Here is a 115,343-nt window from a genome sequence, read left to right on the forward strand (position 1 = left end):
CGCATTTTACGTCGTAGCGAGATTTCCAATTGACGATGCCGACAAATTCTGCCAGTGGATGCTCGAGAAGTTTTCGTACAATAACCAAACTGTTATGATGGCGCCAGCAACAGGATTTTACAGCACGCCTGGCGCAGGAAAGGACGAGGTACGTTTGGCATACGTTTTGAACAAACAGGATTTGAAAGAGGCGATGGTTTGCCTTGAAAAAGCATTGTTGGAATATCCTGGAAGAACAGAAAGCAAAAAGCTGAAAGCCGAAAGCCTTTAACTGAACTAAAAATTGTACTTTTGAAAGCTTTAAGCTTGGTCTTTTAGCTTTTACCTTTATATAAGGGCCCGACCGGAATTGACAGGATGGCGGCAACTATGTAAGCATGCAGCGCGTTGTGAGACTAGCGCTTTAATCTGAACTCTCAACTTTCAAATGGCGAAAATAACTACGCCTTAGCTGCCTAATTTAGAATTAGCATAGCTTTTGTCCCGCTAAGTTCCGTTCTGTAGCTTAGCATCAGGGGCATCGAACAACAGAACTGGCCAGGGTTTAATGATGTAATAACCCGGCAAGACAAAACATCTAAGGAAACAGGTACAGGTAATCGGCTGACCTTCCTCTTCCCGACAATTAAACAGCAGATAAGCATGTAGAAAGCATAATTTGTTCCATGTTTGGACGAGAGTTCGAATCTCTCCGGGTCCACTTCGAAAACTAAACCCTTATAAATGAATCATTTATAAGGGTTTTTTAGCCTTAGCAATTTCTATGAAGATATTGACGCCAGTAATGAAATACAGATAACACTATAGATTTACCTGATTAATTGCTTTCGAACTTTGCAGCTATATCATCAATTAACAATACCCAGTCGTTTCCTACTCCCTGTGTCGGTGAAGTGAATTGCATCTGATTCCAACGTTTAATTTTTCCAGACTTAGATATTTTTCCGTTTCGCGGATTAAACCATGACACAGAAATCTGCTTGCTATTTATACAATTTGTAATGACAGTGATTGTTTTCCCCACCGGCAGGTAAACCATCAGGTATCGCCCGCTGTTGTCACGGAAAGCAGAGCTATGTTCACCTTTTTCGCCTTGTCCGTTAATTATCAATCGATCATCCGGAATACGGCCCAATAACGGCCTCGAACTCATTAATTTTCGGAAATACCCTGCCTGGTAAGCACCTGGACGGTCGAGCGCTTCGGTCCAGTAACGGTCCGGATAATTTATTTTCTCTTCCTGAGGGTTATAAAACTGCCACACGGCGTGGTGCCCATAAGTCACTCCGCAGGCACCCGCGAAAACCGAACGGTACATTTGCTTTCGTACATCATACGACCGGTAATAACCAGTTGCCGGATCCCATTTCGGCCAGGGATTTACCGGGTGGTCTTCATAATTGATTTCAGCATCTAAAACTGGCTTGACTGGCTGCAGTTTGAAATCGCGGGAGATCAAATCCCAGGTTGCTGCGTCATGTCCGCCGCCGTGCCCGGATTGAATCATGTTCATCGTTAACCAGGACTCGTTATGAATGTATTGGGATGTTGAAAATGATCCACCCGAGGGATGATAGGTAATAAAAGCGCAGTTGCCAGTAGCATCAAGAATGCCTTTTGCCATCGCCCGCCATACCGGCCGCCAGTCGCTGGAATCGTTTACCGCAGGCCGATCTCCGCCTAATATCCATAAAATGTTGTTCGCGTTTTTATAGCGGCCGGCGATCCAAAGGCCATATTTATAAGCATTGTCCTCATTAAAAACTACCGGGCCAGCACCCCAGGCTTTTGTCACCTTGTCGCCCCAGGTCGGCAGCAAACCGATGTAGAGTCCACGCGTTTGCGCCATTCTGACAACTGTGTCAACTAGCCTGAAATATTTCTCATTCGGCGTTGCGGGGTTCTGGTTGAGTAAAGGCAGGTCGCCGTATTGATTCGGTCTGGTCAAGCCATCCATTTCTGCAAGGGCAACCGCCTGTATAACATTGAAACCTTTCGCTTCCCTGTTGTCCAGGTACCTACTGATATCCTCCAGCTTAAGCCGATGAAATAATTCCCAGGCGGTATCGCCCAGCCAGAAGAATGGTGTGCCATCTTCGTATTGCAGGTAATGTCCATTGGGTGAAACGATGATGCGGCCCAACTTGTTGTTTATCGGCTGAGCGTCTACTATAAAAGAAAAATAAAGCAGGAAAGACAAAAACAACAGGCAGCGCCACAGACTAAAAAATTTACAAAGCGATATCATAAGAACTGGCTCACGGAGGTTTAACTTCAGCATCATCCGCCACTTGAAGTTAAACAAATCGAATGATTTGGACTTGTTTTCTATTAATCAGAGATACGGCCAATACATATCAGCGGTTAATTGATAGCCGGCATATTTTACTTCCCCCCTTGCAAGCCTTCCAGACAAGCCGCAACTGCCTGCAATAATTCAACACTTACCCTATCACGGTTAGTATGCAGATCTTCCGGGCTAACCAGTGCGCGGTAAGTGCGTTCTTCATCCGGTTCAAAAAATACCTTCAAACCTTCTACAAACACCTCAAACCTGTAAACATATCCATAAGAAAGAAGACGCGCCTTAAATTCATATTCCCTGCCGCCAAAAGAAACCGGCAGCAAAAACTCCTCATTCATCCAGCAATATTACAGTTTTAAGCGGACTCCGTCGGCTTCATAAATCATTTTCTAAAAACAAAAAAGCCTGTAATCATATGATTTACAGGCTTCTGCTAGTTTTTGATATTGATATCAGCGGTGAGGGAGGGATTCGAACCCTCGGTACAGTTTCCCGTACGTCAGTTTAGCAAACTGATCCTTTCGGCCTCTCAGGCACCTCACCAGGGGTTTATATTCCCGGGCTGCAAATATAGTAAAACACTAATCTTTGCAAAAAAAATTCAGCGAAAAAGCTCGATTTAACCGAAGAAACAAAGTAAGTCGCTTAGTAAAAGAAAGTTAGATTATACATTCTCGAGTTTATAATCTATTCTCACGTGATAAATTCCGATTAGCATTGTTTTAAATATCAATTTAATGGTTTCGATATCTTTCAAAGTGATACTACTATCGCTTAACTGATCTTGTTCAAGTTTGTAATCGATTATACGGTCAACAAGGTCACTGATGCTTTTTGCATCCGGCTCCTTTAAACTTCTGGATGCAGCTTCAACCGAATCGGCTAACATTAAAACTGCGGTTTCTTTGGAGAAAGGGATGGGACCGGGATAGCGGAAAATTTTTTCATCGACAAGTTTTTCAGGGAAGTTTTTAAGGTACGACTGGTAGAAATAGTCAACGCGTGTATTCCCGTGATGGGTCCGGATAAAATCAACGACCATTTCGGGCAAATTATTCCGTCTGGCCATTTCTATTCCTTTATGAACGTGGTGAATAATAATCTGAGCACTCTGTTCATAAGGCAGCTTATCGTGCGGGTTGAGACCGGTATTTTGATTTTCTATAAAATATTGCGGATTTTCTAATTTCCCGATGTCATGGTAAAGCGCTCCCGCGCGAACCAGCAAGGCATTCCCTCCTATTTTAAATATCGCAGCCTCCGCCAGATTTGCTACTTGCAATGAATGCTGGAATGTTCCAGGCGCCTTGTAAGAAAGTTCCCTGAGAAGCTTGGAATTCGTGTTGGTAATTTCCATCAGGGTAACGTCGGAGACAATCCCGAACACACGTTCGAAACCATATATAAGCGGATAGGCCAACAAAGACAATAGTACGCTAAATGTAAACGGAATAAAATTATACCAGTCGATATCACTTAACGAGCCATTTCGGATAAAAGAGATCCCGACATAGGCAACAAAATAGTTCAGTAAAATAAGTAAGGCGGAAATCAGGAACTGTTCTCGCTTTACCAGGTTTTTAATACTGAAAATAGCTACCATTCCGGAAGTGATCTGCAGCACACCGAATTCGAAACTATTGGGAACAAAAAATCCGGCAACCAGGACGACCAAAATGTGGATGTACATGGCGAGCCTTGTGTCAAATAAAATCCGGATGATAATCGGAACAATACAATACGGAATGTAATAAAGACTTGGAATCTTAAGTTTTATAGCCCAGGATAATGACACAAGCATCCCGGTGATAACCAGCAATATCAATGAAATGAGCCGGTTATCCGCAAAAATATCTTTCCTGAATAAGTAAAGAAACACCATTAACAGTGTAATAATTAATCCCACCAAAAGAAACTGCCCCAGAAAAACTATTCTCCTGTCGCCGGTAATATTTGAGTCCTTTTCGTATGTGTCTCTCAGCGAACTTAGTTTTTGAAAAATTTCAGGAGTAATAATAGCTCCATTCGCTACAATCAGTTCTCCTTTCTGCACCATTCCGCGCGTGGTACTGATATTATTTAAGGCTTCGGTTTCCAGTTTATCGGTAAGCCGCTCGTCGTAAATATAATTTGACTGCAAATGATCGTCTGCCACATCAATGAGCCAAGCTTTATTTTTTATATCGGCCATCGAATTTATACTGTTATCAAGATAATTTGATGCCTGGTCGATAGTGAAAACCTGGGCTGTATTTAATTGGTGGCCTACATTGTTCGTTAATAAGGTAAAATTGTAGTTAGGATTATTTTGCTGATATTTTTTGCTTAGCGTCGAAATTCCGCGGTTGTAGATCTCTGAAAGCACTTTCTGTGCCGCGTCAAGGTATCTCGCTTTCGCATTGTCGTTTTCTCCGCTTGTTTTCCACTTAACCTCAAAATCCGATTGAAATCCCGACAGCTGGCTTTGCGCAATCTGTACGTTGTTTTGATAAACAGGAAGTACAGACTTTAAAATCTCTGCCTGATCTTTCTCAATCTGAGCATTAGTTTTATTGATTGGGAAGCTATAGGGCGATATCAAGTCCTTCTGAAGCCAGATTTTCCCCTTGTCAAACTCGTATTTAAATCTCGCCTGTTTCGGAAGAAAAAGAGTAATAACAACCACACAAGCAGTCATCATTACATATTTAATATTGGCTGAATATTTATGATATAATACCAGGTGTGATTTCGGGTTATTTTTTGCCACTTAACGGGAAATAAGATAAATCAAAATTAGAAACTTTTTACCAAACGCCTCGCTACAAACAACACTTGTTTCAGGATTGTAAAAAAATCAATCTCTTTTGTATGGATTATTCTTATTGGTAGGTTTGTTCTGCATCAATCGCGTGGATATGAGTAAGCTTTTTGAAACAATTAAATTTAAAGATTTAATCTTAAAAAACAGGATCGGCATATCTCCCATGTGCATGTATTCGTCGAAAGACGGGTTTGCAAATAATTTCCATGTGGTACACCTGGGAAGCAGAGCTATTGGCGGCGCCGGGTTAATCATCCAGGAAGCTACCGCGGTTTCCCCGGAAGGCAGAATTACAGCTTCTGACATGGGACTCTGGAAAGATGAGCATATTGAGAAATTGAGTGAAATAACTTCATTCGTAAAAAGCCATTATTCCGTTATCGGTATACAACTGGCTCACGCTGGGAGAAAGGCAAGTCATCAAACTCCCTGGAACGGTGGAAAGCAAATAAGTACATCAAACGGCGGTTGGAAGACTGTTTCCTCTACTGAAACGCCATTTCACGAAGGTACGGAACCGTCTGAAGAACTCGATTTGCAGGGAATAAGAAAAATATTGGATGATTTTAAGGCAGCGGCTGGGCGTGCATTAACAGCTGGATATCAACTTATTGAAATACACGCCGCACACGGATATCTCGTTCATCAATTTTTGTCGCCATTGGTAAATCAACGAAAAGATCAGTATGGAGAAAGTTTCGAAAACCGCATACGGCTTATACTCGAAATTGTCGATTCTGTTAAAGAAGCCTGGCCGGACAATTATCCTTTATTCGTTCGGATATCGGCCACCGACTGGGCAGAAGGCGGATGGGACTTAGAACAATCCATAAAACTGGCGTCGATACTAAAAGAAAAGGGCGTTGATCTTATCGACTGTTCATCGGGCGGAGCCGTACATTGGCAAAAGATCGATTTGAAACCAGGTTACCAGGTGCCATTCGCCGAGAAAATAAAAAAGGAATCCGGCATCAGGACGGCGGCCGTTGGATTAATTACCAACGCGGAACAGGCCGAGAAAATTATCTCTTCGGAACAAGCCGACATTGTTCTTTTCGCCAGGGAGTCACTTCGGGACGCTTATTTTCCAATACATGCAGCGAAGAAATTAAACAACGATATTATTTGGCCTGTACAATATGAGCGGGCAAAATTAAAATAGTCATTAGCTTTGACCAACTAATTTTATCTTAAATCATGAAAGAAGTTTATATAGTATCGGCCGTACGTACACCAATCGGAAGCTTCGGCGGAAAGCTGGCCGGATTCAGCGCTACAGAACTTGGCGGCTTCGCTATCAAAGCTGCAATTGAAAAAGTGGCGGTTGATCCGTCGCTGGTGCAAGAAGTGCTGATGGGCAACGTATTATCCGCAGGACTAGGCCAGGCTCCGACTACCCAGGCCGCAAAATTTGCCGGATTACCTGATTTGCCTGCGACTACTATCAATAAAGTTTGCGCCAGCGGAATGAAGGCTGTAATGCTGGCCGCACAAAATATAGCATTAGGCCACAATGACGTAATAATTGCCGGCGGAATGGAAAGTATGAGCAATGTGCCGTATTATCTCGATAAAGCCAGAACTGGTTATCGCCTGGGAAACGGACAACTGACAGACGGATTGGTCAAGGATGGACTTTGGGATGTGTATAATGACTACCACATGGGATCAGCGGCGGAGCTTTGTGCAGCGGTGTGCAATATCAGCCGCGAAGACCAGGACGCCTTTGCAATTGAATCATACAAACGCAGCCAAAAAGCACAGTCGGAAGGATTATTTGACGATGAAATAATTTCGGTGGAGCTTAAGGATCGAAAAGGCCAGGTTACTTTATTCTCTGAAGATGAAGAACCGTCGCAGGTAAATTTTGATAAAATCCAGTCGTTAAAACCTGTCTTCAAAAATCCGGGAACCGTAACCGCCGCCAATGCTTCTACGTTAAATGATGGTGCAGCTGCATTATTGCTGATGAGTAAAGAAAAAGCAGAACAATTGGGATTAAAGTCAATGGCAAAAATCTTAGGCTTCGCTGATGCCCAGCAAGCGCCGGAATGGTTTACCACATCTCCCGCAAAAGCGATACCTCTCGCTCTCAGCAATGCTGGAATTGCTGCCGAGAATGTGGAATATTATGAAATTAACGAGGCATTTTCCGTTGTTTCAATAGCTAATAATCAAAAACTTAATATAGATCCGGAAACAGTTAATATTTTTGGCGGCGCGGTTTCAATGGGACATCCGCTTGGAGCTTCCGGGGCAAGGATTTTGGTAACGCTCTTAAATGTTCTTGATAAAAAGGGTGGCAAAATTGGCGTTGCCGGGATTTGCAACGGCGGCGGTGGTGCCAGTGCAATTGTTATAGAAAATTTACGTTTGTAATTCATGAATAGTAAAACGACGCTTCTCTTACTAGTTCTATCATTCTGCTCGGTCTGCTCTGTTGCTCAACATGCCGGCGCTTACGGCGCGAATAAATTCAAAGTATATGAAGATAGTCTTTCGGAAATTGGCAGTCATTTAATCAATGACCAATCAGTGCCCGAAAGAATAAATGCAAGTTATACATTCGCAAAAACGCTTGTCAGAGCATTAAAAATACCCAGATCGTTTAATTACCGGTTCGATTCGCTTAAAACCATCGCGGTAAGGTATTCGCCCGACCAGCGCTTTAGAATTTTTAGCTGGCATGTTATGTATGACGATGGAAGTTACCGCTATTACGGCGCCATACAAATGAACAACCCGGACGGAAAATTACATCTGTTCGGACTGGTGGATTACAGTCAGGCGATTAAAAATCCGGCGGATACTGTTACTTCAAATGATCGATGGTACGGTGCCCAGTATTACAGCATCATTCCCGTTACCTACAATGTTAGGACGCCCTATTACATACTACTCGGATGGAAAGGAAATAACGTTAAATCAACGAAAAAGGTAATTGAAACGCTTTACTTCAAAGATGATAAGCCGGTTTTCGGGATGTCCGTCTTTGACGGAAATAAAGGCGTCTCGTCGAATAAGCGAATTATATTTGAATACAGCCGGCAGGCATCGATGCTGTTAAATTACGATACCAAAACGGGTATGATAGTTTTCGACCACCTTGCTGCGCCGGACGCCAAAATGGTAGGCAACCCCGAACTTTACGGTCCAGATATGTCGTATGACGGGTATAAGCTTGTTGGGGGGCGTTGGAAACTCGTTCAGGACATTCCGCTAAAAAATCCTCCGTCTGGCGAAGACGTGCTTTTTAACGACCCCAAAAAACCTAAATATTTCACTCCGCGTAAATTTTAATGCCAGTCTATTATAGCTGGGAAATAATAAACTGCCATTCAGGATTGTAATAAAATTATATAAGGTTTTATATTTCGCTTACAATCATTTAATTTGCGAAATTTAAGAAACTTTTTTTCATCGTAATGGATACAATTCAAATAGCAGAAGGTCCTGTTCAAACATCAAAAGGACATCCTAAAGGACTTTATGTTCTGTTTACGACGGAAATGTGGGAGCGCTTCAATTTTTACGGAATGCGCGCGCTTCTTACATTATTCCTGGTTAACGCGCTCGCTTTCTCTGACAAAGACGCTTCGATCATCTATGGCGGCTTTCTCGGGCTTAGTTATTTAACGCCAATGCTCGGCGGCTTTATTGCCGACAGGTATCTGGGTAACCGAAATTGTATACTGCTCGGCGGAACCGTGATGGGTATCGGGCAGCTATGCATGTTTACCAGCGGCTATCTGTATGCCGGCAACCTCGACCTGGCAAAAATGATCATGTGGACCGCACTTTTTATTATCATCATTGGAAACGGCTTTTTTAAGCCAAACATTTCCTCGATGGTCGGTCAGCTTTACAAGAAAGGCGATAGTCGCCTCGACTCCGCTTTCACCATTTTCTATATGGGTATTAATGTAGGAGCGCTGCTTGGGATGGCAATCTGTCCTTTCCTTGGAGATGTAAAAGTTGGTGATGTACGTGTTGTAGAGGCATTTAAGTGGGGATTTCTGGCTGCCGGCCTGGCGATGTTCACCGGAACTATTATGTTCCTGTTTTTGAAAAACAAATATGTTGTCGATCCTGACGGAAAAGCTGTAGGTGCCAAACCAGACTATACTCACTCAACATTAAGTCCTACCGGCGAAGCAGAAAAAGCACATTTCACCAAAGGAGCAATTATCGGAGTTATCGGATTGATGATTGTTGCATTCATCGGAATACATTTCCTTTCCCTGGATCCAAACCCTATAAAAAGCTGGGTTTATCCATTTATTTATGCATCAGGTATCAGTTTAGCTGTACTAATTTTGACGGATAAATCAATAACAAAAATTGAACGCGACAGAATTATCGTTCTTTATGCGGTAGCTTTTTTCGTTATCTTTTTCTGGTCGGCATTTGAGCAGGCCGGTTCGTCGTTGACGTTTGTAGCCGACAAACAAACGGATCTGCATTTCTTAGGAATGGTTTTACCACCAAGTTCAGTTCAGAATGCGAACTCATTCTTCGTAATAGTTTTAGCGCTTCCTTTTAGCTGGCTATGGTTAAAATTGCAAAAACGTAACCTGGAGCCTATTTCACTGGTAAAGCAAGCGATCGGTTTATGTTTACTGGCTATCGGTTATTACATCATCGCGGTCCAGATAAAAGGAATCGGAACAACTGGAAAACTTGCCGTTCACTGGTTGTTTATTATGTATCTTTTCCATACAATGGGCGAATTATGCCTGTCTCCAATAGGTTTGTCGCTCGTTGCAAAACTTGCGCCTAAACGCTTTTCCTCGTTATTAATGGGAGTTTGGTTTTTGGGAAATGCCGCGGGTTATGCACTTGCCGGCACCTTGGGCGCGCTTATCCCGCCTACCGGTGATAAATTTATACTCGCTTCGTCAAAGGGAATTGACCTACAGGGAATTCTCGATGGAAAAGTCAAAGCAACGGTTGAACAAATTGCTATCCTCGCCAAGGATAAAATTGATACCACATATCCCACTTTCGTTGGATTTACTATCCATAATTTATATGAATTTTTCATGGTCTTCGTGATCCTGTCGGGCGCGGCAGCCATACTGCTCTTCCTTCTTTCAGGAGTTCTCAAGAAGATGATGCATGGCGTAAGATAAAATTGAACCCGGAAAATAGATTTCCGGGTTTTTTATTTTAAACCTATTTTCGCATTTTAAAACATAACGCGTGCTTTCCGACAGCCTGGTCATTATTCCAACTTACAACGAAAAAGAAAATATTGAGAAGATCATTAAAAAGGTTTTCTCTCTTCCTCATAACTTCCACGTCCTAATTATTGACGATGGCTCTCCTGATGGCACACCAGACATTGTAAAAAATCTACAACAAGAATACGAAAGCCGCCTGCACCTCGAAGAAAGAAGCGGTAAACTTGGCTTGGGCACTGCCTATATTCATGGTTTTAAGTGGGCGCTTACTCATAAATACCAGTTTATTTTTGAAATGGATGCGGATTTTTCGCATAACCCGGAAGATCTTTTAAAACTTTACCAGGCTTGCGTGGATGGTGCCGACGTTGCAATCGGATCAAGATATGTACGCGGCGTAAACGTTGTTAACTGGCCCATGGGGCGGGTACTGATGTCGTATTTCGCATCTATGTACGTTCGTTTTATTACCGGAATTAATATCCAGGACGCAACTGCCGGCTTTAAATGTTACAGGCGTATCGTCCTGGAAACTATCGACCTGCAAAAAATAAAGTTTGTGGGTTATGCATTTCAGATAGAAATGAAATTTACAGCCATTATGCATGGTTTTAAGGTAGTTGAAGTACCGATAATATTTACAGACCGTACCGAAGGAACCTCTAAAATGAGCACCCGTATTTTCAGGGAAGCATTTCTTGGAGTAATTCAAATGAAGGTCGGGAGCTGGTTTAGAAACTACAAAAAGGTATATTCCGCCTCGTAAATTAAATTCCTTTCCAATTTTCCTATTCTTAGTGATAATCTTAAATTAGCGTCCATGTATAATGAGAACCTGGATCCAAGTGCAGAACGTTTAACACCCACCGAACGTGATATCGAAAAGGTATTACGTCCCCAGGCATTCGAGGATTTTACAGGTCAGCACAAAATTTTAGAAAACCTCAGGATCTTTGTACAGGCTGCAAAGCTTCGTGGTGAAGCGTTAGACCATGTCCTGCTTCACGGGCCGCCGGGACTTGGAAAGACCACCTTATCTTATATCATCGCCAATGAGATGGGCGTAAATATTAAGATTACGTCAGGGCCGGTTTTAGACAAACCAGGAGATCTCGCCGGGCTTTTAACAAACCTCGAAACAGGAGACATACTTTTTATCGACGAAATCCACCGGCTTAGCCCGCTTGTTGAAGAGTACCTCTACTCGGCAATGGAGGATTTTAAAATCGATATTATGCTGGAGACGGGGCCCAATGCGCGTTCCGTTCAAATATCATTAAATCCATTCACACTGGTTGGAGCTACAACCCGTTCAGGCTTGCTTACGGCACCTTTGAGGGCACGGTTCGGAATAAATTCCCGCCTTGAATATTACGACACCAAACTATTAACAACTATTGTCCTCCGCTCCTCTTCTATTTTAAAAACCCCGATAACCGATGAAGGCGCTTATGAAATTGCCCGTCGCAGCCGTGGCACTCCACGTATTGCCAATGCTCTGCTAAGGCGAACACGTGATTTTGCCCAGATTAAAGGAAACGGCAGCATCGACACCGAGATAGCGCGTTATGCATTAAATGCGCTTAACGTTGATGAGCATGGGCTTGATGAGATGGACAATAAAATACTTCTTACCATTATCGATAAATTTAAAGGCGGGCCGGTCGGCGTTAAAACAATCGCTACCGCTGTCGGCGAAGATGAAGGTACCATTGAGGAAGTTTATGAACCTTTCCTGATCCAGGAAGGCTTTATGATGAGAACTTCAAGAGGAAGAGAAGCGACAGAAGCCGCATATAAACATTTGGGAAGATTAAAACACGGATCTTCGGGAACTTTATTTTGATACTTATCGTATAGCAATACATGGAAACACTTCAACACAATTTCGACGTAAACATTCACATTAAATCCTCTAATCAGAAAATAAAAATAAACCAGGACTTTATCGAGGTAAACAATACAAAAATAGCTTGTAAAGATGTCAGCGCATTAAAATATGGCGTTTCACTGGTCGGCCCGAAAAAAAAACCATCGTCAAAAAGATATGCGATTGATTTGATGAGCAAAGATGGCAAAACCCTCAATATTTCATTCAACAGCTCAAAAGTTGGCGATCTTCTTGAGGAAGACCATACTTACTACTACATCATGTCGGGTGTATGGCAATACATCAAAAAGCCGCTTATCAATCAACTGATTGATGCATTAAATGAGCAAAAATCCTTTTCAGTTGCTGATATAGAGGTAAGTTATGAAGGAATAAAAGTCCCTTATAAAGCATGGTTCTGGGGTAAAACAAAAAAAGAGATCCTGCCATGGAACCAGCTTAAGCACAACCTTGATAAAGGAATTGTATACGTTGGCTCAACAAGCGAAGAAAACAAAAAATCTGCTTTAAAACTACACGACGACTGGAATGCAGTTTGCCTTAATACATTGCTGCATTATTTGTGGCAGGATAACCGAAGAAATAAACTCGCAAAGGGCGAAAAAATTTAACACAACATACGAAAGGCCGGCAATTACGCCGGCCTTCCTATTTTAGTTATGTTATGTTATTATTAATATAACGTAAACTCAACCCTGCGATTCTGCTGTCTTCCGGCAGCAGTTTTGTTCGTAGCAATTGGCTGACTTTCACCGTATCCTGTTGCTTCAATTCGTGAAGCGTTTGCTCCTTTACTTACAAGATAAGATCTGATTGATTCTGCACGTTCTTTAGACAATTTCAAGTTAGCTGCATCGCTGCCAACATTATCTGTATGACCTGCAAGTTTCAAGCTGAAATTTTTGTTAATCAAAATCTCTGCTACACGGTCAAGGCTTGGGTAAGATTTCGCGCGGATAGTAGCTTTACCAAAATCAAATTCCAGGTTAGCAATTGCATCACGGACAATACGACGGTCTTCTTCAGTAATGATAACTTTAGCAGGCGCAAGAGGGCAGCCTGAACCGTCAACTTTAGTATTTGCAGGCGTATTTGGACATTTATCCAATCTGTCGATAACCCCGTCTCCATCGCTGTCAGCTAATGCCGAATCTAAACGCGACTGCATTGCTGCAATTTGCTGTGCATTTTTTGAACGTTCGTCAGCAAGTTGATTTTTCAAATCCTGGTTTTGTGAAGTATAATCATCATACATCATTTTGACCTGGTTTTTAGCTGCCAGCTGCGGTTTGTTTTTATCACCCAAAGCAAACTCTAAACCAGCGTGACCGTATCCGAAGCGATCATTTTGTGAACCATAATTGTAACCGTCCAGATTATCGTTATTGTTGAAATTAACCTGGTAGCCCAAATCTAAATTGATTCCTTTTGCTAACTGGAATTTAATACCAGCGCCTACCGGGAAAAACACCTCGTTAACAGTACCATTATTATCCTGCTTAAAATTTGTTTGAGCACCGCTTGCATCTTCCAATACTGGTTTATAGCCCATAAAACCAAAACCAGCTGTAACATACGGGCGCATAACGCTCGAGCCGTTTAACCAGTTAATGTTGGCAAGCGTCAACTCGCCGCTTAATGCAGCAGACCAGTGAATCTCTGTTGAAAAAGAAGGTGCGAAACTGCCACGCGGCGATGATCCTTCCAGTTTACCGCGAAGGAAATCAGCACGCAAACCAAAGCCAGGTAAGATTTGGTTTTTGATATAAGCGCCATAGCCGATATCCGCTTTGTTACCGGTATAGTCGTTATTCCCAAAAAATGCCTTTGGAGTTAACACACCACCATGTACACCAATTGACCATGTTCTGTATGAAGCAACCGGTGAAAAAGGTTTTAGATTAGATGATGCTCCGGATGTAGATAGAGAATCCTGAGCATATAAGCCCGAAGACAGCATGACAGCTGATAGAAGGGCTGAAGATTTAAGAAAAGTCATTTTCATAGTAAAAAAATTAAATTAGTTATATGGTAAGTCGCAATACTTACGTTGCCCCATATAAGAGAAAATCCTGCCAAAGGTTTTACGAATTTGTTAACAAGCGCCTGCTTATTCAGCTAAGTAATTGAATATCTGAACAAAAAGCGGATGAGCAGATCAATGCAGACAGTTTTTAGTTTTGGTCTGAAATGTCTATTTATTGGGATAATTGAACACATAAACGTACAGCGATTAATTGTAATTTTGCACATGCTCCTAAATAAATCAGCCTACAGCAAGTTGATCAAAGATGAAGCCCAGCGGTTGGGATTTTTCTTTTGCGGCATTGCGAAAGCTGATTTTCTGGAAGAAGAAGCGCCAAAACTGGAAAGCTGGCTGAATAAAAATTACCAGGGCAAAATGGATTATATGGAAAACCATTTTGATAAACGGCTTGACCCCAGGAAACTGGTTGAAGGCGCTAAAACGGTGATATCGCTGGCTCTTAATTACTATACAACCGAAAATCAGTCGGATGATATCTCGCCAAAAATTTCAAAGTATGCTTACGGCCAGGATTATCACACGGTCATAAAAAACAAACTCTTCTCTCTGTTATCCTTTATCAAAGACCAGATTGGTGAAGTGAACGGTCGTGCATTTGTCGATTCAGCTCCCGTTCTTGATAAAGCGTGGGCAAAAAAAGCAGGTTTAGGCTGGATTGGAAAGAATTCCAATTTACTGAACCGGCAAACCGGCTCATTCTTTTTCCTGGCGGAATTAATTATCGATTTGGAACTCGATTATGATAACCCGGATACGACCGATTATTGCGGAACCTGTACGCGTTGTATCGACGCCTGCCCTACTGAAGCGATTGTCGCTCCTTATGTAGTCGACGGCAGCAGATGCATTTCGTATCTCACAATCGAATTGAAAGATCAGATCCCGGATGAGTTCACCGGAAAAATGGACAACTGGATGTTTGGCTGCGACATTTGCCAGGACGTTTGCCCCTGGAACCGCTTTTCCATCCCTCACACAGAGCCGGAGTTTGAGCCAAAAAACGAACTTCTTCAGCTTAGTAAGTCCGAATGGGAGGAATTGACCGAAGAAACGTTCCAGGTTATCTTTAAAAACTCAGCGGTCAAGCGTACCAAGTATGCGGGACTTAAGCGAAATATATTGTTTCTGAGCAAACCTTGACAGTCACCTCATCGGAAAAACGTTATTTCGCTTATCAGAGTCTGGTGTATACGTACTTTCCAGGGTAACTTTTTTCAATGCTTTGCTAGCAGGAAATTCAACAGTTATTGTCTTATTTCCGTCTTTCCAAACAGCGATACTACGATGCACCCGCTCTTCGGTTCCGTCTTCATAAAATAAGTTCAGATTTACAGGAACAGGCTTCGAACCTTTCGATTCAACCAATACCCGATAATTTGCGCCGGCTTTTTTCACTTCATTTATTGACAGATCAGGTATTCCGCCATCATAGAACCATTTTTTCCAAAACCAGTTCAGATTCTCGCCGGCACCTTCATTCATCGAATTGAAAAAATCCTGTGGGATCGGATGCTTTCCATTCCAGTTACGGATGTAAGTATGTAATGCCTTATTAAATCGTTCTTCCCCAAGCATATCTTTTACGTACAGGTAACCGAATGCCGGCTTAGGATAGGAATTGAGATAAAACGCCATCCCGTTCTGCTGAGTCGTTAAGGTAGTTATCGGCACATCAAAATCATGCCCCGCTCCTCTTTCATACGGTACAACGCCGTAGTCATCGATCATACCCGGATTAATTTCCGCAGAAAGCAGCCACTCACCAATCGTCGCCCATCCTTCATCCATCCATCCATATTTGGTTTCGTTTACTCCCATGTAAAAAGGAAACATGGTATGAAATATCTCGTGATCCGTAAGTGTAATTGTCGATTCCTTATCTTCAAGGGGATTGTCATTGACCATCATAGGATACTCCATCTGATCCAGGCCATCAAAAACTGTTTCGTGCGCGTAAGGAAACGGCCATTTCGGAAACTTGAAGCTCATCAGCTCGACAGTTTTTCGGCCGTAAGCGGCAACATCATAAAAGTCCTTGTGTTCCGGATTAAAAACCGCGTCCACACGTGTTCTGCGTTTTGTTATCGAATCAACTACCAGGCTGCTTGACTTCCACATATAATGATTGCTCGTTGCAAAAACGAAATCTGTAACGTTTTCGGCATTGAATTTCCAGGTGTTATTATCGGTTGTCACCGCATTTTGCGAAGCATCTTGTTCTGATATTACGTCAATTATTGCATCGCTTTTTTCAGCTTGAATTAAGCGGTTATAAACAGCTGGTTGTAAAACATCTTTGGCGTTAACCAGGTCGCCTGTGGCCCAAACCGCATAATTTTTGGGAACTGTAATCTCTGCTTTAAATGAACAGAAATCATTGTACATCTCCGCTGCACCGAGATAAGGGTATTTATTCCAACCGTCTATATCGTCGTAAACGGCAACCCGGGGGAAAAAATAAGCGATAAAAAAAGAGCCGTCATCAACCTGGCCGGTACGTTGATGAGATCCCTTGTTTACTTCGTAAGAATAATCTATGTTTATTTTAACCGATTGTTTTGGCAGGATCTGGTTTACCTGCGTATACATATTGGTGCCGTCGATTACGAGCCGTTTAACATCTTTATCCTCGCCGGCGATTTGCATCTTGGTAATTTTCACACCGTCTGTCAAATCGCTTGCGGCAACTTTTGAATCACGCGCCGATCCTTTTTTATAATAGTTAGGGTAAAGCTTAAACCATAGTTGTTTTAAGGTATCGGGGCTACTGTTTAAGTAATTAATTGAAACAGTTCCTTTCAGCAAACGGCTTGTGGGATCGAAATCCACTTTTATATTATAGTCGGCTGTATTTTGCCAGTAAGCCGACCCCGGAATTCCTGATTCTGTTCGTGTTTGTTTTTTTACCGCGTTTTGTACGTTTACCGGAACGGGCAGCTTTACCTGCGAGAACGATGACGCAATTGTAAAGCTGCAAACGACAGCCGCGAGCAGATTTTTTAATCTCATAAATTCAATGTGGCTATTTACCGAATTTTAGTTTCAACTGTTCAAGCATATCGTTTGTAACGGGCTCGGTGTTTTGCTTTTTAAACTCCGGCCTTGGTGACGGTGCAGTCTCCACCTTTTCTACGGTGACGGTAGTTTCAGTTTTTTTCTTCAATTGTACGCGTTTGCCGTTCCATCTTACCCAGATACGCTCAAGACAACGTTTGGTATACAATGGAAAATCTCCGTTCTGCATCCACGAATAATAGCTAGGCTCCATATCAAATACTTCCTCCACGCATTTTCCTTTATGCTTTCCGAAATTGAATACCTCAATACCGTCTTCATTGAATACCATACGACCGGCATAATCCACCGGTTTGTTCAGGTTTGTGAAAACATGTAAAGCGTCGATATCATTCTGGACGGGAGTTGATATGTTTCCCTTTTTATCCTCAAAAGGTGTTTCTTTATAACGTTCTATCTGCGCGAGCAGCACTTCGTAAGTTGCTTTAATGTCAGCTTCCGCCGAGTGAGCGTTTTCGATAGTTTTTCCGCAATAAAACTGGTATGCGGCCTTTAATGTGCGCTGTTCCATTTGATGGAAAATATTTTGAACATCAACGAATCTTCTGTTTTCAATATCGAAGTTAATCCCTGCACGTAAAAATTCCTCCATTAAAACAGGAATATCAAACCGGTTGGAATTATATCCGGCTAAATCGCTATTCTCAAGAAAAAGCTCTAATTCGGCGGCAACTTGTTTAAATGACGGAGCGTCCTTGATATCTTCATCATAGATACCATGGATTAAAGATGACTCCAGCGGAACTGGTATTTGTGGATTTATACGCAGTGTTTTAATTTCTTCGGTGCCATCGGGCATTGCTTTAAGGATGGATATTTCGACAATGCGATCGGCGCTTATATTGGTGCCCGTGGTTTCCAGATCAAAGAAAGCCAACGGTCTTTTTAAATTCAATTTCATATGGATGGCAAATGTCGGCAAAAGACATTAAAAATTACGTAACAATACTTACATTAAACAAAAGTTTCGTAACGAAAAACGATTCATCTGATTAATTAAAAAAATTAAATTAGCGCTCTTAACCTAACTTATCCAATGAAAAAAATTTCGTTATTCATAGCATTGCTATGTCTTTTTAAAGCCGCTGATGGTCAGGATTTTGCTTATGGAAGCACCACACTTCAGGAGCTTGATATGAAGTCGTACTCCAGGGACACTTCTGCCAACGCGGTAGTGCTGAAAGAATTTGGAACGGCCCGTATCAGCAGTGATGATAAATGCCCGCTTATTTTTGACTACCACGTAAAAATCAAAATTTTTAACAGCAAGGCATTTGAGTATGGCGACGTGGTAATTCCGGTTTACAAATCAAATAACGACCGATATGAGCTGGTAAGGGAGATTAAAGGAGTTACCACTTATCTCGGAAAAGACGGGGCAATGCATACCAGCGAACTGGACCCTAAAAAAGTCTTCCGTGAAAACAAGAATATTCATTGGGACCTGTTAAAATTTGCGATGCCAAATCTGACCGATGGCTGCATTGTCGAATATAGTTATGAGATTGAATCGCCTTATGTTTTCAATTTCAGGAAGTGGGATTTCCAATGGAACATTCCCAAAATGTCCAGCGAATACGTTGCCCATATCCCTGCCGTGTATAATTACAACGCATCTTTAAAGGGCTATTTAAAGTTAACTAAAAATGACGCAGAGCTGGAAAAAGAGTGTTTTGCTCCCGGCGGTGGAGTGAAAGCTGATTGCTCAAAAATCTCCTATTTAATTACAGATGTTCCGGCATTTGTTGAAGAGGATTACATGACGTCATCAGTAAATTTCAAATCTTCTATAAACTACGAATTGTCCGACTATGTCGATTATATGGGCGCTAAGCACAAAGTGACAAAAGATTGGAAAGACGTTGACTACGAGCTTAAACAAGACGAAAACTTCGGCAGCCAGCTAAAAAAGAAAGATTTCTTCAAGCCGTTGTTAACCGCAAGCATTCAAAATCAACCCGACGAGCTTTCAAAAGCGAAGGCTGTTTATTCATTCATCAAAAGAAGCTTTAAATGGAATAACCGCTTCGGATGTTACAGCGAGAACGGGATAAAAAAGGCCTTTGAAAGTCATACCGGCAATATCGGAGATATCAATTTATCACTTATCGCTGCATTATCATCGGCAGGTATTAATACCGAGGCAGTACTTTTATCAACCCGGGACAATGGTCTGATAAACCGGCTATTTCCTGTGATAAGTGATTTTAATTATGTGGTCGCAAAAGCAACTATCGGTGGCAAAAGCTATATGCTTGACGCTTCAGACCCTTTACTTTCTTTCGGGCTTTTACCTGTACGGTGTATCAATGATCAGGGCCGTGTTCTTAGTTTGGATAAAGCATCATATTGGGTTGACCTGACGGCCTCACAAAAGGAAAATAAAATCTACAATTTAAACCTTGAGCTAAAAAACAACGGTAAAATTGAGGGCGACATGACTATTATGTCTTTCGGTTATGAGGCTTATAACAAACGAAAAGCCATAAAAAAGTTTAATTCGGAAGAAGAATACCTGGAAGATCTCGACGAAAAAATGCCTAAGATCAAGCTGCTGAAGTCAGAAATTAAAAACGTTGATTCGCTTGACATCGGCGTGGTTGAAAATTATCACATTGAGATCGATGCCTACAGTTCGCTCAATCAGCAGTTTTCTTTCAATCCCTTCTTTATGGATCCCGTTAAAGAGAATCCCTTTAAACTTAAGGAACGTAACTACCCTGTCGATTGGGGTGTACCTTCCGAATCAAAAATCAGCATAAATCTAACCTTTCCGAAAGAGTATGAAATAGTTAGCAAGCCGGCAGACGTCGGTCTCGCTTTACCTGAAGGCGGTGGTCGTTTTATCACTTCAATAACAACCGACCAAAACAGCCTTAATTATTCAGAATTGTTCGCCCTAAATAAGTCAGTATATATGTCTGACGAGTATCCCTTTTTAAAAGAGTTATTTAACCGGATCATACAAACGCAGAAGTCCGACATCATATTTAAAAAGAAATGATCCGCAAATTTTTATTGTTGTTAAGCATGATCGTTAGCGGAGAAATAGCTAATGCTCAAACAAATTACGCGGCTTCAGACATACCTAAAAACCTGATGATCAGAAGCAATGCAGTGATCAGGACTCATAACGAGACGGTAGAAGTTAAATCATATACCCAGGTAATTTATCACGTTAAAAAAGCTATAACGGTTTTCAATAATAACGGCGATGTACATGCGGCTATTGATATTTATTACACGCGTAATCGTGAAGCACGAATAAACTTAAAAGGCGTGATTTACAATGAATTTGGCATGCCTGTTTCAAAGTTTTCGGATAAAAATCTTACTGATGAAAGCGCGATTTCTGACGGCTCGCTCTACGAAGATTCACGAGTGAAGCGTTTTAAACCTGCCATCGCTTCATATCCTTACACAATTGAATATGAATATGAGCAAACCTTCAATCAAAGCTTGCTTTTGCCATATTGGAAGCCGATCGAAACAACCGGCGTTTCAGTGCAAAGCGCTCGATTTGAGCTAAAAACTTTTCCTGGCTTCAGCTATCGCTTAAAAGAATTGAATTATGCAGGAAAGGCAATCAGTGATTCTACGAAAGATTTCAAGTCAACCGTTTGGACTATGCACGATGCACCATCTTATCGCAGCGAATTATATAGCCCGCACCCCGAAACGTTTTTAACATCTGTTAGAATCACTCCCGATAAATTTAGCTATCAGGGCGTTGACGGATCATTCGCCAATTGGAAAGAATTTGGCACATGGGTGAATGAAAAGCTATTGAAAGGACGCACAGAGCTTCCACCTGAAACAATCGCCAGCATCAAAGAATTGGTAAGTCAGCTTCCTGACGAAAAAAGTAAAGCGAAAAAGATTTACGAGTACATGCAGCAAAAATCGCGATACATAAGCGTTCAGATAGGAATCGGCGGTTTCCAGCCTGCCAAAGCTTTTGAAGTAGATAAATTAAGTTACGGCGATTGTAAGGCATTGGTGAATTATACACAGGCCTTACTGAACGTCGCCGGAATCAAATCATATTACTGTATCGTTCAGGCCGGCAGTTTTAAACGGAATGCGCCCGCCGATTTTGCAACGATGCAGTTCGGTAATCATATAATTCTTTGTTTACCGTTTGAACGTGACACAACGTGGCTTGAGTGCACCAGCAAGGATATTCCCTTCGGTTTTTTAAGTGATTTCACCGATGACAGAACTGTTATAGCGTGTACAGAGAGCGGTGGTAAAATCATGCATACTCCATACTACTCACCGCTAAAAAATAAACAAATACGTAAAGCAAATTTTCGTATCGATTCGCTTGGAAACGCAGATGTAACAATGGAAACCTCTTTCAGCGGTACACAATACGAAAATCACGACGCGTTGCTGAGGCTTACGCAGACTGAGATGATCAAAAAGTTTCGGGAGTTTTATGAAATCAATAACATCGAATCAGCCAAAATCAGTTTTACGCAGAATAAAAGCGCTAATCCGACAGCTGTTGAAACCGCGGAATTTACGGCATATAATTATGGTGTCATAAATGGCGGCAGGTTATACATTCCGTTAAATGAAGTTAATTCTTCCAGAACTATTAACGAATTGCGAAACAGAACCTTTCCGGTATATATCAATCGCGGTTATACCGACGTTGATGAACTGACTTTTAAACTTCCCGGAGATTATAAGATCGAATCGTTGCCAGAAAATAAGGTTATTAAACAACCGTTCGGTGAATTTTCAGTCACGATAAAAAAAGACGAAAAGTCTGTTACCTACACCAGGAGTTTGATATTGAAGGAAGGGAATTACCCTGCAGAGGCTTATCAGCAGCTTGTTGACTTTTACCAGGAAATTAAGGAGGCGGATAACAGTAAACTGGTTTTGATAAAACGTTAAGCGAAAATCAGCAAACCGATTACGATAATCGCAACCATCACTACATAAAGTAATATTTCGGTTTTAGCAAAACGCTGATATTTTTCCAAAAGGTGTAGGTTTCCTTTTCTTTCATAAAAGTGCAGTCTTCAATTATCATGGAGACTGCACAAAGGTATATTTTAAACTTTCTCTTTTTTCCATTTTATACCGCAGCCAACGGCTCTAGTACTGCTTATTTCAACTGGTTTTCCAGCTAACAGTGCGTTGACGGCATTGGCTACGTACGTTGTCTTGGAGGGATTTGTATCTTCGGTATCGTTGTCAATTGCACCGATATATTTGACGATGTTTCCGGAAATGGTTTTCTCAAGGACATACACATGCGGAGTAGCTCTTGCTCCATACGCCCGGCTTGTTTCCTGGGTTTCATCAATCAGGTATGGAAAGGCATATTTTCGTTCAGCAGCACGCTTTTGCATGTTTTCAAATGAATCATCGGGTTCGGCTATAGGATCATTTGTACTGATTGCAATTACCGGGTAACCCTTCGACGCGAACTGTGTGTTTAAATCCATGATTCGCTTTTCGTAAGCTTGTGCGTACGGGCAATGGTTACAGGTAAAAACAACGATATATCCCTTTGCCGATTTATAATCCGCCAGTGATATTAATTTTCCATCTACATTTTTAAGCTTAAAATCGGTTGCCTTATCACCAACCTTATAGCCTGTGCCTGCAGCTTTTGCCATCAATGCGACGGCGACAAAGCATAAGAATATCATCTTTTTCATAATCCATTATTAAAAGTTTTATAGATATTTTGTAGCTCAGAGAAACTTAATTCGCCTTCATGAAATTTGCGTTTGCCGCCATTATCACGTACAAATAATGTTGCAGGCAAGGCACCAGACCAGTCTTTACTGATTCGTTCCATATATTGTTGTTGATTGTCGTCGCTTAATATAAAAGCCGAAGCCCATGGCAATTGCTTTTCAGCAAAGGGTTCGACATGCGTCTTAAGCTTGGATTTGAAATCAAGGCTTATCATTAAAACCTTTACAGGATAATCTTTATAGCTCGACTGTAACTGGCCGAAATTTGGTAGTTCTGCTACACAGGGCTTACACCATGTTGCCCAAAAGTTTACCACGTAAGTAGTATCGCCGCCATTTTTGAATCGATTTTCCAATTGATCCATACTGATAGGATTCACTTTCTGTGCTTTAAGCTGGCTGCTTATCAGCAAAAAAAAACCACAAACAACTAATTTCCAATACATTAATCAACAGCGTTACTACAACAAAGTTAACGTATAAAACACTTGTTAATTTTGAAAAGATGTTAAAATCAGTCATTAACAACTCGTTTTAAAGAAAATTAATAATTTGCGATTTCTTATTTGGTAATAAATCCTTTCAATGAAAAGACTCATAACAGCATGTATGCTATTAATTGCGTTTGCGGCGCACTCACAAACTTCCAGGCAAACAGGAATTGCGATCATTCCCGAACCGGTTAGTTTAACTCGTACCGAGGGCTTTTTTGTCCTTCCAAAAGAAGAATTGACCTTAAGAATCAGTAACGGCGCTGAGGTAGCAAATGTAGCTTCTTACCTTAAAAAGAAGCTTGCTGTTACTCAAACACAGGTTAACGTCAGCACATCTTCTACTGGAGGATCGATTCAATTACTGTTGGTCTCCGATGAGAATGCGGAACTTGACAGCGAAGGATATAAATTAAGCATCACTCCTAAAACCGTCGTTATAAAGGCGCGACAACCAGCCGGCCTTTTTTACGGCGTTCAAACGTTGCTCCAGCTATTTCCGAAAGAAATTGAAAGCAATAAGGCTGAAGATGTCAAATGGGCTGTTCCTTGTGTAGAAATTACCGATTATCCGCGATTTGGATGGAGAGGCCTAATGTTCGACGTGTCAAGACATTTCTTTACAAAAGATGATGTAAAGAAATATATTGATGAAATGGTAAAGTACAAGTTTAATCTTCTTCATCTGCATCTCGCCGATGATGAAGGCTGGCGCGTTGAAATAAAAAGTCTTCCCAAGCTTACCGAAGTTGGGGCGTGGCGCGTAAACAAAACAGGTTACTTCGGAAACTTTACTCCTCCTACACCAAACGAGCCAAAAAATTACGGTGGTTTTTATACCCAGGACGATATTCGTGAACTGGTAAAATATGCCAAAGACCGTTTCGTCAACATCCTGCCTGAAATTGATGTGCCAGGACATAGCCTGGCTGCAATAGCTTCCTACCCGGAACTGTCTTGTACTCCGGGAGCTGATAAATATGTAGTTCGTTCGGGTGAGCAAATTATGGACTGGTCGCATGGCGCGCCGCCGATTGCGCTGGTCGACAACACGTTGTGCCCGGCAAACGAGAAGGTGTACGATTTCATGGATAAAGTGATCACCGAGCTTGCACAATTGTTTCCGTTCGAGTATATCCATCTTGGCGGCGACGAATGCCCGAAAAACTTTTGGGCAAAAAATGATTCGATAAAAGCTCTTATGCAGCGCGAAGGTCTGAAAACGATGGAAGAAGTACAAAGTTATTTCGAAAAACGTGTTGAAAAAATTGTCGAATCGAAAGGCAAAAAATTTATGGGATGGGATGAAATTCTTGAAGGAGGCCTGTCTCCTACTGCTGCTGTGATGAGCTGGAGAGGCATCAAGGGAGGAATTGAAGCCGCCAAAACCCAGCATGAAGTCGTAATGAGTCCTACCACGTTTGCCTACCTTGACTATATGCAGGGCGATCCGGCAATTGAACCAAGAGTTTATGCTACGCTTCGTTTAAACAAATCCTATGAGTTCGACCCGCTTCCGGAGGGTGTCGATAAAAAGTATATCAAAGGAGGTCAAGCGAACTTATGGACTGAACAAGTTTACAATATGCGCCACCTGGAATACATGATGTGGCCACGCGGATTAGCTATCGCAGAATCGGTCTGGTCGCCAAAAGAGAAGAAAAACTGGGACTACTTCTTCGGAAAAGTGGAAAAGCACTTTAAGCGTTTTGACGAAGCCCAGGTAAAATATTCACCAAGCGCTTACGATCCGATAATAAGCACAGGCGTAACGGCCGACAGGCAGCTGCAAATCAACCTGAGTACTGAAGTAAGCGGATTAGATATTTATTACACTTTCGACAACTCTTTCCCCGACAACTTCTATCCTAAATATACTGCGCCTTTAGTAGCTCCGAAAGACGCTGTTATGCTAAAAATGATTACCTATCGGGATGGAAAACCTATCGGCCGACTGATCAATTATCCTATTAAGGATCTGCAGGACAAAATTCAAAAATCACCGGGCAGAGCGCAGCAAGGAAAATAACAGCAAGTCAAAATATTGAAAAAGGACCTCTCAGGACAATCTTGAGAGGTCCTTTTTTATGTTAGTAGTCTGATTTTAAAGTATGCAATAAAAGCTTCGTATCGTGGTTAAAATAAGTCATGACTTTTTCCTCAAGAAGTCATGACTTATTATTGAAAAGTACAGCATCGTTCCAAAATGTAACCAAACTTCCGATACCAGTTCAAAGGTTCGACACCACCAATAATAAAGAAGCTCCTTGTCACAAACAGACAAGGAGCTTCTTTATATTATCTACAAAAAGCCGCTTAATGACTCACCGGATTATCAGGTTTTTTCACCGTGCCGTTTATAAATAATACCGGATTTACCTTTTTCGTGTCACCCTGGTATACCCAAACAGTGTTGCCGATGTAATTTCTGAAAGCTGTGTTCACATCATCGAGCGTGAGCTTCTTGACGTCATTAACCATTGTCATTGATCGCTTCCAATTGTTAAACAGCACTTCGTTTGAGGCGATCGATGAAGCCTGGGCGCTGTTCGTTTCGTTTTTGTAGTAAAATCCTGTAAGGTATTCAACTTTCATATTAGCTACTTCGTCGGCTTTAAAGCCTTGTGTTTTAAGTTGATCTACCAGTTTGTCGAAAACAGCGATATACTTGTCTGGCTGAGTAGTCGAGACCGAAAAGCGCGCAGTAGAAGTGGTGCCGCTGCTAAACCAGGCCTGCGGAGCGTAAGAAAGTCCATTGTTGGTACGAACATCTAAAAAATGCCGGTCGGCAAATATGCGCATCGCTACGCTGAACGCGTCAAAATCGGGAGTTCCCGGCTGCGGACCGCCGGTTATTCCCTGTACATAGTTCGTTGCAAACTCGCGTGGTTCTGCATTAAATGTATTCTTATAAACCCTGAATGATGATTTCTTCAACTGAAATGGACTACCTTGCGGTACAGCTGCCAGCATCGCGTTCACTCTTTCTTCGATCAGTTTTTTATCGAGATTTCCAACAACCACAACAAGCAGATGCGCCTTATTAAACACAGACTTATAATAGGCTTTTGTTTCCTGAGGGGTCAGTTTGGTAAGGGACGGCACGGTTCCGGAAGGTTCCTTGGCGTAATCACGACCCGCAAATGCGATGCTGTCGGCAAATTTGTTGATAGCGGCGTCAGGTTGCGATTCCTGTGCTTTCAGGTTGGAAATAGCTACCTTTTTTATACGTGCGAACTCTGTTGCATCAAATTTCGGAATAGTTAAAGCTTCAAGATATAAAGGCCAAACGGCGTCGAAATCTCCCTTTATACAATTCATCCGGATTACCGAGTAATTTTTATTAGAGTAGCCGTAAACATAGGCGCTTACTTTATCGAGCGCATCTTTAAAACTATTTTTGTCATGTTTTTCAGTGCCGCATTCAGTCAAAGCGTTCATGGCGAGCGATTCTATACCAACCTTTGAAGCCGGGTAATTTTGCACACCGCCTTTTATGATCGTTTGTATTTCCAAAATATCATTTTTCGTTGGTTGAACGATGACTTTCACCCCGCTCACCATCATTTCGTAGGCTTCTTCCTGCGCATTAGCGGTCTGACTACCTATCGCCAAACAAGTGATCAATATCGTATATAAAAATTTCTTCATTGCTTTTGGATTAAGATTATTTAGCTACAAAAAATGATGGTACATTGTATTGCTTGCTTACATCAGCCTGGAGAATTACACCGGCAACTTTCGGCTTGCCAACAATGTACTTATCAACGTATTTTTTAATATCCTCACGCGTTACTTTCTGGTAGTTCTCGTCCAAATCAGTTGCATAATTTAACGAAGTGCTGCACCACTGGTAACTTAACTGGCTGGCTAACGAAGACGGCTTTTCCTTACTGCGCAGACTATTTCTAAGCAAAATGGCCTTTGCATCTTTCAGCTGCTCATCTGTATAATAATCATCCTTATCCCACATAGCTATATGCTGCATCAATATATCATTGCATTCCTTGATTTTATCTGCGCCTGTAGGAACAATAAAGACTTCGATGGGGCCAGTATACCGGCACGTTGAGTAGCTGAAATCGACAGAAGAAGCCAGGCCTTTATCAACAAGGGCCTGATGCAGCTTAGACGAATTCAGTCCGATTATAGTTGAAAACACATCAGCGGCAATTGTAGCAGCAGAATCAGTAAGATATGCCGGTCCCTGCCAGTCGTAAGACATGTACGGCGTTTTGGCGATAGACGATTCTTTTACGAAAAACTCGTCCTTTGCTAAAGGTTTGAATTCCGGAATGGGATATTTAACATGCGGATCAAAGCCGCTGGATGCCCAGTCGCCGTATATGCTGCTTGCCAAAGCGAACGCTTCTTCGTGTTTAACATCGCCGCAGATTGTCAGGAGGCTATTATTTGGGAAATAATATTTATCCTTGATCACCATCATTTTTTGAGGTGTCGCCGTATTAATCACTTCATGGTCGCCAATCGGATTTTTTCTGGTAAAGTTATCTCCCCAAAGACGTTTTCCTGTTTCATAATAAAGCTGAAAACCAGGATCACTCTCAGCGCGCTGGAACTCGCCGTCGACTACCGGGCGTTCCTTTTTCATGTCTTCTTCACGGTAGATAGGGAACCGGATGGCCGAATTCATGAACTTAAGACCAGCTTTCAAGCTGTCCTTATCAAAAGTGAAAAAGTAGTTAACTCTTTCGACATTGGTCGTTCCATTCCAGATTGCGCCAAGCTCCTGCGTACGTTTCAGAAACTTCTCCTGATCCGGATAATCCTTATTCGCTTTAAAGAACATATGCTCAAATAAGTGAGAAAGGCCGCTGTACTCGGGTCCTTCCGTGTAGGCACCGTTCTTAACTGCAATCTCAATAGTCGCCAACGGAACTTTACTATTCTCAATGACGACGACTTCCAACCCGTTTGGAAGCTTTTTCCAAAAATAACCCTCAGGAAGCCGGGGTTGAGCCATTAAACAGGTTACGGATAACATTCCTGCACCTGCAAGTAAACATTTGATAAATTTTGAAGCCATACGTGAAAAATCTTTACTAAATATCAAGTAAAAACTTCAAAATCTATCACATACAAGACTAATTTTTAAAAATAATTTTACTTAAAATAAAAACAGAATCAGCTTAACTGCTTATTTTTTACCGCCAACGTTTACAATCAATCCAATGGTAAAAATAGAGTTGCCGGCCGTAAGATATTTCCTGTTCTTTAAGCCGAAATTACTGCTGGTGGTGTATTGTAACTGCACATTTTTACTAAGTGCCGTTCGGGTGAAGAAAACAGGCTCAATGAAGATATTATCCTCGGTTGGCTGATAGACATCATTCAGCTTGAAGTCTTTCATATTGATATAACTGAGCCGGAAAACCGTACCGTAATTCAGCTCAATATTTTTATTAAACAACTTTATTCCGTCCTTTTTCTTCGCCGAATAATTAACCTGGGCAAAGTATTTATTCAGCGTAAACTCTTGCCGTTCAGTTGTGGTATAAATATGATCACCGGTTTCTTCCCGGTAATTACGTTCGCTATTTCCTTTGCCTAAACCCGCGTAGATTTCAAAAATGCGTTCTTTATCGTCTCCAAAGTTATTGAAATAACCAGCGCCGGCCTCTATCAGATTGTGCCTGAAATCCTCGTCACTGTGTTTATTATTCATTATCGATCCGTTAAGCAAAACAGCAAAATGATCTGACGCGGCATAAGCGGAATTTAAACTTACATTTCCTTTTAGCGAAATATGTGCAGCTGCGCTCAGCTCGCCTTTCGAATCGAGCATTGGCGTGTTTGGAACGTTCGGCATGTAAATAGATGAGCAACTGCAAAAAAATACGGATAAACTAAGAGCGATCAGCCCGGCGGCTTTGGTCATAAAAATTACAAAGAGTTAAAATATTCAACGGTGTAACAGGCTAAACGACGCTTTGCTTAGATTATTTTTAAACAAATTAACAATCTGTTACTCGGGAAGCTTTACTTTGAAAAGCCGGAATGGGTACTCTACCCTATCCTCACCGTTATTGTAAGCCGGCGTCCGGTTAATTTGTGAGCAGGTTACATAGAGGTAATTATCCGGGCCGATGGCAAATGAGTCGGGCCAGGTAAGGCGTTTATCTTCTATCAGAACTTTTAGCGTTCCATTCCTTGTAACATAGCGTATCGCATTGTCGGGAGAATCGCTTAAGTAAATGTTTCCTTTTTCGTCTGCAATCATTCCGTGCGAAACACCAACATCATCAATATGTTCAACACGTTGTGTAAGCTGTGAACCACTCAGCGTTGAGTCTGCCAGGTAAGAAGCTGAAATCCTGTAAAGCTTTGTCTGGTTTATCGGCCGAAAAAAAAGATAATCATTGTAAAAAGCGAGACCGTTCACATTCGAGCTGAATGCCTTTCCTTCCTGGTTGATCACATCTTTTCCATCGATGTTCAGCACAAAAGTTGTATCCGCCTTCGTTGACGGTTCATTTTTTAATACCAACCGGCTTTTACCCGTTTTCAAATTTAATACAACAATGCAAGCTTGTTTAGGATCAGAAAGATAAGCCAGCTGCCGTTCATTATCTATTCGTACATCATTCAGAGCCGTTTGTTCCCGGCGGAGATCCTCAAACCGGTAAATACGTTCAACCCTGTTACTATCAATATCTATTTTAAGCAGCTTGACACCCTCGGGTATCGTTGGTCCACCGCTGGGATTAGCCGGATCAAGCACCCATAATTTATTTTCCTTATCGGTCCATAAAGCCTGAACATTGGTAAAATGTTCTGCTGTATTTAATGTATCGTATTTATTCCACACCGTATCCGGATAGGGAACACGCTTTCCATCCTTAATTTCTGCAAGTCCAAATTCGTATTGCTCACGTTTTGGAAATGTAACGAATATCCGGCCGGCCTTACTAACAGCAAGTCCGATGGGCTGGAACTTTCCGAATTGTGCTACTTCAACAAGGGCTGGCATTTGAGCTTTTAACTGTATGGCGGATAATAAGGTTATGCATACAAAAAGAGGATTTTTTTTCATGCGCATGCTGGTTTGAACATGGAACACAGAAAAAGCTGCTTGGTTTAGTATTTATCACATTTTCAAGCGGCTCGCTCACCGAAACAGCGGTTGATAAAAAATTATTTTTTTTCTTGCATAACTAGATTTGTTATGTACATTTGGCGCAAGCAATACAAATAATGATTACAACTAACGCATATTTTTACGGTTACTTTTACTTCTGGAGTAAGAGCCGGGACTGAATGCGTTTAACTTAACGATATAAAAACGAAAAGTCCCGGTCAAAAGCCGGGACTTTTTTTTGTGCTTTATTATGAGTAGAAAAATAGCAATACAAGGCATCAAGGCATCATTCCACGAAGAAGCTGCTTTCAAGTTTTTTGGTGAGGATATCGATACCATCGAATGCAACTCCTTTCGTGCCACTTGCGAAGCTTTAAAAAACAAAGAAGCGGACTATGTGGTGATGGCTATCGAGAACTCTATTGCCGGCAGCATCCTACCAAACTATACGCTATTACAAGATTACCATTTTAGCATTATCGGCGAAGTTTACCTCCCTATACAATTACATTTAATGGCCTTGCCGGGAGTGAAATTTGAAGATATTAAGTTCGTTGAATCACATCCTATTGCTATCCGTCAGTGTATCGACTTCTTTTATGAATATCCGCACATAAAAGTTGTTGAAAGTACAGATACCGCAGCATGTGCAAAGAAAATCCGTGACAACCAACTAACTGACACGGTTGCCATCGCCAATCAACTTGCGGCAAAACTATATGGCCTGGAAATCATTGAACGCCGGATAGAATCCAACAAGAAAAACTATACACGTTTCCTGATCCTTACCTATCCCGGAAAATCAATCGACGGCCTGGCGAATAAAGCATCCTTAAGTTTCCAGGTTGGTAATGAAGTTGGCTCACTGGCAAAAATCCTGAATATATTCGCCGATAAAAATATCAACCTCAGCAAGATTCAATCCATGCCTGTTTTAGGCAAAAGAAATGAGTACAACTTTTATGTCGATATCGAATGGAATAACTCGCCCGATTACGATTCAGCGATCAGGCAGGTTTTAAAATATGCCGTAAACTTCACCATCATGGGTGAATATCAAAAGAACGAAGAAGTTTAAAAGTAAAAAAATACACTAGTCACCGAATATTATTTTATAAAATACTTAATCTATAGAATTATTAAAAGCTTTAAATCAACAAACATGAAATTAAATCTTAACATCGAGCCATTATCAAACTGGCTGCAGCCAACAAATGAAAAAAAGCCGCTGGTAATTGCCGGGCCTTGCAGCGCCGAAACTGAAGAACAATTACTTGCTACAGCACATTTGCTTGCGAAAACCGGTAAAGTATCCGCTTTACGTGCCGGCATCTGGAAACCACGCACCCGTCCGGGAGAATTCGAAGGAATCGGAAGCATTGGTTTACAGTGGTTAAAACGCGCCAAAGAAGAAACAGGGTTAAAAACCGCTACCGAAGTTGCGACTGCCAAACACGTAGAAGAAGCTTTAGCCGCCGGAGTTGATGTACTTTGGGTTGGTGCCCGATCAACGGCCAATCCATTTACCGTTCAGGAAATTGCTGATGCTCTAAAAGGCGCTGACGTTCCGGTAATCGTTAAAAACCCGGTTAACCCGGACGTTTCATTATGGGTTGGAGCGCTTGAACGTATCAACAACGCGGGAATTACCAAGCTTGCTGCTATTCACCGCGGATTCAGTTCATTCGAGAAAACAGCTTTCCGGAACGAGCCTATGTGGGAACTTGCCATCCAACTGAAAACACTTTGCCCTGAATTGCCGATGATCAATGATCCGAGCCATATCTGCGGAAATCGCGAACTTATCTCGTACGTTTCGCAAAAAGCGCTTGATCTGGATATGCAAGGATTAATTATCGAATCACATATAGATCCTTCTGTTGCATGGACTGATGCAAAACAGCAAGTTACTCCGGCGGCGTTATCTGACCTGATTGACAACCTTACCCTGCGCCACCATGATCTGCAAACCCCTGAACTGGTTGACAAATTGACTGAGCTTCGCAAGCAAATCGACAAACTTGATGATCTGATCTTTCAAAAAATCTCTGATCGTATGAAAGTTGCCGAAAAAATTGGCGAGCACAAACGTGATAATGACGTAACGATCCTGCAGGTTAACCGTTGGGAAGAGATTCTTAAAAACCGCACAGCTTACGCCCGCGCTTTGAAACTTGACGACACATTCACAGAAAAACTTCTGGAGTTACTGCACAACGAATCTATCCGTCGTCAAACCGAAGTTATGAACACAAAAACAGCGACAGAAGCCTAATGAATTCTCAAGCAATCGCTTTAAGTAACCTGAATAACAGCTTTCACGGAACGATTCAATTAACCGGATCAAAAAGTGAAAGCAACAGGGCTTTGATTTTGCAGGCATTGAGTGACGGATTGATTGAAGTAAAAAATCTTTCATCCGCAGCCGACACAGTGACTCTAAACAATCTTTTAAAAGAATTGTCCGGGGTTAACAGTGCCGGCGAGAGTACCGAAATCAGCGTCGGCCCTGCTGGCACTGCAATGCGGTTTCTCACTGCATATGCCGCAGTTAAAGGAACGAAGGTTACCATCACGGGAAGTGAGCGGATGAAACAGCGCCCAATTGGAATTTTGGTTAATTCGTTGCTTGACCTGGGCGCCAAGATCTCATACAGTGAAACCGCCGGTTTTCCTCCCGTCAAGATTACGGGGAATTTCAATCAGAAAACGGCTAAGGTAAAAGTTAAAGGCTCCATCAGCTCACAATACATTACAGCTTTGCTTCTTGTGGCGCCAACGCTGTCGAAGGGCATTACGATCGAAATCGAAGGAGACCTGACATCAAAACCTTATGTAGAAATGACACTGGCGATGATGGGCCAATGCGGAATCAATCATACGTGGCACGACAACCAGGTAAAAATTGGTGCGCAAACTTTTAAGCCCTCAACTATTACGGTTGAACCTGACTGGAGCGCCGCATCATACTGGTACTCAGTTGCCGCGCTTTGTAACGACGCGACTATCAAACTGCCTTTTCTGAAAAAAGATAGCTTGCAGGGAGATAACCGTATTGCAGAAATCATGTCGCATCTTGGCGTGGAAACGACTTATGAGGAAGATGGCATTACGATCGTCAATACAGGAAAAAAACTTGATCAAACAGATTTTGATTTCAAGGAATGCCCGGATCTGGCGCAAACGGTTATTGCATGCTGCGCAGCTTTAGGGTATAATGCGACATTTACCGGCCTGGAGACGCTTAAGATCAAAGAGACCGATCGTGTAGCAGCCTTACAAAATGAGCTAGCAAAATTGAATGTAACGCTTACCGAAAATAACGGTTCATATTTTTTGGACAGCGAAGGCAAGCAAATTCCCGACGAAGTTAGCTTCAGCACTTATGAAGATCACCGGATGGCTATGGCGTTTGCTCCGCTGGCATTAGTAATTAATAAAGTTATTATTGAGGATCCAGAGGTGGTTGAAAAATCATATCCTCATTTTTGGGAAGACATGAAAAAAGCCGGGTTTGAAATAAAAACTTCAGAATTAGCCAAAAGCTAGCCACAAAATATGGCACTTAAAAAATCTTATTACTGATATCTCATTACTCAATACTACAATGGCAGGTAATTCATTCGGACAGCTTTTTCGCATCACTACATTTGGCGAATCGCACGGCGCAGCAATCGGTGTAGTAATAGACGGCTGTCCGCCAAATATTGAAATTGACCAGGATTTTATTCAGGGAGAACTGGACAAACGAAAACCGGGACAGTCGCGGATTACTACCCAAAGAAAAGAAAGCGATGAATTCCAGATCCTGTCGGGGATTTTCGAAAATAAAACGACAGGTACTCCTCTCGCAATCATTATTCCCAATTCAGACCAGCGTTCAAAAGATTACGATCATAACAAGGATATTTTCAGGCCGTCGCATGCCGATTTTACTTACGAGGCAAAGTACGGGATAAGAGATCACCGGGGAGGCGGCAGGTCGTCCGCCCGCGAAACTGCAGCACGCGTAGCAGCAGGTGCGATAGCAAAGTTATTTCTTCAAAAATCAGGGGTTGAGATATTTGCGCACGTTTCCGGCGTAGGAATAATTGAAGCGCCTGAACCATCCAGTGCCGATTTAAAGCAACTTGAAACAATTCGCGAATCAAACCTTGTTCGCTGCGCCGATGAAAATAAGGCTGCAGAAATGGTTGAATATATCGACGGTATACGCAAAGCCGGAGATACTGTTGGCGGACGGATTTCATGTGTCATTAAAAATTGTCCGGCAGGTTTAGGCGAACCGGTTTTTGATAAGCTTCACGCAGAATTGGGCAAAGCTATGCTAAGTATCAACGCCGTGCACGGATTTGAGTATGGCTCCGGCTTTAAAGGCTCGGAGATGCGGGGCTCACAACATAATGACATTCCTGTCGCCACAAATGATCCAACCAAAATGGAAACTGTAACTAATTTTTCAGGGGGCGTACAGGGAGGTATTTCAAACGGAATGGATATTACATTTAAAGTTGCATTTAAACCCGTTGCGACCATTATGCATAACCAGCCAACAATAGACAAAGAAGGCAATTCCGCTGAAATCAAGGGAAAAGGCAGACATGACCCTTGTGTAGTTCCAAGAGCAGTTGCCATAATTGAAGCAATGGCAGCCCTGGTAATTGCCGATCATCTATTAAGAAATCAATCTGTAAAACAAAATTTCTCCGTATAAACAGCTATGCAAGTTAGCTTGAAAACGCTCGAATGGGCGTTTTTTTTATTTCCCTTTTTGTTTGTTCAGACCGTTTTTTTTCATTGGTTTTCATTGCGATTTTTTATTTCCCTATAACCACCTCCAATGATTTAAGCAACCAATACGCCTCGATCTGTCACTTTATTTACCGCCGGTAATATCAAAATACTTATTAGTTTTAAGGGCCAAAAAATTTCGCGGGCGTCAATCATAAATGAAGGTTTTTAATTTTTTTGTTCTGCTACTTTTAAGCATCAATTCATTTGCTAATACCGATAGCCTGCTTAATGAACTAAATACCGCCTTAGCAAATAAAAAAACATACGAGGGCAAGAAAATCAATCGTATTGAAAGCCTTAAAACTTCATTAAACGGCGCTCCTTCAGCTAAAAGCAGGTATGATATCTGCCTTTCCATTTACAATGAATATAAAACGTTCCAGTTTGATTCGGCATTTGTTTATAGCAAACAACTTGAACTGGTCGCTTCTAAACTCGATGATCCTTCAAGGCTTGAATATGTAAAACTCAAACAGGGTTTTATACTGCTGTCTTCAGGTATGTTTAAGGAAGCATTTGATATCCTCTACAAAATCGATAAGGCAAAATTAAGCCGGAATGAACAAATAGAATATTACAGTACGCTGGCCAGGAGCTATTACGATCTCGCGGATTTTGACAAGAACATCTATTACAACTCGGAATATAATAAAAAAGGACTCGCTTATTCTGATTCGGCCATTCATTTGAGCAAAACAGGGTCTTATGATTTTTATTCGCAAAGCGGGTTGAAAAATCTTCGCACCGGCAATCTCCAGAACGCGCTGGTGGACTACAAGAATTTAATGGCCTATAAAAACCAGGACCCTCACCAGTTTGCGATTAATACAAGCTGTCTGAGTTTCATTTATTCGCATGCCGGCGAATCTGAAAAATCGCTTGATTATCTTATCATGGCCGCTATTTCAGACATCAAGTCGGCAACGAAGGAAACAGTTGCCATTTCGAACCTGGCTGATATTCTCTTTAAGAATGGCGATACAAAAAATTCGTACGTATATATCAAGCAAGCACTGGAAGATGCTGTCTTTTACGGCGCTCGTCACCGTGAAATTCAAATCAGCGCTATTCTGCCAATCATTGAGGGTGATAAACTAAATACCGTTGAGCGGCAAAAAACGCTGCTTCTCACCTATTCGGTTTTATTGACGATACTCGCAGTCATCATCGTGATATTCGTGATTATAACATTACGTCAGCTTAAAAAGATCAAGCTTGCAGATCAGATTATTTCGCTGGCGAATGAAAACTTGCAGGAAAGCAATAAGCTGCTCACGGATGCGAATAAAATCAAAAACGAGTATGTTATATACTATTTCAAAATCAGCTCGGAATACATTGATAAGATCGAGCGTTTTAAAACTTCGGTCGAACATAAACTTGCCCTGCGAAACGTCGATGAAATAAAAAGCAGTGTTGGTAAGATCAACATCCAAAAAGAACGCGAAGATCTCTTCCTGGGCTTCGATAAAGTTTTCCTAAAACTCTTTCCGAATTTCGTTAGCGATTTTAACGATCTGCTGAAAGCTGAAGAAAAATTTGTTCTGCCGGATGAGCACATGAATACTGAACTTCGGATTTACGCGCTCATACGGATCGGTATCACAGATAATGATCGTATTGCCAAGATCCTGAATTATTCCGTGAACACTATTTATGCTTATAAAACCCGGATTAAGAAAAAATCGAACTTTCCGGGTGATGAATTTGAGGATAAAATCATGCAGATTAACCCGGTTTAAGCAAATACCTTTTTAGTATAATCAATATTCGACCTTTACAACCATTTTTCAAAACATTAATAATCAGTGTTTTAACTATTTACAATCTGTAAATAATCGATATCGGGCATCTGCCCCGTTTTAAATCCCTTTCCCTCTTCTTTCCTTTGACGGGTAAAATCTGCAGAAGATTTATACACCCAATTAACCAATTTATTAAACTTAAATGAAGAAGATCTACGCTTTAAAGTACGGGATTTTATTGCTGTTTATTTGTTTCGCAGGGTTTGCCCAGGCACAAAACACAACGCTGACAGGAAAGATCCTTGACGAGAAACAGCAGCCGCTTCCCGGCGCTTCAGTATTAATTAAAAACACAACCCGAAGCACCTCCACCGATGTTGACGGTAACTTCCGGATAAACGGCTTCCCCACCGGCAAACAAACGGTAGTTATCACGTTTATCGGTTACCAAACTATCGAAAGAGAAATCGATGCATCACAAACCAGTTCCCTGAATGTTGAGATGAAGCCCTCTGCTCAAATTCTGGATGAAATTGCCGTTATCGGTTACGGTATCGTAAAAAAATCAGATGCCACCGGTGCTGTTGATGTGGTAAGTTCGAAAAACTTTAATAAGGGTGTGACTAATTCACCCCAGGAACTAATTGCAGGAAAAATTGCTGGTGTTTCCGTAACATCAATCAGTGGTGCACCGGGCAACACGTCGACTATTCGTATTCGCGGCGGCGCGTCGCTAAGCGCAAGTAATGATCCTTTAATTGTTATTGATGGTGTTCCGATCGAGAACGTACCGATCGGTGGATCGCCAAATATCTTATCAACGCTGAATCCTAACGATATTGAAAGCTTTACCGTGTTAAAAGACGCCTCGGCAACCGCCATATATGGATCACGGGCTTCAAACGGCGTTATCCAGATTACAACCAAGCGTGGCGGCAAAGATTTGAAGATCGGTTATAACCTGACCACTTCCCTGTCGACTACGCCAAACAAAATTGACGTTTACACCGGCGATGAGTTCAGAGAACTTGTGAATCGCGTTTATGCGGGCAATAATGCCGTTACTTCACTGTTGGGGACAGACAACACCGACTGGCAAAGTCAGATTTACAAGAACGCTTTTACCCAGGATCACAATCTTTCTTTCTCGGGTACAGCCTGGAAAAAACTTCCATACCGGATTTCAGGAGGTTACAACAACGCTGACGGTGTTTTGAAAACTTACAACTACGAGCGCACAACGCTGAATGTCGGCTTAAATCCCAGCTTTTTGAAAGATCACCTGAAGTTTAACGTTAATTTTAAGGGCTTAATCAATAACAACAACTTCGCTGATCAGGGCGCCGTTGCAAGTGCTGTATTTTATGATCCGACGAAACCGGTTTACAACGGCAACACCCGCTGGAGAGGTTATACAACCTGGACTGAAAATGGCGATATCAACGGCAATCCGATCACGCTGGCAACTCCTAATCCTGTAGCACAACTTGATCTGACCGATAATACATCGAGAGTTAAAAGAAGCATCGGAAATATTCAAACCGACTATAAATTCCATTTCCTTCCGGAACTACGGGCCAACCTGAATCTCGGTTACGACTATGCAAAATCTGAAGGACATAATAATGTTCAGGATAGCACGCAATGGGTTTATGTTCCTGTCGTCGCCGGCGGCCGGTTAAATAATTACAGTACGACAACCCGTAACCAGCTGGCCGACTTTTACCTGAATTACGCGAAGGACCTGAAAAGCATTAAAAGCCGCATAGACGTTACAGCAGGCTATTCGTGGTCGCATTTCTATCGTGAAGGTGTAAATAACACATCAGCGTTAGACGGATCTCAACCACAACCGACCGATGCCTACAAAACAGAATATTACCTGGCGGCATTTTTCGGCAGACTCAACTATTCCTACAACGACAAATATCTTTTAACCTTCACCTTGCGTGATGATGCGACCTCTCGTTTTTCACCCGATACACGCTGGGGCTTGTTCCCTGCCGGTGCTTTTGCATGGAGAATCAAGAACGAGGACTTCCTGAAAAACAGCAATACGATTTCAGATCTGAAATTAAGATTAGGCTACGGAGTAACGGGACAACAGGATCTGACATCATTAAACAATTATCCGTATCTCGCTAAGTACACCATCAGCGATGCAACATCGCGGTACAAATTTGGCGATACATATTATTACACGCTAAGGCCGGATGGATATGATGCCAATATTAAATGGGAATCGACAAACACCCTCAATGCTGGCATCGACTTTGGATTTGCAAATAACCGTATTACCGGTGCAATCGACTATTACTCGAAAAAAACAAGCGATTTGCTGAGCATCGTCGACTTACCGGCGGGAACGAATTTTTCCCCTACCGTACTTACAAACATTGGCAGTCTTGACAACCATGGTATTGAATTCAGCTTAAACTCAAACATCATCGCGACTGGCAATTTCAACTGGTCGGTTAACTACAACATCAGCTATAATAAAACCAAGATCACCAAGCTGAACCTGAACGATGATCCAAATTACGTGATTCCGTTGGGCGGAATTGCCGGAACGACGTCAGGAACAATCCAGGCACAGAAAGTGGGCTATCCGGCCAATTCGTTCTACGTTTACAAGCAGGTTTATGACCCTTCAGGAAATCCGATCGAAGATAAATATGTCGATCTGAACAATGACGGCGTGATCAATACCAGCGACTTGTACATCTACAAAAAACCGACTGCAGATGTGCTGATGGGCATTTCGACCAATCTAACCTACAAACATTGGGATTTCTCGGCTACAGGACGGGCAAGCCTCGGCAACTACGTGTACAACAACGTAGCAGCCAACAGTACCTATCGCGGTTTGTATTCGTCGCTGCGTTACCTAAGCAATCAAACAACGGCTGCTGACGAAACTCAGTTTACAACCGCTCTTACAACTAACCTGTCCGACTATTATATTCAGAATGCATCGTTCTTCAGGCTGGATAATATGGTACTCGGTTACCGTTTCGCGCCGATGTTCAGCAACAAGTTTAAGTTGCGTTTAAGCGCATCCGTTCAGAACGTGTTTGTTATCACCGATTACAAAGGACTTGATCCAGAGATCAGCGGCGGACTGGATAACAATTTCTATCCAAGATCCAGAACTTTTCAATTAGGTCTGAACGCTGAATTCTAATCCTTAAGAAAACGAAAAATGAAATCACACAAATTAATCATATCTGCACTGCTGGCTTCAGGAACGTTATTTTCGTCATGCCTGAAAGATCTGGACACAAAACCGATCGACCCGCGAATAATAACTTCTGCCGATGTATTCAATGATCCGGCTTCATACAAACAATCGCTCGCTAAATTATATGGCTCGCTAACCTTAACAGGACAAAAGGGACAATTTGGCCTTGCCGATATATCTGCTCCTGATGAAGGTACTACTTCTTTTTTGAGAACGTACTGGAGCGCACAGGAAATCACAACCGATGAATGCCTCAACGCCTGGGGCGATCCGGGGCTGGTAGAATATCACGGACATATCTGGTCCGACCAGAACTCGTACAACAAATTGTTGTATCAGCGTATCTACATCAACATTGCTTATTGCAATGAATTCATCCGCTCAGCCCAGGAAAATGTTGATAAAGTTGAAGCAGGCAGCCGGCCGGATATTGTAAAATACATTGCCGAAGCCCGTTTCCTGCGTGCACTGAATTACAGTTTTGCAATGGATCTTTGGGGTAATGTTCCCTTCGTAACGGAGGCCGACAAACCTGGTGCGTTTCTTCCCAAACAAATTACAAGGGCCGATCTGTTCGCATACATCGAATCGGAGTTAAAAGCAATCGATAATGACCTGGCTAAACCCGGCGCAAATGAATATGCCCGTGCTGATCAGGCGGCAGCGTGGACTTTACTTTCCCGTATCTATCTGAATGCGGAAGTTTACCTGGGTAAAGGCGCGAATAAATATTCCGACTGCGTAACTTATTGTAACAAGATCATCGGTTCCGGAGCTTATTCGCTTACGCCGGATTATAAAAATCTTTTCCTGGCGGATAACGACAAACTTCGCAACGAAGTAATATTCACAGTCGCTGAAGACGGAACTAATACGCAGAATTATGGCGGCGTGACTTACATCATCCACGCCGGTGTGGGAGGATCACAAAATGCCGGTCCGGACTACGGAATCGCGTCGGGCGGATGGAGCGGCAACCGGCTTACTTCAACGTTTGTAAAGAAATTCGCCGACCCATCGGGAGCTACCGATAAACGCGCCATCTTTTATACAAACGGACAATCCCTGGAGATAACTCATCCAACAGTTTTCACGGAAGGTTATCTGAGCGCGAAATACAAAAACATGACCTCGGCAGGCGCAGTTGGCTCGAACAGCACGTTCGTCGATACCGATTTCCCGATGTTTCGCCTGGCTGATGTATACCTGATGTATGCTGAAGCCGTATTGCGCGGCGGTACCGGAGGTGACCAGAACACGGCGCTAGGATACATCAACCAATTGCGCACACGCGCTTACGGCAATAGCAACGGCAACATTGCAAGTTCAGCGTTGACGTTAAACTTTATCCTGGATGAACGTGCACGCGAATTGTACTGGGAAGGCCTTCGGCGTACAGATTTGATCCGTTACGGTTTGTTTACCGGAGGAAGCTATTTGTGGGACTGGAAAGGAAACGTACAACAAGGAACTGCGACGGATGCAAAATACAACCTGTTCCCTATTCCGGCTTCAGACCTGTCATTAAACACAAATCTGACTCAAAATCCTGGCTATTAAACAAAGAACCTGCTCTGCTGTATCCCGGCAGAGCAGGTTTTTAATCATAGAAAAATGAAAAAGATCTTACTTTACACAACAGCAATATTCTTCCTGATTTTACATGCCTGTAAAAAAGATGAACAACGCGCTGTGATATCTGCCGATGTCATCGCACCGGTAATAACAAGTCCCGCTGACGGCTCTTCTATCGTCATTACGGCGCCCGACACTTCGAAAGCAGTCTCGGTAAAATGGAGTTCGGCTGATTACAATGTCAACACGATCATCGATTACGTGGTTCAAATTGATTCGGCAGGAAAGAATTTCTCAAAACCTGCAACCTTGGGCGGAAACAGCAGTGATTCCCTTTCTACAACGCTGGGCGCACTGAACAACACCTTATTGAACTCACTAAAATTCACGCCGAACAAGGCCGGTACTGTTGAACTCCGGGTTGGCGCAACCTTAAATAAAAAGGATTATGTGTATTCAAACGTGGTTAAAATCAGCGTAACGCCGTTCAAGTCAACAATCACTGCGCTTTGGGTTCCCGGACAATATCAGAACTGGTCTCCCGGAAATGCTCCAAAAATTTATTCAGTCGGCGACCAGCTTTACGAGGGCTATGTTTACATGAACGTCGGCGATTACTTCAAATTTACAAGCTCGGGAGATTGGGATCATACAAACTTTGGTGACGGCGGTGCCGGAAAATTGACTACAGACGGACTTGCAGGTGGCTTAAAAGTAAACGTACCCGGTTATTATAAATTTAATGTCGATACAAAAAATCTCACCTGGTCTTACGCACTCATCAACTCTTTTGGATTGATCGGCTCAGCAACGTCCGGCGGATGGGATAATTCTACGCCAATGACTTACGATCCTGTGAAAAACACCTGGACGACAACAGCAAATTTAGTTTCGGGTGCGTTAAAATTCCGTGCAAATAACGGCTGGGATATTAACTATGGTCCGGCGGATAGCAACGCGATGAATGGTTTCCTGATTCAAACAGATGGAGCAATCACAATCCCTTCAGACGGAAATTACACTGTTACGATCGACATGAGCCGTTCATCTGATCCATACAAATACAGTTACACTGTAAAAAAGAACTAAACATTTGTCAAACTGGGCGTGATCTGATTATTCATCGGAGTAATTGGTCACGCTCTGCCTGACATCACCCTTTAATTTCAACAGCTAGTTTACCAGCATGACAATCCCGTTGATTAAAAAGTCAATATCATCATCTGTTCTTCTGTTCGTATCGCTTTCCGTATTCTGCCAAAACACACCGGTAAAAAATCCCGGGAATGTTACGGCAGTACATATCGAACAACAAAAGGTCAGCATTACAACGCAAAACGCCCAGGCAGAAATCATTGTATACAGCCCGTCAATAGTCCGCGTGAGGGTCGATAAAAAGGCCCTTTTACCGGATTTTTCCTATGCAGTAATTAACAAGCCTGTAGTGGCTAAAACATCGATTACACAGGATGCTCAATCAATCACGATAACAACGGATTCTGTGAAGACTGTTGTTGGCAAGAATCCATTCGGCGTTTCGTTTTATACCAAAGACGGTGAGGCGATCAACGAAGAAGAAAAAGGGCTGCAGGTTTCCTGGGTAAATGAAGAAGTTACCACATACCGTAAAATGCAAAATTTCGAGCATTTTGTCGGACTCGGCGAAAAAACCGGGAACCTGGATCGTAACGGAAGCGGTTATACAAACTGGAACTCCGACGTTTTCGGCTACCGGACAGATCAGGATCCTTTGTACTCTACAATCCCGTTCTACATCGGCTTACACGACGGCCTGAACTATGGGATCTTCATGGACAACACCTGGCAGAGTGATTTCAACTTTGGCGCGAGTAATAACCGGTTTTCTTCATTTGGCGCGCGTGGCGGAGAGCTGAACTACTATTTTATTTACGGCAAGCGGGTAAAAAACATTATTGAATCGTACACCTGGCTAACGGGCCGGATGCAAATGCCGCCGTTGTGGAGTTTGGGATACCAGCAAAATAGGTATAGTTATTATCCCGAAACTGAAGTTTATCGAATCGCCCAAACACTGAGGGAAAAGAAAATTCCCGCCGATGGGATCACGCTCGACATCCATTACATGGACCGTTACCTGCTTTTCACATGGGATAAAGCCCGTTTCCCGGATCCAAAACGGATGACGTCTAAACTAAAAGACATGGGTTTTCGAACGACTGTCATCGTCGATCCGGGGATAAAAGTCGAACCGGGAGCTGCTGCCTGGGAACGGGGATTAAAGGACAGCATTTTTATCAAGTATCCGGATGGAACGAATTACACAGGCCAGGTTTGGCCGGGCTGGTGCAATTTCCCGGATTTCACGAGCGCCAAAGGCAGGAACTGGTGGAAAAACGAGGTTAAATTTTTTGCAGACAATGGCGTAAGCGGTATTTGGAATGATATGAATGAGATCGCAACCTGGGGCCAGAAAATGCCGTCGAACGTGATTTTTGATTATGACGGCAAAAAAGCTGCTCACCCGGAAGCCCATAACGTTTACGGGCTTGAGATGATACGTTCAAGCTATGAAGGGGCACTGCAGCAATATAAAGAACGCCCTTTTATTTTAACCCGGTCCGGTTATGCAGGTTTACAGCGATACTCCGCAATCTGGACTGGCGACAACCGTTCGGAAGAAGATCACATGCTGCTTGGAGTTCGTTTAATTAACAGCCTTGGCTTAAGCGGCGTGCCGTTCACAGGAATGGATATCGGCGGCTTCTCAGGCAATCCATCTGTGGCGCTTTACACTCGCTGGATTCAGCTTGGAGCATTTATTCCGTATTTCAGAAACCATACACAGGTAAATACCAAATCTTCTGAACCCTGGTCATTTGGCGAAGAAGTTCTTGAAATTTCAAGGAATTATATCAATTTAAGATACAAGCTGTTACCATACCTGTATTCAACATTTAACGAAGCATCGGAAAATGGTATGCCGGTAAACCGTTCGCTTGTGTTCGACTTTTCCGATGATCCAAAAATCTTCGACTGGCAGTTCCAGAATCAGTTCTTATTTGGCCAGGCTTTTTTAATTGCGCCATTTGAAAGCTCCAAAGATTTCGGCAAAATCTATTTCCCTGCAGGTAACTGGTACAATCTTTACACCGGTAATCTTGAAAAAGGGAAACAGGAAAAAATCATTGAATTAAGTAACCAGACGCTTCCCGTTTATGTTCGCGAGAGCAGCATTATACCGATGCAGTCACTTATTCAAACCACGGACGAAAAGCCTTCTGACACGCTGACCATTCATATTTACAATGGCGAACGCAACAACTCATTCAAGTATTATGAAGATGACGGCAAAAGCTTTCAGTACCGAAACGGCGACTTTTACAGCCGTTTGATCAGCTATTCCCCTTCGCAAAAAATGATAACATTTGATAAAGTGCAGGGAAGCTATAAATCTAATTTTACAAAAATACATATCATCTTACACGGATTTTCCGGGGCAAATCTTAAGGTGAACGGTAAAGCTGCCAGCCTGAAAGAAGAAAGCTATTCCATGCTGAAAGCGATATCAAGTTTCGATCCGCAAGGTGCACAATACACAGGGCCGGTCGAAGGGGTAATAGCGTTTTACACAGAAAATTTACCGGATAAATTTTCAATCAACTACTAATATGAAATTACATCGATTACTGAAACTGTCTGTTCTAAACATCATCATTATTTTGATTGGTTCGGCTTTATTAAGTTGCAAAAAGTCGGACGGCACGAAGCCTACGCCTCCAGCGCCACCCGTCACACCAAGCGACCCACCAGCTTATGCAAAGCCATTTTCGGCTGTGCCCGACACGAAAGATATCGTCATGTACGAGGTAAATCTGCGTGCGTTCAGTAAAGACGGAAACTTCCAGGGTGTACGCGCACGCCTCGACTCAATAAAAAGTCTTGGGATCAATGTAATCTGGCTCATGCCGACCTACCCGGTTGGACAGGTAAAATCAGCCGGCGGCCTGGGCTCGCCGTATTCTATAAAAGATTACAAAGATGTAAATACTGAATTTGGAACATTGGACGATTTACGAACACTGATCAAAGAAGCGCACGATCGGAACATGGCCGTGATTTTCGATTGGGTTGCGGATCATACATCGTGGGATAATTCGTGGATCAGCAATAAATCATGGTATAAACAAGATGCGGCGGGCAATATTATCAGCCCGCCGGGAACTAACTGGGCCGATGTTGCCGCGTTGAATTACAATAACCAGGAAATGCGCAAAGCAATGATTAGTGCTATGAAATACTGGATATTACAGGCGAACATTGATGGATATCGCTGCGATGCAGCAGATTTTCTGCCTTTTGATTTTTGGGAGCAGGCGACTGACACCCTTAAAAAGTTCACTGACCGGAAATTGATCTTATTAGCTGAAGGAACGCGAACCAACCATTTTGACGCTGGTTTCCAGATGACCTATGCCATGGAATTTTACACCAGGCTGAAAAGCGTTTTCGGCAATCCTGCGACGGCATCTGATTTATTTACGACAAATTCAACCGAGCAAACCAATCTGAACAACTCAAGGATGAAACTTCGTTATACTACGAATCACGACGTTACATCTTCAGAAGGGACGCCTGTTGATCTGTTTGGTGGTAAAGACGGTTCGCTGGCTGCATTGGCCCTTTCAATATATACGGGGGGCGTTCCGCTGATCTACAATGGACAAGAAGTTGGATGCCCCAAAAAGCTATCTTTCTTTGATAAGGATCCGATAGACTGGACGATCAACCCGGATATGACGGCGGCATATAAAAAACTGATCGCGTTCCGAAAATCCAGCGAAGCTGTAAAAACCGGCATGCTTACCTCCTATCCATCGGCCAATGTAGTTGCGTTTACAAAGACCAGCGGATCTGAAACTGTTATGGTGATTGTCAATGTTTCGGGGTCTCAATTAATTTATCCTACGCCGCAGCAACTTCAAAATACAAGCTGGAAGGACGCTTTTAGCAATACAGATTTTAATGCAGGAACCGGAATTTCTCTGAAACCATACCAATATCTGGTATTAAAAAAATAAATTTTAATTGGTTGTACTTGTGTGCGATGTTCAGGAATGGGCATCGCTTTTTTTATTTTTCGATTATTGGTGTCCCACCTCAGATGTGCGGAAGATTATTCCATGACTCACTATCTACTCCGCTGATCAGGGTTTGCAATCCTGATCCTGATGACTAAAGATTTTCAATCGTTAAAACGGCTCGCAATGGAAATTAAACCAATCTGTAAAATTTAACCTTGTCGTTTATTCGTTGTTGGTGAGACACCGGCAATGGGTGAAGAAGCCTTATTTTTGGAAACTTAAGTTAAAACCTCAATAATTTCAGTTTTCTAATCTGCCAAGAATTTTCCTTCCCCTGCTTTGCATCGCAGCACTACCGTCACGAAGCAGAAATTCCGTTTGCGCTTTCAATTCGTCTTTGATCCAATCAAATTTATCACTTAGATCAAACAGAATATCCAGGCAATTTACTTTGACAGCCACCGGCGTTTTACTGTCAATCAGCCATGAAAATGTCGTTTCCACAATAGATTCAAGATCAATATCGCGTAAAGCATTCTGATAAATTTCCGGAGCTTTTTTGGACGTGAAGTGCATCATGATCTTTGTGAAATGGCGCTGGCAGCTGTGATTTTTCTGATTAGAATAAATTTTGTTAAAAGATTCAAAATGAGGCAGAAAACGTGCCGGAAAATACACTTCAATATATTCAAGTATCCAGGCCGCACGAAACGCAATCGCGTCATCTTTATGAAACGTTAAGTCGATCAATTCGCTGATTGAATAATTCTCCTTTACAGCGATAGCGGAGATTTTCCCTGCTTTTGTTTTGGTTAGCGTGAATGAAATTTCTTTCAGAAGATCCATTAATCAGGAATGTTTGTCTAACGATATTGTAAAAATAATCACAGCGAAGTAATTAAGCTTACAAAGAGATAAACAAATCCGTTAGGAACTTTTATAAAACCCTGATATTTCGTACTTTTGCACCTCAATTTTTAATCCGCATGATCAACGTATCCAATCTATCTTTACGCTACGGAAAACGCACTCTCTTTGAAGATGTTAATCTAAAATTTACCCAGGGAAACTGCTATGGGGTTATCGGTGCTAACGGTGCCGGGAAATCTACCTTCATGAAAATACTGAGTGGTGAGATTGATCCTTCGACGGGCTCGGTGAGTTTCACTCCCGGCGAGCGTATGTCGGTATTAAAACAAAATCACTATGAGTTCGATGAGTTCCCGGTAATTGAAGCGGTTTTGATCGGTAATAAAGAGCTCTACAGCGTCATGAAAGAAAAAGACGCTTTATATGCGAAAGAAGACTTCACTGAAAAGGACGGCGAACGCGCCGGCGAACTGGAAAATGTCTTCGCTGAAATGGACGGATGGAATGCGGAAAGCGATGCCGCGACCATGCTAAGCAACCTTGGAATAAAAGAGGAACTTCACTATAAACAATTAAAAGAACTCGACGGAAATCAAAAAGTACGTGTATTACTTGCGCAGGCTCTTTTTGGTAAGCCGGATATTTTATTACTGGATGAGCCTACCAACGATCTGGACATTCAAACGATTGCCTGGTTAGAGGACTTCCTCGCCGGCTACGAAGGCGTTATCCTTGTAGTATCCCACGACAGGCACTTTTTAGATACGGTATGTACACACGTGGTGGATATTGATTTTGGCAAGATGACAATCTACACCGGAAACTATACTTTTTGGTACGAATCGAGTCAGCTGGCGGCGCGTCAGCGTTCAGATCAGAATAAAAAGCTTGAAGATAAGGTTAAAGAGTTGCAGGAGTTTATCCGTCGCTTTAGCGCAAATGCGTCTAAGTCGAAACAAGCAACCAGCCGTAAAAAAGCGCTGGATAAGATCAACCTTGAAGAGATCAAACCGTCAAACCGTAAATATCCTGCGATTATGTTTAATCACCAGGGCCGTGAAGCCGGAGATCAGATTCTGCAGGTAGAGAATCTTCGCAAAGAATTGAATGGTGAGCTGCTATTCTCGGGCATTAATTTCATGGTCAATAAAGGCGATAAGATTGCGGTTTTATCTGAAAACAGTCTTGCCACTTCCGCATTTTACGATGTTTTAACAGGTCGCGATAAAGATTTCAGCGGAGAATTTAAATGGGGCGTGACCATCAATATAGCTGATATTCCAACCGATACGACATCTTATTTTGAAGGAAAAGACGAAAACCTGATCGATTGGTTGAGAGAATATTCAGCGGGTGAAAAAGACGAACAGTTTATCAGAAGTTTTTTAGGCCGTATGCTATTCTCAGGCGAAGAAGTAATGAAAAAATCCTCAGTATTATCAGGAGGCGAAAAAATGCGCTGCATGTTTTCCCGGATGATGCTGCAACAGGCCAATCTTTTGTTATTTGATGAGCCGACCAATCACCTGGACCTGGAATCAATCACAGCACTTAACAACGGTATGAAAGATTTCAAGGGGACGATTTTGTTTACCTCACGTGACCACGAGCTTACAGAAACAGTAGCCAACCGGATTATTGAAATTACTCCAGGCGGAATCATCGATAAATTGATGACTTACGACGAATACATTAACAGCGAAGCGATAAAAAAGCAGCGTGAAGAATTGTATGCTTTAGCATAGTTCTGCAAAACGATCAAAGTCTCATTTCTAATTTTTATTTTCACTGTTCAGATTTTTGAATGGTGACGAAGCCATCATGATGGTTTCAAATAAATAAAATTAGGAATGAGATTTTTTTATTTACTCCTCTTTATGGCAATAAGCCATGCAGCAATCTCGCAGGTCGCATTTGAGGGCTTGGTAAAAGACGGTGACACGAATCAGCCTTTAGCCTATGTAAACATCGGGATAAAGAATAAAAGCAACGGCACAGTAACCGATGCTTCCGGCAAATTCACTATTAAGCTAACCGATGATTCTGACTCACTCAAAATTTCGATGATTGGCTATGCACCTCAAATCTATAAAGTCAGCGATTTTAAACAGCGCTTTTCAAGCGTTAACGCAGTCCTCCTTAAACCAGCCATAATCCAGTTAAAAGCTGTAAAAGTTTCCAATAAAAAATTGAAGGAAAGTATATTGGGAAACACTACACAATCCAAATCAACCAATGCCGGCTTTACCAGCAATAAACTTGGTAACGAAATCGGCGCGATTATCAAAATCAAACGGGCGCCTACATTTCTAAAGCGCTTCAATGTTTCGCTGACAAACGAAGTTAGCTCGGATGTCAAACTCAGATTGAATATCTATAGCGTCAAAAATGGCTTCCCCGAACAAATATTGTCTGACCGGAATATCTTCGTTACCGTACTAAAAGGTGCCGAAAAAATTTCAGTTGACCTTGAACCATATGGTATCATCGTTGACGGCGACTTTTTTGTAAGCCTTGAATGGATCGAGAATTCACGCGGCCACGGATTAATGTTTTCAGCTAGTTTGTTCAGCAGTCCGATTATCGCCCGCGAAACCAGCCAGGCAGCCTGGGAAAAAGTCGGGCTTGCCGGAGTTGGATTTAATGTGCTGGCCGAATATTAAATTTTAGCTGGCAATTGTGCTCATAGATTGTATATTTGCCATCCGGTTTTACCGGAAATCGACTTGGTAGCTCAGTTGGTAGAGCAACTGACTCTTAATCAGTGGGTCGAGAGTTCGAGCCTCTCCCAGGTCACCAAAAACGCCTTCCAATAACAGGAAGGCGTTTTTTATTTTATAAGATTCACCGTTTCTTAAAATGTAAACCACGGATACGGGTGCTGCTCGTTCCATAAGGCTCGAGGCGCATCATCAGTTGGTAGACCTTTAGATTTCGGTTCAACGGAAGGATTGAAAGGATATTTATTACCGTTCCATTTTAACAAGCGGTCTGCTCCACCGCTTCGAACAACCAGGTCATGCCAGCCTTTGGTTTTACCAGGATATATCGTAAATGGATAATCAACAACAGAAAAGGAACTGATCTTTTTCCCTTCCGGAGACAAAATTAAGGCCTGGCAACCGCCGCTTCCGCAGAAATACGTACCCGTAAAGCCCACAAAGATTTCTTTTTTTCCATCATCGTTTAAATCTGTTTCGTAAAAAATAAACTTACGTTCATTTTCAGGAATTGAGTTGAGGTCACTCTTAAAGATTTCCTGCAACGAGTTACGAACTAAGTCTGCCGTTGTCTGGCTGCTGGTATTTGTGTCATACTGTAAACCGGGCACACTATCAGTGATATCCGAATCGGATGTATCGGCCATTGGTACATTTTCAACTAAGGTATCACCTGCAAGTGTTGAATCGGAGTTCTGTTTGAATTTAGTATCTGTGTTGCAAGCATATAAATTTGCAAAAAGCAATGCGGCCGTGATGTACAGGATTCGTTTGTTTTTCATGTCGGTTGATCTGATTAAAATTCCATTATTTCAACTATCAGTGAATTTACCAATAAACCTTTATTTTAAAGCGACTTTTTGACTCATAGCCGATTCATTACGCTGTAAATCAACCGCCTGAACGGTAAATATTCTTTTTGGCGTCGTCGAATAATTTGGCACATCGAATTTATTTAACGGAGTAAAACCAATTTTTCTGCCATTTTCATAAATATTGTATCCGATAACCTGTTTGTTATCAGAGGACGAACGCCATGTGAGTAATGTCTGATCATTCATTTGCTTAATTACTACGCTGGAAGGCACCGTTGGGGTTTGCTTATCAGGATCCAGACGAAGCACGCAATTCATCAGCGCTCTGAAATTATGGTAGGTTCCCTTCCATATCTGCCCTTTCAAGGCAAGCTTATACTGCGGTTCTTTATCGAGCCCGCCCTGGTACCAGTCGCCATTTTCGTGATCGATCAGGTACGTTTGAACATAGCTCCAAAGCTTTAGAAATTTGGAATAATATTGCTGCTTATCATTGGGATAGTAATCAGACATAAGCAGTAATGAATTCAGTCCTTCCGCCTGCGCCCACCAGTTTTTGCTATCGCGGATAATTGTCATCCCTATTTTATCTTTAAAATAATAGCCTTCATCATAAAAGCCGCCAACTTTGTTATCCCAGCCGTTATCAAGCGCATGATCGACCATTTTTTTTGCGATACGCATTGTTAACGTATCGTTTTCGAAACCTAAGGCATGCGACGCTTCCAGCATGAGATAAGCCGTTTCAACGTCATGCCCAAATGAAACGTGATCAAGATAATGATGTTTAAGAATTGACGCCTCAGATGAGTCACGGAATGATACCGGCGTCCAGTCAGGCTGAAAAAACAAAGTAAGATAGCCCTTGGGCGTAGTGATTTTGTCTCTTACAAGGAATAGCAACTCCTTTAATCGTTCACGCACCAGAGAATCCGACCATACGGTATATAATTCTGTAAAAGCTTCCAGTAAATGAATCGATGTATTTTGATCCTTGTAACCCCTGTCTGATGTTGAGGGATAACTTGCGTTACGCTTAACCGGTGTTCCGTCTCTCATCATATGCTGGAAGTATCCCTTTTTAACTGGATCATGGCTGTGTTTTTCCAGCCACATAAAAACCTGTTTTGCCATATTTAAAGCTGCCGTATCGCCTGAAGATTCGTAATAAGCAGCCAGTGCATACAAACCAAACGAATTACCGTATGCTTCTTTTGCAGCGAATGAATCAGTATTTTTAACGTTTCCCTCCCGGTCCGTTAAAGTGTAAAAACCTCCGTAGGTTTTATCCCACATAACATTTTTCAGAAATTCGAAGCCATGTTTCGCGCCGTATTTATAGTAAGCTACACCAGGAAACATCAGCGAAGCTTTGGCATTTGACCATGTATGCCGCGCCTGTGTCACTATCATTTTTTCCTGGTTTGGCGCCAGTCTAAAATTGTAAGTAAACGCGCTTTTAAATCCGCCGTAAGCTGTGTCAATCGAAAGCGGATACCACTTATCCAACAACTCTACCCTGGAAGACTTCAGCATTTCGTGTGCAATTGCGATCTTTTGCGTTTGCGCATTGCTATTAAGAACACAGAAAAATAATGCTTGCAAAATACATACAGATATAAAACGCTTATTCATCTTCTTAATTAACTGAGGAATATAAAAGTAGAACACCGTACCAGCATTGTCTAATATTGACAAGAATCAACCAGTATTTGGCAAAAATTCATTGCCCGGAACTCGTTTCCGTTTCTATTTTTATTGTGCCTACTATCCGCTAACAATCAACAACATGAACTTTCGAATATTTATCAGAAGTATAAAAATTATTACTGTCGTTTTGTGCAGTATGGAGGTCGCCGTAGCACAGCAGCACATAACTTCATTTACATTAAACAGCCAGGAATACCTTGAAAATGGCGGTGTGAACGTTATGCTGGCGCACGACTTTTATCCGGAGGGCCATCAGGGCGGCGTTGGAATTATTCAGCAAGGTCAGCGAGTAGCTACTAACGGTGATCTTCGTCTTGAGCCAACACCCGGTCAATGGTCGCCAACCCCGAAGGTTGGAAAACGGGTTGTTAATAAAGGAAGCCGCGAGGTTAGCGTGCGTATGGAATACCCTAACCAGGAAGTAAACCGGAAAGGTTTTAATCCGATCATTTATCCGGATCTAAACTTTGCCTACACGCTACGCATTCAGCCTGCTGGCGAATCGTTTAAAATAATTGTCGATTTGGATAAACCGCTACCTGCCAGCTGGGAAAACAAGGTAGGTTTTAACATCGAACTTTTCCCGGGGATACTGTTCGGTAAATCGTATTACATGGATAACCAGCCTGGTATATTTTCCCGACAACCAAACAACCAACTTTACAAGGATGAAAGCGGTGAAGACCAGGTTAAGCCGATGGCAATGGGCAGAACGCTAATGGTTAGCCCTGAGTCGCCAGCGCAGCAGTTAATTATCAAAAATATTGGCGAAGGAAATTTAGAACTGCTTGATGGCAGGGCCAGGCACAATAATGGCTGGTTCGTTGTACGGTCGCTCGTAAAAAAGGGTGCATCTAAAAAGGCCATCGAATGGCTGGTGACGCCAAACGCCGTTCAAAACTGGCAGCGGAAGCCGGTCATTCAGGTTTCGCAGATTGGCTATCACCCGTCGCAGCAAAAAATCGCGATCGTTGAACTGGACAAAAAAGATCTGAAACGATACCCGGCTACTCTTCTTCGCCTGTCTGAAAAAGGCGGATTTGAAAAAGTTACCGCATTAAAAGGAAAAGATTGGGGCGATTTTCTGCGCTATCATTATCTGCAGCTTGATTTCAGCAACGTTACCCAAAAAGGGATGTATTTGATATCTTATGGATCTTACCGGTCAAACCCATTTTCAATTAGCCCGGATATATACAAGGAAAATGTCTGGCAACCGACCATTGACTATTTTCTGCCTGCCCAGATGTGTCACATGCGGGTTAATGAAAAATATCGCGTCTGGCACGGCTGGTGTCACCTGGATGATGCCAGGATGGCTCCGCTTGATTCCAATCATTTTGACGGATATATCCAGGGTGCCGAAACGCTTACAAATTTTAAGCCCGGAGAGCATGTACCAATGCTCAATCGCGGAGGCTGGCATGACGCGGGCGACTACGATATGCGTGTTGAGTCGCAGGCTGAAACGATTTACGGGTTAACGTTAGCTTATGAGCAATTTGCTGAGAAACATGACAATACCTCTATTGATCAGAAAACTTTGGTCACAGAAATACATCAGCCTGACAACAAACCGGATATTTTAGAGCAGATCGAACACGGCTTACTTTCAGTGACGGCCAGCTATCGTTCAATGGGTAGATTTTACCGGGGCATAATTGAACCAACGATCCGGCAATATGTACTGCTTGGCGACCCAGCTAACTTAACTGACAATATCGACTATGATAGCTCTAAAAAGCAAGGCGAAAGTTTTCAATCAAATATTCCAGATGACCGCTGGGTTTTTACAGAGAAAAATCCGCGCCGTGAGCTTGAAACCGCTGCATCCCTTGCCGCTTCCAGCCGGGTTATGAAAGGATACAATGACACGCTTTCAAAAAGCTGTATTGAAATTGCACAGGCAATTTGGGAGCAAAACACTGCTAACGACTTGTTGGAGCGCACTCATCTCGCTTCAGAGTTGTTACTTACAACGCATGAAAGGAAGTATGCCAATTATCTGATCAATAAACTCGCTACGATTACCAGTAAAATAAATCAAACCGGCTGGTATATCGGGCTTTCCATGGCAGCGGTAAACGACAAGAATTACAGCGCCGCCATCAAAAAAGCTGTTCAAACGATGTTTGCCAACATTCAAAAGCAAGGGCTTCTGACGCCTTACGGTGTGCCTTACGAACCAAATATCTGGGGCGCCGGCTGGACGATTCAGAACTTCGGCGCACGCCAATACTTTCTGCATGTGAGTTTTCCCGATATTGTTTCTGACCGTTATATGCTCGACGCGTTAAATTTTATTTTAGGCGTTCATCCAGGCTCAAATACCTCTTCATTTGTCTCGGGAGTTGGTTCCAGGTCGATGACAACTGCATATGGATTTAATCGCGCGGACTGGTCGTACATACCGGGCGGCATCTCATCAGGAACGGCATTAATAAGACCTGATTTTCCGGAATTGCTTGACTGGCCTTATTTATGGCAGCAGGGCGAATATGTTTTAGGATACGGAACAACTGATTTCCTGATCCTTGCAATGGCTGCTGATCATCTGTTAAATTCCAAATAGATTAATTTATTACGTACGAAGTTGGATCTATACTCGTCGGATTTATGCCCCGGGCGGCGAATTTCAAAACATTAGTTAGCAATTATTGTAATTTCATAGACTTATATGATAATAAATAATGCCTGGAAAAATTCTCGTTTTAGATGATAGTGAAGATACGCTTACGGCGGTGAAGGATGTACTCGAAGTATCCGGCTACGAAGTAAAACCTATTAATGACTGGAGACAAATTTTTGAAACACTTGAAACATTTGAACCGGATCTCATTATTCTGGATTATCTCCTCAAAGATTCAAATGGCGGCGAAATCTGTCATCAAATAAAATCTAATCCAAGATGGAACCACGTGCCAGTTATAATTTTAACTGCCTACCCGAAAGTGCTGCTTTCACTAGGCACTTACGGCTGTGATTTATTCCTTGAAAAACCTTTTGATGTTCAAAATTTTATCGATGAAGTTTCAAAGTTCTTCGATTTTAACGCTACAAAGCAATAAGACCCCTACTTCCCAACTACAATTATCCATCTATCGGCTACTATAACTTTAAATTCTCAAAAAAATATTTGCCCGGCCCTCTAACTTATTCTATTGACCACCTCCTTTTCAAATAACCTACGACTATGGCGTATAAACCATTGACCGGCTTATATAATGAAAATGAAAAATATCTTTTTCTCGGAAACGGAATCAATCAGCTGAGTAAGGGCTTTTCCTGGAGCGATCTGTTAAATAACATTCGGAAAAGCGCCCGAATAACATCAGAAATAGGTAGTAAAACTTATCCGCTTTTTTTTGAAGAACTATCTTTTACACTGGATACAAAAAAACCGGTAGAAGCGAATATCAGGGAATTAAAAAAACTGATCGCCGATAATGCGATTAAACTAACTCCCAATCCAGCTCATTTTGCGCTGCTGGAAAATAACTACTACAAACATTACCTGACAACCAATTATGATTATTGTATCGAACTAGCTGCAGATCCGGATTGTATGCCTTTGACGCATAACGATCGCCGAACATCCAAATTTAGCTTATACCGTTACAATGAAGTCAATGGCCATCATATCTGGCACATCCATGGCGAATGTGATAATGGTCGAAAATCCAATCCCGCGGATTCAATTTTGATTGGCTTCGAGCACTATGCGGATTATCTTGATAAAATTCACCGGTTAATTAAGAGTGACACAGGAAAAGGGTTGGCCGAGCAGATTTTGGAGGCCAGGTATAATTGGGTGCATAAATTTTTTACGCATGATATCGACATAGTGGGATTCGGCATGGATTTTAACGAACTTCATTTGTGGTTTATTTTAAATCTTCGCGGCCGGCTTATCAGAAAAGGCGCGGAAATCAGGAATACAATCCAGTGGATCATTCCTGAGATCAATGCTGAAAAACAAATGGATAAGATAGAGCTGTTAAAAGCCCTTGGAGTTAAAATTATGATTTTGAAATCTGCCAGCTATCCCTCATTTTATGAAAAATTTATTGGCACATTAAGTTAAGCTCAAGTGTCGGACGATCTGTAGGAATATTAAAAAATTTAACCGAAACTACTTGACTTCCAGTTTAAATCAACGTATTTTTATTACAGATCTACTGTTAAAGCTTTCCAACTTTTAAACCCAATCTTCCTGATATGAAAGCGTTCAAATACACAGAACTTATTCTATTTCTTTTATTTGTCTTTTGTTTAGCAAACTGCAAAAAAGACTCAGATGATTATTCGTACAGATCTTCCGATGTTGCACTCACAGACGGTTTAGGTAAAAATAAAGTATCGGCCCTCGCAGATTCATTTTATGTGTCGACTTATACGACAACAACGCTGCCCTATTTAAGTAGATTGGGAAGTGCACCTGACGGTACAATTTATGCTTCTGACTACCCGGACGATAAAGTTTTTAAAATATCACCAGGCGGGATTGTTAGTGTGCTCGCTGAAGGCTTAAACAGCCCCTTCGGATTAAAAGTAGCTAAAAATGGGGATGTTTATGTCGCGCTTTATTTCGACAACCGGATTGTGAAGATTACACCTCAGGGAACTGTCAGCCCGGTAAATGTAGGCATCAGCCTGTCGCGGCCAACGGATTTAGCTATTGCCGACAATGGAACATTGTATATTGCTGATGCCTGGCACAGAAGAATCATCAAACTGCCGCCTGCGGGCAATGCGTCTGTAATCGCCGGTTCTGGTGCTTATGGAATTGTTGATGGAAAAGGCGGAAAAGCTCGTTTTGGTTATGTTACAACTTTGAAGCTCGCCGGCGACGGCATGCTTTACGCTATCGACTCCAAGACCGACAGTACAGAAATTACGTACATACGGCGAATCAGCCTTAACGGCGAAGTCAGCACATTGCTAAGGATGGATGGATATAAAGAAGGCCGGCGGCTGAAAGATCTGTCATCATCGAAAAGAGACTCGGTTTTTGGGCAGGCCGCTCATGAAAATCTTTTCACAGTAAATAGTGACAACACCATTTCGTTTGTCAACTTGTCTACACGAACAGTCAAACTATTATCTCCTGAGCCACCTTCCTCTGGCAATTTCGGGTATGTGGATGGTCCGCTGTCTTCAGCAAAGTTCAGATCAATCAATGGGCTCTCCATCAGATCTACCGGAATTTACGTTGCGGATGCCGGAAATCGTGTAATAAGAAGGATTTATAAAAGATAATTTCCGTTACTTACCAATCAAGCTAAATTTTGAATGAACTATTTGATTCATTTAAGGTTATGCTGTACAAAATTTACATATTTATACATTTGTACTTTAGTTTTTATAAAATTGATGAGTAATCCGGTACGCCGCTTTTCCAGTGATGAATTGCTGGAAATTTTATCCATTTCAGAAAACGCGACAGCAATCTATACAACAGAAGATTTAATTATTCAAACTGCTAACGATGCGATGGTTGGCTTTTGGGGTAAAGACCGCAGCGTTATTGGTTTACCGATAGCCGAAGCAATTCCGGAGTTAGAAAACCAGCCATTTATCGGTTTATTGCAAAATGTATGGCGAACCGGCACCACCTATGAAGCTCGCGACGCTTCTGCGATGCTGTTTGTAGATGGCAAGCTGAATATTTTTTATTTTGATTTCATTTACCGGGCAATTAAAGACGATGAAGGCCGGATGTACTGTATCTTACATACCGCAACAGATGTCACAGAAAGAAACGCGCAAAAAAAAGTTCTTAAAGAGAGCGAACAAACCAAAAATGCTTTAAATAAAGAACTTGAAGCCTCTAATCATGAACTTTTGAGCGTAAACCATGAGCTAAAGGAATCTCATAAAAATCTTAAAACACTTAATAATAATTTAGCCGAAAGTGAATCCCGTTTTAGAGGCTTGGTACAGCAGGCTCCGGTGGCAATCGGCATATTAACCGGGCGCGAGCTGATTGTCGAATCGGCAAATAATTTGATGCTCGCTATATGGGGCAAACAAAATAACATTATCGATAAACCACTTGCCGACGCGTTACCAGAATTAAAGGGTCAACCTTTTTTGCAAATTCTTGACGAAGTGTACATGACCGGTGTCGAATTCCGGGGAAGTGAAACCAAGGCTACTCTCGAATATAACGGGAGACTATTGGATAAATATTTCAACTTTGTCTATCATCCTATAAAAAATTCAACAGGCAATACCGTAAATATAATCGTTGTTGCAACGGAAGTTACGGAACAGGTATTGGCTAAGCAGAAAATCCAGGCCAGTGAGCATCGCCTGAATAGCATGGTTATGAATGCCCCGATTGGAATGACTGTGATAGAGGGCCGTGATTTAGTTATTACAATAGCTAATCAGCCAATGCTTGATATCTGGAATCGAAAAAAAGAACAGGTTATCGGCAAAAAGCTATTAGAAATATTTCCCGAATTACATGATCAACCCTTCCCTGGAATGCTGCAACAGGTTTTTGATACAGGGGAACGACTCTCGCTGCCGGAGATCTCCGCGGATATTTCTACTGAAAACGGCTTGGTTAAATATTTTATCGATTTTAGCTACGATCCGCTTTTTGATCTTAACGGAAACGTAGAATCGATACTTGCCACGGTATTAAATATTACCGAACAGGTACAAGCTCGCCAATCTATTGAACGTGCTGAGCAAATGCTGCGTTTAGCCGTAGATTCTGCGCACCTGGGGACCTGGTATTTTGATTTAGAGACAAAGGACTTCATACCATCGGCGCGGCTTAAAAACGTCTTCGGCTTTTATGACGATGAGCCAATTTCTTACGAACACGCCGTGCAACAGATTAGCCAAGATTATCTCGAAAAAGTAGTTTCAGCTGCAAAAGAATCCTTTTTTAAAGGAGTTCCCTTTGAGCAGGAATTTCCGGTGACGGGATTTCACGACAATGAAAAACGCTGGCTAAGGGCAACCGGCAAACTTTATAAACCGGAAAGTGGAAAGTCAGCGCATTTTTCGGGAACAATTATCGACATAACTGAACGAAAGAACACTGAACAACGCAAGGATGATTTCATCAGCATTGCTAGTCATGAGTTAAAAACTCCAACAACCACATTAAAGGCTTCGCTACAACTTCTAAATCGGATGAAAGACGATCCGGGCAAAAACGTTCCGATTGTGTCGCGACTGATAGAACAGGCCAACCGAAGCATGGGGAAAATCAGCAATCTGATCGATGATCTGCTAAATGTTAGCCGAATGAACGAAGGGCAGCTTCATTTGAATAAAACGACGTTTTTTATTTCCGACGTGCTTAATAATTGCTGCAACCATGTGCGCGAAGCAGGTAAACATGAGCTGATTTACCAGGGGGATCTCGATATTGAAGTTTTCGCCGACGAACATCGCATTGACCAGGTGGTAGTAAATTTTGTCAACAACGCCGTTAAATATGCATCGGAATCGACCGAAATTTTCCTTATCGCGGAAAGAGAAAACGAAGTAGTCCGGGTATCGGTGAAAGATAGCGGGCCGGGCGTTGCTCCTGATAAACTCCCCTATTTATTCGACCGCTACTATCGCGCCGACCACTCAGGTACACAATATTCAGGATTGGGTTTAGGATTATTTATTTCCGCTGAAATTATCCGTCGTCATGGAGGCAAGATCGGCGCCATTAGCGAATTGGGTAAAGGAAGTACATTTTGGTTTACGCTTCCTTTGTAGTTAAAAGCTGCTCAGATTGAAAATAAAATCGATGCAACTTAAGGCTGTACGACTAAAATATTCTGCTTATCTTTCTTCAATTAACCATTTAGAACTTATAATTAATGAAAAAGGTAAACCTTATTTTAGTGGCAGTCATCGGCTTGCTGATGTCGATAGCAGCCAAAGCACAAACAAAACCAGATTATTATGTCGGAAAGTGGAATGTTACTGTTTTCGGCACTCCTCAGGGCGATGCTAAAATCAACTTTCTTTTTGAAAGAAAAGATGGAAAAATGACAGGAACTCTCCAGGATTCTACTGGGAAAGAAACCGCTAAAATCACCCAAATCGAGGAAAAAGATAAAACCATAACCGCCTATTTCACAGCCCAGGGATATGATGTAAATATCACGCTTGACCCTGTAGACGACGATCACGTAAGCGGAAGTTTGATGGGCATGTTCGACGCGAAAGGAATACGGGTCAAAGAAAATAAGTAATTACGAAACGTTAAATTAAGGCAGGGCTCTTCAGAAAACCCTGCCTTAATTGATACTATTGAATCAAATGTACCTTTTCAAAATCCTTCATCCAGGCGTTAAAAAAGGTGCTGTTCTTACCGTATGAATTATCAATCATATAAACTTCCTTGTTTAACAACACAGAAAGAATAAAACCGTGCAGGCGGGTTGTATATATCACATCGTACTCATTGATGTAATTGATGCCTTTTATTGCGTAATCGTGAGCCAGGTCTTCCGACATAAATCCATATCGATGATCAATCTGCTCTTTAATCACAGGAACGTTAATCAGCGCCTTTGACAATACGCCATTAGCGCGGTGCAGAGCGCCCTTCACTTTTCCTTCAATTGTACCTTTTTTAATCGATGGCCAGTCGCGGATTTCAATCTGTTTTCCGTTACGGACTTTGTTCGCGAATTCAATTGGATTAAATCCCTTTCCTATTTCCTGGTCGACACGTTCCAGCAGCAGCGCTTTACCCGTATCTTTCATGGATATATATTGGTCGAAATCAAGATTGAAAGCCATATCGGGCAGCATGAAAATTTTGTTGTGAACAAAATGCTCTTTCATCAGTTCGAACGATCGCGAATCTCGTACACAAATAGTCAGATCAGGATGTTTACTAAATTCAGCAGCATCCTGCTTCAACATTTCAGGATCTTTATAGTGAACAGTTTGCGGCAGGATGATGATCCGGTTATGGGGAAACCGTTTGATAACATCTAACCTGAATTCCTGGAAACCACGCCATAAATCACCAAAATTGCCTCCGCCATGAAATAAAATAACACTTCCTACCGGGATTTTTTCCATCTGGCACAGCCGATCGTTCGATGTATAAAGCATCTTGTGCGGAATGCGTTGTAAAAAAGCAAACTCCCCGCCCGCAATTAGCTGATCGCCAATGTTAACGTGGTCGGGAATATCCAGTAAACAGTAATCTTTATTAATCAGCGGACTTAACGTATTGAATATGAGTTCACGCAGTTTTAGTATATGCTCTTTATTTGTATTCATAGGTGTGCTTTGCGGGTAGAATGATTTATATAACGAATTCCCATTGCCTATCTTATCGGCGTTGTTAGAATTTGTTCAATAAAACGGCAATCAAACAAAGAAAGTTGCAACAAAAAGCAAATTTTATCGAATAAAATTTAAATAGTCACGTTACTATTACGCAAACTACCTTTAATGAAAATTTCTTACGTAACAACCTACGACGCAAAAGACGTTCATAGCTGGTCGGGAACCGGCTACAATATTGCCAAATCGCTTGAAGATAAAGGAGTGGAAATTGATTACGTGGGTGAGCTGAGGCGAAAGCTCGGTCCCTCGACATTGCTGAGGCGAACTCTTTATAATGCCTTGGGAAAAAAGTATCGTTTTGACCGCGACGTAAGAATCGCCAGGCACTATGCCGAACAAGCCGAGGAACGAATTAACCGCAATTCCCAGGTTTTATTTTCTCCCGGAGTGAATGCGCTGGCATTTATCAAGAGCAATAAGCCCAAAGTTTTCTATACTGATGCAACTTTCGCTTCGATGATTAACTTTTACGAAGGCTTCACTAATATGTCAGCTGAAAACATCCGCAACGGCCACTTAATTGAGCAAACGGCGATCGACAGTGCCGCTCTGGCTATCTTTTCATCCGACTGGGCGGCGCAATCGGCGATCAACGATTACAATGCTGATCCGGCAAAAGTTAAAGTGGTTCCGTTCGGGGCGAACATTGTTTGCAACAGAACTTTAGATGACATCAAAATCATTGTCGGAAACCGCTCAGAAACCGTTTGCAATCTACTTTTCCTAGGCGTTGAATGGGATCGCAAAGGCGGTGATATGGCTATGGATGTAGCGAGACTACTAAACGAACGCGGGCTAAAAACTATACTTCATATTACAGGAATTAAAGAACTTCCGTTTGAAAATGTCCATGATTTTGTAGTAAACCACGGCTTTATAAGCAAAGCCACCGAAGAGGGGCAAAAGAAAATCGATAAACTGCTGGCCGAAAGCCACTTTTTGATTCTACCGTCAAAAGCCGATTGTACGCCGATTGTTTATGCGGAAGTTAACTCGTTCGGACTGCCATGCATCACCACGAACGTAGGTGGAATTACCAGCCTGGTAACCGACGACGTAAACGGTAAAACATTTGGATTAAATGAAAGTGCCGCTTCTTACGCAGATTATATTGCCCAAAAGTTTTTTAACGGACAGACGTATAAAGATTTGTGTTACTCTTCGTTTAACGAGTATGAAACAAGGCTTAACTGGAAAAAGACGGGAGAATTGCTGTTCGGGCTGATGAAAGAAGTGATTTAGCAATTACATAAAGGATCGTCGCATTTCTCAATTATTCTTTAAGAAAGCCGGTTAACTCTTCAATCTTATCAGTTCCAATCACATCCGCTCCTAACTGCATTTGAGTTTTCCACGATAAAGGAGTATCGGGTGCAGCCCAAAAACGGATCGTTCGATGGGCAGAATGAACACTGTCGATCACCGCACGGATCTTCTGCTGATCAGATGCAGGCAGCGGCGTCAGACCATCCCATTTTGCAAAGCGGGTAAAAGGCATACTTACCAGTCCTACCCGTTGCCACTGCTTGAGCGTAAAACCCTTAACATGGCTTGCGTCAAAAAAGAAAAAAGAAGGATAAGTGGAAAATTCGGAAGGCGGCGGTTGGTTGCCACTAATTACGATAGTAACCTGCCCAGGCTGCTCCAATGTGCGTAAGTAATGATTTAATGGCGTTAATTGTTGCTGCAGAATAGGTAAAGTGACTTTATAGTCGCCCTTCAAATCAATTAAAAGTCTAATCTGGCGACTTTTATTCTTTTTCAATTCGCTAAGCAATGGTTGTAAATAAAGCGCGTTCAAGGTACGGCCGTCGACAATATCTTCTTTATTGTGTGCGATATACAAATTGCCGTTCAGAGTGAATATATCGGCTTCGATAGATCCAAAACCATTGTTGTAAGCCAGAGAGAAAGGTATACTATGCTGATAATCATTATGCGCGTGAGCGTTCGCGACTGTATAGTGCGACGGTTGAGCTACCGCTTTAAGGCAACCGGGCAAAGTAAATAATAGCAGTAGAAAAGATATGTTAGATCTCATAGGCACCAGAATTAGTAGTTAACCAGCTTGAGTAAAGTTATGGATAGCGGTTGCAATTTCACTTTATCCCGACCTATTTTGTTACAAAAGCTGAAATCATCTCTGTGCGATTTATCTCACATTCTGAGGCAAGCGTCACCTCCGAGCTTAACTTATTTTGAAAAGCAAGATTTGTCTTATTAATTTAAAAACGCTTTATTTATACCCACCAAACCGAATCACATGAAAAAGTTATTTACAGCGATCATCGCGCTGTTATTTCTGGCTTTCAACAGCTATTCTCAGGACAGTGTCCTTTTCAAAGAAAATCCGGCGAAAAAAAGGTTGAAGGCAATGTCTACGATCGTTTCGAATATGAGATATCAGCGGAGCATTGCAACGATTCCTGAAGGCCATCATTCATTCGGATCACGCTATACAATCAAAGACATACTGATAAAAGGAAATGTAAGCCTGATAAGCGTCACCTACGGAGGCGCGTTAAGTTCTACGTTAATGAACAGTGGCACTAGCGACACATTTTATTATATTCTGAAACAAGGTTTAGAAGACACTTACCAGGAAATCTTTTTGGGTGAAACAGATATCACTTACTTGAACAACTCAAAATCCATCATGAAACAGGCGATGAGTGATGAGCCGGCAGTTGTAATGAAAATAAATCAGCTTAACAGATTAACTAGAGGTCAGGTAAAGAAACTGATTAAGGAATATAATGCAAAGCACTCCTGAGACAAACTGCGGTTGCAACGTATAAACCTAAGGATCGGAATAAATTTTATACAATGACAGCTATAATTACAATGGTTAAGTAAAACTTGATTTACTGATTTATAGAAAAGCAGATCCTGATTACCTTTTTCACCGATAGCCCCGTCATACGCTTGTACTCCTCCTCAGCCGCACAACTCAACGCTTCAGTGCGGGGTAATCGCTCCTACCGAGTTTAAAACGCACAAACATTGCGCGTAAAGCCGGGCTGAGGTTCGCTAAGCAGAAATGCCTTCATTTTCAAAAAATGTGTCATCAGCCCTTGACTTCCTCCAATTCCTCAATCAACTTATCGTCCGCTTTCTTCGTCGGCTTATTCAGCATGAAAGGCCTTTCAAAAATCAAATGAAAAATATAGGAAATACCAATCGCTGCAGGAACGACCAGTAAAATCATTATGAGAAAGCGAACATTGATATTGATCGGAACGTGTAAGGTTAGCAAGTTAAAAAGTGCAAGCAAAGGGCTGTGAATCAAATAAATGCTATATGAAAAAACCCCTAGCTTCACAGCGATTCCGGAGTTAAGAACCTTGAGTGGAAGCGGTTTGCGCTCACCTGAAACTTCAATCAGCGTATAATTGATAATCAGGATACTGACCAATACACCAACTAATGTTTCAGAGATGATCGGATTGGTATTTTTAGCAAACACCAGTAAAGCGGCTACTAGCAGACCCGCACCGTAAAAAGTAATTTTCCAGTTAATTCTTTCGCGAATTTTCACCCAAAAGACATCCTCAGAAAATGCAGTTATCGCGGCGGCCATACCGATTGCAAAGAGCCCAAGATACCAGGGATGCATCCAGGCAAGGTTATAAGAAGGCACCAGCAGACGTGGCAGCACTCCTATAAACAGTGCAAAGGCTAGCGACCATATTAAATTCGTCTTTCGCCAGATCCATAATAAAACCGGGAACAGGAAATATATCTGCCATTCAGTTGCAACGCTCCACATCGGACCGTTAATTTTCAGAACCCAATCAGGATTGAGATTATGAATCATCAGGAAGTGTGAAAGAATCGCCTGCCAGTCGACAGGAATTTTAGAGTCCCAGGCTGTTTTCTGCGCGACCTGCATAACCGGCACTGCGAAGACCAAAATTACAGAAAGGATTAGCGCGATATAATACGGAGGCAATATCCTTTTGCTGCGCCGGGCAATATAGGTTTTAAAACCATTTCGCAACTTTTTATCAGGATTAAGCGCTACAGGAATAGTCAGGCAAAAACCCGACAAAACAATAAACACGGCGACTGAAAAATGCCCGAAATTAAGCAGGAAGCTAAGCGGTTTCAATGGCATCACTAACTGTGATGTCGTAACGCCGTGGCCTGTAAATAGCTGTGAATGATATAACGCTACGTACACAGCACAGATACCTCTTAATCCATCCAGAAATTCAAACTTTGGTCTTTTGGTCATAGCAAATTGCTTTAAACGACAGCTTTGTAAGCCTCAAGGGTTTTTTCAGCTGTTTTATTCCAGGTATAGTCGCTCAATATCTTCTCTTTAAGGCGTGACGAAACGGGAGCTTCAAACGCCAATGTTACTTGTTCCCGTATGGATGAAATATCGTCCGGTTCGCAGTACCAGGCCATGTCCTCAAAATATTCCTCGGTATCTCCTTTTCGCGTTACTACGATGTTGCAATCCATCACGGCCGCCTCGAGCGAGCTCAAGCCGGTTGTTTCGAACCAGCTCGGCAAAACATGAACTTTGGCCGCTTTGTAAGCCGCCGATAGCTCGCGATGGTCCATGTGTTCGATGATTTTCACGTTGTCGCTTTTCTCCGCCAGCACCCTGCATTCTTCAAAATAGCTCAAGTGATTGGGCGACGGCTTTCCGACGATAGTAAGCGGGATGCCGGTTCCAGCCATTGCACGAATGAGGTTCAGTTGATTTTTCCGCCCCTCGATTCTGCCAACGCATAGAACATGGTTGCGAAATGCTTCGTTGGGTGTTACGGTTTCATCAAAGGTGTGAACATCGATCGCATTAGGGATTTTAAAATATGTGCTTCCGGTTGAATACTGCTTGTTGAACCTGCGGAACTCACTGTGAGAATTAGGCAATAATGCGGCGGATTTCGTCGCAATATAGCGGATCGAAGAACGGTGGCCATTCAACAAATAATAAACCGAATTAAGCCTGTAACCATTAATAAAAACACGTGCGATCGCTTTTAGATATTCAAGATTATCGGCGCCAAAAACGTTCGTTACCAATTTCAAAGCACCCTTTCGATTTCGTTTTTCGAACTCGCTATAATCAACATAAATCGTTGACACGACAAAGGGCAAACCTGATTTACGCACATGATCGACAATATCGTCAGGCCGGATGATGTTAAAGAAATGCATCAGGTCGTATCGCGAGTAGTCAACTTTATCGCCGCTGAATAAAATATCGACGTTGACATTCAGTTTCCGGAGGTATTCGGCTGTCGAATTGATTTGGACGGTATCACCTCCGGGCGAAGTGTTAAGCGTTTTTCGGGCAATCATTAATACATTCATACGGGCAGATAAAATATTCTCAGTTTTTATTCATGGCCTTTTTTACGCCATCCAGCAGGTTATCTTTTGAATTAGCGGACGGCGTGAGCCAGGCTCCTTCGCCATATTCATTCCAGGCGTAAAGCAGGGCAATTCGCTCCTTCGTAGTTTTATCGGGGTTAGCGTCGAGCCATGTTTTTAAAGCTTTTACAGACTGGTAAACCGAGGCAGACGAATACCCCACGAAATGTCTCGCTTTTTTTTCGTCATCACCAGTTCGCCAGGGGCGGTTATCCCAGTTAAGTGTTGCTACAGGGATATAGGGCAAATGTGAGTTTTCAAACTGCTTCCAGGTCCACGAATACCTGTCTATCAAACTATTGATCGGAGTTTTGGTATCTTTCAATCCCACCCCCGGATAATTATATCCCGTAAGGATATCAAACCCGCAGTTTTGCGCAAGTGCAATTGACCTGGTATCCGGCGACGGGCAACCGCCAATTTCGACGCCTGAAAATCCCGCCGTCTTCGCTGCACTTCTCAATTCATCGAACGCTTTATTCACAGCTTCCGCAGATCCAAAAGCTTTAACAAGGGAATTAATGCTAAAAAACGCTATATAAGGCTTCCGCTGAATCTTTAGATACTGCGGATCTTTGAAAAGTTTGATCCACTGTGGAATCAGATCAGGCCAGTCTTCCGGCCTGATGGTAAAACCTTCATGATTCACCACCATCAGGTTAAACTGAAGCGCAGACTTATTAGGCGCATCTAAATAATAAGATAAAGCCTGGTTGCCGGCATCGGGATTACTTTTAGCGTAATACCAGCAAAAGCTGAAAAAGGAAATACCCGCGTTCGACGCCAGGTCAATCTGTGATTTCACCGCTTCAGGCGTGCTGGTTACCCAGCCCCAAACCGGCTTCCGTTCAGGAAAGCTGTCAACCAATGCTTTTGTCACATGTTTGCTTCCCTTTTTCCATCCGTCGAAGTAATAGGCTCCAAGTTTTATAGCCGATGTTTGGGCCTGGCTAAGCTGCAGAACCAGCGCCAAAATCCCAAATAACATATATTTTTTCATAGGCAGGCATGTTTTCAGGTTTTCAGGTAGGCGTTAAATCCGAAACGTCGTAACAGGTATTTCCCTTTAAATTTGATGTATACAACAGCTCCATTGAGCTTCGCTTTGTATTCGGGATAGCCGCCGGTTTTCGATGCGGCACGTAAATGTTCTTTAACAGCTGCGATGCTGTCACTAGCTCCTCCTTCGCTCATTTTTACCTGCACTTTGTCATAATAGGCTGTTTTTAACTCTTTTCCCGGGCGAAGTAAAAATTCGTAATCGCCGGTAATTTTGTAGCTGGTATCAAACCGCCCATATTTTTCAAACAGCCGCTTAGAATGAAGTGACCCGGGATGCGCGACCGTCATTTCCTTCAAAAACATAGGCCATTCCCAGGGCCAGCCCTTGATACGAATCGTGGTATCATTTTCGTCGATCATTTCGATACGTGACGAAACGTAGTCAACTTCTTTTCCAACACCTTTCAAAAATTCAACATAGTCTTTTATCGCCCCGGGAACGAGCAAATCATCGGCACCGAGAAACATGGTCCAATCTCCTGTTGCTTTATCTACGCCTTTGTTCCAGGCATCATAAATACCTTTATCTGGCTCGGAAACCCAATAAGCGATGCCATCTTCGAATTTCCTTATTTTGCTTACTGTGTCGTCCTTTGAATTGCCATCGATTACAATCAACTCCGTATTCGGATATTTTTGATCAAGCACGCTTTGTAAAGCCCGCTCAATAAAACTACCGGCGTTGTAGGTGGCAATGATGATGGAGATTTTCGGAGTGTTTTCCATAGTTACTTTATTTATGAAATTGCCCTTGCGCCTTTCACGCTTACTTTTTTAAAATAAGCGTCAGGGAACACGTTTGTGAAAGCCAGCACCCAGATAAAATATTCATACACACTTACGATGTTACTGCCAACGAACTGCGCAATAAACATGTACAAAAACAGGCAAAGCCTGTATGAACTCCGGTAAACCCTGGTTCTGAAAAACAGGAATATTTCAAGGAAAAAACGAATTGCCAAACCGATATATCCATAGATTACCAGGGTTTCGGCAGTCACCGAGGGTATTCTTGCTTCAGGTTGTTCCTTTTGAGTTAAGCCGTATTCGTAATAATCATTAACGATGTCTTTTCCGATGATTTTAAACTGCCCGGGACCGATACCGAAATATTTGCTTTTCGTTTCAAGAACTTTATCGGCTATTAAATAAGCATCCGATGATCGTCCTTTGGCGGAGGTATCATTGCCTTCGATGATATTGAAGAATCGTTTACCGATCAAACCGTTTCTCAAAGGCCCTGCAAGTAAAAATATCATCAGGCCAACTGTACCGATCAATGCTAACACGATCTTAAAATTGTATTGCCCCCGCAGCGAACTGAAAAAATTAATCAGCACGAACAAAACCGTCGAGGCGATGATGGCGCCTATTGTTCCGTAGGATAGCGACAGTAATAACGAGATAAGTACCGAGAAGAACAGGTATTTTTTTCGCTTGCTGAGATTTGAATAATACAGGTACTGGAAGTAGAAAAAGAAAACCGGCACCAACCGGGAACTGTAAGCCGAGGATTCGGATGTAAAAAGCTTTAATCTTAATATTCCGTTCTCATTGCGGAACCAAAGGATATTTCCATCTCTCATCGCTAACAATGACACAATCGCGATACCAACAAGCGCAATATTTACGAAGACTATTTTCTCAATCACATACTCGTAGGTGTAACTGTATCTGATAAAGTATTGATAGATCACCAGCGCAAAAATCAAACACGTGTAATACAACACCGATGACCGCAGATAATCGAATACATAAATTCCGTTGTACAGGTGAATACTAAAAAAAAGCAGGAAAATAAGAATGAAAATACCGGTGGGTTTTACCAGGTTGACATGTTCTTTCTGCAACCAAACAATAAAAAACGGAGTCAGCAGGGTTGTAATCAATAAACCAGAAGGCAGAAAAAAACTGTTGACGAAAAAAAAGGCTATAGCAATCCAAACGAAGTTTTGATTTACTTTCACTTTATGCAAACCTGCTTCCAGGTTATACGACCAGACCTTTAAATTCACATATTTATTCATACCACAACACTATCTAACTCTTTCACAAATTTCGCCGGATTACCCGCCCAAACCTGGTTTGCCGGAATATCTTTACTCACCACGGCTCCCGCGCCGACAATGGCGTTTTCGCCAATCGTAACACCTTTTAAAATAATGGCGTGCGCTCCGATAAATGCTCCTTTCCGTATCAGAACAGGCTTCGTCTTTACATTTGCTTTGTCTTTATAAAAGTCTTTTCGCAATTCTGCATCCAGTGAATGGAAGTCCGAATCGTAAATCACTACATTCCCTCCTATTTTCACATCGTCTTCAATTTCAATGCGGTGCTGGCAGATAATAGCCGATGAACTGATACCGACGTTGTTACCAATAATTAGTTCCGCACCCTCCCTGACAATTAGGTAAAGAGGCTGCTGCCGGCCAATCACATTGTAATTTCTGCCACAGTGAAATATAAACCGGTTGCCGATTTTGAGCTTCCCTTTCATACTCACGTTGATAACCGGAAGCCCTCTCGCCATAAAGTCATCCTGGTAGTCGACACCGTTCAGCGCAAAGCGTATTTTGGTAATCGCTTTACAGAAGCGCCTGTCAAACTTAAATTTGACTGATTTATAGCCTTTATATGCCAGCCTTAACAGTTTCATTCGTTTTATTTTTCACCGCATCGTAAGCTTCGATAACCTGTTGAGTTATTGAGTTTTTATCATGCCGTAATAAGGCGACACTTCTCGCGTTTTCGCTAATAGTTTGTCTTTGCTGGTTATCGAACCATAACTTTAATAACGTACCGGCATCGTTTTTAACATCGCTATCCAGCAACAAACCGGTTACACCGTGGTTAATTAAGGAGCTTAAACCGCCGGTATTTGTCGCCACAACCGGTAAACCGGCAAGCTGAGCTTCGCATACAGAATTAGGACTATTATCAATTAAGCTTGGATGGTACAGGCAATAGCAATCTGTATAAAGCTCCATGATTTTGCCTGCCGAAACGCCCCCGTGAAGAATCACGTTATCCTTCCGGATATTCTGTAGGCCGTACCTGATCCGCACTTCCTCAACAAACTCCCATTTACAGCCGCCACCAATAACGTGAAGCTTCTTATCAACCTTGTTTAACACTTCATTGAATGCACGTAAGGCTCGGGGAAGCCCTTTGAGCGAATTCGCTCCACCGGAGAAAAGAATATCAGAACCCGTAGTTTTAATGCCCTGGTAAAACTCGCTGCGGATCATTTCCCATACGGTAAATATTCTGGCACTTTTATTTAGTGAGCGAACGGAACCAGAGTCCCAATGCGTACGGCACATGAAGTTATCGGCCTTCCTGATTTCGTTTTTTTCGTACATGGCACCGAGCTCCCACAGCAGCCTTCGTTGCGTAAACCGATCAGAAATATATTTTTTGTATTGATATAGTAGCCCTTGTATCGAGATAACATAGGGAATCGAAATACCTGATAAGGATGTGGCGTACTGATGTTCCGTGCCGTGAACGTGAACCAGGTCGAAATTTCCGGCCACGTTTGAAATATAGTTTTGCAGTTTGCCTATACGGGTTTTGAAAAGCGTCAGCGTATCAATTTTTCCGGAAGGCACATTCAAAATAACCAATTTGTAGGCGCCCATGTCGAACTCCTGAATCTCGTGATTCATCCGTTTTAACGTTGTCACGATCGTTATTTCGACGCCTCTCAATGCCAGCTCTTCGGCCAGGGATGTGATCCATGGTGCCGGATGCATACGTTTACCATTGGTATCGTTATTAGGCAACGGATGGGGTGCGAGCCAGAGTACTTTCATTACTTCCTGATAAATTGATTTTTCCAGAGCGCTATCGTGTCGTTCGGCAACTTAATGTCAGTTTTATAGGGCTTAGAAACAAAATCCAGACTTGAATCGACCTGCTTACGGTCTATCACATTAAGATTTGTATCTTTTCCAATTTCTATAGCGCGATTGTCAACTGCGACTATCAGTGTTCTTTTGCCTTTCTGAAGTGCACGAACGCCGGCATGCAACCTTGTTCCGAAATACTCAATATCTTCCGACTCAAGCATCTCATTATAAAGCTCAAGAACAGGCGGAACCAGTTTTACCTGCTGCCATCCGGGATATATTTCTTTCAGGTAATCGAAGTCTTGTAAACCCTGAACCCAGAGGTATACGTTCTCATAATTTGCCTGAAGGATTTCCATCATGCGGCGGTCGAGTTCGGCATTTCGATGATAAAACGTGAGCGTTGTAATTACGTTCTTCGCCTTTTGCTGCGGAATAGTAACGCAATGTTCCGGCGACAATTGCCATAGCGTCGGACAGGTGGTATTAACAACATTTTCAATACCAGCCTTCTTCAGCATTTGCTCGGTATAACTGTCCCTTACTGAATGAATATAATTCTGCGACAAAATATTCTGAAACAGACTCTTGGTATAATCATTTGGGTCCTGCTGGTATTGCCACCATCCGGTACCCATCAATACGATTTTATTTTTCAGATAAACTTTATCCAGCGGATCAATTTTCCATTGATAGCGATCCTCCATATTGGATGCCAGCAAGTTCGTTCCACCGACAAAAACCACATCTTCCTGTGCCATCTTCAGCCGGGCGTCGTAAGTGCGGTGCAGCTGTGAAGGATACGACGTTAAAAAAGCATCCGGATAAACAGTTCGAAGATGCCTGGTAACAGCATTTTGTATGATGATATCACCGAGGTTATTGGAACCGATGGAAGGATCAATCAGGCCGATTGAAGGATACGTTGTGTGCTTTGGCTTTGCATTTTTCAGCGTCTGGTACGACTTTAAAAAACGCTTGTAATAATTATAGTAATAGCTAATCATGATTCGGTTTTTATGAGTTCCAGATACTGTTATCATCGCTGAATGAAATTATTTTCCGGTATTGAATGTATCGCAGTGGCAACGTAGCAACCAGCCAGAAACAGCTTACGCCAATCACGCCGATAATCCCTGCATGGAAATATTTAACCACCAGAACCGTCAGCGGAATATGAAAAAAGCAGGGAATCAGTGAAGTATACATTTGCAGTTTGATACGGCCGGTTCCATTTAAAAAGGTAGAAAATACAGCGGCAACTAATGTTAGAATTGTAAATACACCCACCGTAACGGTTAGATACAGGGGAATCTGAACCAGTTCACCAAGCCATATCCGGTAGATAAATGATGAACCGATCACCATCAGAAAACAGGCTGCGGAAAACAGCAGCGCCATATTCAGCAGCTTTTTCATAATCGAGTTGAGCCATTCTTTATTTCGCTTTACGTAGGCTTCAGTAAAATGCGTCCAGAATGGCAGCAGAATCATTCCCTGCAGCATGATCGGAACATTGAAATATTTGGAAACCACGTTATATCGGGTCACATCTTCATTCCCGAAGAAGTGAGATATCATAAAATTATTGGTTGTAAAAACTACAATTGCCGAAATCTGGATCACAAAGAATTTTAAGCTTAGCGAAGTCAGCGTCCGGGCATATTTAAAATCCGCCGTAGTAGCTGATGGACTGAAATCCTTAAACGTTTTATTGTAAAGAATGACACTTAAAATCAGGGTGACGACAATCGGGGTAAAACAAAAGAGCGTGGCCAAGCTGAGAAGGCTTCCGGCCGGAGCCGTTTGGGTGAATATCCAGATAATACCCAGGTTCACGAAGTTGGACAAGAAAATGATCAGGTATTCCAAACCCGGCCGATGCAGCGCATACGCAACGCTGGCAATAGGCTTCAGGATAAAGGAAATAAAAAATGAAACCCCGACAATAATGAGCAAAAGTTTGAAATCCGAATAACTAAGATCTTCGGGGATATGCAAAACATTATGCCAGTTCAGCAAATAAATTACTCCAAATACAACTGCCAGCCCAATTAAGGACATGATTCCAAGCAAGCCATAGGTTGTGCTGACATAGGTTTTCGCCAATTTGAAATCTTTCTCAGCGATTGCTTCCGTCAATTTATTTCGTAAGCCGTTAGACAAGCCGATATCCATAATACTCAGCCAGCCGATCATGGAACTAACCGTTAGCCACAAACCGTACGAAGCTGAGGATACGAACTTAATCGACACCGGAATAATCAGCAGCTGTATGGCGATATTTCCTCCGCGAAGGATAAAAAGAGAAATGATACTCTTTAACGTCCGGTTATTGAACGAGGCTTTTTCTTTGATTTTTAAAATTGCAGTAACCATCTTCACTTTATTGCTCGTAATAACCATAGTCGTGGTGGTAGCCATAACCGTATTTGCTTCCCTGTTTAATGCCGTTAAACACCAGGTTCAAATTTTTAAATTTCTTTTGTTTGTGTATCAAATCCACAAACTGCAACCGCTCCCTCGGAGTATAGTCATGCCGGATGATATAAAGCGTGGTGTCGGCAAAATCTTCAATAATCTGCGAATCGGTAACAACGCCAACCGGTGGCGCATCAATTATGATATAGTCGAAACGGGATTTCAGGTCTTCAAATAACTCTTTAAGTTTCGGACTGATCAAAAGCTCAGCAGGATTCGGTGGTATGGGTCCGGAAGTTATAATGTAAAAGTTTTCCTGCTCCGGTACCGCCGTTATGACATTGTCGATCGTTTCCTGCCCGATAAGGAAGTTGCTTATTCCTTTTATATTCGGCATTTTCAATGCAACATGCAGCTTCGGTTTTCGAAGGTCCATTTCCAGGATAACGGTGCGTTTACCGGTCATCGCGAGACTGGCTCCAAGATTCAACGACACAAATGACTTACCTTCGCCGCTCATACTCGATGTGAACAAAATGCTTTGAATGCCTTTGCCTGGCGATAAAAACGCAAGATTTGTTCGCAGCGCACGTATCTGTTCGGCTATGGCGGTTCGGCCGAGTTTGCTAACAACCAGCGCTTCCTTGTTATCTGTCTCAGCAATCTCTCCGATAATCGGTGCACTGGTAAATTTCTCGATTTCGCGGCGGTTACGAACACGATCGTTCATCAGATCCCGGCCGTAAACTACGCCAAATGGAACTATTAATCCCACCACAGCGAAAAGCAGGAATATATTTTTCTTCACTGGTTTCACGGGCAACACGCTGCTTCGCGCTTTGTCAACGGTGCGACTATCGTAAACGGCGGAAGCGTAAGACAAGGCTGTTTCTTCGCGCTTTTTCAGCAGATAAGTGTAAAGATCATTTTTTATCGCTTGCTGACGGCTGATGTCGACCAATGTTCGTTCCTTGACAGGAATGGTACGAATGGTCGACTCTATTCCCCTGTTTTGTGTTTCGAGCTGGTCGCGGGTTATCTCGATATTCTTTTTCAGTGTTTGAATATTATCGTAGATATTGGCTTTTATACTGCGGATTTGATCGTCGAGCGATTGTACGATCGGGTTGTCAGGTTTGATAATGCGGATTGTGCTTTGCCGCTGCGTTTGCAATTTAGTAAGCGTTTCAATCAGGCTCAGAAGCGTCGGATCGCTAACACCTAAAGTCGCAGGAACGGTTCCTGAATTATCACCAGTTGAACTGACATACCTTTCGATGCTGTTCAACACGCCCTGCTGTATCTTGACCTGCGAAAGCTGCTGATCATTTTGCTGAACGTTTTGCAGGAATAATTGCGATTCTGTACTTATATCGGTAATTCCTTCACTCGATTTGAAGTTTTGCACGTTTTTCTCAACGCTGGTTAATTCCTGCGATATCAGCTTTAAGCGTTCATCAACAAACACGAGTGTATTAGCTGCAACCTTGTTTTTATCCGCGAGGCCGGCATTGTTATAAGCGTCGACCAATTTATTCAAAATATCAACGCCTCTGGCTGGCACCGCATCCTGCAAATTAAGTAACAACACTGACGACATCTTGCTGCTTGTTTCAACGGTCAGGTTATGGATATAATTTTCAACTACCCATTCGGTTTTCCTGAGTACGGCTTCAACTTCTTTTACATCGGGAGATTTGCCGCTTAGCTCGATGCGAAAAGTTCCGAAACTGGTTTTAACAGGCGTGTTTAACGGCACTTTTGCATCATTAAGTTCGACAGTTTGCCGGTCAACAATTTTAATTTGCAGCGGCTTCTTATACGTTTCCCCGTTGTCTTTCAAAATATGTACATACACCGGTGAGTTCTTGTAAAGCTCTGTCTTCGTCAAACCTTCTTTCGAAAAATAGGAAGCCTGAAGGTTCAGATTATTTACAACCTTTTCCATCAGCGTATAAGATTTTAAGATGACGATCTCATTATCTACAATCTTATTAGACGAAAAAATATCAAGCTCTTTCATGAGATCGTCTTCGCCTACTCCCTTATCCTGATCTTTAATCAGGATGCTGCTTTGAACGTTATATAAAGGTGTTTGCAATTTCAGGTAAACGAAGGCCAATACCAGGGCAAGCAAAATTGAAATGACGAACCATTTCCAGTAAGCCAGGTATTTTGAAATTAATTCCTTGAAATTAAATTCATTCTGAGGCTCTTCGTGCTGAAAGAAAAAAGAATCATTGGGCAGATTATTCATTTATTCCTTTTTAGATGTAAGAATTACGGGTGCAGATTATTTCAAGATCACTGTCAGCAGAGATACTGCGCTGATCAGCAATGGCAATAACTGCACAAGTCTGTCGGTTGATGTCAACTTTCCACTTGAAGGCTCGACGTACACTACGTCGTTAGCATGCAGGTAATAATACGGCGAGTTAAACATGTTCCGGCTGGTAAGATCAACGTGGCCGAACTCGCGTTTTCCATCGGTTTCACGCACAACCATTATATTTTTTCGTTTTCCGTAAATAGTAAGATCGCCGGCAAGCGCTAAAGCTTGTGGGACCGTGATCTGCTCATTAGGTATCGTGTAAACCGATGGTCGTACAACTTCTCCCAAAATCGATATCTTAAAATTTATCAGCCTGACATTTACGGTTGGCTGCTGCAGATATTTATCGAGCTTTTCAGTGATCAGATCGGTTGTTTGTTTAACGGTTAAACCGGAAACCTTTAATTTTCCTACCAACGGCAAAGTGATATTTCCATCAACATCAATCAGATATCCTTCGGCGGCAGCCGGTGCGTTGTTGGTAATGTTTTGCGATGTGTTCGCTCTTGAAGCTTCAACGTAGGGATTAAACATCGAATTGGCTTCAGGACTCAAACTGTTCACCATCACAGAAAGTATATCACCTGTTTGCAGCTTAATAACATAGGCCTGTTGTACGTTCATTGCAGTCAAAGAATCTTTGGTGTTGGTGCTTTGAAAATATGTAACGTCTTTTTGGCTCACACATGAGAAAAAGCCAAAACTTATAAAAAGAAATAAAAAGTTTCTGAAAATCCTATTCTTCATAAAATGATTAAAATGTCCATAATTTGAAAGCCGTTTAAAGGCTTTCATTGTTGGGAACGTCTCCCGAAATGCCAGTTAAAAAATGGCTCGGTCAATCATCTATGCAGTTTAAATGCAAGGCTTTCTGGCTTTTTAAGTAGCTGTTCATTAATATGTTTTTCATAGGTAGTGGGCAAATTACTTACTAATCCACCAATTATTATTTTGACAATAAACCTTGGTTTCTTTACATCAATTTCAACCTAAACGGTCCTTTATAAGAAATATTTCAATAAAATGTTTTTTAATTAACTAAATCAAAATCGTGATTTACTCATTTTACTTAATTAATAGATGATTGGTTACGTTAAATTTTAATAAAAGTATAAATGGCCGATAGTCACCGGAATAGGCGTGGCAAATAAAATTTAGTGTTAGAAAAAAAGCAAAGGGCTTTCAGTCAGATGTAATTAAGAAAGGGAGTGTGAAATTGCCTAATGAAAATTAAACAAAGGTACAGACTGCTTTAGAAAATATAATATCGTTAATAAAATAAGCGATACACATACATTCGCAATGATGTAAACATACAAATCTGAAGGGATTGCTACAGATACTTTTTGTTTGGTCTTTTTCTTGGTTAGCACGATCTGAAAAACTAAATGCAATTAACAAAAAAAACGCCTTAAGCCGACCGGAAGATAACTTTTTACGTAACTTTTTACAAACAAGCCCGTTGGCTAATAAAAACCAAAAAAACATTTAATAAAAATTAGATTTTGTTAATACAATTTACTTCCCGTGGAAGCGTTTCAAATTTTATCTACCGAATAAAACAAGTTTAAATACTGCTATCTACCCTTATGTTAAACATTTTCAGAAAAAAAATCTCAGAAATCAGTTTCGAAAATATCGGGATTGATATTCATTCTCACTTACTTCCGGGCCTTGATGACGGCTCAAAAACTATCATTCAAAGCGTTGATTTTATCAAACGTTTGCAAAAGTTTGGTTTTGAAAAGTTTGTTTGTACGCCACATATCTTCATGGAGGTATATCCCAATAACAAAGAAACTATTTCTGCTGCCCTGGCGTCTTTAAATTCACTTCCTGAAATTAAGTCAATGCCTGTTACGGTTGAAGCTGCAGCCGAATACATGATGGATGAAAACTTTGATGACCTATTATTGAACGACCAGGTGCTGTGTTTACCTGATAATCATGTGCTTATCGAAATGTCATACCAGGTTGAATCACGGAACATCAGCCAATATGTTTTTAACCTGCTCGCGAAAGGATATAAGCCGATTTTAGCGCATCCGGAAAGATATACTTATTATCACGACAATATGCAGCCACTTATAGCGCTTAAAGACGCCGGATGTTTGTTCCAGCTTAACCTATTATCAGTAACAGGATATTACGGCAAACGGGTAAAAGCAGCCGCTGTTAAGTTATTGAGTGAAAAGCTCATTGATTTCGCTGGCACCGATCTTCACCACGAGAGACATTTAAGGATGTTTGAAGATATTACCAAATGGCAGGATTGCTATCATTATCTACGGAATTATCCATTCAGAAACAGAGAATTATTTGGCATGTCATTGACATCTGTCAAAGCATCTTAATATTTCAAAACTATTCCCTTAATATTTAATTTGTTAACATTTGCAACGTATCTTTGCGAACTCAACAACTTTTTATGGGAAATACTGAAAAAACTTCGAAAAAAGATCCGGATGTAGTTCTTATTGGCGCCGGTATTATGAGCGCAACACTCGGTATTATGCTGAAAGAATTTCAGCCTGATATTAAGATCGAAGTTTTTGAACGACTGGATGTTATCGCTGGTGAAAGTTCCGATGCATGGAACAATGCCGGCACAGGCCATTCTGCTTTATGCGAGCTAAATTACACTCCTCAAAAAGCTGACGGGTCGGTCGATATTTCAAAAGCTATAAAAATCGCAGAACAATTTGAAGTATCGAAGGAATTCTGGGCATATCTTGTAAAAAATAAAATTGTTGGTTCTCCGGAGACATTCATTAGCAGCGTCCCGCACATGAGTTTCGTTTGGGGCGAAAAGAACGTTTCATTTCTCAAAAAACGCCATGAAGCGTTAACCCAAAACAACCTTTTTAAAGGGATGGAATATTCAGAAGATCACCAGCAGATATCCGAATGGATGCCATTGGTAATGGGTGGCCGTAAAAAGAGCCAGAAAGTTGCAGCAACAAAAATGGATATTGGTACCGACGTTAATTTTGGTGCACTTTCACGTGAGCTATTCGATTACCTTGGAAAACTTGAAGGTGTAAAAATTAGCCTGAGCAGCGAGGTACGTGATATTTATCAAGATAAAAAAGGTAAGTGGCATTTGGAACTTAAAAACCTTCAAACAAAGAAAAAACGGCAGCTTTGCACACGTTTTATATTTGTTGGCGCAGGTGGCGGTTCACTTCCACTCCTGGAAAAATCTGACATTCCTGAAAGCAAAGGATATGGAGGCTTCCCGGTAAGCGGTCAGTGGTTGAAATGCACCAATCCTGAAATCATAAAAAAACATGAAGCTAAAGTATATGGAAAAGCTGCCGTTGGTTCTCCGCCAATGTCAGTTCCACACCTTGACACCCGTATGATTAACGGTGAAAAAGCGCTGCTGTTTGGTCCATACGCCGGTTTTACTACGAAATTTTTGAAAAACGGATCGATACTGGATTTGCCTAAATCAATTAAAATAAGCAACATCCGCCCGATGCTGGCCGCAGGCCTTGATAATATCCCACTGACAAAATATTTGATTAACCAGGTTCGGCAAAGTCCTGAAGACAGGCTTAATGCGTTAAAGGAATATTTTCCGGAAGCAAAAATGGAAGATTGGGAACTTGAGATCGCAGGACAACGTGTACAGGTAATCAAGAAAGACGAAAAGCAAGGCGGCGTTCTTGAATTTGGTACAGAAGTAGTCACCTCGTCTGATGGGAGTATTTCCGCATTGCTCGGTGCTTCTCCCGGCGCTTCCACTTCGGTTTCAATTATGTTTGAGCTTATCGAACGCTGCTTTAACAATCAGTTTAACTCGGAGGCTTGGCAACAAAAAATCAGGGACATGATTCCGACGTTTGGTAAATCATTAAACGATTCGGCCGAATTATGTGAGGAAACACGAACTCAAACAAGCGACTTACTAAAACTACAGGTCGAGGAAAAAATGCATTAACAGGTTATATGGCCTATAAAGAATAGGCTACATAACTATCTCCCGATTTCGTTCCGAGTTTACCTCCGCCGCAGGCAATTACCACATATTGCTTTCCATTTACCTGGAAAATAGCCGGCGTAGCGAATCCAGACGCCGGTAAATTAAAAGTTGCGAGTAATTTCCCGTTACGCTTGTTAAATGCCCGGAGCTTCGAATCGCTGGTCGCGGCGATAAAAACGATTCCTCCTGCCGTAACAACCGGACCACCATAATTTTCGGTACCTGTCGGAGCGCCATTATTTTTAAATCGCGCATCATTACCTAGCGGAATTTTCCACTCGAACTTACCGCTTTCCATATTAATCGCATTTAATGTACCCCAAGGCGGACTAATTGCAGGATATCCTTCCTTACTTAGAAATTTATTATACCCGGTGTTTGTATAAGGCATATCCAGATAAGGGTCATCCGCCTTCGGCTGGGCTTTGAACGATTTGGATTGTAATCCTTTGTCGTCAAGAACAAAAGAGGCAATTGCATTCTTCTCTTCCTCATTTAACTGCTTAAACGCGGGCATCATTCTGCGGCCGGTTGAAATAAGTTGTTTAAAGCTAACAAGATTGTATCGCTTATTTATTCCAATAAGGCTTGGATAATTTCCAGATCCTTCGCGCTGTGGGCCGTGACAGGCAATGCAATTTTGTAAGTACAGCGATTTCCCAGCAAGCAAATTGCTTTGCGAAACAGGCGATTCCTTTTTTATCGCGATCATTTTCAGCACCCAGGGCATCTCATTCGCATTAACGTAAAGCAACTTACTTTTCGGATCGAACGCTGCGCCTCCCCACTCGCCGCCGCCATCAAATCCGGGGAATAAAACAGTGCCTTGTTTTGATGGCGGATTAAACATATTGCCATTTTTATAAGAGGCGAGCTGTTGTATTATTTCTCGTTGTGAATCTTCCGGCAATAACTTGTTAACGTCTGCTTCAGTAAACTTTTGCCTCATAAACGGTTCAGGCAAGCTTGGTATAGGTTGGGTTGGCCAAAGTTTTTCCCCGTCAAGCTCGGTATCTGTTGGTACAGCCGTTTCTTTAACAGGATATAAAGGCTTGCCAGTTTCGCGATTTAACACAAAGACAAATCCTGTTTTAGTGGTTTGCGCCAGAGCATCAATCTCTTTTCCATCCTTATTTATTGTAAAAAGTACTGGCGGCGCCGGAAGATCGCGGTCCCAAACATCGTGGTGGATATCCTGGAAATACCAGACAAGCTTCCCTGTTGAGGCATTGAGCGCGACCAGGCAATCAGCAAAAAGATTATAACCGGTTCGTTTACCACCGTAAAAATCAAATGATGCGGAACCTATCGGAGCGTAAACGATGCCTCGCTTTTCATCAAGACTGAAACCGCTCCAGCAATTTGCTCCGCCAATATGTTTGTATGCCTCTTTATCCTCCCATGAGTCATAGCCCTGCTCGCCGGGATGCGGAATAGTATGAAACAGCCATGCCAGTTTACCGGTTTTTACATCGAAGGCCCGTATATGCCCGGGAGCGGCGTTCGCGCCTTCATCAACACGTGAACCGAGGATCAGTAAATTGTTAAAAATAACGCCCGGAGTGGTGCAGCTTACAAAAAGATCTTTAACATCACGACCCAGCCCTTCATGTAAATCCAGTTTCCCCTTTATACCAAAATCACTTACCGGCTTTCCCGTTTTAGCGTTAATAGCATACAGCTCAGAACCTGCCGTGTAAAAAATCCTTTTGTCCTGCTTCCCGTCCGTCCAGTATGTAACACCCCTGCAGTTGTTCAGAATAAAGAACATTTTTTTGTCGGAACTGAGAGAGTCAAAAGGATTAAACATCCATTTTATTTTTCCAGTGGATGCGTTCAGGGCAAACAGCTTCATTTGCGGAGAGGTACCGTATAAAATACTGTCTATTACTATCGGGTTACATTGGATTTGGGAATGATTTACTGTATCAGCATCGCCTGTATCAAATTGCCATGCTACTTTTAATTTTGATACGTTGCTGGTATCAATTTCATCAAGCGTTGAATATTTGATATTTGTTTTAGAACCGTTGTAGACCTGCCAGGAATCATGTTTTTCAGTTGATGAATGGCAAGCAAATAAACAGCTCAAAGCGTAAATCGGGAGTGAAAACCTGAAAAGTTTTTCAGAACGAATACTAAATTTTATCATTTGGTTTATAGCTGATATTGAGAAATCAACCTTTGGTTGATCCTAAAATACAGCTAATCCAGTACATGAAGAAAAATTGTTAACGTTCTTTCAAGATCCTGGTTCCAAGATATAAAACAACCAGATCTTCCATCAGACCTATTAACGGGTCAGGCAGATTAGCTTGCTTTACAAGCCTTTTCCGCAGATAAAAAAACAGATATGTTGAACCAATTGCTGAAACTGCGCCAATTATGCCGCCAGCTAAGGCCGGCCTGTTTTGCTTTTTACTGATTACCGCGGCAGATAATGCTCCGGACAACACACGGGCTATTACGCCTCCAGCTTTTGTCCGGTTTGGCGTCCACGGAAGTTTATCGCCAATAAATTCCAGCGCTACGTTTGTGCCGGTGATTGCCGACGTTACCGGTGACTCCATAAATTTAAAGTATGAATCCTGAAGCGATTTCGGGCTCCTTTGACAAAGGCGGCTTGTGAACGCCGGTGCTGCGGATGCGCGCATGCCTGCCATAATTCCGGCCAATATTTCATTCCTGAAGTTATTCTGCACAATTAAAACACGACCATCTTCTGCGATCCATAGTTTGGCGTATTCCAGATCTGCGGTTTTAAAACCTTTAGATTGTCCGGGCACAATTGCTGTAAACGCATCTGAAAAATATTTGACCAAATCGTAATTACTGACAATAGCAATCCGGTTCCACTTTGAAAAATTTTGCAATCCCAGCTTTAGGTCGTTAAACCACGCGCCGAGACTGAAATTGGGAAGTTCCGTATCTATGAAAAGCAAAAAATTAATTTTTCCGGTCCGCGAGATCAGGTCATTAATGGCTGGAATAACAACTTTTTCATAGTCATCTTTAGTCACCTGGCCAGTCGCCCGAAAACCGGCAGCGTTGGAAGGTAAATCATTGAACTGCTCTATCATAGTCACGTTTTTTAACTAACATTGAAATGCCGCTAATGTTGAAAACATTTGACAATCTTCAGCAGCTTTCCAGTTGGCAGACATTGGGATTTAATTAATTTCGCAGTCTGTTAACTACTTGATATTATTTAGTATTATGAATAGATTTTTGTGCGCATCCTTATTTGTTGCCTCTACGGCTCTTCTCTCCTGCCAGACGGCTTCAACCACCACGGTTGCTTCGTCAGCTGATTCTGCAGTTGCGGAAAAAACTGACTCAGCAACATCGGAAACGGCTAAAGCTGCTGATCCATCAACGGTTAAAGTAGCAAGCGCCGCCACTATTCTTGCCCGCAAGCAAGTGCCTGTGCTTTGTTATCACCAGATCCGCGACTGGAAGCCGACTGATTCTAAAACTGCAAAGGACTATATCGTTCCAATCCAGGCATTTAAGGATCAGATTAAAATGCTGGCTGACAGTGGTTACCACACCATTTCAACCGATCAGCTTTACGATTACCTGAATACAGGTGCTGCTCTGCCATCAAAACCGATTTTATTAACGTTTGACGATACCGATCTTGATCAGTATACGATCGCGGCTCCAACCTTAAAAAAGTACGGATTTAAGGCTATGTATTTTATTATGACCGTATCGCTTGGTCGCCCGCATTATATGAGTTCGGAACAGGTAAAAGCCCTTTCTGACGAAGGAAATGAAATTGGAAGCCATACCTGGGATCATCACAACTTTAAAAAATACCAGGGCAAAGACTGGGAAACTCAGATTGACAAGCCAACCAAGAAGCTTGAAGAAATAACCGGCAAAAAGATGAAGTATTTCGCTTATCCATTTGGTTTGTGGAATGCTGAAGGAATTCCTGAACTTAAGAAACGCGGATTTTTAGCAGCTTTTCAACTCGCCGAAAAACGTGATCAAAATGATCCGTTATTCACTATCAGACGGATCATTGCAAGCGGCTACTGGGCGCCAAAAACATTACGCAACAGTATTGTAAACAGTTTTTAAAGGTTATTATTAAGATTTGTGGTTTGTCTAACACACAAACCACAAATCTTTTTTATCCGGGATGGAACATGCCGTTTAACATCTTATAGAGCTCCGGGTGCCGGCTCTCCAAAAGCTCCGACCGCTCGAAAAAATATTCGGAAACAACCGCCAAAAACTCTCCTTCATTTTCGGCGGCGTAGGGATTAATATCTGACTTACCCTTCTCAATGTCTTTCATTTCATGGTGCACCATTTTTAACCAGGGTATTGTATAACTGTGGCTTAACAGGATTTCGGGCACGCCATCCACCGTTCCATCGCTTTTATCCAGCAAATGGACAAACTCATGCACACCGGTATTTTGCTTGTCATCCTTGTTTATGAAACCAGCTCTTAACGATGATTTCGACAAAATCATCTGGCCGTTCATATAACCCTCACCAACCATGCCCATCGTGTTGCGCCCAGAACCTTCATATTGAAACTCCTTGTCGAAAACGTCAGGATAAAGAATCACATTAGTTAGATTGTGATATCGCCAGTCTGGAAAACCAAAAATCGGGATAACGGCGCTCGCCGCAACCAATACCTTGTCAAGTTCTTCAATTTCAGTTCCTATAGCTTCAATTTTTGTGTGAGACAGGAACGTTACGATCTTCTGTTCGAAAATTGCCTTCTTATCTGCACCCAGCTTTTGGTAGAAGCCGACAAAAGTTTCAAGCAATAGCTTTATTTCCGTAAGTTCCTTTTCAGTTACCGGCTTCCCCGGTTTACCGCTGCGGAGATAAACTATGATAAAAATTATAAGTACTGCCGCGCAAATCAGGTAGATCATTTGTCTTTTAGTTGTTCCATTGCGTGTAGACTCATCATTTCTTTCATTGTGCGTTGCATCGCATCGCCCGATCCGTCAAGAAAGATAACGTTGCCTTTTGAATTTTCAGAGAAATGTTTGATGGCTTCTGTCCACATCGTAAACAGAATTACTGAAGTGTCCATGTTAGCCTGCTCCATTTCTTTCGCGGCCAATGTCATACCTTTTGCAACTTCTTCGCGAAACAACGCGATACCCTGGCCACGGAGCTGTGCGGCCTGGCGTTCGGCCTCAGCGGCAATCTTAATCGCGTTTCCTTCCGCTTCGGCAGATTTAGTTTTAGTAATTAATAAAGCCTGGCCTTCGTTTTCTGCTGCGGCCTTTAAATTGTTGGACGCCACAACCTGACTCATTGATTTCATAATAACATCATCAAACGTAATGTCATTTAACTGAAGATCCTGTAAATGATATCCCCAGCTCTCCAATATCTGGTCAATCTGTTCTTTTACGTGTTCAACAATGTCGCGTCTTAAAATCAATACATCTGCCTGCTTTTTTGTAGCTACGAAAGCACGAATCGATCCTTCGACAGTGCGGATCAGCGCCTGCATAAGATTTCGCTCGTCGACAAACTTAAAAGCTACATTTTTAATACTTTGCTCATTATCATCCAAAACCGAATAGAGGAGCATTGCCTTAAAATAAACATTTGCCTGGTCAACGGTTACCGCCTGGAACTCCAGTTCCACGGACCGGTTTTGAATAGAAATACGCGAATATATTTGTTCAATAAGCGGAATTTTGAAGTTTAATCCCGGTTGTAAAATCCGGCGATATTTGCCGAAAACAGTCACTACCGCGATTGTTCCCTGCTTCACGGTCACAAACGAAGAAAACAGGATCACAAGCACAACGAACAAGGAAATTGCTAAGGTTAAATTCATTGATTTGATTTTAATAACTAAAGATATTTTATTTATCTAAACTCAGATAGTTATGTAGAGTAATTATTTAAGACATAGCTGCAATCGGTTGCTATTCATCGAAAATTTTTAAAATTTAACAATTCGTTAACACTTTGGCATTTTATATGCTTTATCTTTGTATCATACAAAGGGAGAAATTCCTTTTCTATATTAGGTTTATAATTGGTTAGTTTGAAGCTTCTTGCCCATCAAGAAGCTTCTTTTTTTATGATGGATCCATTTTCTTCAGCATTATCAGATTTCTATAACAAAAATAGCCAGGATATATTATGGCTTAATAACTCATATGGAGAACCGGAAAAAATGCCTGTTGAAGTCTTCTTTCGGGAAGAAGAAGATATTTCCGACCTTGAATATTATGCGCTGGAATTGTCAAGCGGTAGAATTCTGGATGTAGGTGCTGGTGCAGGCTGCCATTCACTTATTCTGCAGCAGTGGGAAGCTGATGTGACAGCGTTGGAGATTAACAAAGTTGCAGCGGAAATCATGAAAGATCGTGGTGTAAAAAATATACGCTGCGCTGATTTCTTCAATTATAATGACGAAAAATTTGACACCCTGCTTCTTTTGATGAATGGCGTCGGGATTTGCGGCACATTAAAAGGCCTTTCAAATTTCCTTCAGCAAGCTAAAAAATTACTTAATGTCGGCGGCCAGTTGCTATTCGACTCTTCCGATGTTTCATATCTTAAGGCAGATGGAAGTAAACTCAGCGAAAACTATTTTGGCGAGATCTCCTACCAATACGTTTACAAAGATATTGCAGGCGAATGGTTCGACTGGCTTTACGTTGATCAGAATGCGTTAACCGCTATCGCGCTACAAGCCGGATGGAACACCGAGATAATGTACGAAGATGAAGACGATCAGTATCTTGCCAGGTTAACTCTTGCCGGCTAAAAAATCTCGATACCATTTTCCTGATGATTTAATAATACGTGTCTGCGTGTCGAAGTCAATGTAAATAAGCCCGAATCTTGGGTGATAGCCTTCGGCCCATTCAAAATTATCGGTAAGCGTCCACACGAAATAGCCGTCGATTTTCAAACCCTCTTGTTTTGCTTTAACAACCTGGCTGAGATAATTTTCCAGGTAGCTTACGCGAAGTGGATCATCAACTTCTCCGTTCACAAGCTCATCGGGAAAGGCAGCGCCATTTTCGGTGATGATGATCTTTTTAACTTGGTTATACCCGTTAAACTTTTTAATCATCTCATAGATCGACTGCGGATAGACTTCCCATTTCATGGCGGTTACCGGGACCTTTCGCTTAAGTGCGCCGACCAGCTTCGCATGCATGTATGGTGTAAACAACGAATATCTAACTACTTCCCTGGTGTAATTTTGCAGGCCAATAAAATCAAAATCGAATTTCAGCTTATCAGCATCATCAGGTTGAAAGTACTTTTCTATCTGCCTTAAAAATGGAATATCCTGGTAAGGATAGCCTAATCCAAGAGATGGCTCAATAAATAACCTGTTAAGTAACGCGTCAACTCTAGCCGCCGCGTTCACATCACGCTGCTTTTGAGAAAATGGCTCTACCAGTGAGCAGGAAAATGTAGTGCCGATGTTTGCTTCGGGAAGTAAGTCGCGCAGCAATGCACCGCCCTGTGCCTGGCATAAAGTAGCGTGATGAACTGCCGGTAAAAAATTTTTAAGGCCCGTTCTACCAGGCGCGTGAATTCCAAGGAAATAACCAGCACCGGTAAATACTAGCGGCTCATTTAAAACCATCCAGTTTTTAACACGGTCGCCAAATTTATTGGCACATAGCTCAACATAATCCAGGAACCATGAAACGATATCCCTGTTCGTCCAGCCGCCTTTTAATTCGAGGGCATGCGGGAGATCCCAATGATAAAGCGTTAACCAGGGTTCGACGTTTTGCTCGAGGCAGTAATCGATTACTTTATTATAGTGATCAATTCCTTTCTGGTTTATCTGACCGGTCCCAGCAGGGAAAATACGTGACCAGGCAACCGAAAAACGAAAATTAGGAATATTAAGCTCGCGAATTAAATCGATGTCGCCTTCATAGGCGTTATAAAAATCACAAGCAGTTTGCGCATGATGATTCTGGTTTATCTTTCCTTTGATACCCGAAAATACGTCCCATATAGACAAACCTTTTCCATCACTGAGATGAGAGCCTTCCGTTTGATATGCAGCTGCCGATACCCCCCAGGAAAACTGGTCGCCGAATGAATTTTTAGTAAACACTATTCCTGTTTAACGTAGCGGCGATAATTTTTCAGTAGTAATATCTATACGGCCGAAAAAAAGAACGCATACTTCGTACGATTAACCACTTTTTGATTTTTTCCAAAAGCCTTCCCATAACCAACTATTTGTACAATCATACAAATCAACTATTAACTTATGGTTAGCTGAAGTTTAAGCTATTAACTTATAAAGTGATACAGAAAAACTGCTTCGCCGGTAAAAGCTGGCTTTCTCTGATCTTTTATTTCAAGTTCAATACCAATATTCGCTTTCGTAACACCACGCAGATTGGCTATGGCAACAAGCTTCACTTTTAAACGTACTTCGCTGTTTACCGTAACCGGCTGCGCGAAACGTAAGTGTTCGATACCGTAGTTGATCTCCATTTTTAAATTGCGGATATCAATTATCTGTTTCCACAAATATGGAATTAGAGAAAGGGTTAGATAGCCATGTGCAATGGTAGATTTAAAGGGGCCTTCTTCTACCGCCCTGGTTTCATCCACATGGATCCATTGATGATCTAACGTAGCGTCGGCGAATTGGTTAATTTGCTGTTGGTTGATTTGGTGCCATTCAGAGACACCTAGCTCCTTACCTGCATGCGCAGCAAATTCGTCGTAATTATTTATTATAAGCATAGCTGGAAATAACAGACTAATTTATCTTAATTGAAAAATCTGCTTCGAAAACGTGTCCTTTTTCAACTTTTTGAATATTTTCTTTTTGAGAGATATCCACTATTTTACCTTCTGTATCAGCGCAGCCCAGCCATGGTTCGATACAGCAAAATGGTGCACCTGGCTTGGCCCAAATTCCAAGGTAATTAAAATGAGGAAAAGTAACTTCTACAGAGTTATTGTGCTCTGTACTGCGTAAGCTGACTTTCCGTGATTGAATATTTTTAAACACAAGGGCGTCATCATCAAACAAATGAGTTGTCAAATGAAGCTTGTTTCCCGTGGTAGCAACTTCCTTCGTTTCGCCGTTGAAGTAGCCATTTGATGATAAGGAATGTGTATAAAGCGGTTCTTCCTTGTCAAATTCCAGATAATAATCTTCATAATTTTCCCCGGCAAAAAAAGGAACATTAAAAGCCGGATGCGCACCTACAGAAAAATAAACGGCTTGTGTATCGCGGTTTATTATTTTATAGGTCTGTGTTAGCTCGCTTCCGGTAAGTTCAAACAGAACCTGAAATTCGAATTTATAAGGATAATCCTGAAATGTATCTGCACTGTAATGCAGGGAAAGCTCCGCATAATCCGGCTTAGCTTCAAGTTTGGTAAATTGTGACTGCCGGGCAAAACCATGTCGAAACATCGGATAAGATGCGCCGTTAATATGAATTTCATTATTAACGCACCCCCCTACAACAGGAAACAGATTTGGCGCCCGCCCGGCCCAAATGTCCGGCTTACCGTACCAGATATGTTCGACGTTGTTGCGTTTATCAAAGATGGAGGTCAGCTCTGCTCCTTTTGAATTGATCGTTACTTTTAAGAGTTCGTTTTCAAGGTTAATCATAATGTTATCATTAACTTCTAATTAGGCGTCTTGTTCTGCTGCTGCTGCGGTTTTTTCTTTTTCCAGTTGCGCCGTTTGTTGTTGTCGTTGCTTGATTTAGCCTTCGGATTATAAACCGGTGCATCACCGAAGCCTTCCGGTAACGACAGTTTGTCAATTTCGCGGCCAATTAAGTTCTCTATACTGGAAAACCGGCGCTGATCTTTTTCATTGATGAACGTAATAGCAGTTCCGGTCGATTCAGCTCTCGCCGTGCGGCCGATCCGGTGAATATAATCTTCAGGATCCGGTGGAACGTCGAAGTTAACTACAAGGTCGATCCCTGTGATATCGATACCGCGGGAAAGAACGTCGGTACCGATAATAACGCGAAGCTGCTTGTTTTTAAAAGAGCGCATGATAATTTCTCTTTCAGACTGATCCAAATCAGAGTGGAACGCTTTCGACTCAATTTTGATCTTTTTGAAGCTTTTTTCGAGATCTTTTACTTTGTCCTTTCGTGATGCGAATACGATGATACTTTTATATTCAGTGTCTTTGAGCAACGATTCTATTAGTGGGATCTTCTGCTCATCAAATACCATATAAGCCTGCTGCAAAATTCCGCTTGCAGGCTGTGATATCGCGACGTTAATCTGCTCAGGTTCATGAAGCAACTTATTGGCAAGTGTCCGTATTTTAGGCGGCATAGTAGCCGAAAACAAAAGAGTCTGGCGTTTTTTGGGCAGATAACTTACGATTCGCATGATGTCATCGCTGAAACCCATATCCAGCATTCTGTCGGCCTCGTCCAGTACTAAATGCTGGAGATAATCAAGCTTAACAATTCCGGATACCAGGTGGGCAATCAGGCGGCCCGGAGTTGCGATGATAATATCTGTCCCATGTATTAATGCCCGGCGTTGCTGCTCATAAACACTTCCGTCGCCACCGCCATAAACGGCAATAGAACTTACGTCGGTGAAATAGGAAAATCCTTCAACATGCTGATCTATCTGAACCGCGAGTTCTCTCGTTGGAACCAGGATCAGCGTACTTACATGCCGGTCTTTACTTTGAATTATGTGATGCATAACCGGCAAAATGAAGGATGCAGTTTTACCGGTACCTGTTTGCGCACAGGCAATCAGGTCTTTGTTTTGCAATATCGCGGGGATAGCTTGCTGTTGAATAGCGGTTGGCTGTTTGTAACCCATGTTACTCAGGCCTTCCATCAGCTGCCCGTCTAAGTTAAAATCGTCGAATGTCAATTTATTTATTTCAAGAATGGCCTTAAAATTACTAAAATATTCCGACTAGGTTTTACTTAGCTTTAAGAAGATAAAGAAGCATGTAATTATTTCAGTTTAAATCACTTGCTATCAGCCATTTTTACAGGCGGGTCCGTTATTGAGCGACATATTTTCAGGTTTTTAAATCAAATAAGAAATGGTCGGTGTTTTGATAAAAAATGAGTACTATGAATTTCAATAACTTTACGATCAAAGCCCAGGAAGCAATTCAAAAAGCTTCAGAAATTGCTGCAGGAAATCAGCAGCAGGCAATTGAAACTGCTCATATATTAAAAGGATTACTTACTGTTGATGAGAACGTTGTAAGCTATCTCCTTAAAAAACTCAACGTAAATTTAAACCGTGTTAACAGCGTACTTGACGCGCAAATACAGAGCTTTCCGAAAGTAAGCGGCAGCGAAATTTATTTATCGTCATCCGCCAACAGCGCTTTACAGAAAGCACAATCGTACCTTAAAGAGTTTAAGGATGAGTTTGTATCCGTGGAACATATTCTGCTTGGAATTTTAACCGTTGGCGATAAAACAAGTTCCATCTTAAAAGACGCTGGTGTTACAGAAAAAGACCTTAAAAAAGCCATTACTGAGCTGCGCGGCGACAGTCGGGTAACCGATCAAAATGCCGAAGCAACGTATAATGCATTGAACAAATATGCCCGCAACCTAAATGAATATGCGTCGAGCGGAAAGTTGGATCCGGTGATTGGCCGCGACGAGGAAATCCGCCGTGTAATACAGATATTAAGCCGCCGTACAAAAAACAACCCAATTTTAATTGGCGAACCGGGCGTAGGTAAAACTGCGATTGCAGAAGGAATCGCCTTTCGTATCATCAAGGGCGACGTTCCCGAAAATTTAAAAAGCAAGGTTGTTTACTCCCTTGACATGGGCGCATTAGTTGCCGGTGCCAAGTATAAAGGAGAGTTTGAAGAACGTTTAAAAGCAGTTGTTAAAGAGGTTACTCAAAGCGACGGTGAAATAGTTTTGTTTATTGACGAAATACATACATTAGTTGGCGCTGGAGGTGGTGAAGGTGCAATGGACGCAGCAAACATCTTAAAACCCGCCCTTGCACGCGGTGAATTAAGGGCTATCGGTGCTACCACTTTGAACGAATACCAGAAATACCTTGAAAAAGACAAAGCTCTTGAGCGTCGTTTTCAAAAGGTAACGGTAGACGAACCTGACACACAGGATGCAATTTCTATCCTGAGAGGTTTAAAAGAACGCTACGAAACCCACCATAAAGTGCGGATAAAGGACGAAGCAATCATTTCGGCTGTTGAACTATCGCAACGTTATATTTCCGATCGTTTTTTACCTGATAAGGCTATTGACCTGATGGACGAAGCTGCTTCAAAACTCCGTCTTGAAATGGATTCAGTTCCTGAAGCGGTTGATGAACTTGAACGGCGTATCATGCAGCTTGAAATCGAACGGGAAGCGATTAAGCGTGAAAATGACGATAAGAAAGTAAACGACCTCTCGCTGGAAATTGCCAACTTATCGGCAGATCGTGACTCCGTCAAGGCCAGTTGGCAGGTTGAAAAAGATCTGGTCGACGCTATCAATGCGCATATCGAACAAATTGAAGGTTATAAACTCGAAGCCGAGCAGGCAGAACGCGCCGGCGATTACGGTAAAGTAGCCGAGCTTCGCTATGGAAAAATCAAGGAGGCGCAGGATGAGGTTGAAAAGCTTAAAAAAGAGCTGGATGAAAAGCAGCTGAACGGCCGCATGCTGAAAGAAGAAGTTACATCCGAAGATATTGCTGGCGTTGTTTCCAGGTGGACCGGTATTCCGGTTACCAAAATGATCCAGAGCGAACGTGAAAAGCTGTTAAATCTCGAGGAAGAATTGCACAAACGTGTTGCAGGACAACAGGAAGCAATTGAAGCTATTTCCGACGCTATAAGACGATCAAGAGCAGGTTTGCATGATAAACGTAAACCGATCGGTTCCTTTATATTTCTTGGAACAACAGGCGTCGGTAAGACCGAGCTTGCAAAAGCACTTGCCGAATTCCTGTTCAACGACGAACATTCGATGGTACGCATTGACATGAGCGAATACCAGGAAAGACATGCCGTGAGTCGCCTCATCGGTGCGCCTCCGGGATATGTCGGATATGATGAAGGCGGCCAGTTAACAGAAGCTGTAAGGCGCAAACCTTATTCGGTTATTTTGCTTGATGAGATTGAAAAAGCACATCCGGATGTATTCAATATCTTGCTCCAGGTATTAGATGACGGTCGTTTAACTGATAACAAAGGCCGGGTGGTAAACTTTAAAAACACCATTATCATCATGACTTCTAATATCGGCTCGCATTTGATACAGGAAAATTTCAAGGAACTGAATGAGAACAATGAGGATGAGATCGTTGCTAAAACCAAAAACGAGCTGTTCGATCTCTTGAAGCAAACCATTCGCCCGGAGTTTTTAAACCGTATTGATGATCTGATCATGTTCACGCCACTTGGTCGAAGCGAAATACGCGACATTGTCACTCTCCAGTTTAAAAATGTTCAGCAGTCTCTGGCTGAAATGGGAATAGAACTGGAAGCCTCGGGTGAGGCCCTGGATTGGCTCGCGCAATTGGGCTATGATCCTCAATTTGGTGCCCGCCCCTTGAAAAGGGTTATACAGAAACGTATTCTTAACGAGCTTTCCAAAGATATCTTAGCAGGAAAAGTTGATAAGGATAGCAAAATTAAGCTTGATGTATTTGATAATCACTTTGTATTTCTCAATGCGTCCGAGCAGGTTGAATCCTGATTAAAAAATAAATCAAAAACCATCCACATACCATGGATGGTTTTTTTTATGCTTATTTTTAAAAGTTGTTGCACCATCAATTTGCAGCGAACTAACATCATTACCTAATACCTATGAGTACGGCTTTTAAAATCGCTGCTACGTTTCTGATTTTAAGCATATTATGGATCACACTAAGCGATTACGCGGTTTTGATGCTTCCGTTTGATATCAGGATACTCCAAATAATCAATATTTTTAAAGGGTATTTTTTCGTAACCATTACATCAATCCTTCTTTACCTGTTGATTAATAGCGGCAGCAAAAAACTTTTGCAAAAGCAAAAAATGCTTGCCGATGCACAGGAACTCGCCAAAGTCGGTGGTTGGGAATATAATATTACACGAAAAAAATTCAAGCTTTCACCCGAGCTGCAATCAGCGTTAAACGTGGTCGCCCCTAATGAATATTCGGAAGTTTCTTCAATTTGGGAGTACATTCATCCTGAAGATATTGAACGGGTAAAGACTGCATTGGAGGAGACAATTGCTAAGGGAATTGACCTAAGAATCAATCACCGCATTGTTAAACCAGACGGGCAAATAAGGCATATCAGCGAGATCGGCAAACTGGAAACAGATCCCAACGGAGAAAGCTATATCTATGGCACAGCGCAGGACATAACAGAAACCATCCAGCTCCAAAACACACTGGAGCTCACGAGCGAAGAGAATAGAATCTTCGGTGATATGCTCGACAAGGTTGAGAGTTTAATTATCATGACAGACATTAACGCCGTAACAACCTGGGTAAATTCGGCCTTTGAACGCGTCAGCGGTTATAATCTTCGCGACGTCAAGGGAAAACATATTGCAAGCTATTTGATCGATAAACAGATATCTGAAAACAATCTTAACAAACTAAACAACTGTATCAGGCAAAAAAAATACTGCAATATCGAATTGCTCAACCATAAAAAAAATGGCGATGCATATTGGGTAGAAATGAATTTCAACCCCATGTTCGATAAAAATGACAAACATATTGGCTACATCGCAATCGAAGCCGATATTACAGAAAGAAAAAACGCTGAGGAGAAAATCAGCGCACAGAATTCATTACTAAGAGAAGTTACCTGGCTAACGTCGCATGAAATTCGCAGGCCGATATCTTCCCTGCTGGCGCTTCATGAATTGCTTAAAGACAGTAACAGCTTGATTGAAAAAGAAGAGTATTTCGACATGATCGATTTATGTATCAGGGATATTGATAACATTGTAAAAAAAATCAACACAAATATTAATAAGATTGACAACAATTTGACTAACATCGATGATCAATTCAAGAAGAACATTCATTAAATCTGCAGCAATCGGCTCAATAGCCGGCTTACTGGTTCCTGAAATCGTTTCGGCGGCTAAAACGCCAAGCAAACAAGGTAAAATAACTTTACAGGATAACGACATCATCTTGTTTCAGGGTGATTCGATAACCGATTCAGGCAGGCAAAAAAATAACGCCGAGAAAAATAACAACTCTGCGCTTGGTAATGGCTACGCGCTGCTAACTGCCGCACGGCTGCTGCAAAAATATCCTGAAAAAAACTTGTCGATTTATAACCGCGGGATTAGCGGTAACAAGGTTTACCAGCTCGCTGAACGGTGGGAAGACGACTGCCTGAATCTCAAGCCTACAATCCTGAGCATCCTTATCGGTGTAAATGACTTCTGGCATACACTGACCGGTGGTTATAAGGGAACTGTAACTACTTATAAAAACGACTTTGAGGCTCTTCTCGATAAAACAAAACAGAAGCTTCCTAACGTTAAATTAATTATCGGGCAGCCATTTGCGCTAACTGGCGTTAAAGCGGTTGACAGTTCGTGGTTTCCGGCCTTTACCGACTACCAAAATTCGGCCAGGGAGATCGCGGATAAATACCAGGCACATTACATCCCGTACCAAAAAATATTTGATCAGGCCGCAAAAACCGGATCACCATCCTATTGGACGGGCGATGGCGTTCATCCAAGCTTGGCTGGTGGCCAGCTTATGGCTGAATCATGGCTTGATTTAATTAAATAGGAGAAATGGGTGATTATGATAAGTCACCCTCTTTTGTTCCTCCTACATTCTCTGAATGTGAAATTTGCTTTCCGGTTGGAATTTCCGGATGCGGTTTTTCAGATTCAGGGTTATGAAATGGTTCGTTCCTGGTTTCATAAAGTCCTTCCGTTCTTGAAGTATGGCTTTCGTTGTTCTCGGCAAAACCTGTCGGATTTGAGTGCGGATCCTTTATGGTTCTGCGTTTGCGATACTCCTCTTCAGTTTCTGACCCCGCAGTGCCAAAATTGTTATTGGCGGTTAGCGGATCTTCGTCTTCTTTGTGCTTATTAGATTCCATAATTTGTTTTTAATAAGTACAAGTCAAACATCCAGTGGTTTTAAAAAAATAAAACTGTCGTCAATGCTGCGTGTTGAATTTAAAAATCCCTATGAAAACTATTAAATTCTCCATTGCTGCCTTTTTGATCGCTATCGCGTTTCAGTCAATGGCTCAAACCAAACAACCGAAAGATAGCGTTGCAAATAACAAGAGCGGTGTGAAAAGAACCCCTGAAAACACCTCTCACCACCTGCAATCGTCGCCCGGTACATCTGACAGTGTTACGAAAGCAGTTTCGTCCGATAAAGATCATAATTCCCGCGGTTCGGCGAAAGATGCCATGAAAAAAGCAAATCCGGATTCGGTTAATGGCAAAAAACGTGTGACCGGTTATCCCGGCAATTCACCTAAACCTAAGAAAGACTAGTTCAAACTTAAGAAAGCATTTATGGCCATACAGTCGGTTAATCCGGTAAACGGAAAGATGATTAAAAAGTATTCGTCGCATACCCCGGCCCAGGTGTTAAAAAAAATCGGACAAACCCATAAAGCCTGGCAAAGCTGGAAATTAACAACGTTGCAAGAACGGGCGGCTTGTTTAAAAAACATCTCTTCTGTTCTTTACAAGCAACGTGACGAGCTCGCAAAATTAATGGCGCTTGAAATGGGTAAACCCCTGAAAGCCGGAATCGCCGAAATTGAAAAATGTGCTGTTGCCTGCGACTATTACGCACAGCATTCGGAGGAATTTCTGAAAGATGAATTCATCAAAACCGATGCATCAAAAAGTTTTGCAACTTTCGAACCGCTGGGCGTTGTTTTAGCTATCATGCCCTGGAACTTTCCTTTCTGGCAGGTATTCAGGTTTCTTGCTCCCGCACTAATGGCCGGCAATTGCGGCTTATTGAAACATGCTTCAAATGTACCGGGTTGTGCCTTGGCTATTGAAAACATTATCAATGAAGCTGGCTTGCCAAAATTTGTCTTTCAAACGTTATTGATCAGTGGCGAAGAAGTAGCATCGGTAATCGAAAATCCGATGATTAAAGCAGTTACACTGACCGGAAGCACCGAAGCTGGAATGAAAGTAGCTTCAAAAGCAGCTTCATTGATAAAGAAAACGGTTCTGGAGCTGGGAGGAAGCGATCCATACATTATACTTGAAGATGCTGATCTAGAACTTGCAGCAACAACCTGCGTGGAAAGTCGCCTGATTAACAGCGGACAAAGCTGTATTGCCGCCAAGCGATTTATTCCTGTTAAAGCCATTGAAAAAGAGTTTATTGCACTGTTCAAAGAAAAAATGCTGGCAAAAGTTATGGGTGATCCATTGGAAGAAGGCACAGATATCGGTCCTCAGGCCCGTGCCGACCTGCGTGATCAGCTTCACGAACAAGTTACTAAAAGCATTGAGGCAGGAGCGAAATGTATTATTGGCGGGAAGGTGCCGGCAGGGAAAAATGCCTTCTATCCGCCTACTATCCTCACAAACATAAAAAAAGGGATGCCTGCATTTGATGAGGAACTTTTTGGTCCGGTTGCTTCTATCATTCCAGCAAAAAACGAAGAAGAAGCTATAAAAATCGCTAACGATTCAACATTCGGGCTTGGAGCGGCAGTATTTACCCGGGACTTGAAACGTGGTGAAGGGATTGCAAAGCAGCTGGACGCAGGTTCGTGTTTTATCAATGAGCTGGTTAAATCTGATCCGCGTTTACCTTTCGGCGGCATTAAACAATCCGGCTACGGACGTGAACTGGGTTCGTTTGGAATCAGGGAATTTGTGAATATTAAAACTATTTATGTGAAATAGGCGAAGCTTGTTTGCACAAGGAGGCCGATAACGAACGACGCTGAAAAACTCATCAGGGTACCAATTAATACGTATTCCGTTTTACGCTGAGTGTTGTCTTTATCGCTGAAACGCAAAACCGATTTTGCTGCTATTAAAAACCCGATCGCGGTATACTGATTAATTAAAATAAACGTCAGGATTAAAAAACGCTCGAATAAACCGATCCACATTCCTGCTTGATCGAGTCCTTCCGCGTTTACCTGGGCTTGATTTCGCCATTTTTCAGTCGCCATTCCTATCAGGTAACCAAGCGGCCAGCCGGCAAGAATATAAGCGGCTGCAATCAGTATAAATCTCGGACCAGATATAAATTGAAAAACAGTAGCTAGAACTTGCGCACCGTTATTAAACAGTAAAATCCAGCTTACCAATAATATAAGGAGGTGGAACAGCTGGTCCAGAATGAAAAACTTAACACGAGCCGGTTTATAGCTTTTCCAGATATCAATAGCCAGGTGACTTATCCCGATTAATAAAGGCAGCCACCATGCGCCCCATATTCCTGAAAAAAAATAGGCAACTACCGCAGTCACCACAATGTGTGCATACAGCTTCGGTGATTTATATTTTTTTAAGCTTCTCTCCTTCACCCACGAGGCTGGCTGAAAGACAAAATCGGTTAGCAAATGCGCTAAAATCAGCCGTATTAAAACAAGGACTTCTTGCTGCATCAATTGTAAGATTTCAGGGTATCAATTAAATAATTTATTGTTTGTTCTATACTTTTCCATTTGGACAAGCGAATCCGGTTATTGACAGCCGATTGGCCAATGCCTAATTCTTTGGCTATTTGCTGCTGAGTTTTATTTTCTATAATCTCAAATATAACGGCTGCCTGCCCCGTTGTCCAGCTTTCGATAACCAGATTCATTAAATTGGTGATTACGTCCAATTGGCGATTAAGTTCCGTATTGGCTGTTATGATCTTCAATTTCTCGCCATCCAATGCGTCAAAGCTGCGGCCGGAAAGGTGAAACGCTTCTCCGTCCGAGTCGTGAACCGTTGTGCCAATATAATCAACTGCACCTAAACCTATAGCCATTTTAGCATCTAAAACCGGCTTTTGTTGATCTGGTGAGCTTTTAATAAACCAGCATCTTATTTGAATCATTCGTTTAAGCGCAGTTTCGACATCGCTGAATAGTAGCTGAAAACTATCACCCCTGAATATTTCGGCATAGCCCGGATGTTCCTGCCAGATAGCAAACAGCTTTTTAGTTTGCTCCGTTAGTTTCCGCCGGGATGTATCCTTTAATTTTGTAAAACCTGTTAAATCACCTGTGATTACTATAGACATTATGTGGTGTAGTGTTATACAATTATACATCATTTAATCGATAAAACAAGATAATCTATCAAATAATAGATATATATAAAATATCTACCATATAATAGATAAGTATGTTTACGATAAGCTGACTGTTTCAAGTGATAAGATAGCCCGCGAAACCTTATCTTTGCAGCTTCGATGAGCAAGCACGGAAGAATATTAGTAGCCATGAGTGGCGGTGTTGACAGTTCTGTAGCGTCTGTTATGTTACATGAGCAGGGCTATGAAGTAATAGGCTTGACCATGAAAACATGGGATTATGCATCTGCCGGCGGATCATCCAAAGAAACAGGCTGCTGCAGCCTTGATAGCATTAATGACGCCAGAGCCTTAGCTGTCGGCTACGGATTTCCTCACTATATTCTTGATATCAGGGATGAATTCGGCGATTTTGTAATAGATAATTTCGTTGATGAATATTTGGCGGGACGAACTCCTAACCCATGCGTGTTATGTAACACTCATATAAAATGGGACGCATTGCTAAAACGTGCCGACAAACTTGATTGCGAATTTATCGCCACCGGCCACTATGCAAACATACGGCTGGAAAGTAACGACAGGTACGTTATCTCTAAAGGTCGCGACGAAAACAAGGATCAGTCATACGTATTGTGGGGCGTTTCACAGAAAAATCTTGCCAGGACTAAATTTCCCTTAGGCAGTTTTACAAAGGCTGAAATCAGGCAAATGGCCCTTGATATGGGGCAGCTTGAACTAGCGAATAAAAGTGAAAGCTATGAAATATGCTTTGTTCCAGATAATGATTACCGCTCATTTTTGAGACACAAGGTTGAGAACCTCGACGAAAAAGTAGCAGGTGGAGATTTCGTTTTAACTGATGGTACTATCATCGGCAAACATCAGGGTTATCCATTTTATACTATCGGGCAGCGAAAAGGCTTGGGTATCGCTCTAGGACATCCTGTGTTTGTAACACATATTAATCCGCAAACGAACACGGTTACGTTAGGTACTCATGAAGATTTACAACAAAAAACTGCCTACGTTAAAAACGCTAATCTGGTTAAATATGCGAGTATTACCGAACCGATCGAAGCTGTAACAAAAATCCGCTATAAAGACGCAGGGGCGTTAAGCCATATTGTTGAAGAAAACGGCTTAATTAAGGTTGATTTCCATCATTCGGTAAGCGGAATAGCTCCCGGCCAATCGGCAGTATTTTACGAAGGGAGCGACTTGCTTGGCGGCGGTTTCCTCGCTTAAAAAGCTTCGCCCCTCCTAACAAAAACCAGTTACCGCGGTTACACACAATAAGTGTCAAATTACTTTCAGATTTGGCATTACCTTATTAAATGATTTTATTTGCGCAAAACAGGGTTACTGAATGGCTAAAAATTTACTTATTGTCGAGTCTCCGGCTAAAGCAAAAACAATCGAAGGATATTTAGGAAAAGATTTTTTGGTGAAGTCGAGTTACGGCCATATCCGTGATCTGGTAAAAACCGACGATGCAATTGATACGCAAAATAATTTTGCACAGAAATATGAAGTTCCGGCTGATAAGAAAGCAGTAGTAAGTGAATTAAGAAAACTTGCAAAGGATGCAGAAATGGTATGGCTCGCATCCGATGAGGACCGCGAGGGAGAAGCGATTTCCTGGCACCTGTTTGAAACTCTTTCTTTAAAAGATGACAGTACTAAACGCATAGTTTTTCACGAGATCACTAAACCGGCGATTTTAAAAGCTATCGATAACCCGCGCAAAATCGATTATAATCTTGTAAACGCCCAACAGGCCCGACGTGTGCTCGACAGGTTGGTGGGATTTGAATTGTCGCCGGTTCTGTGGAAAAAGATAAAACCCTCTTTATCAGCGGGTCGCGTACAATCTGTCGCGGTAAGATTGATAGTTGAGCGTGAAAGGGAGATAAATCAGTTTAAAACCAAAGCAGATTATAAGATCTCGGCAATATTCTCAACCGGAAAAGCAAGGGAACTTTTCAAAGCCGAATTGTCTCAGCGATTTAACACACAAGAGGAAGCTCAGACATTTTTAAATGCCTGCATCGATAGTAAATTTCGGGTTAAAAATCTCGAAACTAAACCTTTAAAGCGAAATCCGGCGCCGCCTTTTACCACGTCGACACTACAACAGGAAGCAAGCCGCAAACTTGGTTTCTCTGTTTCAAGAACTATGAGTATTGCCCAAAAGCTCTACGAACACGGGAACATAACTTATATGCGTACCGATTCGGTTAACCTTTCGGAAACGGCATTAGCGGCGGCAGCAGCCGAGATCAACTCTGCATACGGTGAAAAATATCATCAGGCAAGAAAATATAAAACAAAAGCCGCAGGCGCTCAGGAAGCTCACGAAGCCATTCGTCCGACATATTTCGATCAACATACCATAAACGGTGACAATTCTGAAAAAAGGCTTTATGAATTGATCTGGAAACGGGCAATTGCATCTCAAATGAGTGAAGCGCAGTTTGATAAAACAGTTGTTAAAATCGACATATCAAACAGGAACGAAGATTTCATCGCAAATGGCGAGGTAATGAAGTTCGATGGTTTCCTGAAAGTTTATATTGAGTCGACAGACGAAGAGGTTCAGTTAGAAGAAGGTGAAGATAACGCCATTCTACCGCCGCTTTCTATAAATCAGGATCTAATTCCAAATGAAATAACGGCCACGGAGCGCTACAGCCGCCCGCCGGCCCGATACACAGAGGCGAGCCTTGTAAAAAAACTGGAAGAATTAGGTATCGGACGACCGTCAACCTATGCGCCAACGATATCAACCATTCAAAACAGAGGATACGTAATTAAAGACGACCGCGACGGAAAACCGCGGGACTTTAATGTATTACAACTTGTAAATGGCAAAGTAAGCTCAACCGTTAAATCGGAAAATTTTGGCGCTGAAAAAGCGAAGCTGTTCCCTACCGATATCGGCGGTGTTGTAAATGATTTCCTGGTAGACCACTTCAAAGGTATCGTGGATTTCAATTTCACGGCGTCAGTTGAAAAGCAATTTGATGAAATTGCACAAGGCCTTAAAGAATGGACACAAATGATCAAGTCGTTCTATAGCCCATTTCACCAGGAAGTTGAGACGACTTTACAAACTGCCGACCGCGCCACGGGAGAACGCTTATTAGGCCTTGATCCATCTTCCGGAAAAAACGTTTACACCAAAGTGGGAAAATTCGGACCACTGGTTCAAATCGGCGAAGCAGACGATGAAGAAAAGCCACGTTATGCAAGTCTTCTAAAATCGCAGTCGGTATCAACAATAACCCTGGAAGAAGCATTAGAACTATTTAAATTACCGTTCCAACTGGAAGATTACGAGGGAAAAGAGGTATCCATTGGCATCGGACGTTTTGGTCCATACGTAAAATGGGGGGAAGCCTTTATTTCGATTCCCAAAAATGTCGATCCTTTAACTATCGACCAGCAAGCCGCAATTGGATTTATCAATCAGAAAATCGATGCCGATGCGCCGGTTGCCCATTATGAAAGCCTTCCGGTAACGAAAGGAAAAGGACGTTTCGGACCATTCATTAAATGGAACGATTTGTTTATCAATGTTCCAAGAGCGTATAATTTCGACAATCTTTCACAAAAAGATATCGATGAACTTATCGGCAAAAAAGTAGAAAAGGAAGCTAACAGATTTATCCAGAACTGGGAAACTGAAAAGATAGCGATTGAAAACGGCCGCTGGGGACCATTCATTCGATTTGGAAAGCTGATGCTGAAGCTAGGCAAAAATACTTCGACCGGACAGAAATATACACCGGAAGAACTGCAATCAATCAGCCTGGATGAAGTTAAAGCGTTCATTAAGGAACAAGTTCCGAACGCGTTCGAAACCAAGGCTAAAAAAACTGCAAAAAAAGCTGTCGCAAAAAAGAAATAACGGCTTTATTCCATAGCGAACCTTAAAACAAGAGCGAATAAGCTCAGTTAATTACTTATGAAAAAAGATCTTCCGGAAAATATAGTTGAAGACATTTCCGTCGCTGTTGTCCTCGAGAAGGACTCACCGTCCGGCAAAGCATGGAATGTTTATCTGATCAACTATAAGTCGGAGGCTATCAATACAGTCCTGGTAAGTTCAAAAGGTTATGGTACAAAAGATGGCGAAGATGTTAAAACTTCTGTTCTTCGTCATTCAATCGGTGATATTCCGTCTCATCATTACGCGCTGATCGAGGCAATTGACGAACAGGTGTTCGGCCTGACGAACGAATACTGGCTAAGCTATTACATCAACGGAACTATTTTCGATAAAAAATTCATCTTCCTACCCGAAAGCATTGTCGATTCAAACCTGATTCGTATTCCATTAGTAAATAAACCAGGCGTGATGATAGGCTAGTTCACCGCTATCATTATTTCTCATTTTACTTAACAAAAAAACATCAGTTTAAAAACACAGCTTTTAGTTGTTTGTTAAATGCTCGATTTAAGCTTAGATTCGCTCAATTTATCGATTGCATCGCTTAAAAAACATCCAAATCTTTAAAATCATGCACGAATTAGAACCATCAGTTTCAGAAAAAATCAATCAGTGGCTACAAGGAAATTATGATGCCGACACAAAAAAAGCAATTCAGGATCTTGTTGATCAAGGCGCAAATACCGAGCTCACTGACTCATTTTACCGGGATCTGGAGTTTGGAACAGGAGGACTTCGCGGAACGATGGGTCCAGGCTCAAACCGTGTAAATAAATATACCATTGGAACGGCGACTCAGGGTTTAGCAAACTACCTTAAAAGAACATATCCCGGCGAAAAAATTAAAGTTGCCATAGCGCACGATAGCCGCAATAAATCAGATTATTTTGCAAAAATAACGGCTGACGTTTTCTCTGCGAACGATATCTACGTATACTTTTTCAGCGAACTAAGACCAACACCCGAACTTTCATTTGCCATCCGCCAGCTTGGATGTAAAAGCGGCGTGATGATCACCGCATCTCACAATCCGAAGGAATATAACGGCTACAAAGCTTACGGAGCTGATGGCGGCCAGTTTGTTTCGCCTCACGACAAGAATGTAATGGCGGAGGTAAGCGCCATTAAATCAATAGACGACGTGAAGTTTGATAGGGTTGATTCGAACATCGAAACAATCCTGGAAGATATTGACAACTCGTATCTGGAAAAAATCAAGGCGTTATCAGTGTCACCGGATGCAATAAAACGCCAAAGCGACCTGAAAATAGTTTATTCCCCTATTCATGGAACTGGTATTACCCTAGTTCCAAAAGCTCTCGCTCAGCTTGGATTTACCAACGTAACACTGGTTGAAGAACAAACAACTCCAGATGGCAATTTCCCTACCGTAGTTTATCCAAACCCGGAAGAGAAGGAAGCTTTAACACTTGCTCTTAAAAAAGCCAAAGAAATCGATGCCGACCTTGTGCTGGCAACTGATCCTGATGCCGACCGTGTAGGTATCGCAGTCAAAAACACAGAAGGCGAATTCGTTTTACTCAACGGTAATCAAACAGGAACGCTCCTGATTAATTATATGCTGACTGCATGGGAAAAAGCAGGAAAGCTTACAGGGAAAGAGTACATCGTTAAAACGATCGTGACATCATATCTGATTGACAAAATTGCTGAATCTAAAAATGTGACTTGCTATAATACGCTGACAGGCTTTAAATACATCGGGGAACTGATGACTAAATTTCAGGGCGAAAAGACGTTTATAGCTGGCGGAGAAGAGAGTTATGGCTACCTTGTCGGTGAACTGGTGAGAGATAAAGATGCAATCGTGTCAAGCGCTTTTATTTCGGAGATGACCGCATATTATAAAGATCAGGGTAGCAGTTTGTTCAGCGCTTTACTTAACATGTATCGCGAATACGGTTTTTACAAGGAAAAACTGGTATCGATAACTAAAAAGGGAAAATCAGGTGCTGAAGAGATTCTGGCTTTGATGGATAAATTTCGGAATAATCCTCCGGCAACACTGGGCGGATCTAAAGTGACTAAGCTAAAAGATTACGAACTACGAAAAGAAACGGATATCGCCAGCGGCTCGATCTCAGAAATCGAATTGCCAAAATCAGATGTACTGCAATTTATAACAGAAGACGGAAGTATAATCAGCGCTCGCCCGTCAGGTACCGAGCCTAAAATCAAATTTTACTGCAGTGTAAACGGTAAACTTGATGATGTTACAAAATTCCACGCCGCAGATGCAGAAATGGAAAGTAAAATCACTTCGATTATGAACGATCTGGGTGTTTAAGCTTTTGGAAATATCAGTTACCGGCTTAAAACCAGTAACTGAATCTAAAAAAGGAGCAATATTAATTGCTCCTTTTTTTATAAAATACTCTTTTCTTGTTCTTATGGCCGGAAGTTGGTGAATTTTTATGATTCGATTTCGGCTTTTCGAGTTCCTTGGAGGTAATATTTCCAAATTTTGCCTGCCACTGGTGTTCTCCGGAATCAATAGTTTTGGCAATCAATTTTTGGATGTCCTTTAAAAACAGTCGTTCTTCGTCATCGCAGAATGATAAAGCGATTCCATCCGCCCCTGCTCTGCCGGTACGGCCTATACGGTGTACATAAGTTTCAGGAACATTCGGCAACTCATAATTAATTACGTGAGTTAAGTCGTCGATATCAATTCCCCTTGCAGCGATATCAGTCGCTACCAGAACTCTTGTGTCCTTGGATTTGAAATTCGTTAAGGCTCGCTGACGAGCGTTTTGAGATTTATTGCCGTGAATAGCTTCGGCTGTGATGTTTGCTCTTACAAGATCCTTAACCACTTTATCTGCCCCATGCTTTGTCCGGGTGAACACCAGCAAAGTTTGAATGGCGTTATCTTTCAAGATATCAATGAGCAGGTGTTTCTTATTTTGCTTCTCTACAAAATAAACTAGCTGTTGGATTTTCTCGGCAGTTGAAGATACGGGAGTCACCTCAACCTTAACAGGATCTGTTAATATCGTATTTGCAAGTTTCTGAATTTCAGTTGGCATCGTGGCCGAGAAAAACAGCGTTTGCCGCTGATGCGGTATTTTAGCGATAACCTTTTTTACGTCGTGGATAAAGCCCATATCCAGCATGCGGTCTGCTTCATCCAAAACAAAAATCTGAAGATGCTTTAGATCGATGAAACCCTGACCCATGAGGTCTAAAAGTCGGCCGGGAGTAGCGACAAGAATGTCGATTCCTTTTTTTAAAGCGTTTGTCTGCGCTAATTGAGAAACCCCGCCAAATATAACGGTATGTTTCAGGTCGGTATATTTTCCGTACGCTTCAATGCTTTCGCCAATCTGGATGGCAAGCTCGCGAGTCGGCGTCAGAATCAAACTATGTATAACACGGTGATTTTTTGGCTGGTATTTCGTTTTTGAAAGCAACTGCAGAATCGGAACAGAAAACGCTGCTGTTTTTCCGGTACCGGTTTGGGCACAGCCCAGTAAGTCTCTGCCTTGTAATACCACCGGAATTGCTTGCTGTTGTATCGGGGTGGGAACTTCGTATCCCTCTGATTTAAGAGCTTTTAAGATCGGCTCTATAAGTTGTAAATTGTCAAATGTCATTTATGAATACTAAAGAACGCTTGTTATTACAGCGTTCCAATTTAAGCTGCAAAGGTAACTTTAAAAAAGCGTTTAAAAATCATCCTTATAACATCATTTATACCGGCGCAAATTGCGATAACCAATAGCTAACTATATCTTTGGAAAATCGAACGGACTTACATGAAATATTTCGGCGCACTTATCATTTCACTTACTGCATTTATATCCTGCACACAACCGGAAAAAAAACTTCCGATATTAGGTAATCGCGAACCAGTAGAAAAAACTGTTGACGGAAAAGTAGTGGTCGATACAGTTTACCAAACAATCCCATCATTCAATTTTATTAACCAGGATAGCGTTCAGGTAAGCGATAAAAATTTTGCCGGAAAGGTTTATGTAGCCGATTTCTTTTTTACCTCGTGCACCAGTATTTGCCCGATAATGCATCGGAACATGCTGAAGGTTTACAACCAATATAAAAGTAATCCGGAAGTAAAACTTCTTTCACATAGCATCGATTCAAAATACGACACACCTTCCCAGCTAAAAAAATATGCTGACAAACTTGGCGTGAAGGGCGATATGTGGGAATTTGTAAACGGGCCTCATGACGCAATTTATGGTATCGCTGAAAAAAGCTACCTGGTTTCCGTTGCAGCCGACAGTAAGGATCCTGCAAATTTCATTCACCAGGGTTGGTTTGTTTTAGTTGATAAAGACAAGAGGCTCCGTGGTGCTTATGATGGCACTGATCCTAAACAGGTTGATCAGTTGACCAGCGACATTCAGACATTGCTGGACGAGTATCATACAAGATGAAAAAAATTGTTTCAGCGAGTGTATTTCTGTTGTTGATCTTCCTTTATGCCTGTCAAAGCGACAAGGAAATAGAGCAGCAGCGGTACTTTGTTAACGGAAAAAGTATTTTCGAACAGCATTGCCAGAACTGCCACGGTGCGAACGGCGAAGGGCTTGGCGAACTTTATCCCCCGCTTACTGATACCGTTTTTATGAGATCCAATAAAAGCAAAATTGCCTGCATCATAAAAAACGGCTCCAATACCGCGTTGATGGTTCACAACAAGAAATATGAAGGTAAAATGCCGGCTGAATCCGATCTTTCCGACATTGAAATAGCGGAAATCGTAAATTATATAACCAATTCATTCGGCAATAAACTTGGCGATTATGATGTAAATAACGCCGCGGCAGATTTGAAGAATTGTCAATAAAATGAAAAACGTATCTTTGCCGGGCAAGCCGTTCTATCGCTTCAATTAATTTTGAAGAGGAAAGTCCGGGCAACACAGAGCATCCTGCTTCCTAACGGGAAGGATCCTGGTTAACAGGAGACGGAAAGTGCCACAGAAAATAAACTACTGCTGATTTCTGATCGGCAGAAAAGGTGAAAACGTGAGGTAAGAGCTCACGGCTTTGAATGGCGACATTCATCGCGGTAAACCCCAGGAGTTGAAAGACCAAATAAACCCCGGTTACGGAGCTGCTCGTTCCTAATACTTGTATTACCGGGAAGGGTAGGTCGTTTGAGCGTATCAGCAATGATACGCCTAGATAAATGATAGAAGCCCCCGATTTATCGTGGGAACAGAACCCGGCTTACAGGCTTGCATTTTTTACTTTTCCTCAAAACAATCACCAAACAAATTCGTTAAATGTCCAGTAAAAAGAACACTTTTACGAATAACCTCGCAAAAAGACTTTATGACAAAAATCCTCATCATTGACGATGAACGTGCCATTCGCAATACTTTAAGAGAAATTTTAGAATACGAAGATTACCTGGTTGAAGATGTCGATAACGGTATCGACGGGCTGGACCTTATACGTAAAAACGACTATAACCTTATCCTTTGCGACATAAAAATGAACCGCATGGATGGTATGGAAGTCCTGACTGAGGGCCTTGCAATAAAACCTGATCTGCCTTTCATCATGATCTCCGGGCACGGAAACATTGAAACTGCCGTTGAGGCCAGCAAAAAAGGAGCGTTCGATTTCATTTCCAAACCACCGGATCTGAATAGATTGTTAATCACGGTACGCAATGCACTTGAACGTGGAAGTTTAGTTACCGAAACGAAGGTTTTAAAAAGAAAAACCAGCAAAACGCGGGAAATTCTTGGTGACTCGCCGGCAATAGGAAAGATTAAAGAAACGATCGAACGGGTTGCTCCTACCGATGCACGTGTATTAATCACCGGTGCCAACGGAAGTGGAAAAGAATTAGTTGCAAGGTGGCTACATGAAAAATCAAACCGGGCGAGCGGTTCGCTTATAGAAGTAAATTGCGCCGCAATACCTTCCGAATTAATTGAAAGTGAACTTTTCGGTCACGAAAAAGGGTCTTTTACTTCCGCGATGAAACAGCGCATAGGGAAATTTGAGCAGGCCAACGGTGGAACGCTTTTTCTTGACGAGATCGGTGATATGAGCCTTTCAGCCCAGGCAAAGGTTTTGCGCGCTTTGCAGGAAAACAAAATAACGCGTGTCGGGGGCGAAAAGGAAATTGAGGTGAACGTACGTGTTGTCGCAGCGACAAATAAAGATCTGCTTAAAGAAATTGAAAGCGGAAACTTCCGAATGGACCTTTACCATCGCTTGAGCGTTATCCTTATTCATGTCCCTTCTCTGATTGAACGGAAAGATGATATCACCATCATTGCTCAAAGCTTTTGCGAGGAAATCTGTAACGATTATGGCATCCCTACAAAAAAGTTTACTGTTGGCGCAATTGAAGCTCTTAAATCGTTGCCGTGGACAGGTAATATCCGTGAACTGCGAAACATGGTTGAAAGGTTGATTATTCTAAGTGATAAAACCATCACCGAAAATGATGTTAGTACTTTTGCCAATCCGTCGGGCCCGGTTACTGCAACACCGGCCGCTACAATCGGCGCTCCGGTTCAAAACAACTACGATAGTTTCGCAAATTTTCAGGAGTATAAAGATTATGCTGAGCGCGAATTTATCAAGTATAAGCTGGAAAAAAACAATTGGAACGTATCTAAAACGGCCGACGATATTGATATTCAGCGAAGTCACTTGTACAGCAAAATTGAAAAATACGGCCTGAAGCGGACCACCGAATAGACGTAAAAGACCAGGGCTGATAGTTTTTTCTATCGGCCCTTTTTATTGGTGATACTCAGACTGTCTCAACAGCAGCGCACGGTATTTTGAGAATATCGCTGACTTGGACACAAAACCGATATACTTATTATCATAATCAACAACCGGAAGCATCCAAACATCTTCTCGCTCCATCATTGACATGACCTTGCTCATATCGTCATTGATATTGAGCACATCGATTGGCGGCTGTGCTAATTTTTCGACTGTAATGTTTTTCTTCTCATCAAACATCGTCTCAAAAAGTTGCTCGCTGTAAACTATCGAAACAAGAACGCCATCATTGTCGATTACCGGAAATACATTTCGTTTAGATTGAATTATGTCACTCTTCCTGGTCTCCGGCGTATCGTTTAAATGAAGAACAACAAAGTTTTTATCAACGAGATATTTGAGTTTCATCATTTGCAAAACGGTTTTATCCTTGTCTTCATGGGATAGAAGTTCACCTTTTTCCGCAAGCGCTTTTGTGTAAATACTGTATTTCTGGTTGGCTTTACTGATAAAATAGCTGATTGACGATACAACCATTAACGGAACCATTAACTCATAACCACCGGTGATCTCAGCGATAAGAAAAATGCCGGTCAAAGGAGCGTGCATAATTCCGCTTAAAGCGCCGGCCATCCCGGCGACGATGAAATTTGGTACGCTCAGATGAAACAATCCGGTTAAATTAAACCCATAGGAAAAAACAAAACCCAACAGGCCTCCCATAACCAGGCTAGGCCCGAAAACACCTCCGTTACCGCCGGCGCTTAACGTAACCAGCGAGGCAAGCGCCTTTCCGAAAGCGGTTAAAAGAGCAAATGTCACAACGAAAATGGCACTGTCCGAATACGCTGAAAACTGGCTTGACCTGACAATAGATGTATAATTTCCGGCAAGGAGCTCTTTTATCGTGATATACCCCTCGCCATATAATGCCGGAAAAATAAACACAAGCAGGCCAAGCGTCATTCCACCAATAACAATCTTGTAATACGGGTTATGGATTTTCTTAAAGCTGCCTTTAATGAGGTGTGTGATCCTGGTAAAGAAAATTGAAAAAAAGCCTAAAACCACCGCAAAGACCAGGTAAAATAAAACGGCGTTTAGCTTCCATCCTTCGGTGATCAGGTAAAACAATTGCTCATTAAAAATAAGTTTCCCTATCACAGATGCAGTGGCAGCGGATAACAACAACGGAATAAACGCAGGAATGGAAAATTCAGGAAGTAAAATTTCAATAGCGAAAACCACGCCTGCAACAGGGCTGTTAAAAGCCCCGGCAATAGCAGCCGCAGCCCCGCATGCCAGCAGCATAGTTGTTTCGCGATAATTTAAGCCGAAAAAACGACCAATATTTGATCCGATGGCCGATCCGCTGTAAACAACTGGCGCCTCCAAACCTGTTGAACCGCCAAAGCCAACAGTGACTGCACTTGTTATTAGCTGAGAATAAATATTATGCAGATCAATTCGACTGGATTGCTTCGAAATGCTATAAAGAATTGGTGTCAAACCTGATTCGAACTTGCTTTTTTTAATAAATTGACGAACGTAGGTAACGGCCAGCAACATACCGATTGACGGGAACAAAAGATAGACGATAAATTTATATTTCCACTGCACATCTTCCTGCAGAAACTGCTCGATGTGGTGTGTCATAACTTTTAGAACTCCCGCCGCTGCTCCGGCGAAAACACCTACAATCAACGCGGCGATGATCATAAAGGTGGTATTGGACATTTTTCTTCGCCGGTAGCTGTTTGCTTCGTTCAAAAAGGCTTTTAACCGTTCTGTCATGCAGGATGTGTTAATTTGATTCAAGAATGCTTAATTGCAGCAATATCTGGTCTTTCGTTATTGGATATGTAACACCGAGTCGTATTGCGTTATGCACAGCCTCAAATAACTGTTTGTAATCCCCTTTCGGTGGTTCAAGGTTCGATCTAATGCGTTCTCCATCTTCTCCTATGGTCGTTAAAATTCCCTTGTCTCCATCGACGCCGTAATTATTGTCAAAGGGAGAAATTTCCTTATCGAGCTGCGCTTCCTGAACATCACTGCGATGTTTACTAAAAGAACCAGTTGTTCCATGGGCCACAAACGATGGTAACGGATCAGCGGTCAGCAAACTCGCTGTAACAAAAACATTAATTTGATTAGGATATTGAAGAACAATCGAAAGGTAATCGTCTACCTGAGAATTTGGCCGGTAAACACCCTTTGTTTTTTTGAAGGAAAGCGGTTCTCCAAAAACGCTTATTACCTGGTCGAGTAAATGCGGACCAAGGTCATACGTAATTCCGCTGGCAGGCATTGGAGTTTCCTTAAAAGCCTTCGGCCCGATCTGCATTTTGTAACGATCAAAGCGAAAATGAACTTCAATTAAATTTCCAAGCTGCCCGCCGGTTATCATTTCCTTAAACAGCAAGAAATCAGAATCCCAGCGTCGATTTTGATAAACCATGATCTTACAGCCGTTGCCTTCAGCAATAGTAAATAACTCGAGGGCCTGGGATTTTGTAGCCGTAAACGGTTTTTCAACCAGCACATGCTTTCCTTTTTCCAGCGCTGCTTTTGCAAACTCGTAATGTGTGTAGTTGGGAGTATTTACAATAACAAGTTCGACGGTTTTATCCGACAATAATTCTTCTACGGATTCATAGCTGATGATTTCCGGATACCTGAGATGAGCTTTTTTGGTAGTACGTTCTGTGACCGCATGAAGCTTAAAGCCAAGACGTTCGTCGATGAAAGGTGCATGAAATAACCTTCCTGACATTCCATACGAAAGAATGCCCGTTATTATAGGAGTCTGCATATCGCAAATATACGGTCATAAAAAAGGGGATGCAATTTGCGTCCCCAATATCATCGTATTATTACTTGAATTATTTTAAAGAGCCGGAAATCGCTTTGGCGGAATCAAGATGCGTTTGTACAACCGGAAGTGTTTTGGCTGCAAAAGCTTTTACATCAGCATCACGGTTTTGCGTGCCTTTATTAAGTAAATCCACTACGTCCTGGTGCCCCTTTACCATCATCTCAATGTATTGCTTGTCAAAGTCTGCGCCTTTCATTTTTTCGAGCATGTCAATATGTGATTTGTGCTCTGCGTCAACAGTTGTTGGCAACTGAACCTCTTTATTTTTTGCCAGAGCCCCTAACTCATTTGCAGCTTTAGTATGATCAGCAACCATCATAGCACCGAAGTTTTTCACACGACTGCTTTTTCCATTTTCCTGGGCATATTTCCCAAGTTCTATTTCGGTCATACCGGCAACCGCTACTTTATCCATGAAAGTTTTCGAGTCGCCTTCCACATCAGTTTCCTGAGTCACTTGCCCGCTATTATCAAGACTATCATGTGTTGGATCTGATGCCGCAGTATCCTCCAGCGATCCTTTGTCGCCAGACTTACCGCCATTACAAGCCTGCATCAGCCCTACAGAGGCAGCAAGCAATACTATTAAAGTAATTTTTTTCATTTTAGATGTTTTATAGTTAGATACTGAGTAAACAAGGAAGCACTTGTTATGTTTTTACTGGCAAATTGAACTAAAGCGGATTTACTATAAAAGCAAATAGGCACAAGTATTTTGTACTTGTGCCTATCCATTCAGATAAGTACTATTAAGCCAGGTTCCTGCCCGCGTTAACAATTCCGTAAACAGACCGAATTACAAGTTTATCATAAATCGCGTTCTGTTCTTCGGTCATTTTACCCGATTGAAGTTGCTGGAGGGCGTAATGCTGGATAATAACCAACGGCAATACAATGCGCTCACGAATACCGATAGAACGGCGTTCTACTGGATACTTCTCCATTAAAACCGTCGTTTCGCTTAAGTCGAGTATCATTTTTTCGGTAAGCTCAAATTCATCTTTCAGCTTA

The 115,343-nt window shown here is 42.0% G+C and carries 92 protein-coding genes, 2 tRNA genes and 2 other RNA genes (2 of these 96 running past the window's edge); 51 read left to right on the plus strand and 45 right to left on the minus strand.

Going from position 1 to position 115,343, the window contains the following annotated elements; all coding sequences use genetic code 11:
* A protein-coding gene (locus GS399_RS13900) for a pyridoxal phosphate-dependent aminotransferase (RefSeq protein ID WP_160845252.1) crosses the window boundary here: on the plus strand, positions 1-271 show its final stretch. 956 nt of this gene lie to the left of the window's left edge; the window shows 271 of its 1,227 coding nt (coding positions 957-1,227); the start codon falls outside the window, past its left edge; the stop codon is at positions 269-271.
* A 64-nt stretch (positions 272-335) separates the two neighbouring features.
* Positions 336-703, plus strand: a transfer-messenger RNA (tmRNA) gene (gene ssrA / locus GS399_RS13905).
* Between the two features lie 114 nt (positions 704-817).
* Here ssrA and GS399_RS13910 read toward each other — a convergent pair.
* The 4 genes from GS399_RS13910 to GS399_RS13925 all read right to left on the minus strand — a co-directional run bounded on the left by GS399_RS13910 (position 818) and on the right by GS399_RS13925 (position 5,054).
* Entirely contained in the window at positions 818-2,284 is a 1,467-nt protein-coding gene (locus tag GS399_RS13910; RefSeq protein WP_202409465.1) for a glycoside hydrolase family 140 protein, read from the minus strand.
* 101 nt (positions 2,285-2,385) lie between these two features.
* Positions 2,386-2,643: a hypothetical protein gene (locus GS399_RS13915; RefSeq protein WP_160845253.1), complete on the minus strand. Its 258-nt coding sequence runs from the start codon at positions 2,641-2,643 to the stop codon at positions 2,386-2,388.
* A gap of 118 nt (positions 2,644-2,761) precedes the next feature.
* Positions 2,762-2,848, minus strand: a tRNA-Ser gene (locus GS399_RS13920).
* Positions 2,849-2,969: 121 nt separating this feature from the next.
* The gene (locus GS399_RS13925; protein ID WP_439649250.1) at positions 2,970-5,054 is read right to left on the minus strand and encodes an HD family phosphohydrolase; all 2,085 of its coding nucleotides are present in this window, start codon (positions 5,052-5,054) and stop codon (positions 2,970-2,972) included.
* Between the two features lie 148 nt (positions 5,055-5,202).
* Between GS399_RS13925 and GS399_RS13930 the strand changes: the two genes are divergently transcribed.
* From GS399_RS13930 to GS399_RS13960, 7 genes are all read left to right on the plus strand, one after another.
* Positions 5,203-6,270: an NADH:flavin oxidoreductase/NADH oxidase gene (locus tag GS399_RS13930; protein ID WP_160845254.1), complete on the plus strand. Its 1,068-nt coding sequence runs from the start codon at positions 5,203-5,205 to the stop codon at positions 6,268-6,270.
* 35 nt (positions 6,271-6,305) lie between these two features.
* The gene (locus GS399_RS13935; protein WP_160845255.1) at positions 6,306-7,487 is read left to right on the plus strand and encodes an acetyl-CoA C-acyltransferase; all 1,182 of its coding nucleotides are present in this window, start codon (positions 6,306-6,308) and stop codon (positions 7,485-7,487) included.
* 3 nt (positions 7,488-7,490) lie between these two features.
* Positions 7,491-8,408 carry a hypothetical protein gene (locus tag GS399_RS13940; protein ID WP_160845256.1) on the plus strand — a complete coding sequence of 306 codons (918 nt, stop codon included), beginning with the start codon at positions 7,491-7,493 and terminating at the stop codon, positions 8,406-8,408.
* Positions 8,409-8,533: 125 nt separating this feature from the next.
* Positions 8,534-10,240 (plus strand): peptide MFS transporter, encoded by a 1,707-nt coding sequence (locus GS399_RS13945; RefSeq protein WP_160845257.1) that lies wholly within the window; start codon positions 8,534-8,536, stop codon positions 10,238-10,240.
* Positions 10,241-10,310: 70 nt separating this feature from the next.
* A complete protein-coding gene (locus GS399_RS13950) occupies positions 10,311-11,057 on the plus strand; it encodes a polyprenol monophosphomannose synthase (protein ID WP_160845258.1) in 747 nt (248 codons plus the stop codon).
* A gap of 54 nt (positions 11,058-11,111) precedes the next feature.
* Positions 11,112-12,137, plus strand: coding sequence for a Holliday junction branch migration DNA helicase RuvB (gene ruvB, locus GS399_RS13955; protein ID WP_160845259.1), 1,026 nt, complete (start codon positions 11,112-11,114; stop codon positions 12,135-12,137).
* A 20-nt stretch (positions 12,138-12,157) separates the two neighbouring features.
* Entirely contained in the window at positions 12,158-12,793 is a 636-nt protein-coding gene (locus tag GS399_RS13960; protein ID WP_160845260.1) for a hypothetical protein, read from the plus strand.
* 62 nt (positions 12,794-12,855) lie between these two features.
* Here the strand turns inward: GS399_RS13960 and GS399_RS13965 are convergent, their stop codons facing one another.
* Positions 12,856-14,187: an OmpA family protein gene (locus tag GS399_RS13965; protein ID WP_160845261.1), complete on the minus strand. Its 1,332-nt coding sequence runs from the start codon at positions 14,185-14,187 to the stop codon at positions 12,856-12,858.
* A gap of 246 nt (positions 14,188-14,433) precedes the next feature.
* Here GS399_RS13965 and queG point away from each other — a divergent pair, with 246 nt between their 5' ends.
* Entirely contained in the window at positions 14,434-15,369 is a 936-nt protein-coding gene (queG, locus tag GS399_RS13970; RefSeq protein WP_160845262.1) for a tRNA epoxyqueuosine(34) reductase QueG, read from the plus strand.
* A 3-nt stretch (positions 15,370-15,372) separates the two neighbouring features.
* On the opposite strand, the gene GS399_RS13975 is transcribed toward queG, so the two are convergent.
* Together GS399_RS13975 and GS399_RS13980 are read right to left on the minus strand one after the other, a co-directional pair.
* Positions 15,373-17,238, minus strand: coding sequence for a M1 family metallopeptidase (locus GS399_RS13975; RefSeq protein ID WP_160845263.1), 1,866 nt, complete (start codon positions 17,236-17,238; stop codon positions 15,373-15,375).
* Between the two features lie 13 nt (positions 17,239-17,251).
* Positions 17,252-18,205, minus strand: a complete 954-nt coding sequence (locus tag GS399_RS13980; RefSeq protein ID WP_160845264.1) for a 3'-5' exonuclease — start codon at positions 18,203-18,205, stop codon at positions 17,252-17,254.
* A 135-nt stretch (positions 18,206-18,340) separates the two neighbouring features.
* On the opposite strand from GS399_RS13980, the gene GS399_RS13985 reads away from it, so the two are divergent.
* Together GS399_RS13985 and GS399_RS13990 are read left to right on the plus strand one after the other, a co-directional pair.
* Positions 18,341-20,308, plus strand: a complete 1,968-nt coding sequence (locus GS399_RS13985; protein WP_160845265.1) for a DUF3858 domain-containing protein — start codon at positions 18,341-18,343, stop codon at positions 20,306-20,308.
* Positions 20,305-22,212, plus strand: a complete 1,908-nt coding sequence (locus tag GS399_RS13990; RefSeq protein ID WP_160845266.1) for a DUF3857 domain-containing protein — start codon at positions 20,305-20,307, stop codon at positions 22,210-22,212. The genes GS399_RS13985 and GS399_RS13990 overlap by 4 nt, the downstream gene beginning before the upstream one ends.
* A 161-nt stretch (positions 22,213-22,373) precedes the next feature.
* Here the strand turns inward: GS399_RS13990 and GS399_RS13995 are convergent, their stop codons facing one another.
* Together GS399_RS13995 and GS399_RS14000 are read right to left on the minus strand one after the other, a co-directional pair.
* Positions 22,374-22,985: a thioredoxin family protein gene (locus GS399_RS13995; RefSeq protein WP_160845267.1), complete on the minus strand. Its 612-nt coding sequence runs from the start codon at positions 22,983-22,985 to the stop codon at positions 22,374-22,376.
* The gene (locus GS399_RS14000) at positions 22,982-23,473 is read right to left on the minus strand and encodes a TlpA disulfide reductase family protein (protein WP_255491673.1); all 492 of its coding nucleotides are present in this window, start codon (positions 23,471-23,473) and stop codon (positions 22,982-22,984) included. Before GS399_RS14000 ends, GS399_RS13995 begins: the two co-directional genes overlap by 4 nt.
* A 139-nt stretch (positions 23,474-23,612) precedes the next feature.
* Between GS399_RS14000 and GS399_RS14005 the strand changes: the two genes are divergently transcribed.
* Complete coding sequence (locus GS399_RS14005; RefSeq protein WP_160845269.1) at positions 23,613-25,547, plus strand: beta-N-acetylhexosaminidase; 1,935 nt, start codon at positions 23,613-23,615, stop codon at positions 25,545-25,547.
* 287 nt (positions 25,548-25,834) lie between these two features.
* Here the strand turns inward: GS399_RS14005 and GS399_RS14010 are convergent, their stop codons facing one another.
* The 4 genes from GS399_RS14010 to GS399_RS14025 form a co-directional block, all read right to left on the minus strand.
* Positions 25,835-27,169, minus strand: a complete 1,335-nt coding sequence (locus tag GS399_RS14010; RefSeq protein WP_160845270.1) for a M16 family metallopeptidase — start codon at positions 27,167-27,169, stop codon at positions 25,835-25,837.
* Positions 27,170-27,185: 16 nt separating this feature from the next.
* The gene (locus tag GS399_RS14015; protein ID WP_237487951.1) at positions 27,186-28,502 is read right to left on the minus strand and encodes a M16 family metallopeptidase; all 1,317 of its coding nucleotides are present in this window, start codon (positions 28,500-28,502) and stop codon (positions 27,186-27,188) included.
* A gap of 174 nt (positions 28,503-28,676) precedes the next feature.
* Entirely contained in the window at positions 28,677-29,348 is a 672-nt protein-coding gene (locus tag GS399_RS14020; protein WP_237487952.1) for a hypothetical protein, read from the minus strand.
* A 156-nt stretch (positions 29,349-29,504) separates the two neighbouring features.
* On the minus strand, positions 29,505-30,572 hold the full coding sequence (locus GS399_RS14025; RefSeq protein WP_237487953.1) for an SMP-30/gluconolactonase/LRE family protein: 1,068 nt from the start codon (positions 30,570-30,572) through the stop codon (positions 29,505-29,507).
* A gap of 295 nt (positions 30,573-30,867) precedes the next feature.
* Here GS399_RS14025 and GS399_RS14030 point away from each other — a divergent pair, with 295 nt between their 5' ends.
* The 10 genes from GS399_RS14030 to GS399_RS14075 all read left to right on the plus strand — a co-directional run bounded on the left by GS399_RS14030 (position 30,868) and on the right by GS399_RS14075 (position 47,032).
* Positions 30,868-31,695, plus strand: a complete 828-nt coding sequence (locus tag GS399_RS14030; protein WP_160845272.1) for a prephenate dehydratase — start codon at positions 30,868-30,870, stop codon at positions 31,693-31,695.
* Positions 31,696-31,779: 84 nt separating this feature from the next.
* Positions 31,780-32,892 carry a chorismate mutase gene (locus GS399_RS14035; protein WP_160845273.1) on the plus strand — a complete coding sequence of 371 codons (1,113 nt, stop codon included), beginning with the start codon at positions 31,780-31,782 and terminating at the stop codon, positions 32,890-32,892.
* Entirely contained in the window at positions 32,892-34,166 is a 1,275-nt protein-coding gene (gene aroA, locus GS399_RS14040; RefSeq protein ID WP_160845274.1) for a 3-phosphoshikimate 1-carboxyvinyltransferase, read from the plus strand. The genes GS399_RS14035 and aroA overlap by 1 nt, the downstream gene beginning before the upstream one ends.
* Positions 34,167-34,224: 58 nt before the next feature.
* Positions 34,225-35,331, plus strand: coding sequence for a chorismate synthase (aroC, locus tag GS399_RS14045; RefSeq protein WP_160845275.1), 1,107 nt, complete (start codon positions 34,225-34,227; stop codon positions 35,329-35,331).
* A gap of 235 nt (positions 35,332-35,566) precedes the next feature.
* Positions 35,567-37,153, plus strand: coding sequence for a SusR family glycan utilization regulator (gene susR, locus GS399_RS14050; RefSeq protein ID WP_160845276.1), 1,587 nt, complete (start codon positions 35,567-35,569; stop codon positions 37,151-37,153).
* Positions 37,154-37,358: 205 nt separating this feature from the next.
* Positions 37,359-40,340 carry a SusC/RagA family TonB-linked outer membrane protein gene (locus tag GS399_RS14055; RefSeq protein WP_160845277.1) on the plus strand — a complete coding sequence of 994 codons (2,982 nt, stop codon included), beginning with the start codon at positions 37,359-37,361 and terminating at the stop codon, positions 40,338-40,340.
* A gap of 18 nt (positions 40,341-40,358) precedes the next feature.
* Complete coding sequence (locus GS399_RS14060) at positions 40,359-41,957, plus strand: RagB/SusD family nutrient uptake outer membrane protein (protein ID WP_160845278.1); 1,599 nt, start codon at positions 40,359-40,361, stop codon at positions 41,955-41,957.
* Between the two features lie 54 nt (positions 41,958-42,011).
* The gene (locus tag GS399_RS14065) at positions 42,012-43,061 is read left to right on the plus strand and encodes a SusE domain-containing protein (protein ID WP_160845279.1); all 1,050 of its coding nucleotides are present in this window, start codon (positions 42,012-42,014) and stop codon (positions 43,059-43,061) included.
* A gap of 97 nt (positions 43,062-43,158) precedes the next feature.
* On the plus strand, positions 43,159-45,621 hold the full coding sequence (locus tag GS399_RS14070) for a glycoside hydrolase family 31 protein (RefSeq protein ID WP_160845280.1): 2,463 nt from the start codon (positions 43,159-43,161) through the stop codon (positions 45,619-45,621).
* A 1-nt stretch (position 45,622) separates the two neighbouring features.
* Entirely contained in the window at positions 45,623-47,032 is a 1,410-nt protein-coding gene (locus tag GS399_RS14075) for an alpha-amylase family glycosyl hydrolase (RefSeq protein WP_160845281.1), read from the plus strand.
* A gap of 303 nt (positions 47,033-47,335) precedes the next feature.
* On the opposite strand, the gene GS399_RS14080 is transcribed toward GS399_RS14075, so the two are convergent.
* The gene (locus GS399_RS14080; protein ID WP_160845282.1) at positions 47,336-47,881 is read right to left on the minus strand and encodes a HEAT-like fold family protein; all 546 of its coding nucleotides are present in this window, start codon (positions 47,879-47,881) and stop codon (positions 47,336-47,338) included.
* Positions 47,882-48,021: 140 nt separating this feature from the next.
* On the opposite strand from GS399_RS14080, the gene GS399_RS14085 reads away from it, so the two are divergent.
* The 3 genes from GS399_RS14085 to GS399_RS14095 all read left to right on the plus strand — a co-directional run bounded on the left by GS399_RS14085 (position 48,022) and on the right by GS399_RS14095 (position 50,704).
* Positions 48,022-49,650, plus strand: a complete 1,629-nt coding sequence (locus GS399_RS14085) for an ABC-F family ATP-binding cassette domain-containing protein (RefSeq protein WP_160845283.1) — start codon at positions 48,022-48,024, stop codon at positions 49,648-49,650.
* Positions 49,651-49,782: 132 nt separating this feature from the next.
* Positions 49,783-50,568 (plus strand): carboxypeptidase-like regulatory domain-containing protein, encoded by a 786-nt coding sequence (locus GS399_RS14090; RefSeq protein WP_160845284.1) that lies wholly within the window; start codon positions 49,783-49,785, stop codon positions 50,566-50,568.
* A gap of 60 nt (positions 50,569-50,628) precedes the next feature.
* Positions 50,629-50,704, plus strand: a tRNA-Lys gene (locus GS399_RS14095).
* A 55-nt stretch (positions 50,705-50,759) separates the two neighbouring features.
* On the opposite strand, the gene GS399_RS14100 is transcribed toward GS399_RS14095, so the two are convergent.
* Together GS399_RS14100 and GS399_RS14105 are read right to left on the minus strand one after the other, a co-directional pair.
* Positions 50,760-51,407, minus strand: a complete 648-nt coding sequence (locus GS399_RS14100; protein ID WP_160845285.1) for a COG3650 family protein — start codon at positions 51,405-51,407, stop codon at positions 50,760-50,762.
* A 60-nt stretch (positions 51,408-51,467) separates the two neighbouring features.
* Entirely contained in the window at positions 51,468-53,075 is a 1,608-nt protein-coding gene (locus GS399_RS14105) for an AGE family epimerase/isomerase (RefSeq protein WP_160845286.1), read from the minus strand.
* 154 nt (positions 53,076-53,229) lie between these two features.
* On the opposite strand from GS399_RS14105, the gene GS399_RS14110 reads away from it, so the two are divergent.
* The 6 genes from GS399_RS14110 (at position 53,230) to GS399_RS14135 (ending at position 61,369) form a co-directional block, all read left to right on the plus strand.
* Positions 53,230-55,722, plus strand: a complete 2,493-nt coding sequence (locus GS399_RS14110; protein WP_202409466.1) for a glycoside hydrolase family 9 protein — start codon at positions 53,230-53,232, stop codon at positions 55,720-55,722.
* Positions 55,723-55,840: 118 nt separating this feature from the next.
* The gene (locus tag GS399_RS14115; protein ID WP_160845287.1) at positions 55,841-56,218 is read left to right on the plus strand and encodes a response regulator; all 378 of its coding nucleotides are present in this window, start codon (positions 55,841-55,843) and stop codon (positions 56,216-56,218) included.
* 125 nt (positions 56,219-56,343) lie between these two features.
* Entirely contained in the window at positions 56,344-57,234 is an 891-nt protein-coding gene (locus tag GS399_RS14120; protein WP_160845288.1) for an SIR2 family protein, read from the plus strand.
* 134 nt (positions 57,235-57,368) lie between these two features.
* Positions 57,369-58,409 carry an NHL repeat-containing protein gene (locus GS399_RS14125; RefSeq protein WP_160845289.1) on the plus strand — a complete coding sequence of 347 codons (1,041 nt, stop codon included), beginning with the start codon at positions 57,369-57,371 and terminating at the stop codon, positions 58,407-58,409.
* Positions 58,410-58,523: 114 nt separating this feature from the next.
* Entirely contained in the window at positions 58,524-60,887 is a 2,364-nt protein-coding gene (locus tag GS399_RS14130) for a PAS domain-containing sensor histidine kinase (RefSeq protein ID WP_160845290.1), read from the plus strand.
* A gap of 104 nt (positions 60,888-60,991) precedes the next feature.
* Positions 60,992-61,369: a hypothetical protein gene (locus GS399_RS14135; RefSeq protein WP_160845291.1), complete on the plus strand. Its 378-nt coding sequence runs from the start codon at positions 60,992-60,994 to the stop codon at positions 61,367-61,369.
* Positions 61,370-61,424: 55 nt separating this feature from the next.
* Here the strand turns inward: GS399_RS14135 and GS399_RS14140 are convergent, their stop codons facing one another.
* Positions 61,425-62,414 (minus strand): polysaccharide pyruvyl transferase family protein, encoded by a 990-nt coding sequence (locus tag GS399_RS14140; protein WP_160845292.1) that lies wholly within the window; start codon positions 62,412-62,414, stop codon positions 61,425-61,427.
* A 174-nt stretch (positions 62,415-62,588) separates the two neighbouring features.
* Here GS399_RS14140 and GS399_RS14145 point away from each other — a divergent pair, with 174 nt between their 5' ends.
* Positions 62,589-63,725, plus strand: a complete 1,137-nt coding sequence (locus GS399_RS14145) for a glycosyltransferase family 4 protein (RefSeq protein ID WP_160845293.1) — start codon at positions 62,589-62,591, stop codon at positions 63,723-63,725.
* A 31-nt stretch (positions 63,726-63,756) separates the two neighbouring features.
* On the opposite strand, the gene GS399_RS14150 is transcribed toward GS399_RS14145, so the two are convergent.
* The gene (locus GS399_RS14150; RefSeq protein WP_160845294.1) at positions 63,757-64,524 is read right to left on the minus strand and encodes a PI-PLC domain-containing protein; all 768 of its coding nucleotides are present in this window, start codon (positions 64,522-64,524) and stop codon (positions 63,757-63,759) included.
* A gap of 222 nt (positions 64,525-64,746) precedes the next feature.
* On the opposite strand from GS399_RS14150, the gene GS399_RS14155 reads away from it, so the two are divergent.
* Positions 64,747-65,256 carry a hypothetical protein gene (locus tag GS399_RS14155; protein ID WP_160845295.1) on the plus strand — a complete coding sequence of 170 codons (510 nt, stop codon included), beginning with the start codon at positions 64,747-64,749 and terminating at the stop codon, positions 65,254-65,256.
* A gap of 294 nt (positions 65,257-65,550) precedes the next feature.
* Here GS399_RS14155 and GS399_RS14160 read toward each other — a convergent pair whose 3' ends face one another.
* From GS399_RS14160 to GS399_RS14210, 11 genes are read right to left on the minus strand one after another with little or no spacing between them, the layout of a single operon-like run.
* Positions 65,551-66,720 (minus strand): acyltransferase family protein, encoded by a 1,170-nt coding sequence (locus GS399_RS14160; protein ID WP_160845296.1) that lies wholly within the window; start codon positions 66,718-66,720, stop codon positions 65,551-65,553.
* An 11-nt stretch (positions 66,721-66,731) separates the two neighbouring features.
* Positions 66,732-67,814 (minus strand): glycosyltransferase family 4 protein, encoded by a 1,083-nt coding sequence (locus GS399_RS14165; protein WP_160845297.1) that lies wholly within the window; start codon positions 67,812-67,814, stop codon positions 66,732-66,734.
* Between the two features lie 19 nt (positions 67,815-67,833).
* Positions 67,834-68,874: a glycoside hydrolase family 99-like domain-containing protein gene (locus GS399_RS14170; RefSeq protein WP_160845298.1), complete on the minus strand. Its 1,041-nt coding sequence runs from the start codon at positions 68,872-68,874 to the stop codon at positions 67,834-67,836.
* 14 nt (positions 68,875-68,888) lie between these two features.
* Positions 68,889-69,662, minus strand: coding sequence for a glycosyltransferase family 2 protein (locus tag GS399_RS14175; RefSeq protein WP_160845299.1), 774 nt, complete (start codon positions 69,660-69,662; stop codon positions 68,889-68,891).
* An 11-nt stretch (positions 69,663-69,673) separates the two neighbouring features.
* Complete coding sequence (locus tag GS399_RS14180) at positions 69,674-70,963, minus strand: hypothetical protein (protein WP_160845300.1); 1,290 nt, start codon at positions 70,961-70,963, stop codon at positions 69,674-69,676.
* The gene (locus GS399_RS14185) at positions 70,960-71,592 is read right to left on the minus strand and encodes an acyltransferase (protein ID WP_160845301.1); all 633 of its coding nucleotides are present in this window, start codon (positions 71,590-71,592) and stop codon (positions 70,960-70,962) included. Before GS399_RS14185 ends, GS399_RS14180 begins: the two co-directional genes overlap by 4 nt.
* Complete coding sequence (locus GS399_RS14190) at positions 71,567-72,751, minus strand: glycosyltransferase family 4 protein (RefSeq protein ID WP_160845302.1); 1,185 nt, start codon at positions 72,749-72,751, stop codon at positions 71,567-71,569. Before GS399_RS14190 ends, GS399_RS14185 begins: the two co-directional genes overlap by 26 nt.
* On the minus strand, positions 72,751-73,794 hold the full coding sequence (locus GS399_RS14195) for a polysaccharide pyruvyl transferase family protein (RefSeq protein ID WP_160845303.1): 1,044 nt from the start codon (positions 73,792-73,794) through the stop codon (positions 72,751-72,753). The genes GS399_RS14190 and GS399_RS14195 overlap by 1 nt, the downstream gene beginning before the upstream one ends.
* Before the next feature lie 10 nt (positions 73,795-73,804).
* Positions 73,805-75,211: a lipopolysaccharide biosynthesis protein gene (locus GS399_RS14200; RefSeq protein WP_160845304.1), complete on the minus strand. Its 1,407-nt coding sequence runs from the start codon at positions 75,209-75,211 to the stop codon at positions 73,805-73,807.
* On the minus strand, positions 75,174-77,465 hold the full coding sequence (locus GS399_RS14205) for a GumC family protein (protein ID WP_160845305.1): 2,292 nt from the start codon (positions 77,463-77,465) through the stop codon (positions 75,174-75,176). The genes GS399_RS14200 and GS399_RS14205 overlap by 38 nt, the downstream gene beginning before the upstream one ends.
* 36 nt (positions 77,466-77,501) lie before the next feature.
* Positions 77,502-78,287, minus strand: coding sequence for a polysaccharide biosynthesis/export family protein (locus GS399_RS14210; protein ID WP_160845306.1), 786 nt, complete (start codon positions 78,285-78,287; stop codon positions 77,502-77,504).
* Between the two features lie 842 nt (positions 78,288-79,129).
* Between GS399_RS14210 and GS399_RS14215 the strand changes: the two genes are divergently transcribed.
* Positions 79,130-79,894, plus strand: a complete 765-nt coding sequence (locus GS399_RS14215; protein WP_160845307.1) for a tyrosine-protein phosphatase — start codon at positions 79,130-79,132, stop codon at positions 79,892-79,894.
* Between the two features lie 74 nt (positions 79,895-79,968).
* Entirely contained in the window at positions 79,969-81,486 is a 1,518-nt protein-coding gene (locus tag GS399_RS14220) for a malate:quinone oxidoreductase (RefSeq protein ID WP_160845308.1), read from the plus strand.
* A gap of 13 nt (positions 81,487-81,499) precedes the next feature.
* Here GS399_RS14220 and GS399_RS14225 read toward each other — a convergent pair whose 3' ends face one another.
* Together GS399_RS14225 and GS399_RS14230 are read right to left on the minus strand one after the other, a co-directional pair.
* Positions 81,500-83,680 (minus strand): c-type cytochrome, encoded by a 2,181-nt coding sequence (locus GS399_RS14225; protein WP_160845309.1) that lies wholly within the window; start codon positions 83,678-83,680, stop codon positions 81,500-81,502.
* A gap of 79 nt (positions 83,681-83,759) precedes the next feature.
* Positions 83,760-84,608: an STAS/SEC14 domain-containing protein gene (locus GS399_RS14230; protein WP_160845310.1), complete on the minus strand. Its 849-nt coding sequence runs from the start codon at positions 84,606-84,608 to the stop codon at positions 83,760-83,762.
* Between the two features lie 136 nt (positions 84,609-84,744).
* On the opposite strand from GS399_RS14230, the gene GS399_RS14235 reads away from it, so the two are divergent.
* Positions 84,745-85,617 (plus strand): polysaccharide deacetylase family protein, encoded by an 873-nt coding sequence (locus GS399_RS14235; protein WP_160845311.1) that lies wholly within the window; start codon positions 84,745-84,747, stop codon positions 85,615-85,617.
* Positions 85,618-85,669: 52 nt separating this feature from the next.
* Here the strand turns inward: GS399_RS14235 and GS399_RS14240 are convergent, their stop codons facing one another.
* Positions 85,670-86,434 carry a M90 family metallopeptidase gene (locus tag GS399_RS14240; RefSeq protein ID WP_160845312.1) on the minus strand — a complete coding sequence of 255 codons (765 nt, stop codon included), beginning with the start codon at positions 86,432-86,434 and terminating at the stop codon, positions 85,670-85,672.
* Entirely contained in the window at positions 86,431-87,360 is a 930-nt protein-coding gene (locus tag GS399_RS14245) for an SPFH domain-containing protein (RefSeq protein ID WP_160845313.1), read from the minus strand. Before GS399_RS14245 ends, GS399_RS14240 begins: the two co-directional genes overlap by 4 nt.
* Positions 87,361-87,609: 249 nt before the next feature.
* Here GS399_RS14245 and GS399_RS14250 point away from each other — a divergent pair, with 249 nt between their 5' ends.
* A complete protein-coding gene (locus GS399_RS14250) occupies positions 87,610-88,302 on the plus strand; it encodes a class I SAM-dependent methyltransferase (protein WP_369410127.1) in 693 nt (230 codons plus the stop codon).
* Here the strand turns inward: GS399_RS14250 and GS399_RS14255 are convergent.
* The 4 genes from GS399_RS14255 to GS399_RS14270 form a co-directional block, all read right to left on the minus strand.
* Positions 88,285-89,628 (minus strand): GH1 family beta-glucosidase, encoded by a 1,344-nt coding sequence (locus GS399_RS14255; RefSeq protein ID WP_160845370.1) that lies wholly within the window; start codon positions 89,626-89,628, stop codon positions 88,285-88,287. The genes GS399_RS14250 and GS399_RS14255 overlap by 18 nt on opposite strands.
* Before the next feature lie 179 nt (positions 89,629-89,807).
* A complete protein-coding gene (locus GS399_RS14260) occupies positions 89,808-90,269 on the minus strand; it encodes a MaoC family dehydratase (RefSeq protein WP_160845314.1) in 462 nt (153 codons plus the stop codon).
* Positions 90,270-90,285: 16 nt separating this feature from the next.
* A complete protein-coding gene (locus GS399_RS14265; protein WP_160845315.1) occupies positions 90,286-91,155 on the minus strand; it encodes an aldose 1-epimerase family protein in 870 nt (289 codons plus the stop codon).
* Positions 91,156-91,172: 17 nt separating this feature from the next.
* The gene (locus GS399_RS14270; protein WP_202409467.1) at positions 91,173-92,405 is read right to left on the minus strand and encodes a DEAD/DEAH box helicase; all 1,233 of its coding nucleotides are present in this window, start codon (positions 92,403-92,405) and stop codon (positions 91,173-91,175) included.
* Between the two features lie 209 nt (positions 92,406-92,614).
* On the opposite strand from GS399_RS14270, the gene clpB reads away from it, so the two are divergent.
* From clpB to GS399_RS14285, 3 genes are all read left to right on the plus strand, one after another.
* Positions 92,615-95,224 carry an ATP-dependent chaperone ClpB gene (gene clpB / locus GS399_RS14275; protein WP_160845316.1) on the plus strand — a complete coding sequence of 870 codons (2,610 nt, stop codon included), beginning with the start codon at positions 92,615-92,617 and terminating at the stop codon, positions 95,222-95,224.
* A 113-nt stretch (positions 95,225-95,337) separates the two neighbouring features.
* Entirely contained in the window at positions 95,338-96,564 is a 1,227-nt protein-coding gene (locus GS399_RS14280; RefSeq protein WP_160845317.1) for a PAS domain S-box protein, read from the plus strand.
* Positions 96,536-97,288: an SGNH/GDSL hydrolase family protein gene (locus GS399_RS14285; RefSeq protein WP_160845318.1), complete on the plus strand. Its 753-nt coding sequence runs from the start codon at positions 96,536-96,538 to the stop codon at positions 97,286-97,288. Before GS399_RS14280 ends, GS399_RS14285 begins: the two co-directional genes overlap by 29 nt.
* A gap of 13 nt (positions 97,289-97,301) precedes the next feature.
* On the opposite strand, the gene GS399_RS14290 is transcribed toward GS399_RS14285, so the two are convergent.
* Positions 97,302-97,607, minus strand: a complete 306-nt coding sequence (locus tag GS399_RS14290) for a hypothetical protein (protein WP_160845319.1) — start codon at positions 97,605-97,607, stop codon at positions 97,302-97,304.
* 91 nt (positions 97,608-97,698) lie between these two features.
* Here GS399_RS14290 and GS399_RS14295 point away from each other — a divergent pair, with 91 nt between their 5' ends.
* Both GS399_RS14295 and GS399_RS14300 read left to right on the plus strand, forming a co-directional pair.
* Positions 97,699-98,016, plus strand: coding sequence for a hypothetical protein (locus GS399_RS14295; RefSeq protein WP_160845320.1), 318 nt, complete (start codon positions 97,699-97,701; stop codon positions 98,014-98,016).
* Between the two features lie 21 nt (positions 98,017-98,037).
* Positions 98,038-99,402, plus strand: a complete 1,365-nt coding sequence (locus tag GS399_RS14300; protein WP_160845321.1) for an NAD-dependent succinate-semialdehyde dehydrogenase — start codon at positions 98,038-98,040, stop codon at positions 99,400-99,402.
* Here GS399_RS14300 and GS399_RS14305 read toward each other — a convergent pair.
* Together GS399_RS14305 and GS399_RS14310 are read right to left on the minus strand one after the other, a co-directional pair.
* Entirely contained in the window at positions 99,390-100,115 is a 726-nt protein-coding gene (locus GS399_RS14305) for a DUF3307 domain-containing protein (protein WP_160845322.1), read from the minus strand. The genes GS399_RS14300 and GS399_RS14305 overlap by 13 nt on opposite strands.
* Positions 100,115-100,741 (minus strand): hypothetical protein, encoded by a 627-nt coding sequence (locus GS399_RS14310; RefSeq protein WP_160845323.1) that lies wholly within the window; start codon positions 100,739-100,741, stop codon positions 100,115-100,117. The genes GS399_RS14305 and GS399_RS14310 overlap by 1 nt, the downstream gene beginning before the upstream one ends.
* Positions 100,742-100,912: 171 nt before the next feature.
* On the opposite strand from GS399_RS14310, the gene mnmA reads away from it, so the two are divergent.
* The 4 genes from mnmA to GS399_RS14330 all read left to right on the plus strand — a co-directional run bounded on the left by mnmA (position 100,913) and on the right by GS399_RS14330 (position 107,016).
* A complete protein-coding gene (gene mnmA / locus GS399_RS14315) occupies positions 100,913-102,001 on the plus strand; it encodes a tRNA 2-thiouridine(34) synthase MnmA (protein WP_160845324.1) in 1,089 nt (362 codons plus the stop codon).
* A 121-nt stretch (positions 102,002-102,122) separates the two neighbouring features.
* Complete coding sequence (topA, locus tag GS399_RS14320) at positions 102,123-104,666, plus strand: type I DNA topoisomerase (RefSeq protein ID WP_160845325.1); 2,544 nt, start codon at positions 102,123-102,125, stop codon at positions 104,664-104,666.
* A gap of 57 nt (positions 104,667-104,723) precedes the next feature.
* Complete coding sequence (locus GS399_RS14325) at positions 104,724-105,128, plus strand: hypothetical protein (RefSeq protein ID WP_160845326.1); 405 nt, start codon at positions 104,724-104,726, stop codon at positions 105,126-105,128.
* 151 nt (positions 105,129-105,279) lie between these two features.
* Complete coding sequence (locus GS399_RS14330) at positions 105,280-107,016, plus strand: phospho-sugar mutase (protein ID WP_160845327.1); 1,737 nt, start codon at positions 105,280-105,282, stop codon at positions 107,014-107,016.
* Between the two features lie 61 nt (positions 107,017-107,077).
* On the opposite strand, the gene GS399_RS14335 is transcribed toward GS399_RS14330, so the two are convergent.
* Positions 107,078-108,325 (minus strand): DEAD/DEAH box helicase, encoded by a 1,248-nt coding sequence (locus GS399_RS14335; protein ID WP_160845328.1) that lies wholly within the window; start codon positions 108,323-108,325, stop codon positions 107,078-107,080.
* A 162-nt stretch (positions 108,326-108,487) separates the two neighbouring features.
* On the opposite strand from GS399_RS14335, the gene GS399_RS14340 reads away from it, so the two are divergent.
* The 4 genes from GS399_RS14340 to GS399_RS14355 all read left to right on the plus strand — a co-directional run bounded on the left by GS399_RS14340 (position 108,488) and on the right by GS399_RS14355 (position 111,421).
* A complete protein-coding gene (locus tag GS399_RS14340; protein WP_160845329.1) occupies positions 108,488-109,129 on the plus strand; it encodes an SCO family protein in 642 nt (213 codons plus the stop codon).
* Positions 109,126-109,542 carry a c-type cytochrome gene (locus GS399_RS14345; RefSeq protein ID WP_160845330.1) on the plus strand — a complete coding sequence of 139 codons (417 nt, stop codon included), beginning with the start codon at positions 109,126-109,128 and terminating at the stop codon, positions 109,540-109,542. Before GS399_RS14340 ends, GS399_RS14345 begins: the two co-directional genes overlap by 4 nt.
* A 20-nt stretch (positions 109,543-109,562) precedes the next feature.
* Positions 109,563-109,946, plus strand: an RNA gene (gene rnpB, locus GS399_RS14350) — RNase P RNA component class A.
* Positions 109,947-110,032: 86 nt separating this feature from the next.
* Complete coding sequence (locus GS399_RS14355) at positions 110,033-111,421, plus strand: sigma-54-dependent transcriptional regulator (RefSeq protein WP_160845331.1); 1,389 nt, start codon at positions 110,033-110,035, stop codon at positions 111,419-111,421.
* 42 nt (positions 111,422-111,463) lie between these two features.
* Here the strand turns inward: GS399_RS14355 and GS399_RS14360 are convergent, their stop codons facing one another.
* From GS399_RS14360 to GS399_RS14375, 4 genes are all read right to left on the minus strand, one after another.
* Entirely contained in the window at positions 111,464-113,248 is a 1,785-nt protein-coding gene (locus GS399_RS14360; protein ID WP_160845332.1) for a chloride channel protein, read from the minus strand.
* A 10-nt stretch (positions 113,249-113,258) separates the two neighbouring features.
* Entirely contained in the window at positions 113,259-114,269 is a 1,011-nt protein-coding gene (locus GS399_RS14365; protein ID WP_160845333.1) for a Gfo/Idh/MocA family oxidoreductase, read from the minus strand.
* Positions 114,270-114,339: 70 nt separating this feature from the next.
* Complete coding sequence (locus GS399_RS14370; protein ID WP_160845334.1) at positions 114,340-114,936, minus strand: DUF4142 domain-containing protein; 597 nt, start codon at positions 114,934-114,936, stop codon at positions 114,340-114,342.
* 145 nt (positions 114,937-115,081) lie between these two features.
* On the minus strand, positions 115,082-115,343 hold the 3' portion of the coding sequence (locus GS399_RS14375) for a phosphoenolpyruvate carboxylase (protein WP_160845335.1). It continues 2,315 nt past the right edge of the window; the window shows 262 of its 2,577 coding nt (coding positions 2,316-2,577); its start codon lies beyond the right edge, outside the window; it ends in the stop codon at positions 115,082-115,084.

It is taken from the genome of Hufsiella arboris, assembly GCF_009834875.1.
GTDB lineage: Bacteria > Bacteroidota > Bacteroidia > Sphingobacteriales > Sphingobacteriaceae > Hufsiella_A > Hufsiella_A arboris.

What these genes read in the sequence shown, in the direction of transcription:
- GS399_RS13910 (WP_202409465.1), bottom strand. Translation starts at nt 2,284, where the DNA reads ATGATGCTGAAGTTAAACCTCCGTGAGCCAGTTCTTATGATATCGCTT.
- GS399_RS13915 (WP_160845253.1), bottom strand. Translation starts at nt 2,643, where the DNA reads ATGAATGAGGAGTTTTTGCTGCCGGTTTCTTTTGGCGGCAGGGAATAT.
- GS399_RS13930 (WP_160845254.1), top strand. Translation starts at nt 5,203, where the DNA reads ATGAGTAAGCTTTTTGAAACAATTAAATTTAAAGATTTAATCTTAAAA.
- GS399_RS13935 (WP_160845255.1), top strand. Translation starts at nt 6,306, where the DNA reads ATGAAAGAAGTTTATATAGTATCGGCCGTACGTACACCAATCGGAAGC.
- GS399_RS13940 (WP_160845256.1), top strand. Translation starts at nt 7,491, where the DNA reads ATGAATAGTAAAACGACGCTTCTCTTACTAGTTCTATCATTCTGCTCG.
- GS399_RS13945 (WP_160845257.1), top strand. Translation starts at nt 8,534, where the DNA reads ATGGATACAATTCAAATAGCAGAAGGTCCTGTTCAAACATCAAAAGGA.
- ruvB (WP_160845259.1), top strand. Translation starts at nt 11,112, where the DNA reads ATGTATAATGAGAACCTGGATCCAAGTGCAGAACGTTTAACACCCACC.
- GS399_RS13960 (WP_160845260.1), top strand. Translation starts at nt 12,158, where the DNA reads ATGGAAACACTTCAACACAATTTCGACGTAAACATTCACATTAAATCC.
- GS399_RS13965 (WP_160845261.1), bottom strand. Translation starts at nt 14,187, where the DNA reads ATGAAAATGACTTTTCTTAAATCTTCAGCCCTTCTATCAGCTGTCATG.
- queG (WP_160845262.1), top strand. Translation starts at nt 14,434, where the DNA reads ATGCTCCTAAATAAATCAGCCTACAGCAAGTTGATCAAAGATGAAGCC.
- GS399_RS13975 (WP_160845263.1), bottom strand. Translation starts at nt 17,238, where the DNA reads ATGAGATTAAAAAATCTGCTCGCGGCTGTCGTTTGCAGCTTTACAATT.
- GS399_RS13980 (WP_160845264.1), bottom strand. Translation starts at nt 18,205, where the DNA reads ATGAAATTGAATTTAAAAAGACCGTTGGCTTTCTTTGATCTGGAAACC.
- GS399_RS13985 (WP_160845265.1), top strand. Translation starts at nt 18,341, where the DNA reads ATGAAAAAAATTTCGTTATTCATAGCATTGCTATGTCTTTTTAAAGCC.
- GS399_RS13990 (WP_160845266.1), top strand. Translation starts at nt 20,305, where the DNA reads ATGATCCGCAAATTTTTATTGTTGTTAAGCATGATCGTTAGCGGAGAA.
- GS399_RS13995 (WP_160845267.1), bottom strand. Translation starts at nt 22,985, where the DNA reads ATGAAAAAGATGATATTCTTATGCTTTGTCGCCGTCGCATTGATGGCA.
- GS399_RS14000 (WP_255491673.1), bottom strand. Translation starts at nt 23,473, where the DNA reads ATGTATTGGAAATTAGTTGTTTGTGGTTTTTTTTTGCTGATAAGCAGC.
- GS399_RS14005 (WP_160845269.1), top strand. Translation starts at nt 23,613, where the DNA reads ATGAAAAGACTCATAACAGCATGTATGCTATTAATTGCGTTTGCGGCG.
- GS399_RS14010 (WP_160845270.1), bottom strand. Translation starts at nt 27,169, where the DNA reads ATGAAGAAATTTTTATATACGATATTGATCACTTGTTTGGCGATAGGT.
- GS399_RS14015 (WP_237487951.1), bottom strand. Translation starts at nt 28,502, where the DNA reads ATGGCTCAACCCCGGCTTCCTGAGGGTTATTTTTGGAAAAAGCTTCCA.
- GS399_RS14020 (WP_237487952.1), bottom strand. Translation starts at nt 29,348, where the DNA reads ATGCCGAACGTTCCAAACACGCCAATGCTCGATTCGAAAGGCGAGCTG.
- GS399_RS14025 (WP_237487953.1), bottom strand. Translation starts at nt 30,572, where the DNA reads ATGAAAAAAAATCCTCTTTTTGTATGCATAACCTTATTATCCGCCATA.
- GS399_RS14030 (WP_160845272.1), top strand. Translation starts at nt 30,868, where the DNA reads ATGAGTAGAAAAATAGCAATACAAGGCATCAAGGCATCATTCCACGAA.
- GS399_RS14035 (WP_160845273.1), top strand. Translation starts at nt 31,780, where the DNA reads ATGAAATTAAATCTTAACATCGAGCCATTATCAAACTGGCTGCAGCCA.
- aroA (WP_160845274.1), top strand. Translation starts at nt 32,892, where the DNA reads ATGAATTCTCAAGCAATCGCTTTAAGTAACCTGAATAACAGCTTTCAC.
- aroC (WP_160845275.1), top strand. Translation starts at nt 34,225, where the DNA reads ATGGCAGGTAATTCATTCGGACAGCTTTTTCGCATCACTACATTTGGC.
- susR (WP_160845276.1), top strand. Translation starts at nt 35,567, where the DNA reads ATGAAGGTTTTTAATTTTTTTGTTCTGCTACTTTTAAGCATCAATTCA.
- GS399_RS14055 (WP_160845277.1), top strand. Translation starts at nt 37,359, where the DNA reads ATGAAGAAGATCTACGCTTTAAAGTACGGGATTTTATTGCTGTTTATT.
- GS399_RS14060 (WP_160845278.1), top strand. Translation starts at nt 40,359, where the DNA reads ATGAAATCACACAAATTAATCATATCTGCACTGCTGGCTTCAGGAACG.
- GS399_RS14065 (WP_160845279.1), top strand. Translation starts at nt 42,012, where the DNA reads ATGAAAAAGATCTTACTTTACACAACAGCAATATTCTTCCTGATTTTA.
- GS399_RS14070 (WP_160845280.1), top strand. Translation starts at nt 43,159, where the DNA reads ATGACAATCCCGTTGATTAAAAAGTCAATATCATCATCTGTTCTTCTG.
- GS399_RS14075 (WP_160845281.1), top strand. Translation starts at nt 45,623, where the DNA reads ATGAAATTACATCGATTACTGAAACTGTCTGTTCTAAACATCATCATT.
- GS399_RS14080 (WP_160845282.1), bottom strand. Translation starts at nt 47,881, where the DNA reads ATGGATCTTCTGAAAGAAATTTCATTCACGCTAACCAAAACAAAAGCA.
- GS399_RS14085 (WP_160845283.1), top strand. Translation starts at nt 48,022, where the DNA reads ATGATCAACGTATCCAATCTATCTTTACGCTACGGAAAACGCACTCTC.
- GS399_RS14090 (WP_160845284.1), top strand. Translation starts at nt 49,783, where the DNA reads ATGGCAATAAGCCATGCAGCAATCTCGCAGGTCGCATTTGAGGGCTTG.
- GS399_RS14100 (WP_160845285.1), bottom strand. Translation starts at nt 51,407, where the DNA reads ATGAAAAACAAACGAATCCTGTACATCACGGCCGCATTGCTTTTTGCA.
- GS399_RS14105 (WP_160845286.1), bottom strand. Translation starts at nt 53,075, where the DNA reads ATGAATAAGCGTTTTATATCTGTATGTATTTTGCAAGCATTATTTTTC.
- GS399_RS14110 (WP_202409466.1), top strand. Translation starts at nt 53,230, where the DNA reads ATGAACTTTCGAATATTTATCAGAAGTATAAAAATTATTACTGTCGTT.
- GS399_RS14115 (WP_160845287.1), top strand. Translation starts at nt 55,841, where the DNA reads ATGCCTGGAAAAATTCTCGTTTTAGATGATAGTGAAGATACGCTTACG.
- GS399_RS14120 (WP_160845288.1), top strand. Translation starts at nt 56,344, where the DNA reads ATGGCGTATAAACCATTGACCGGCTTATATAATGAAAATGAAAAATAT.
- GS399_RS14125 (WP_160845289.1), top strand. Translation starts at nt 57,369, where the DNA reads ATGAAAGCGTTCAAATACACAGAACTTATTCTATTTCTTTTATTTGTC.
- GS399_RS14130 (WP_160845290.1), top strand. Translation starts at nt 58,524, where the DNA reads ATGAGTAATCCGGTACGCCGCTTTTCCAGTGATGAATTGCTGGAAATT.
- GS399_RS14135 (WP_160845291.1), top strand. Translation starts at nt 60,992, where the DNA reads ATGAAAAAGGTAAACCTTATTTTAGTGGCAGTCATCGGCTTGCTGATG.
- GS399_RS14140 (WP_160845292.1), bottom strand. Translation starts at nt 62,414, where the DNA reads ATGAATACAAATAAAGAGCATATACTAAAACTGCGTGAACTCATATTC.
- GS399_RS14145 (WP_160845293.1), top strand. Translation starts at nt 62,589, where the DNA reads ATGAAAATTTCTTACGTAACAACCTACGACGCAAAAGACGTTCATAGC.
- GS399_RS14150 (WP_160845294.1), bottom strand. Translation starts at nt 64,524, where the DNA reads ATGAGATCTAACATATCTTTTCTACTGCTATTATTTACTTTGCCCGGT.
- GS399_RS14155 (WP_160845295.1), top strand. Translation starts at nt 64,747, where the DNA reads ATGAAAAAGTTATTTACAGCGATCATCGCGCTGTTATTTCTGGCTTTC.
- GS399_RS14160 (WP_160845296.1), bottom strand. Translation starts at nt 66,720, where the DNA reads ATGACCAAAAGACCAAAGTTTGAATTTCTGGATGGATTAAGAGGTATC.
- GS399_RS14165 (WP_160845297.1), bottom strand. Translation starts at nt 67,814, where the DNA reads ATGAATGTATTAATGATTGCCCGAAAAACGCTTAACACTTCGCCCGGA.
- GS399_RS14170 (WP_160845298.1), bottom strand. Translation starts at nt 68,874, where the DNA reads ATGAAAAAATATATGTTATTTGGGATTTTGGCGCTGGTTCTGCAGCTT.
- GS399_RS14175 (WP_160845299.1), bottom strand. Translation starts at nt 69,662, where the DNA reads ATGGAAAACACTCCGAAAATCTCCATCATCATTGCCACCTACAACGCC.
- GS399_RS14180 (WP_160845300.1), bottom strand. Translation starts at nt 70,963, where the DNA reads ATGAATAAATATGTGAATTTAAAGGTCTGGTCGTATAACCTGGAAGCA.
- GS399_RS14185 (WP_160845301.1), bottom strand. Translation starts at nt 71,592, where the DNA reads ATGAAACTGTTAAGGCTGGCATATAAAGGCTATAAATCAGTCAAATTT.
- GS399_RS14190 (WP_160845302.1), bottom strand. Translation starts at nt 72,751, where the DNA reads ATGAAAGTACTCTGGCTCGCACCCCATCCGTTGCCTAATAACGATACC.
- GS399_RS14195 (WP_160845303.1), bottom strand. Translation starts at nt 73,794, where the DNA reads ATGATTAGCTATTACTATAATTATTACAAGCGTTTTTTAAAGTCGTAC.
- GS399_RS14200 (WP_160845304.1), bottom strand. Translation starts at nt 75,211, where the DNA reads ATGGCTACCACCACGACTATGGTTATTACGAGCAATAAAGTGAAGATG.
- GS399_RS14205 (WP_160845305.1), bottom strand. Translation starts at nt 77,465, where the DNA reads ATGAATAATCTGCCCAATGATTCTTTTTTCTTTCAGCACGAAGAGCCT.
- GS399_RS14210 (WP_160845306.1), bottom strand. Translation starts at nt 78,287, where the DNA reads ATGAAGAATAGGATTTTCAGAAACTTTTTATTTCTTTTTATAAGTTTT.
- GS399_RS14215 (WP_160845307.1), top strand. Translation starts at nt 79,130, where the DNA reads ATGTTAAACATTTTCAGAAAAAAAATCTCAGAAATCAGTTTCGAAAAT.
- GS399_RS14220 (WP_160845308.1), top strand. Translation starts at nt 79,969, where the DNA reads ATGGGAAATACTGAAAAAACTTCGAAAAAAGATCCGGATGTAGTTCTT.
- GS399_RS14225 (WP_160845309.1), bottom strand. Translation starts at nt 83,680, where the DNA reads ATGATAAAATTTAGTATTCGTTCTGAAAAACTTTTCAGGTTTTCACTC.
- GS399_RS14230 (WP_160845310.1), bottom strand. Translation starts at nt 84,608, where the DNA reads ATGATAGAGCAGTTCAATGATTTACCTTCCAACGCTGCCGGTTTTCGG.
- GS399_RS14235 (WP_160845311.1), top strand. Translation starts at nt 84,745, where the DNA reads ATGAATAGATTTTTGTGCGCATCCTTATTTGTTGCCTCTACGGCTCTT.
- GS399_RS14240 (WP_160845312.1), bottom strand. Translation starts at nt 86,434, where the DNA reads ATGATCTACCTGATTTGCGCGGCAGTACTTATAATTTTTATCATAGTT.
- GS399_RS14245 (WP_160845313.1), bottom strand. Translation starts at nt 87,360, where the DNA reads ATGAATTTAACCTTAGCAATTTCCTTGTTCGTTGTGCTTGTGATCCTG.
- GS399_RS14250 (WP_369410127.1), top strand. Translation starts at nt 87,610, where the DNA reads ATGATGGATCCATTTTCTTCAGCATTATCAGATTTCTATAACAAAAAT.
- GS399_RS14260 (WP_160845314.1), bottom strand. Translation starts at nt 90,269, where the DNA reads ATGCTTATAATAAATAATTACGACGAATTTGCTGCGCATGCAGGTAAG.
- GS399_RS14265 (WP_160845315.1), bottom strand. Translation starts at nt 91,155, where the DNA reads ATGATTAACCTTGAAAACGAACTCTTAAAAGTAACGATCAATTCAAAA.
- clpB (WP_160845316.1), top strand. Translation starts at nt 92,615, where the DNA reads ATGAATTTCAATAACTTTACGATCAAAGCCCAGGAAGCAATTCAAAAA.
- GS399_RS14280 (WP_160845317.1), top strand. Translation starts at nt 95,338, where the DNA reads ATGAGTACGGCTTTTAAAATCGCTGCTACGTTTCTGATTTTAAGCATA.
- GS399_RS14285 (WP_160845318.1), top strand. Translation starts at nt 96,536, where the DNA reads ATGATCAATTCAAGAAGAACATTCATTAAATCTGCAGCAATCGGCTCA.
- GS399_RS14290 (WP_160845319.1), bottom strand. Translation starts at nt 97,607, where the DNA reads ATGGAATCTAATAAGCACAAAGAAGACGAAGATCCGCTAACCGCCAAT.
- GS399_RS14295 (WP_160845320.1), top strand. Translation starts at nt 97,699, where the DNA reads ATGAAAACTATTAAATTCTCCATTGCTGCCTTTTTGATCGCTATCGCG.
- GS399_RS14300 (WP_160845321.1), top strand. Translation starts at nt 98,038, where the DNA reads ATGGCCATACAGTCGGTTAATCCGGTAAACGGAAAGATGATTAAAAAG.
- GS399_RS14305 (WP_160845322.1), bottom strand. Translation starts at nt 100,115, where the DNA reads ATGCAGCAAGAAGTCCTTGTTTTAATACGGCTGATTTTAGCGCATTTG.
- GS399_RS14310 (WP_160845323.1), bottom strand. Translation starts at nt 100,741, where the DNA reads ATGTCTATAGTAATCACAGGTGATTTAACAGGTTTTACAAAATTAAAG.
- mnmA (WP_160845324.1), top strand. Translation starts at nt 100,913, where the DNA reads ATGAGCAAGCACGGAAGAATATTAGTAGCCATGAGTGGCGGTGTTGAC.
- topA (WP_160845325.1), top strand. Translation starts at nt 102,123, where the DNA reads ATGGCTAAAAATTTACTTATTGTCGAGTCTCCGGCTAAAGCAAAAACA.
- GS399_RS14325 (WP_160845326.1), top strand. Translation starts at nt 104,724, where the DNA reads ATGAAAAAAGATCTTCCGGAAAATATAGTTGAAGACATTTCCGTCGCT.
- GS399_RS14330 (WP_160845327.1), top strand. Translation starts at nt 105,280, where the DNA reads ATGCACGAATTAGAACCATCAGTTTCAGAAAAAATCAATCAGTGGCTA.
- GS399_RS14335 (WP_160845328.1), bottom strand. Translation starts at nt 108,325, where the DNA reads ATGACATTTGACAATTTACAACTTATAGAGCCGATCTTAAAAGCTCTT.
- GS399_RS14340 (WP_160845329.1), top strand. Translation starts at nt 108,488, where the DNA reads ATGAAATATTTCGGCGCACTTATCATTTCACTTACTGCATTTATATCC.
- GS399_RS14345 (WP_160845330.1), top strand. Translation starts at nt 109,126, where the DNA reads ATGAAAAAAATTGTTTCAGCGAGTGTATTTCTGTTGTTGATCTTCCTT.
- GS399_RS14355 (WP_160845331.1), top strand. Translation starts at nt 110,033, where the DNA reads ATGACAAAAATCCTCATCATTGACGATGAACGTGCCATTCGCAATACT.
- GS399_RS14360 (WP_160845332.1), bottom strand. Translation starts at nt 113,248, where the DNA reads ATGACAGAACGGTTAAAAGCCTTTTTGAACGAAGCAAACAGCTACCGG.
- GS399_RS14365 (WP_160845333.1), bottom strand. Translation starts at nt 114,269, where the DNA reads ATGCAGACTCCTATAATAACGGGCATTCTTTCGTATGGAATGTCAGGA.
- GS399_RS14370 (WP_160845334.1), bottom strand. Translation starts at nt 114,936, where the DNA reads ATGAAAAAAATTACTTTAATAGTATTGCTTGCTGCCTCTGTAGGGCTG.